Source organism: Corallococcus carmarthensis (assembly GCF_003611695.1).
Classification (GTDB): domain Bacteria; phylum Myxococcota; class Myxococcia; order Myxococcales; family Myxococcaceae; genus Corallococcus; species Corallococcus carmarthensis.
Map to the genome: position 1 here is coordinate 1 of NZ_RAWE01000005.1, position 113,171 is coordinate 113,171.

At 70.0% G+C, this 113,171-nt stretch carries 97 protein-coding genes and 1 pseudogene (1 of these 98 running past the window's edge); 45 read left to right on the top strand and 53 right to left on the bottom strand.

Going from position 1 to position 113,171, the window contains the following annotated elements:
* Positions 1 to 391 precede the first annotated feature (391 nt).
* The 13 genes from D7X32_RS02240 to D7X32_RS02305 all read left to right on the top strand — a co-directional run bounded on the left by D7X32_RS02240 (position 392) and on the right by D7X32_RS02305 (position 14,567).
* Positions 392 to 1,882 carry an RsmB/NOP family class I SAM-dependent RNA methyltransferase gene (locus tag D7X32_RS02240; RefSeq protein WP_120600835.1) on the top strand — a complete coding sequence of 497 codons (1,491 nt, stop codon included), beginning with the start codon at positions 392 to 394 and terminating at the stop codon, positions 1,880 to 1,882.
* Positions 1,883 to 1,917: 35 nt separating this feature from the next.
* Positions 1,918 to 3,690, top strand: a complete 1,773-nt coding sequence (locus D7X32_RS02245; RefSeq protein WP_120600836.1) for a M61 family metallopeptidase — start codon at positions 1,918 to 1,920, stop codon at positions 3,688 to 3,690.
* A 13-nt stretch (positions 3,691 to 3,703) separates the two neighbouring features.
* Positions 3,704 to 5,134, top strand: a complete 1,431-nt coding sequence (locus tag D7X32_RS02250) for a tetratricopeptide repeat protein (protein ID WP_120600837.1) — start codon at positions 3,704 to 3,706, stop codon at positions 5,132 to 5,134.
* Positions 5,135 to 5,201: 67 nt separating this feature from the next.
* Complete coding sequence (locus D7X32_RS02255; RefSeq protein WP_244238809.1) at positions 5,202 to 5,591, top strand: carboxypeptidase-like regulatory domain-containing protein; 390 nt, start codon at positions 5,202 to 5,204, stop codon at positions 5,589 to 5,591.
* 279 nt (positions 5,592 to 5,870) lie between these two features.
* Complete coding sequence (gene rnhB / locus D7X32_RS02260; protein ID WP_120600839.1) at positions 5,871 to 6,749, top strand: ribonuclease HII; 879 nt, start codon at positions 5,871 to 5,873, stop codon at positions 6,747 to 6,749.
* Positions 6,746 to 7,381 (top strand): hypothetical protein, encoded by a 636-nt coding sequence (locus D7X32_RS02265; RefSeq protein ID WP_120600840.1) that lies wholly within the window; start codon positions 6,746 to 6,748, stop codon positions 7,379 to 7,381. The genes rnhB and D7X32_RS02265 overlap by 4 nt, the downstream gene beginning before the upstream one ends.
* Positions 7,382 to 7,462: 81 nt before the next feature.
* On the top strand, positions 7,463 to 8,755 hold the full coding sequence (locus D7X32_RS45265; RefSeq protein ID WP_244238810.1) for a peptidoglycan-binding protein: 1,293 nt from the start codon (positions 7,463 to 7,465) through the stop codon (positions 8,753 to 8,755).
* Positions 8,756 to 8,940: 185 nt separating this feature from the next.
* The gene (locus D7X32_RS02280) at positions 8,941 to 9,411 is read left to right on the top strand and encodes a MarR family winged helix-turn-helix transcriptional regulator (RefSeq protein ID WP_120600841.1); all 471 of its coding nucleotides are present in this window, start codon (positions 8,941 to 8,943) and stop codon (positions 9,409 to 9,411) included.
* The gene (locus D7X32_RS45270; protein WP_158625590.1) at positions 9,401 to 10,135 is read left to right on the top strand and encodes a bleomycin resistance protein; all 735 of its coding nucleotides are present in this window, start codon (positions 9,401 to 9,403) and stop codon (positions 10,133 to 10,135) included. Before D7X32_RS02280 ends, D7X32_RS45270 begins: the two co-directional genes overlap by 11 nt.
* A 74-nt stretch (positions 10,136 to 10,209) precedes the next feature.
* Positions 10,210 to 10,581: a DUF3060 domain-containing protein gene (locus D7X32_RS02290; protein ID WP_158625591.1), complete on the top strand. Its 372-nt coding sequence runs from the start codon at positions 10,210 to 10,212 to the stop codon at positions 10,579 to 10,581.
* Positions 10,582 to 11,398: 817 nt separating this feature from the next.
* Entirely contained in the window at positions 11,399 to 12,496 is a 1,098-nt protein-coding gene (locus tag D7X32_RS02295) for a porin (protein WP_120600843.1), read from the top strand.
* Positions 12,497 to 12,520: 24 nt separating this feature from the next.
* A complete protein-coding gene (locus D7X32_RS02300) occupies positions 12,521 to 12,958 on the top strand; it encodes a type 2 periplasmic-binding domain-containing protein (protein WP_120600844.1) in 438 nt (145 codons plus the stop codon).
* Between the two features lie 19 nt (positions 12,959 to 12,977).
* Positions 12,978 to 14,567: a methyl-accepting chemotaxis protein gene (locus tag D7X32_RS02305; protein WP_120600845.1), complete on the top strand. Its 1,590-nt coding sequence runs from the start codon at positions 12,978 to 12,980 to the stop codon at positions 14,565 to 14,567.
* A 171-nt stretch (positions 14,568 to 14,738) separates the two neighbouring features.
* Here D7X32_RS02305 and D7X32_RS02310 read toward each other — a convergent pair whose 3' ends face one another.
* The 3 genes from D7X32_RS02310 to D7X32_RS02320 all read right to left on the bottom strand — a co-directional run bounded on the left by D7X32_RS02310 (position 14,739) and on the right by D7X32_RS02320 (position 17,953).
* Positions 14,739 to 16,145, bottom strand: a complete 1,407-nt coding sequence (locus D7X32_RS02310; protein ID WP_120600846.1) for a hypothetical protein — start codon at positions 16,143 to 16,145, stop codon at positions 14,739 to 14,741.
* Positions 16,146 to 16,151: 6 nt separating this feature from the next.
* Positions 16,152 to 16,949, bottom strand: coding sequence for a hypothetical protein (locus D7X32_RS02315; protein WP_120600847.1), 798 nt, complete (start codon positions 16,947 to 16,949; stop codon positions 16,152 to 16,154).
* An 80-nt stretch (positions 16,950 to 17,029) separates the two neighbouring features.
* On the bottom strand, positions 17,030 to 17,953 hold the full coding sequence (locus D7X32_RS02320; RefSeq protein WP_244238811.1) for a Hint domain-containing protein: 924 nt from the start codon (positions 17,951 to 17,953) through the stop codon (positions 17,030 to 17,032).
* A gap of 339 nt (positions 17,954 to 18,292) precedes the next feature.
* Here D7X32_RS02320 and D7X32_RS45275 point away from each other — a divergent pair, with 339 nt between their 5' ends.
* Positions 18,293 to 18,436 carry a hypothetical protein gene (locus tag D7X32_RS45275; RefSeq protein ID WP_158625592.1) on the top strand — a complete coding sequence of 48 codons (144 nt, stop codon included), beginning with the start codon at positions 18,293 to 18,295 and terminating at the stop codon, positions 18,434 to 18,436.
* Between the two features lie 7 nt (positions 18,437 to 18,443).
* Here the strand turns inward: D7X32_RS45275 and D7X32_RS02325 are convergent, their stop codons facing one another.
* Together D7X32_RS02325 and D7X32_RS02330 are read right to left on the bottom strand one after the other, a co-directional pair.
* Positions 18,444 to 18,689 (bottom strand): hypothetical protein, encoded by a 246-nt coding sequence (locus D7X32_RS02325; protein WP_120600848.1) that lies wholly within the window; start codon positions 18,687 to 18,689, stop codon positions 18,444 to 18,446.
* Positions 18,690 to 18,749: 60 nt separating this feature from the next.
* A complete protein-coding gene (locus D7X32_RS02330) occupies positions 18,750 to 19,571 on the bottom strand; it encodes a hypothetical protein (protein WP_147449990.1) in 822 nt (273 codons plus the stop codon).
* Positions 19,572 to 20,141: 570 nt separating this feature from the next.
* On the opposite strand from D7X32_RS02330, the pseudogene D7X32_RS47405 reads away from it, so the two are divergent.
* The 4 genes and pseudogenes from D7X32_RS47405 to D7X32_RS02345 form a co-directional block, all read left to right on the top strand.
* Positions 20,142 to 20,468: pseudogene (locus D7X32_RS47405) on the top strand (transposase); the annotation flags it as partial.
* Between the two features lie 255 nt (positions 20,469 to 20,723).
* Positions 20,724 to 20,858, top strand: a complete 135-nt coding sequence (locus D7X32_RS47410) for a hypothetical protein (RefSeq protein ID WP_279635548.1) — start codon at positions 20,724 to 20,726, stop codon at positions 20,856 to 20,858.
* A gap of 330 nt (positions 20,859 to 21,188) precedes the next feature.
* A complete protein-coding gene (locus D7X32_RS02340; RefSeq protein WP_158625593.1) occupies positions 21,189 to 22,988 on the top strand; it encodes a tetratricopeptide repeat protein in 1,800 nt (599 codons plus the stop codon).
* A 38-nt stretch (positions 22,989 to 23,026) separates the two neighbouring features.
* Positions 23,027 to 24,784, top strand: coding sequence for an ABC transporter ATP-binding protein (locus D7X32_RS02345; protein WP_120600851.1), 1,758 nt, complete (start codon positions 23,027 to 23,029; stop codon positions 24,782 to 24,784).
* A 93-nt stretch (positions 24,785 to 24,877) separates the two neighbouring features.
* Here the strand turns inward: D7X32_RS02345 and D7X32_RS02350 are convergent, their stop codons facing one another.
* Positions 24,878 to 26,674, bottom strand: coding sequence for a DUF885 domain-containing protein (locus tag D7X32_RS02350; protein WP_120600852.1), 1,797 nt, complete (start codon positions 26,672 to 26,674; stop codon positions 24,878 to 24,880).
* A gap of 114 nt (positions 26,675 to 26,788) precedes the next feature.
* Entirely contained in the window at positions 26,789 to 27,628 is an 840-nt protein-coding gene (locus D7X32_RS44825; RefSeq protein WP_244238812.1) for a hypothetical protein, read from the bottom strand.
* Between the two features lie 768 nt (positions 27,629 to 28,396).
* Here D7X32_RS44825 and D7X32_RS02360 point away from each other — a divergent pair.
* Positions 28,397 to 30,124 (top strand): GMC oxidoreductase, encoded by a 1,728-nt coding sequence (locus D7X32_RS02360; RefSeq protein WP_120600854.1) that lies wholly within the window; start codon positions 28,397 to 28,399, stop codon positions 30,122 to 30,124.
* Between the two features lie 298 nt (positions 30,125 to 30,422).
* Here D7X32_RS02360 and D7X32_RS02365 read toward each other — a convergent pair whose 3' ends face one another.
* Positions 30,423 to 32,417, bottom strand: a complete 1,995-nt coding sequence (locus D7X32_RS02365) for a PAS domain-containing sensor histidine kinase (RefSeq protein WP_120600855.1) — start codon at positions 32,415 to 32,417, stop codon at positions 30,423 to 30,425.
* A 257-nt stretch (positions 32,418 to 32,674) separates the two neighbouring features.
* On the bottom strand, positions 32,675 to 35,029 hold the full coding sequence (locus D7X32_RS47415; protein WP_279635549.1) for a M4 family metallopeptidase: 2,355 nt from the start codon (positions 35,027 to 35,029) through the stop codon (positions 32,675 to 32,677).
* A gap of 300 nt (positions 35,030 to 35,329) precedes the next feature.
* Here D7X32_RS47415 and D7X32_RS02375 point away from each other — a divergent pair, with 300 nt between their 5' ends.
* The 3 genes from D7X32_RS02375 (at position 35,330) to D7X32_RS02385 (ending at position 38,954) form a co-directional block, all read left to right on the top strand.
* Positions 35,330 to 37,570, top strand: coding sequence for an RCC1 domain-containing protein (locus D7X32_RS02375; RefSeq protein ID WP_120600857.1), 2,241 nt, complete (start codon positions 35,330 to 35,332; stop codon positions 37,568 to 37,570).
* A gap of 197 nt (positions 37,571 to 37,767) precedes the next feature.
* Positions 37,768 to 38,355 (top strand): hypothetical protein, encoded by a 588-nt coding sequence (locus tag D7X32_RS02380; protein ID WP_120600858.1) that lies wholly within the window; start codon positions 37,768 to 37,770, stop codon positions 38,353 to 38,355.
* Between the two features lie 20 nt (positions 38,356 to 38,375).
* Positions 38,376 to 38,954: a hypothetical protein gene (locus tag D7X32_RS02385; protein ID WP_120600859.1), complete on the top strand. Its 579-nt coding sequence runs from the start codon at positions 38,376 to 38,378 to the stop codon at positions 38,952 to 38,954.
* Here D7X32_RS02385 and D7X32_RS02390 read toward each other — a convergent pair.
* On the bottom strand, positions 38,917 to 39,840 hold the full coding sequence (locus tag D7X32_RS02390; protein ID WP_120600860.1) for a LysR family transcriptional regulator: 924 nt from the start codon (positions 39,838 to 39,840) through the stop codon (positions 38,917 to 38,919). The genes D7X32_RS02385 and D7X32_RS02390 overlap by 38 nt on opposite strands.
* A 94-nt stretch (positions 39,841 to 39,934) precedes the next feature.
* Between D7X32_RS02390 and D7X32_RS02395 the strand changes: the two genes are divergently transcribed.
* Positions 39,935 to 40,813, top strand: a complete 879-nt coding sequence (locus tag D7X32_RS02395) for an aldo/keto reductase family oxidoreductase (RefSeq protein WP_120600861.1) — start codon at positions 39,935 to 39,937, stop codon at positions 40,811 to 40,813.
* A gap of 357 nt (positions 40,814 to 41,170) precedes the next feature.
* Complete coding sequence (locus D7X32_RS02400; RefSeq protein WP_120600862.1) at positions 41,171 to 41,500, top strand: hypothetical protein; 330 nt, start codon at positions 41,171 to 41,173, stop codon at positions 41,498 to 41,500.
* On the opposite strand, the gene D7X32_RS02405 is transcribed toward D7X32_RS02400, so the two are convergent.
* Entirely contained in the window at positions 41,484 to 42,359 is an 876-nt protein-coding gene (locus tag D7X32_RS02405; protein WP_120600863.1) for a LysR family transcriptional regulator, read from the bottom strand. The genes D7X32_RS02400 and D7X32_RS02405 overlap by 17 nt on opposite strands.
* A 72-nt stretch (positions 42,360 to 42,431) precedes the next feature.
* On the opposite strand from D7X32_RS02405, the gene D7X32_RS02410 reads away from it, so the two are divergent.
* Positions 42,432 to 43,271, top strand: coding sequence for a nuclear transport factor 2 family protein (locus D7X32_RS02410; protein WP_120600928.1), 840 nt, complete (start codon positions 42,432 to 42,434; stop codon positions 43,269 to 43,271).
* 6 nt (positions 43,272 to 43,277) lie between these two features.
* On the opposite strand, the gene D7X32_RS02415 is transcribed toward D7X32_RS02410, so the two are convergent.
* Genes D7X32_RS02415 through D7X32_RS02430 form a run of 4 tightly spaced genes read right to left on the bottom strand, consistent with a single transcriptional unit; the run spans position 43,278 to position 45,977 of the window.
* A complete protein-coding gene (locus D7X32_RS02415) occupies positions 43,278 to 44,081 on the bottom strand; it encodes a HEAT repeat domain-containing protein (protein ID WP_147449991.1) in 804 nt (267 codons plus the stop codon).
* Positions 44,082 to 44,128: 47 nt separating this feature from the next.
* Positions 44,129 to 44,983, bottom strand: a complete 855-nt coding sequence (locus D7X32_RS02420; protein ID WP_120600865.1) for an N-acyl homoserine lactonase family protein — start codon at positions 44,981 to 44,983, stop codon at positions 44,129 to 44,131.
* Between the two features lie 2 nt (positions 44,984 to 44,985).
* Positions 44,986 to 45,564, bottom strand: a complete 579-nt coding sequence (locus tag D7X32_RS02425; protein WP_120600866.1) for a TetR/AcrR family transcriptional regulator — start codon at positions 45,562 to 45,564, stop codon at positions 44,986 to 44,988.
* Between the two features lie 32 nt (positions 45,565 to 45,596).
* Positions 45,597 to 45,977, bottom strand: coding sequence for a type II toxin-antitoxin system PemK/MazF family toxin (locus D7X32_RS02430; protein ID WP_120600867.1), 381 nt, complete (start codon positions 45,975 to 45,977; stop codon positions 45,597 to 45,599).
* A 101-nt stretch (positions 45,978 to 46,078) separates the two neighbouring features.
* Between D7X32_RS02430 and D7X32_RS02435 the strand changes: the two genes are divergently transcribed.
* A complete protein-coding gene (locus D7X32_RS02435; RefSeq protein WP_120600868.1) occupies positions 46,079 to 46,969 on the top strand; it encodes a CPBP family intramembrane glutamic endopeptidase in 891 nt (296 codons plus the stop codon).
* 84 nt (positions 46,970 to 47,053) lie between these two features.
* Here the strand turns inward: D7X32_RS02435 and D7X32_RS02440 are convergent, their stop codons facing one another.
* From D7X32_RS02440 to D7X32_RS02480, 9 genes are all read right to left on the bottom strand, one after another.
* On the bottom strand, positions 47,054 to 47,461 hold the full coding sequence (locus tag D7X32_RS02440) for a hypothetical protein (RefSeq protein ID WP_120600869.1): 408 nt from the start codon (positions 47,459 to 47,461) through the stop codon (positions 47,054 to 47,056).
* A gap of 9 nt (positions 47,462 to 47,470) precedes the next feature.
* Complete coding sequence (locus tag D7X32_RS47420) at positions 47,471 to 47,602, bottom strand: hypothetical protein (protein ID WP_279635550.1); 132 nt, start codon at positions 47,600 to 47,602, stop codon at positions 47,471 to 47,473.
* A gap of 49 nt (positions 47,603 to 47,651) precedes the next feature.
* Entirely contained in the window at positions 47,652 to 48,356 is a 705-nt protein-coding gene (locus tag D7X32_RS02450; RefSeq protein WP_120600870.1) for a hypothetical protein, read from the bottom strand.
* A gap of 54 nt (positions 48,357 to 48,410) precedes the next feature.
* Positions 48,411 to 49,355, bottom strand: coding sequence for a LysR family transcriptional regulator (locus D7X32_RS02455; RefSeq protein ID WP_120600871.1), 945 nt, complete (start codon positions 49,353 to 49,355; stop codon positions 48,411 to 48,413).
* Positions 49,356 to 49,369: 14 nt separating this feature from the next.
* A complete protein-coding gene (locus D7X32_RS02460) occupies positions 49,370 to 50,158 on the bottom strand; it encodes an SDR family NAD(P)-dependent oxidoreductase (RefSeq protein ID WP_120600872.1) in 789 nt (262 codons plus the stop codon).
* Positions 50,159 to 50,242: 84 nt separating this feature from the next.
* A complete protein-coding gene (locus D7X32_RS02465; RefSeq protein WP_120600873.1) occupies positions 50,243 to 51,136 on the bottom strand; it encodes a CheR family methyltransferase in 894 nt (297 codons plus the stop codon).
* 4 nt (positions 51,137 to 51,140) lie between these two features.
* Positions 51,141 to 51,698, bottom strand: coding sequence for a chemotaxis protein CheW (locus tag D7X32_RS02470; RefSeq protein ID WP_120600874.1), 558 nt, complete (start codon positions 51,696 to 51,698; stop codon positions 51,141 to 51,143).
* Between the two features lie 15 nt (positions 51,699 to 51,713).
* On the bottom strand, positions 51,714 to 53,405 hold the full coding sequence (locus D7X32_RS02475) for a methyl-accepting chemotaxis protein (protein ID WP_120600875.1): 1,692 nt from the start codon (positions 53,403 to 53,405) through the stop codon (positions 51,714 to 51,716).
* Between the two features lie 26 nt (positions 53,406 to 53,431).
* A complete protein-coding gene (locus tag D7X32_RS02480) occupies positions 53,432 to 55,129 on the bottom strand; it encodes a chemotaxis protein CheA (protein ID WP_167506427.1) in 1,698 nt (565 codons plus the stop codon).
* A gap of 469 nt (positions 55,130 to 55,598) precedes the next feature.
* Here D7X32_RS02480 and D7X32_RS02485 point away from each other — a divergent pair, with 469 nt between their 5' ends.
* Entirely contained in the window at positions 55,599 to 57,386 is a 1,788-nt protein-coding gene (locus D7X32_RS02485) for a hydroxysqualene dehydroxylase (RefSeq protein WP_120600877.1), read from the top strand.
* Between the two features lie 22 nt (positions 57,387 to 57,408).
* On the opposite strand, the gene D7X32_RS02490 is transcribed toward D7X32_RS02485, so the two are convergent.
* Entirely contained in the window at positions 57,409 to 57,807 is a 399-nt protein-coding gene (locus tag D7X32_RS02490) for a cupin domain-containing protein (protein ID WP_120600878.1), read from the bottom strand.
* Between the two features lie 175 nt (positions 57,808 to 57,982).
* Between D7X32_RS02490 and D7X32_RS02495 the strand changes: the two genes are divergently transcribed.
* Positions 57,983 to 59,041: a ribonuclease T2 family protein gene (locus tag D7X32_RS02495; RefSeq protein WP_120600879.1), complete on the top strand. Its 1,059-nt coding sequence runs from the start codon at positions 57,983 to 57,985 to the stop codon at positions 59,039 to 59,041.
* 1 nt (position 59,042) lies between these two features.
* On the opposite strand, the gene dusA is transcribed toward D7X32_RS02495, so the two are convergent.
* The 4 genes from dusA to D7X32_RS02515 all read right to left on the bottom strand — a co-directional run bounded on the left by dusA (position 59,043) and on the right by D7X32_RS02515 (position 63,541).
* Positions 59,043 to 60,044 carry a tRNA dihydrouridine(20/20a) synthase DusA gene (gene dusA, locus D7X32_RS02500; protein WP_120600880.1) on the bottom strand — a complete coding sequence of 334 codons (1,002 nt, stop codon included), beginning with the start codon at positions 60,042 to 60,044 and terminating at the stop codon, positions 59,043 to 59,045.
* 85 nt (positions 60,045 to 60,129) lie between these two features.
* Positions 60,130 to 60,660, bottom strand: coding sequence for a hypothetical protein (locus D7X32_RS02505; protein ID WP_120600881.1), 531 nt, complete (start codon positions 60,658 to 60,660; stop codon positions 60,130 to 60,132).
* 84 nt (positions 60,661 to 60,744) lie between these two features.
* Complete coding sequence (locus D7X32_RS02510; protein ID WP_158625594.1) at positions 60,745 to 61,716, bottom strand: squalene/phytoene synthase family protein; 972 nt, start codon at positions 61,714 to 61,716, stop codon at positions 60,745 to 60,747.
* Positions 61,717 to 61,855: 139 nt separating this feature from the next.
* Positions 61,856 to 63,541, bottom strand: coding sequence for a dipeptidase (locus tag D7X32_RS02515; protein ID WP_120600883.1), 1,686 nt, complete (start codon positions 63,539 to 63,541; stop codon positions 61,856 to 61,858).
* A gap of 229 nt (positions 63,542 to 63,770) precedes the next feature.
* Between D7X32_RS02515 and D7X32_RS45280 the strand changes: the two genes are divergently transcribed.
* On the top strand, positions 63,771 to 63,926 hold the full coding sequence (locus tag D7X32_RS45280; protein ID WP_158625595.1) for a hypothetical protein: 156 nt from the start codon (positions 63,771 to 63,773) through the stop codon (positions 63,924 to 63,926).
* Between the two features lie 26 nt (positions 63,927 to 63,952).
* Here D7X32_RS45280 and acs read toward each other — a convergent pair whose 3' ends face one another.
* Both acs and D7X32_RS02525 read right to left on the bottom strand, forming a co-directional pair.
* Positions 63,953 to 65,905, bottom strand: coding sequence for an acetate--CoA ligase (acs, locus tag D7X32_RS02520; RefSeq protein WP_120600884.1), 1,953 nt, complete (start codon positions 65,903 to 65,905; stop codon positions 63,953 to 63,955).
* 63 nt (positions 65,906 to 65,968) lie between these two features.
* The gene (locus D7X32_RS02525; protein ID WP_244238813.1) at positions 65,969 to 66,451 is read right to left on the bottom strand and encodes a hypothetical protein; all 483 of its coding nucleotides are present in this window, start codon (positions 66,449 to 66,451) and stop codon (positions 65,969 to 65,971) included.
* A 73-nt stretch (positions 66,452 to 66,524) separates the two neighbouring features.
* Between D7X32_RS02525 and D7X32_RS02530 the strand changes: the two genes are divergently transcribed.
* The 4 genes from D7X32_RS02530 (at position 66,525) to D7X32_RS02545 (ending at position 73,204) form a co-directional block, all read left to right on the top strand.
* Positions 66,525 to 66,947: an NUDIX domain-containing protein gene (locus D7X32_RS02530; RefSeq protein ID WP_120529920.1), complete on the top strand. Its 423-nt coding sequence runs from the start codon at positions 66,525 to 66,527 to the stop codon at positions 66,945 to 66,947.
* A gap of 13 nt (positions 66,948 to 66,960) precedes the next feature.
* The gene (locus tag D7X32_RS02535) at positions 66,961 to 68,478 is read left to right on the top strand and encodes a M50 family metallopeptidase (RefSeq protein WP_120600886.1); all 1,518 of its coding nucleotides are present in this window, start codon (positions 66,961 to 66,963) and stop codon (positions 68,476 to 68,478) included.
* Between the two features lie 162 nt (positions 68,479 to 68,640).
* The gene (locus D7X32_RS02540; protein WP_120600887.1) at positions 68,641 to 72,438 is read left to right on the top strand and encodes an ATP-binding protein; all 3,798 of its coding nucleotides are present in this window, start codon (positions 68,641 to 68,643) and stop codon (positions 72,436 to 72,438) included.
* A gap of 85 nt (positions 72,439 to 72,523) precedes the next feature.
* Entirely contained in the window at positions 72,524 to 73,204 is a 681-nt protein-coding gene (locus D7X32_RS02545) for a hypothetical protein (protein ID WP_120600929.1), read from the top strand.
* Here D7X32_RS02545 and D7X32_RS02550 read toward each other — a convergent pair whose 3' ends face one another.
* The 10 genes from D7X32_RS02550 to uppS form a co-directional block, all read right to left on the bottom strand.
* Positions 73,205 to 73,867 carry a molybdenum cofactor biosynthesis protein gene (locus D7X32_RS02550; protein WP_120600888.1) on the bottom strand — a complete coding sequence of 221 codons (663 nt, stop codon included), beginning with the start codon at positions 73,865 to 73,867 and terminating at the stop codon, positions 73,205 to 73,207.
* Between the two features lie 24 nt (positions 73,868 to 73,891).
* Positions 73,892 to 75,700 (bottom strand): PKD domain-containing protein, encoded by a 1,809-nt coding sequence (locus D7X32_RS02555; protein ID WP_120600889.1) that lies wholly within the window; start codon positions 75,698 to 75,700, stop codon positions 73,892 to 73,894.
* A gap of 11 nt (positions 75,701 to 75,711) precedes the next feature.
* Positions 75,712 to 76,431 (bottom strand): MXAN_2562 family outer membrane beta-barrel protein, encoded by a 720-nt coding sequence (locus D7X32_RS02560; protein WP_120600890.1) that lies wholly within the window; start codon positions 76,429 to 76,431, stop codon positions 75,712 to 75,714.
* On the bottom strand, positions 76,428 to 77,477 hold the full coding sequence (locus D7X32_RS02565) for an MXAN_2561 family MXYO-CTERM-anchored protein (RefSeq protein WP_120600891.1): 1,050 nt from the start codon (positions 77,475 to 77,477) through the stop codon (positions 76,428 to 76,430). The genes D7X32_RS02560 and D7X32_RS02565 overlap by 4 nt, the downstream gene beginning before the upstream one ends.
* 126 nt (positions 77,478 to 77,603) lie before the next feature.
* Positions 77,604 to 78,635: an aspartate-semialdehyde dehydrogenase gene (locus D7X32_RS02570; protein ID WP_120600892.1), complete on the bottom strand. Its 1,032-nt coding sequence runs from the start codon at positions 78,633 to 78,635 to the stop codon at positions 77,604 to 77,606.
* A gap of 61 nt (positions 78,636 to 78,696) precedes the next feature.
* The gene (tsaB, locus tag D7X32_RS02575) at positions 78,697 to 79,440 is read right to left on the bottom strand and encodes a tRNA (adenosine(37)-N6)-threonylcarbamoyltransferase complex dimerization subunit type 1 TsaB (protein ID WP_120600893.1); all 744 of its coding nucleotides are present in this window, start codon (positions 79,438 to 79,440) and stop codon (positions 78,697 to 78,699) included.
* A gap of 22 nt (positions 79,441 to 79,462) precedes the next feature.
* Positions 79,463 to 79,945 carry a septal ring lytic transglycosylase RlpA family protein gene (locus tag D7X32_RS02580; protein ID WP_120600930.1) on the bottom strand — a complete coding sequence of 161 codons (483 nt, stop codon included), beginning with the start codon at positions 79,943 to 79,945 and terminating at the stop codon, positions 79,463 to 79,465.
* 10 nt (positions 79,946 to 79,955) lie between these two features.
* Complete coding sequence (rseP, locus tag D7X32_RS02585) at positions 79,956 to 81,587, bottom strand: RIP metalloprotease RseP (protein ID WP_120600894.1); 1,632 nt, start codon at positions 81,585 to 81,587, stop codon at positions 79,956 to 79,958.
* 84 nt (positions 81,588 to 81,671) lie between these two features.
* The gene (locus D7X32_RS02590; protein WP_120600895.1) at positions 81,672 to 82,502 is read right to left on the bottom strand and encodes a phosphatidate cytidylyltransferase; all 831 of its coding nucleotides are present in this window, start codon (positions 82,500 to 82,502) and stop codon (positions 81,672 to 81,674) included.
* Complete coding sequence (gene uppS, locus D7X32_RS02595; protein ID WP_120600931.1) at positions 82,499 to 83,296, bottom strand: polyprenyl diphosphate synthase; 798 nt, start codon at positions 83,294 to 83,296, stop codon at positions 82,499 to 82,501. Before uppS ends, D7X32_RS02590 begins: the two co-directional genes overlap by 4 nt.
* Before the next feature lie 138 nt (positions 83,297 to 83,434).
* On the opposite strand from uppS, the gene D7X32_RS02600 reads away from it, so the two are divergent.
* Positions 83,435 to 84,271, top strand: a complete 837-nt coding sequence (locus tag D7X32_RS02600) for a tetratricopeptide repeat protein (protein WP_120600896.1) — start codon at positions 83,435 to 83,437, stop codon at positions 84,269 to 84,271.
* Positions 84,268 to 86,280, top strand: coding sequence for a MopE-related protein (locus D7X32_RS02605; protein ID WP_147449992.1), 2,013 nt, complete (start codon positions 84,268 to 84,270; stop codon positions 86,278 to 86,280). The genes D7X32_RS02600 and D7X32_RS02605 overlap by 4 nt, the downstream gene beginning before the upstream one ends.
* 9 nt (positions 86,281 to 86,289) lie before the next feature.
* On the opposite strand, the gene D7X32_RS02610 is transcribed toward D7X32_RS02605, so the two are convergent.
* Both D7X32_RS02610 and D7X32_RS02615 read right to left on the bottom strand, forming a co-directional pair.
* Positions 86,290 to 88,176, bottom strand: a complete 1,887-nt coding sequence (locus D7X32_RS02610; protein WP_120600898.1) for a serine/threonine protein kinase — start codon at positions 88,174 to 88,176, stop codon at positions 86,290 to 86,292.
* 88 nt (positions 88,177 to 88,264) lie between these two features.
* Positions 88,265 to 89,179 (bottom strand): serine/threonine protein kinase, encoded by a 915-nt coding sequence (locus D7X32_RS02615; RefSeq protein ID WP_120600899.1) that lies wholly within the window; start codon positions 89,177 to 89,179, stop codon positions 88,265 to 88,267.
* Between the two features lie 128 nt (positions 89,180 to 89,307).
* Between D7X32_RS02615 and D7X32_RS02620 the strand changes: the two genes are divergently transcribed.
* Complete coding sequence (locus tag D7X32_RS02620; RefSeq protein WP_120600900.1) at positions 89,308 to 90,423, top strand: serine/threonine-protein kinase; 1,116 nt, start codon at positions 89,308 to 89,310, stop codon at positions 90,421 to 90,423.
* Complete coding sequence (locus D7X32_RS02625) at positions 90,420 to 91,361, top strand: RluA family pseudouridine synthase (RefSeq protein WP_120600901.1); 942 nt, start codon at positions 90,420 to 90,422, stop codon at positions 91,359 to 91,361. The genes D7X32_RS02620 and D7X32_RS02625 overlap by 4 nt, the downstream gene beginning before the upstream one ends.
* On the opposite strand, the gene D7X32_RS02630 is transcribed toward D7X32_RS02625, so the two are convergent.
* Positions 91,358 to 91,771, bottom strand: coding sequence for a secondary thiamine-phosphate synthase enzyme YjbQ (locus D7X32_RS02630; RefSeq protein ID WP_120600902.1), 414 nt, complete (start codon positions 91,769 to 91,771; stop codon positions 91,358 to 91,360). The genes D7X32_RS02625 and D7X32_RS02630 overlap by 4 nt on opposite strands.
* A 41-nt stretch (positions 91,772 to 91,812) precedes the next feature.
* On the opposite strand from D7X32_RS02630, the gene D7X32_RS02635 reads away from it, so the two are divergent.
* Positions 91,813 to 93,018 (top strand): DNA polymerase IV, encoded by a 1,206-nt coding sequence (locus tag D7X32_RS02635; RefSeq protein WP_120600903.1) that lies wholly within the window; start codon positions 91,813 to 91,815, stop codon positions 93,016 to 93,018.
* Between the two features lie 168 nt (positions 93,019 to 93,186).
* Here D7X32_RS02635 and pcnB read toward each other — a convergent pair whose 3' ends face one another.
* The 7 genes from pcnB to D7X32_RS02670 form a co-directional block, all read right to left on the bottom strand.
* On the bottom strand, positions 93,187 to 94,917 hold the full coding sequence (gene pcnB, locus D7X32_RS02640; RefSeq protein WP_120600904.1) for a polynucleotide adenylyltransferase PcnB: 1,731 nt from the start codon (positions 94,915 to 94,917) through the stop codon (positions 93,187 to 93,189).
* A gap of 388 nt (positions 94,918 to 95,305) precedes the next feature.
* Positions 95,306 to 96,352 carry a phosphatase domain-containing protein gene (locus tag D7X32_RS02645; protein ID WP_120600905.1) on the bottom strand — a complete coding sequence of 349 codons (1,047 nt, stop codon included), beginning with the start codon at positions 96,350 to 96,352 and terminating at the stop codon, positions 95,306 to 95,308.
* Positions 96,349 to 97,383, bottom strand: a complete 1,035-nt coding sequence (plsX, locus tag D7X32_RS02650) for a phosphate acyltransferase PlsX (protein WP_014398336.1) — start codon at positions 97,381 to 97,383, stop codon at positions 96,349 to 96,351. Before plsX ends, D7X32_RS02645 begins: the two co-directional genes overlap by 4 nt.
* 10 nt (positions 97,384 to 97,393) lie before the next feature.
* Positions 97,394 to 98,707, bottom strand: coding sequence for an MFS transporter (locus tag D7X32_RS02655; RefSeq protein WP_120600906.1), 1,314 nt, complete (start codon positions 98,705 to 98,707; stop codon positions 97,394 to 97,396).
* A gap of 111 nt (positions 98,708 to 98,818) precedes the next feature.
* Entirely contained in the window at positions 98,819 to 100,864 is a 2,046-nt protein-coding gene (gltC, locus tag D7X32_RS02660) for an adventurous gliding motility protein GltC (protein WP_120600907.1), read from the bottom strand.
* A 6-nt stretch (positions 100,865 to 100,870) separates the two neighbouring features.
* Entirely contained in the window at positions 100,871 to 101,776 is a 906-nt protein-coding gene (locus D7X32_RS02665; protein ID WP_120600908.1) for an outer membrane beta-barrel domain-containing protein, read from the bottom strand.
* Positions 101,773 to 102,600 (bottom strand): outer membrane beta-barrel domain-containing protein, encoded by an 828-nt coding sequence (locus tag D7X32_RS02670; protein WP_120600932.1) that lies wholly within the window; start codon positions 102,598 to 102,600, stop codon positions 101,773 to 101,775. Before D7X32_RS02670 ends, D7X32_RS02665 begins: the two co-directional genes overlap by 4 nt.
* 267 nt (positions 102,601 to 102,867) lie before the next feature.
* Here D7X32_RS02670 and cglC point away from each other — a divergent pair, with 267 nt between their 5' ends.
* The 7 genes from cglC (at position 102,868) to D7X32_RS02705 (ending at position 110,423) form a co-directional block, all read left to right on the top strand.
* Positions 102,868 to 103,374 carry an adventurous gliding motility lipoprotein CglC gene (gene cglC / locus D7X32_RS02675; RefSeq protein WP_120600909.1) on the top strand — a complete coding sequence of 169 codons (507 nt, stop codon included), beginning with the start codon at positions 102,868 to 102,870 and terminating at the stop codon, positions 103,372 to 103,374.
* Positions 103,375 to 103,476: 102 nt separating this feature from the next.
* A complete protein-coding gene (locus D7X32_RS02680; protein WP_120600910.1) occupies positions 103,477 to 104,910 on the top strand; it encodes a vWA domain-containing protein in 1,434 nt (477 codons plus the stop codon).
* Between the two features lie 171 nt (positions 104,911 to 105,081).
* Positions 105,082 to 105,585 (top strand): 5-(carboxyamino)imidazole ribonucleotide mutase, encoded by a 504-nt coding sequence (gene purE, locus D7X32_RS02685; protein WP_171447911.1) that lies wholly within the window; start codon positions 105,082 to 105,084, stop codon positions 105,583 to 105,585.
* Positions 105,582 to 106,724 (top strand): 5-(carboxyamino)imidazole ribonucleotide synthase, encoded by a 1,143-nt coding sequence (gene purK / locus D7X32_RS02690; protein ID WP_120600911.1) that lies wholly within the window; start codon positions 105,582 to 105,584, stop codon positions 106,722 to 106,724. The genes purE and purK overlap by 4 nt, the downstream gene beginning before the upstream one ends.
* A gap of 5 nt (positions 106,725 to 106,729) precedes the next feature.
* Positions 106,730 to 107,206, top strand: coding sequence for a Cys-tRNA(Pro) deacylase (gene ybaK, locus D7X32_RS02695; RefSeq protein ID WP_120600934.1), 477 nt, complete (start codon positions 106,730 to 106,732; stop codon positions 107,204 to 107,206).
* 80 nt (positions 107,207 to 107,286) lie between these two features.
* The gene (locus tag D7X32_RS02700; protein WP_244238814.1) at positions 107,287 to 108,507 is read left to right on the top strand and encodes a hypothetical protein; all 1,221 of its coding nucleotides are present in this window, start codon (positions 107,287 to 107,289) and stop codon (positions 108,505 to 108,507) included.
* Between the two features lie 137 nt (positions 108,508 to 108,644).
* A complete protein-coding gene (locus D7X32_RS02705; protein ID WP_158625596.1) occupies positions 108,645 to 110,423 on the top strand; it encodes a bifunctional diguanylate cyclase/phosphodiesterase in 1,779 nt (592 codons plus the stop codon).
* Positions 110,424 to 110,502: 79 nt separating this feature from the next.
* Here D7X32_RS02705 and D7X32_RS02710 read toward each other — a convergent pair whose 3' ends face one another.
* Together D7X32_RS02710 and D7X32_RS02715 are read right to left on the bottom strand one after the other, a co-directional pair.
* On the bottom strand, positions 110,503 to 112,164 hold the full coding sequence (locus tag D7X32_RS02710; protein WP_120600935.1) for an Aq_1262 family (lipo)protein: 1,662 nt from the start codon (positions 112,162 to 112,164) through the stop codon (positions 110,503 to 110,505).
* A gap of 36 nt (positions 112,165 to 112,200) precedes the next feature.
* A protein-coding gene (locus D7X32_RS02715) for an alkaline phosphatase PhoX (RefSeq protein ID WP_147449993.1) crosses the window boundary here: on the bottom strand, positions 112,201 to 113,171 show its end. It continues 1,357 nt past the right edge of the window; only the last 971 of its 2,328 coding nucleotides appear in the window; the start codon falls outside the window, past its right edge; its stop codon occupies positions 112,201 to 112,203.

The window sequence follows — 113,171 nt, forward strand, 5'->3', positions numbered from 1 at the left end:
CCCCCGCCCCGACCTTCCGGCCACGCCCACGACGCCGGGCGTCACGCCGGGGGATGGAAATGACGCGAACGGGGGCGGAGGCTGCGCCGCCGGCCCGTCCGCCGCCCTGATTCCCGCCGCCGCGGCCCTCGTGGCGAGCCTGGTCCGCCGCCGGCGCCGCGACCGCTGACCCCCTGGAGGCGCGCCGCACGAACCGGTCCGACAGTCGGACCAGCTTGGCCCCCGCCGGGCAGGAGGCGGCCCGCGGAGCTGTCCTCAGGCCCGGCCCCCGGAAAACCCTCCTGAAGGGGTTCCCAGACGCCTCCGGCCGGTCCCTCCAGGACCTTCCGGGGGCGTCTTTTGCGTTCCCTGCTTGTCAAGCCGGCCCGGGGGATGCGAAGGCCCATGCGACATGGCCACGACTCGCAAGCCTGGACCTTCCCGCGGCGGCCCCCCCAAGTCCGGCGGGCCCCGCACGTCCCGCCCTGGCGCTCCGAAGAAGCGCAAGGACGCCGGTGGACGCGCCGACAAACCGAAGATGAGCCGCGCCCAGCACGAACGCGCGCGCCCCAACCCCAACCGCCCCCTGCGCGAGGACCTGGTCCTCCAGGCCTGCCTGGAGGCCTACGGCGGCGTGCGCCGTGAGGGCCGCCTGTCCGACCGCGCCCTGGAGTTCGTGCTGCGCCGCAAGACGCTCCTCTACTCCACCGAGCGCCGCGCCGTGGCCGAGCGCGTCTACGCCCTGCTGCGCCGCCAGCGCACCGTGGACTTCCTCCTGGACCGCGCCCACCGGAAGTTCGACGCGCTGGACGCCACGCGCCAGGACGTCATGCGGCTGGCCGCGTCCCGCATCCTCCACGGCGAGGACCCCACCTACGTCGCGCGCTCCAGCGGCCTCACCGGCCTGGACGTGTCCGTGCTCGACCGCCTGCCTGACGCCGCCGCGGAGCTGGACGCCCTGCCGGAGGCGAAGCGCTTCCCCATCGCCGCGTCGATGCCGGACTTCCTCGCCGACCGCTTCCGCGCCGTCTTCGGCAAGGACGCCGCGCGCGCCGCGGAGGCCATGAACGAGCGCGCCCCGCTCATCGTCCGCGCCAACACGCTCAAGGGCGACCGCGCCCAGCTCCAGGAGCGCCTGGCCGCGGAGGACGTGGAGTCCACGAAGCCCACCGCGCTGTCCCCCTTCGGCCTGGTGATGGAGACGCGGCTCAACCTCTTCTCCCTGCAGGACTTCAAGGACGGCGGGTTCGAGATCCAGGACGAGGGCAGCCAGCTCCTGGGAATGCTCGTGGACGCGCCGCCCACCCGCGTGGTGGACGCGTGCGCGGGCGCCGGCGGCAAGACGCTGCAGCTGGCCGCGCAGATGAAGAACCGCGGCGACCTGCACGCGCTGGACGTGGACGAGGGCCGCATGGAGGACCTGCGCAAGCGCGCGCGCCGCGCCGGCGTGCACAACGTGCGCACGCAGCTCATCCCCCATGAAGGCCCGGACGCGGACGCCGCGCTCACGCCGCTCAAGGGCCTGGCGGACCGCGTGCTGGTGGACGCGCCGTGCAGCGGCACCGGCACCTTCCGCCGCAAGCCGGACGCGCGCTACCGCCTCAACCCCGAGGACCTGGAGATGCACGTGGGCCGGCAGAAAGCCCTGCTCGCGCGCTTCGCCACGCTGGTGAAGCCCGGCGGCCGGCTCATCTACGGCACGTGCAGCGTGCTGCGCGAGGAGAACGAGGACGTGGTGGAGGACTTCCTGTCCAAGCACCCCGACTTCAGCGTGCGCCCCGTGGCGGAGGTGCTGGGCGCGGAGCTGGGCGCGAAGCTGGGCAAGGGCCCCTTCCTGCGGCTGGCCCCGCACACCCACGGCACCGACGGCTTCTTCGGCGCCGTGCTCGTCAAGGCGAAGTAACCCCGCCGTCCCCCAGGAAGAAAGGCACACCGTCCATGCCGCTCGCCGTCCACTACCGCGTCGCCATGCCCCGCCCGCATGCGCACCTGTTCGAAGTGGAGGCCGCCTTTCCCGCCGGGCCCGACGTGCTGGACGCGGTGATGCCGGTGTGGACGCCGGGCAGCTACCTGGTGCGCGAATACGCCCGCCAGGTGCAGGACCTCACCGCGCAGGGCCCGGATGGACAGCCCCTGCCGGTGCGCCGCGTGGACAAGCGCACCTGGCGCGTGGACGCGAGAGGCCAGACCGTCACCCTGCGCTACCGCGTCTACGCGAACGAACTGTCCGTGCGCACCAGCCACCTGGACGGCAGCCACGCGTACTTCAACGGCGCCACCGTGTTCCTCTACACGGAGGGCACGCGCGCCCTGCCCCACCACGTCACCGTGGACGCGCCCCAGGGCTGGCGCACCTTCTGCGCGCTGGATTCCGACGGGGCCACCTTCCACGCGCCGGACTACGACACGCTCGTGGACAGCCCCTTCGAAGTGGGCCCGCACACGCCGCTCACCTTCACCGCCGCGGGCGTGCCGCATGAAGTGGTGGTGTGGGGCGACAGCGTGCCGGACACGGAGCGGCTGTGCGCGGACATGCAGCGCATCTGCGAAGCCCAGGCGCGCATGTACGAAGGCCTGCCGCTCCAGCGCTACCTGTTCCTCGTCTACCTCACCGACAAGGGCCGGGGCGGGCTGGAGCACCAGGCCTCCACCGCGCTGCTCTTCCCGCGCACGGGCCTGTCCACGCACCGGGGCTGGGAGGACTTCCTCACGCTGGTGGCGCACGAGTACTTCCACCTGTGGAACATCAAGCGGGTGAAGCCGCGCGCGCTGGTGCCGTTCGACTACTCGCAGGAGAACTACACCTCGCTGCTGTGGGCCTTCGAGGGCGGCACCGCCTACTACGACAACCTCTTCGTGCGCCGCGCGGGCCTGATGTCCCCCCCGCGCTACCTGGCCCGGCTGGGAGAGACGTTCAGCCTGCTGCACTCCACCCCGGGCCGCCGCGTGCAGACGCTCACCGAAGCGTCGCTCGTCAGCTGGGTGAAGCACTACCGCCCGGACGAGCACTCCACCAACAGCGCCGTCTCCTACTACCTGAAGGGCGAAGTCGTGTGCGCCCTGCTGGACCTGGAGGTGCGCCGCGCCACCGGCGACGCGAAGTGCCTGGATGACGTCATGCGGTTGCTGTGGCAACGCCATGGCGACGGCTCCGGCGTCCCGGAGGACGGCGTGGAGAAGGCCGCGAGCGAAGTGGCGGGCGTGGACCTGACGCCCTTCTTCGACCACGCGGTGCGCACCACGGAGGACCTGGACTACGGCGTCTTCGCGCACGTGGGCTTGGAGGTGTCCTTCCGCGTGCGCGAGGCCCCCAACGACAAGGGAGGCACGCCGCCGCGCCTCAAGGGCGAGCCCAAGCCCAAGGGCTGGCTGGGCGTCACCTTGCGCGGCTCCTCGACGCTGTCCACCGTGCCGGAGGGCACGCCCGCGCTGGAGGCCGGCCTGTACCCGGAGGACGACGTGGTGGCGCTAGACGGCTGGCGCGTGGACGGCGCGGGGCTCATCGCCCGCTGCGAGGACAAGCGCCCCGGCGACACCGTGCGCGTGACGCTGTTCCGCCGCGACCGGCTGCTGGAGGTGCCGGTGGTGCTGGGGCAGAAGCCCGCGGACGCCGTGTGGCTGCAGCGCGTGGAGCGCCCCACCGACGCGCAGAAGGCCGCGTTCCAGGCGTGGCTGGGCGCCCCCTGGGATGAGACTCCCGGCCCGGCGTAGGCTCGCCGGCCGCATGGCCCCCTCCGCCCTCCCCGCCCCTTCCGCCTGCGCAGGACATCCGGACACCGCCGCCGGCTGGCGGTGTGAGCACTGCGAGGCCCTGCTGTGTCCCGCGTGCGTGGCGGTCCGGCGCATGGGCACGGTGGAGTACTTCACGTGCGTCAGGTGCCAGGGAACGGCCAACGTGCTCCTGCGCCACCGCGCGCATCGCGCCCTGGGGGCACGGCTGCCTCAGGCCCTGCGCTTCCCGTTCACCGGCCCGGGACTCCAGTCGCTCGTGGCCCTCAGCTTGGTGCTGGCCGTGCTGCGCTCGTTCGCGGTGAGCGCCATGCTCCTCGCCATATTGCCCCTCACGCTCGCGCTGGGCGTCTTCTGGGCGGCCTTCTTCGCGCTCGTGCGCGGCGCGGCCCGGGGAGACCCGGAGCCGGAGGGCCCCGGCTTCACCGACCTCGTCCGGGACAACCTCCTGCCCGGGCTGACCGGCCTGTGCGTCACCGGGGGCGTCTTCCTGCCCGCGCTCGCGCGTGCATGGACACTGCTGGGCCCCGCGTCCCCGGCCGAGGTCCTGGCGCGGGTCACGCACCCCGTGGAGACGCTGGCGGCGCCCGTCTTCTGGGCGGATCCCCTCTTCTGGGGGCTGACGGTCCTGGGTCTCCTGTGGCTGCCGTGGGCGCTGCTGGTGGCCGCGATGTCGCGCTCGGTGCCCGCCGCGCTCAACCCCTTGCGCGCGCTCGCGTGCCTCCACGCGGTGGGGCGCGACGCCCGGCTCGTGGCGGGGGTGTTCCTGCTGCTGGCACTCGTGCACGCGGGACTGCACTGGGGCGCCGAGGCCGTGCTCGAGCTGCCCATCCTCTTCGTGCCCCGCATCCTCGCGGAGGTGCTCACGTGCCTGGCGCCCTTCGCCGCGGCGAACCTGCTGGGGCTTGTCCTCTACGTGCACGGCGATGCGCTGGGCTACCTGCCCACGCGTGAGTTCCTGGAGCCCGCGCTGGGCGGCACCGCTCCCCTTCAGGCGCCGCCCTTGATGCGCGAGTCCATGCAGGAAGACGCCTCCGCGCCCGCCCCCGAAGCACTCCAGGCCGCACAGGAGGCGGAGCTCGCCGCGGCGGTGGAGGCGCGCGACGTGGCGAAGGCGCTGGCGCTGTATGGCGCGCTCCACGTTCTGCCCCGCCTGAAGGTTTCGCCGTCACACCATCTGTTCATCGGACAGGCCGCGGCAGTGGAAGGAGATTTCCCACTGTCGGTCAAAGCGTTGGAAGCCGCGGCGGACTCGGCGCCAGAGGAACCCACCGCGCCCCGCGCCCTGGTGCTCCTGGCGCGCGTGCAAGGGGAGAAGATGGGAAACACGGTGCGCGCGGAGGAAATCTACCGGTACATCCTGCATCGATATCCGGACACGGAGGCCGCACGTTTTGCCCACGCGCGGCTGCCGCCCGCCGCCTGACAAACGCATTGCAGCACCCGTCCTCCGGTACCAGATTCACTGCATGGGACGGGTTGGGGGCGTGGGGATGGGAAAGCAGTTGAGGACGTATGGCTGGTTGGGGCTCCTCGCGAGCGTGCTGATGACGGGCTGTGATGATGCCCCCAGCGCGAACCGGCACGAGGACACCTGCGCGGAGCCGCTGTCGCTGCGCGTGGAGGTGATGTCGTCGGACGGCGCGTACATCCAGGGCGCGTCCGTGACGGCCACCAACATGGAGAGCAACGTCAGCATCACCGGCGTGACGGATGACCGGGGCGTCACCACGGCCATCAACGAAACGCTCGCGCCCAGCCCCATCCGCGTGGTGGCGACGGCGGGCTCGCACGTGACGGCCGCGGAGCGCGTGGAGTGGACGTGCGACGCGTGTCACTGCACGCCTGTTCCCGCCACGGTGACGCTCCAGCTCCAGGATTGAGCCGGAAGACCTGTCAGTGAGGGCCGGGGCGCGCGGAAAATCCGCCGCTCCAGACCGTCCGGCGGTTGTGCACACCTGCCCGCGCGCGATACCACTTACGCCATGCGTCAAACCCGCATGCGCGCCTCCGCGTCGGTCCGGCTCTCCCCCAGCCTTGCCGCCCGCCTGTCTGGCCTGACGGCGTGCGTGCAGGCGTGTTGTCGCGGCACTGGTGTTCCCCCACTCCAGTAGGCCGTGCAACCGCGCTACCCGCCGGGTAGGCAATCCCGAAGGTCCCCCATGTCCGCAGAGAGTGTGCAGGCGCTGCTCGAATGCTCGGTCACCGAGCTGACCGGGCGGTTCGTCACCCAGGCGCAGCCCGTCCCCCAGGGTCTGCTGGAAGCCCTGGAAGCAGACCCCCGCCAGGGCGCGCAGGTGCTGGCGCGAAGGCTGCGCTCCCGTCAGGAGAAGAACCGGGCGGAGGGGCAGCGGCTGCGGCACCTGCTGAAGTTCGAGACGGAGCTGTGGGAGCAGGGCCTCTTGAAGGTGGCCGGCGTGGACGAGGCGGGCATGGCGCCGCTCGCGGGCCCCGTCGTCGCCGCCGCCGCCATCCTGCCCAGGGGCTACAAGCTCAAGGGGCTGGATGACTCGAAGAAGATTCTGGACCCGGACAAGCGCGAGGCGCTGGCGGAAGCCCTCAAGCGCGACGTGGTGGCGTGGGCGGTGGGCCGGGCGGAGGTGGAGGAGATTGATCAAATCAACATCTACCACGCGGGCCTGCTGGCCATGCGGCGCGCGGTGGAGGGGTTGGGGCTGACGCCGGACTACGTGCTGGTGGACGCGCGCACGATTCCCCAGTGCCCTTCTCCGCAGCGGGGGATCATCAAGGGGGATTCGCTGTCCTTGAGCATCGCGGCGGCGTCCGTGCTGGCGAAGACGACGCGCGACCGGCTGATGGCGGAGCTGGACGCGCAATATCCCGGCTACGGGCTGGCGGCGCACAAGGGCTACCCCACCGCGCAGCACGTGCAGGCCATCCAGGCAAAGGGCGTGCTGCCCATCCACCGCCGGAGCTTCGGTCCGGTGCGCGAGGCGCTCGGACTGGCGCAGCCCTCCGGGCCCGTCCCGATGCAATCCGAGCTGTTCGCCGCTACTCCTGCCCCGATGGCGAAGCGATGAGCGCGGACAAGGACATCGACGGGTGGCTGGCGGAGCGGGGCGTCACGCTGATGGACGCGCGGGCGCGGGCGCGGGGCGTGTTGGAGGAGGTGGGGCTCACGCGGCCAGGCAAGGCGCGGATGAGCGAGCCCAAGCTCCTGCGAGCGGCCGAGGTCCTGGCCGAGCGCTTCTTCCAGGTGTGCGCGGATCCCGGCTGCCTCCAGGTGGCGACGGCGAGCGGCCGGGAGCCACTGCGGGTGGAGCCCCGGAGCCACTGCGCGCGGTGCGGCGGTTCCGCCAACCGGCGCGCGGAGGTGGCGTTCCTGGAGATGTGCCACCAGCGCGGCGTGCAGCGCGTGGTGGTGGTGGGCGGCTCACCCGCGGTGCGCGAGGAGCTGGAGTCGAAGCTGAGCGGCCCCATCTCCCTGCGCATGGTGGATGGCACGGAGCGCCGCACGGCGGACCGCGCGAAGAGCGACCTGGAGTGGGCGGACCTGGTGCTGGTGTGGGGCGCCACGGAGCTGCACCACAAGGTGTCTGGCCATTACACGCACCTGGCCTCCGCGCATCACCGCAAGGTGGTGCACGTGGTGCGCCGGGGCGTGGCCGCGCTGTTGGATGAGGCAATGATCCACCTGCAGCGCGCACGCTAGGAAGCAAGGCACACCTCGGCAGGAGGCTCAGGTTCCTGGCGCCTCCCCGGGCTGATTCGCATGTTGGCCCCAGGAGGCCGCATGCGAAAGAAAACACAGACATCCCAGGCACGGCGAGGCAAGGCAAAGGGCGGGACAAGGGCTCTCAAGGCCCGGTCCGACAGCCCTCTGCGGCGCAAGGCACTCCAGCGGGAGGCCACCGCCGGGTACAGCCGGGCGGAGGTGGCGACGCTTCCGTTGAAGGGCTACACGTTGCCCGCGGTGGACCTGAAGCGCGGCTCCAGCGGTACAGGGGTCAGACAGCTCCAGACCGCCCTGGTGAAGCTGGGCCACATGACGCAGGCCCAGATGAACACGGGCCCTGGCACCTTCGGCGCCCAGACGGAAGCGTCGCTCAAGAAGTTCCAGAAGGCGCATGGCGTGGATGCCATTGGTGTCTACGGGCCCAAGACGCGCGCGGCGTTCAAGGCCTTGGGCGCGACCCTCGGCGGCACGGGGACGCCGCCGGCGCCAGCAGGGCTTCGCAAGAAAGTGGTCGCGGAGGGACAGTGGGGGGTCACCAACAAGGCCCAGATCCACTATGCGCAGATACGTCCCATCGACGGCATCCGGCTGCGCCACAAGCTGCCGCTCAACATCGACTGCTCGGGCTTCGTGACGCTCTGCTACAAATGGGCGGGCGCCGCCGACCCCAATGGCAACCGTTACAACGGCTCTGGCTACACGGGCACGCTGGAAGCCCACATGCGCCACATCCCGTTGTCTCAGGTCCAGCCGGGGGACCTCTGTCTCTGGAAGGGCCACCATGTGTCGCTGGTCATCCAGGGCGGCGCGGATCCGCTGCTCATCTCCCACGGTACGGAGTCGGGCCCCTACGCGATCCGGCTCTCGGCCCAGAAGAAGTCGTTCCCGGGGGCCACCCTCCTCTGGCTCACCTCCCTGGGGGCGAAGGCAGGCCTGAAGTCCACTCGGATGGCGCTCAGCCCCGAGGACAAGCAGCGGGGCGATCCTCCCGCGGAAGATGGGCTTTCCGAAGAGGATACGGTCACGCTGGAGGGGCTCGAGGGTGAAGAGGAAGGCGCGCTCCTGACGATGGCGCGGGCGGCCAGCCAACCCTTGAAGGGCTACAAGCTGCCCGCGGTGGACCTGAAGCGCGGCTCCAGCGGCACGGGGGTCAGGCAACTCCAGACGGCCCTGGTGAAGCTGGGCCACATGACGCAGGCCCAGATGGACACCGGCCCTGGCACCTTCGGCGCCCAGACGGAAGCCTCGCTCAAGAAGTTCCAGAAGGCGCACGGCGTGGATGCCATGGGCGTCTACGGGCCCAAGACGCGCGCGGCGTTCAAGGCGCTGGGCGCGACCATCAGTTCCTGAAGAGCACCTGGGCCGCGTACTGCAAGGAGGGCGCGTACGGGAGTACGGATCCCTACGTCCAGGCGATGGGCGGCTTCCGCTACATCAAGTCCCGCTACAAGACCCCCACGGGCGCCTGGGCCTTCTGGCGGAAGAACCACTGGTACTGATTGACAGGAACCTGTCACCTTGACAGGTTCCTGTCCATGCCGACCCTGACCCGGAGAGCAGAGTCCTTCAGCGCCCTGGTGCTGGAGGTGTTCCAGTTGAATGGGCTGCTGCTCCAGGCTGGAGACCGGCTGAGCGCTCCGGCGGGACTGACGAGCGCCCGCTGGCAGGTGCTGGGCGTTATTGATCACGGCCCCGCCACGGTGGCGGCGGTGGCGCGCACGATGGGGCTCGCGCGGCAGAGCGTGCAGCAGACGGCGGATGCGCTCGCGAGCGACGGGTTCGTGGAGTACGTCGAGAACCCGAATCACCAGCGTGCGAAGTGCGTCTCGCTCACCGCCGCCGGGCGCCGCGCCCTGCGCAAGGTCGAGCAGGCGCATGCCGCATGGGCGGACCGGCTGGGCGCGAGCCTTGCCCCGGCGCGCCTGGCCGCGGCGGTCGACGGTGTCCGCGAAGCGCGCCTGCGTCTTGAAAAGGACCTGGCCGAGGAGGGGCGCGATGAAGCATGACGCTTCCATTCCCCTGCTCCCCTGCGTGGAGCTCGCGCCGACGCTGGAGTTCTACGCCCTGCTGGGGTTCGAGGTGACGTACCAGCAGCGGTCTCCGAACCCCTACGCGGCGACGCGGCGGGGTGGCGCCCAGCTCCACTTCTTCGGCCTGAAGGGGCTGGATCCGCTGAAGGCCTTCAGCAGCTGCCTGATCATCGTGGACGAGGTGGAGGAGCTGCACGCGCGCTTCCTGGCCGCGCTGCGGACGGCGTATGGCCGGACTCCTGTCCGGGGCCTCCCGCGGATGACGCGCATGAAGAAGGGGCAGACGCGCTTCACGCTCGTCGACCCCTCCGGCAACTCCCTGATGTTCATCCGGAGGGACGAGCCGGGCGGCTACGGCGACGACGCGGACGCCGCGACCACCGTCCTCGGCAAGGCCCTCAAGGCCGCCCGGCGCCTGCGCGACTTCAAGGGCGATGACGCCGCGGCCGCGAAGGTCCTGGACGTCGCGCTGAAGAAGGACGGCGCCGGGACGACGCTGGAGCGGGCACGGGCACTCGTGGCCCGGGCGGAGCTGGCCATGGCCCTGGGGGACACGCCTGGCGCCCTGGAGCGGGTGCGGGACGTCAGCGCCCTTCCCCTCCCGGAGGCGGAGCGCGAGGTGCTCCGCTTGGAGCTGGAGGCCATCTCCGGCGGAGTGTTGACCGCGCGATGGAAGACGGAGCTGAATCCCGCGGATTGAATCTTCCGCCATCCGTCACGTAGATGGGGGCCGTGCGGCATCAGGCCCGCACCTCTCCTCAGGGGTCACAACGGATGAACAGCAAGTTCGGGACGGCAGTGTTCATGATGGTGGCGTGTGCCTTCGGCCCGATGACGGCCGTCGCGCAGGAGGACTCGGAGGGCTCGGCCAGCATCGATGTCACCGGCTCTGGCGAGACCGCGACCCACGAATGTACGCCGGAGAGCACGGTGGAGATCACCGGCGCGTCCAACACCGTGACGCTGACCGGCGAGTGCAAGAGCGTCACCGTGAACGGCACCGGCAACAAGGTGAAGGTGGAGGCCACCCGTGCCATCGACGTGACGGGGAGCTCCAACTCCGTCACCTACAAGCGCGGCCACGGCAAGTCGAAGCCGAAGATCAGCCGCACCGGCATGGACAACAAGATCACCCAGGAGAAGTAGCCGCCGGACCGCGCGCCCGCTTCGTCATGGAAGCGGGCGCGTGGGGTCAGCCAGACCAGGACGCCGTCCGAAACAATCCCATTCAACTCGCCGGCCCGAGCCGCGAACGCTTTCATCCCCCATCCACGACGAAGTGGGATGTTCACATCGAACGAAAGCTCACGGCCGCATGAAACATCTATTTCATGCATTCCCGAGGGCGCCGTCTCGATGTATTTAGCGGCGGGAATCTCAGACATGCCGACCCAGGGCAGGCGGCCGTTCTGACTGGGCACGGGCACCGGAATCCCCCCACATCCAGGAGGCCATCGAGTCCAGAACGTGGTGGGTCATCTCCGGAAACTTCGTCGAGACGCCCAACCTGGCACCGGCGAGCACTCCTCCGGCGTTGGTAGGCCCCGGCAACGTGCTCTCCCTGGACGGCGCACCGGACATGCGCAACGGTGAGCCCGTCAACGATCGGCTGAACAAGGGCGACACCCTGAAACAACGCCCGGGCCGCGCTCAGCGAGACGCGGAAGGCGGCGCGGGCTCCTCGTCCCCCGCGGCGACGCGGGACAGGTCTGGCCCCGCCAGTCCGGCACCTGCTCCTGGCGGGTCCCATGTTTCATGGCTCAAGCCGATAACCGGGACAGCCGGGTAGTTCCCTCGGCCCCCAAACACCGGCGGCGAGTCCGGGACTGGCGCGCGCGGATCACACCTCCGCGGCCCTGGACAAGGTGTTTCAATCTTCCTATACAGATACAATCCACTCAAACAGGCACCCCGGTCGAGTTGGCGGCGGCGTCCCCACCGGTCGTCGTTGAAAGGCACTTCCATGTCTCATCTGCGATGGCTTTCCCTGTGTCTGGGAGTCCTCCTGCTATCCGGTACCGCGTCCGGCATGCCCCTGGCGGATGGGAAGTTCTTCATCCACGGATATGGGCACCTGAGCACCGGCAGGACCTGGGAGAACGTCTACCTGGGCGGCAACGACGAGCTGGGGCTGCATGACGTGGGGAGCACGCTGCTGTTCCGCGCCCTCCCCACGGAGCGCCTCGTCGTCAACACGCAGTTCTCCTTCGAGAAGGCGCCCGGCCAGGAGCTGGAGCTGGAGGTGGACTATGCCTTCGCGGAGTACGCCTTCTCCGACAAGTTCCGCCTTCGTGTGGGCCGCAACCAGCTCCCCCTGGCGCTCTACTCGGAGATCTACGACGTGGGCACGCTGCGGCCCTTCAACGCCCTGCCGCAGGGGACGTACGGCCCCACGTCGATTGGCGTGGAGAACTACAACGGCCTGGGGCTCACCGGCCGCATCAACCTGCCGGGCGAGTGGATGGTGGAGTACGACGCCTACGGGGGCTTCCTGGACCTGAAGGAGCCCCTCTCCCAGGACTGTGACGACACGGAGGGCGGGCTGTGTGTCATTGAATCGCAGATGGCCGGCGGGCGGCTGGCGCTGTGGGCGCCGCTGGAAGGGCTGCGCTTCACCACGTCCGGGTTCGTGTCCCGGACGCCGACGGAGACGGCGGCAGGCGGGCACGACGTGCTGGGCGTGGTGGGCGTGGGCGCCGAGTACCTGGGCGAGTCGCTGTGGCTGCGGGCCGAGTTCTTCAACCTGTTCTCCGAGCAGGCCAAGGCGCGCACGGGCTACGTGGAGGCGGCGTACTTCGTCACCCCGCACTGGCAGGTGGCCGGACGCGTGGAGGGCTCGCGCACCTGGGTGCCCGACGCGCTGATCACCTACCTGCGCCACCGCGAGGTGGCCGTGGGGCTGAACTACTGGTTCAACCCCCACCTCGTGTTCAAGGTGTCGTTCCACAACGTCATCGGCAACCGCTTCGCCATGCCCGAGGCCACCGACGACCTGGCGGCCCTCCTCCACCCGGAGCCCCACACGCGGCTCCTGTCCCTGGGCACGCAGTTCAGCTTCTAGGCCCGCCCCCCTTCCGGAGACGCCATGCGAACGCTCTTTCTGCTCCTGATGTGTGGGTTCCTCGGGCTCTTCGCCGGACCGGCGCAGGGTTCACCGGCGACGACCTACAAGGTCGTGGTCCACCCCGCCAACCCGTTGACGGAGGTGAGCCGTGCGCGGCTGTCGCAGCTCTTCTTCAAGAAGAGCACCCAGTGGGATTCGGGCGCCACGGCGATGCCCGTGGACCTGAACGACAGCTCGCCGGTGCGCGCCGCCTTCTGCGACGAGGTGCTCAAGCGATCGCTGCCCGCTGTGCGTGCCTTCTGGCAGCAGCGCATCTTCTCCGGCCGCGACGTGCCGCCCCCCGAGCTGCCGTCGGAGAACGAGGTCCTCGCCTTCGTGCGCGCGAACCCCGGCGCCGTGGGCTACGTGCCCGTGAACACCCCCACCCCCGGGGTCAAGGTCCTCACCATCCTGGACTGAAGAGAGCGAGCCCGGCGCCATGCGATTCAAGCACAAGGTCCTGCTGCTCCCCGTCCTCGCGGCCCTCTTCCTGGTGGCCATCATCGGCCTCTCGGAGCTGCTCGGGCGCAGCACCCGGGAGCACCTGGAGCGCATCGAGAAGGGCTATGTCCCCGCGGTGCTCCTCAGCCGGGACCTGGACGTGCTCCTGCAACAGCTGCAACGGGGCCTCCAGGACGCGGTGGCGGCGGAGGACCTGGAGCAGCTGGCCGAGTCGGACGTCATCGCGAAGCGCTTCCTCCAGCGGCTCGCCGAGGGGCGCACCAACCCCGCCATCGCCCCGGGGCGCCTGGACACGCTGGAGGCGCAGCTGCGCGGCTACGTGGCCTTCGCCCGCGACACGAGCGAGCGGATGATCAACAAGGATGCCCAGGCCGCCGCCCGGCTCCCGGAGATGGCCGCGCGCTACAACCGGGTGCGGGACGCGTTGACGCGCGCCACCGAGGAGGATCAGCGGGAGATGGGTGCCTCCTTCGCCCTCACGCTGGAGGAGCACGACAGCTCCCAGCGGCGCCTGGTGCTCCTGGGACTCATCCTGCTGGGGGTGCTCGCGTCGCTGTCGGTGTGGCTGGTGGCGCAGGTGGCGCAGCCGCTCCTGCGCCTCACGCAGGTCGCCTCGCGCATCGCCACCGAGGGCGACCTCACCCAGGTCATCCACATCCGGTCCGAGGATGAGATTGGCCTCCTGGCCCAGAGCATCAACCACCTGGTGCAGCGCCTGCGCACGATTCCCGTCACCCTCCAGGAGACGCTGACGGAGCTGGCGGGCAGCGTCGAGGGGCTGACGCACATCAGCCGCGAGCAGTCCCAGCAGCTGGCGCGCCAGTCGTCGAGCATCGAGGAGGCGAGCGTGGCCATGCGGGACATCCAGGAGCGCTCCCTGGAGGCCTCTCGGCAGGCCAATACGGTGCTGCAGGTCGCGCAGCGCGCGGAAGCGACCAGCCTGACGGGCCAGGCGCGCCTGAAGCAGAGCGGCGAGGCGCTGGAGCACCTGCGCACCCAGGTGGGCGAGCTGATGCCAGCCATCGCGCGGCTCACGGAGGGCTCGCGCAAGGCGTCCGCCATCCTGAAGACGGTGAAGGACCTGTCGGACCAATCCAACGTGCTGGCCATCAACGCGGCCATCGAAGCGGCGCGCTCGGGCGAGCATGGGCGCAGCTTCGCGGTGGTGGCCCGGGAGATGCGGTCACTGTCGCAGCAGTCCCTGCGCGGCGCGCAGAGCATCAGCGGCCTGCTGTCGGAGATGACCACGTCGGTGAGCGCCGTCACCGCGTCCGTGGAGAGCAGCCACCAGAAGATGGCGGAGGGCATCAGCGAGGCGCTCTCCTCCGGGCAGAGCCTCCAGCAGCTGACGGAGGCCGTGCGGGACAGCAGCAGCGCGGCGCAGGACATCGTGCACTCCTTCACCCAGCAGAACGCGGGCATCGTGCAGATGACGGTGGTGGTGACGGACTTCTCGCGGATGATGATGGACAGCGTGCAAGCCAACGAGGACGTGGAGTCCGCCATCCAGCGGCTGGAGGTCGCCTTCCAGGGCATCCAGGGCGTCGTGAGCGGCTTCCGCGTCTAGACGCGCGAAGCGCTGTCCCGCAGGCCCACCCACTGAGAGACGACACGGTTGAACCTTCAGTCGCCAGTGACGCAGAAGCTCGGCGCGGCGGTGTCTCACGCAGGAGAAGTAGCCGGCCGGACCGCGCGCCCGCTTCGTCACGGAAGCGGGCCCGGCATCCGGCCCGACCCCTCAAGGGGCCACGTACTCCCGGGGGCGATAGTTGAGCCGGACCGCCTCCACCTGCCCGTAGAGCAGCGGGTCCTGGTACATGCAGGAGCGGCCCGGCAGATCGTCGCACAGGACTGGCATCATCCTTCGCATGACCAGGGGAATCAGGGCATCCGACATCTCGATGCCATTGAAGTGCGCGTACCGGGCATTGACGAACCGGGAGAGCGCCAGCGGCGCGACCCAGGACGTCGTGGCCCGGGTGATGGGCTGGATGTCCACCCCGAAGCCATCCACCTGCAGCAAGGGCGTCTTGTTGTAGTCGAAGGGACGGTAGGTCAGGACGCCGGTGTTCACGTAGATGTCGACGTTGGCCCGCTCTGGCCAGCCTGAGATCAGCGAATAGGGCCCGCGGCCGTCGGGTCCCAGCCCGGATTCGAGCAGCGTGAAGTACCCCACCAGCAACCGGTTGGGGAAGTCAGCCGACGGGAAGTCGAAGGGGTTGTCCTGCGGGCTTGGCGCGCTGATCGCGGCCTGGGACGCGAAGACGCCGGGAGTGTGGAAGAGCGCGTCGTAGATGGGGCGGTAGGCATTGAGCTTGCCGCGCAACACGTTGTCGTCCGGACGCGGCCCGGCACAGTACGACGTCCACTCCTGACGCACCGCCTCGAGCGTCATGCCCGCGCTCAGGTTGACGAAGCGCACCCCCTGCGCCGCCATCAGCCCGCGAAGCTGCGATGCGACGGTCGAAGCCCTCGCCCGCAGGCGGTCCTGGGAGGCCTGCGACCCGGAGGCATCACAGAAGTCCTCCAGCGCGAAGCCGTGGAAGCTCAGGGTGTCGAGCAGGACCAGGGGCTGGTGGGGATTGGCTTCCACCAGCAACGACAAGACATAGCTCCCATGGCCGGAGTTGCCGGCGACATCGTAGAAGCCGTAGGTCGACGCAAGCGGCTCCCTCAGCGCGCGCAGCTGCTCCGCGGGATGGAAGTCGGGGGTCGCGAACGTGCTGAGCCCCTGGAAGAGCGTGACAGGTGCCCGCCAGGAAAAAGGCACGGCCCCGACCTGGCCCTGGCCGTTCACCCGGAAGTAGCCCTTGATCCGGTTCTTGTAGCGGATGGCTCGCGGCGGCAACGTCGGGAAGTCATCGATGACGAGGATGGCTTCGCCCGTGTTCTGGCTCATCGCGAACTGGCTGGGGTTGTAGGCGAAGTCCCCCCAGTTACAGACGGAGACGTCGGGCTGCTCCCGGAAGCACCGGTCCGCCAGGACGGCCTGCCGGACCGCCTCGATCTGGTCGGCCAGGACGGGATCCATCTGCTGGCTGAGCGGTGGATCCTCGGGGGAGACCACCGGAGAAGCAGGGTCCCCGCCGCAAGCGCAGAGCGAACCCAGGAGCACGGCCTGCAACGACCATCGGAGCGGATGCATGAAACCTCAGGGACGCATGAGGGTGGCGGTCATTTCGGAGGCGCGCTCCCGGCCGAACTCAGCCTTCAAGCGCATGAAGACGACCTCATCGTAGATACGTCTGACATCTTCTGGCAGGGCGCTGGAGAGCCCCACGGCCCGCAGGGCTTGGGGATTTCCGGACGAGAAGGCCTCGAGCCCCTTCACGTCGATGTAGGCGTGCACGAGGTCGTTGAGGTCGGTGGAGCGGCCTTCCGACAGCTTCCCGTCCCGCGCATGGGAGCGGGCGAGGTCCTGGGCTACCGCGTCCGCGGAGCGCGTCAGGTACCGGTCATTCCCCTTGCGCGCGGCCGCGGTCACCACGTTGACCGCCAGGTAGCGGGACTCCGCCTGGAACTCGCCGAAGGCTTCCTGGGCGAAGGCGGGCTCCGCCAGGGTCTTTTCGGCGATCTCCGCGCCATGAGGCGAGGCGAGGATGCGCTCGATCAGCTTCTTGCGGGTCACGCCCTGATTGTACAGCCCCTGCACCGCGATCATGTCCTGATAGGCATTGAGCACGGCCAGGACCTCCTCGCGGGGAAAGCCTCCCACCTCCTGGGGAACCTCCGGCTCCGGCATCTTCTTCTTGCGCTCCAGGGCCAGCGCGGAGGCCCGCGCCTCCATGGTCTCCAGGGTGGCGGGCGCGATGACCCGGGGCGTCGCAACGGCAGGCGCCGGGGATGTCTGGGGTTCGCCGGCCGGCCACAGCCCCAGGAGCAGGCTCGCGCCACAGGCCACCGCGGCCATCACGACCAGTCCTGAACGCCAACGGGTACCACGAAGCATGGGGGCTCCCGGGAAGATCCGCTTCCGGTGTGGGGGCGCGTGGACCGCACCCCCACACCGGAAGCGGGAAGAGGCAACGACTAGCGACGCACCGCGATGGAGCCCAGCTCGCGCGCGAGCTGGTTCTGCCACGCCAGGTCACCCACGAGGACGCCCTCGGCGGCGACGAAGTGGCCGGCCTTGTCGTCGGCGTTCACCTCGAAGTTGTACACGTCGAGCGCGGTGGGCTCGCGGGAGAGGCTCGTCACGCGGACGGTGGCGCCATCCAGGCCCACGAACTCCGCACCGGCGCCGAGCGTCTTGGCCTCCACCACGCGGCCGTCAGCCAGGAGCATGCCGTGGTTCTGGGTCACCTTCAGCGTGCGGCCGTTGTCCAGCGTGAAGACGAAGAGGTCGGGCCGCTCGGCTCCGGCGGTCTTGGCCTTGATCGACTGGCTGATGAAGCCCGGCGCGCTCAGCGTGGTGTTCTCATCCAGCGCCACCAGCTTCGTGCTCTGGCTGATCGTCTTCGCCGCGACCCACTCGGCGAAGCCATCCCGGCCCTCGACGAGGATCTGGGTATTCGCCTCGAAGCAGCCGCACTTGCAGACCGCGGCGATCTTGTTGTAGCGGTCCACCGCCGGGTAGTAGCCGTTGGCGGTGCCCCAGTTGTAGGCCGCCGCGGTGATGAGCTGGTTGGTCAGCGCGTACTGCAGCTCCGTCAGGCACTCCGACTGCGAGATGCCGCCCGCACAGCGGGTCTGGTTGTTGGCCGCGTAGTACTGGTACGTCGACAGGTTCATCCCCGGACCGGTGTCACCGGAGGGAGGCGGCGGATCGCCAGGGTCGCCCGGGTCGTCCGGGCACTGCGCGACGCCCGTCACCGGCGACAGGGGGCAGTAGATGATGTCCTGCGACTGACTGCCGACCGGATCCTTGTCCTGGGTCGCGGCGGGCTCGCCACAACCCGCGCCCAGCAGCGCGACTCCCAGACACATCGACACGAAAAGACCACTTCGGTTCATGAAGTGCTCCATCAACAGCCAACAGCGTGGGGTGTTTTGCAGACGTGAAGGCCTGGAGCAGTCGCCTCCCCCGGACGTGAGGGAGGTCGCGGACGGCGAGGGTGCGCCAGTGCCTTCGCATGAGGCCGTTGCAGCCTCATTCCCAATTCATTGCACATCTCAAATAAAACCACAACACCATGTCAAGACATACGTGTTTCCCACGCTAAGTACATCCCCCAGGCATTGAATGCCCTCCCAGACATCCATGCCTTGACGTGAAAAGCCATGGAGCCCGCAATTCGCCGGAGCGTGAAAAATCCGTCTGGGATGTCGCAGTGGGGCGGAGAGAGAGAGACGATGGAGCAGCCTCCGCGGCAGGCGCTCGACACCGTCTTCAACGATGACATCCTGTCGCTCTTCCGGAGAGCCATGACGGCTCGATCCGGCGCTGGCGCGACCTCGCGAGGCTACCGCCCCGGCGGCTTCACCGGGGCGGTGTGACCTGGTTTCAGTAGGGCAGGGCCTCCCCCCGAGCCCGGATGGACGCCACGAGGTCCTGGCGCGCGAAGCCATACAGCCCCGCGTCCAGCACGCCCGCGCCGGTGTCCAGCAACCACAGCTCCAGCCCCCCCGTGCCTCCCGCGGAGGCCGCGCCCGCCACGGAGGCGGCGCCCAGGCTCACGGGGACCACGGCGGCGACGGCTGTCAGGCCCATCGCCTTGAGGAAGTGACGGCGGTTCGAGTCTCCCGACATGACACGCTCCTTCGCTTGGAAATACCCGCCCTCTTCAGGGCTTCAAGGTTGTGGAAAGCCTCACGACACCACGAGGCTGAAGCCGTTGTAGTAGCCGCAGAAGATGGTGTAGCCGCCGCGGTTGCACGTCTCCGGGTTGGTGATGAGCAGCCCCGAGTTGTCGTAGTTGCGCGCCGCCGTCTGGCCCGGCTTGTGGCACCAGTGGTTGTTCGTGCACAGCCGGTACCAGTGGTAGTCATAGCCCGGCCAGATGACCAGGCAGACGTTGTAGTTCGCGTCCGCCCGGCACGCCGTCAGCCACCCGTCCCGCAGCGCCGCCGCGCCCACGTTCCCGCAGTCGATGGCCGTGTACATCGACCCCGCCGCCCGCCCCGGCTGGGCGAAGGTGTTGGTGCGCAGGTTGCTCGCGTAGTTGTAGCAGTTGTTGTACGGCTGGTAGGCCGCGCCATTCCAGAACGTGAAGTCCGTGTCGGTGGTCAATGCATTGGGGTAGCAGATGGTCACGACCCCCTGCACGTCCCGCGAATCGATGATGGTGGCCTCCGCCTGCGCCAGCACCGGTCCCGGGTCCCGCAGGTCCAGCCGCGCGCTCTCCGCCGTGTGCAGCAGGAACCGGGAACTCTCCGCCGCCTCCGGCTGGAACGCGCCGCCCAGCCGCACCGTCGGCGGCAGGCCCAGACGCTTCCAGTCGTCCGCCATGCCGGTGTCCTCGGCGCGCACGATGAAGCCCCGGTAGCCCAGGCCGCCCGTGTTCGCCTCCAGCGGCAACAACTGCGACGGGTCCGCCCGGATGCGCTCGGTCAACTGACGCGCTTCGCGCTCAGACAGGTTCCACCGCGGATTGGGACGCCCCGAGAAGATATCCAGCTCGACAGTCACCATTGTGACACCTCGTATGCGGGGCGTGAGCAGATGCCTCGAACGCCCCGGGAAAGGCGGGGGTGAAGCCGGTTCTGGATACAACCAGACTTCACCCACAGTCAATGGTCTGTCTTACTTTACTGCTTTTTGGCAGTTGACGCGCAAAGCCAACCTCGGACATTGATTGAAGGGCCTAGTGGATTCCACGCATCTCCGCGCTCCGCCGAATTCATATGCGGGCAATCCCTTAGGCGGCGCGGCAATGGCTGGCGTGACGCGGAAGGCGCCGTGTCCTCGCCGAGCAGCAACTGGCGGACGATGGGCACGGGCGTGAAGCCCAGGGGTCAAGCGGCTCAGCATTGACAACGCAAACCACCGCGGCCTCGTTGCCTCTCGCCCGCTTGACTCCAGAGATGGCTATTGATGCATCTGCACCTGAAAACTCATCGACACGTCCATCCGACCCGGCGACATGAACTGACACTCCGCGGCGAGTCAGCGCGTTGGCAACGTGAACGCTGCCATTCGCCTCGACGAACAGATTTCACACTGACAATCGGAATGTCGCGCGGAGTGAGGCCGTCATGAGAGATGTTCCTTGAGCTTTCCTCAGCCACCCATTTTGCTTCAGTCCCTGCCCTGGCGCAGGCGCGTCCTCGCCGCGCGGCTGAGCCTCGTCGACGTGCGGCGGCGCGTCTTTCTCGACGAGTCCTTCTGGACTACCTGGGTGCCCACAAAGTCGCCGGTGTGCGCCAAGCGGTCGAAGCCGTGGGCGCTCGCGTGGTGTACCTGCACACCTACAGTCCTGACTTCAATTCCATCGAGCTGTGGTGGGCAGACCTGAAGCGCCAGCTTCGTCAACTTGCCCCTCGGGCCATTGAGGCCTTGGCACGGACGGCGGGGCGGTTGCGAGCGGCCACTCCCCTCGCGAAATTCGCGGCGTGGTTCCGCCACCGCGCCCATCCCCATACATGCGGGGAAAGCGTTGCCAATGACCCACACCCGTGACTCAAAAACAGACTCCACCAGATGTTTCTAGAGCCACAGTCCGGATCTTGACTCAAGACCAATAAAAATGGATCAATTGTCTTACCATGAACAAACCGACAAGCTTCGTCCTGGTGTCGACTTCATGGCAATGAACAGCCGTCCCCTCTTGAGAAAGGCAATGCCATGAAGCGCATCAACACGCTCCACGTCCAGACGATGAAGACCAGCGCCGCCGACTACGCTTGCTCCGAGTGCCCGGATCGCCCTTGGTGCAAGGGCACGGTGGAGACGCTGCTGGGCCTGCTCGGCCTGTCCTGAGCGTCTCATCCTGAAGACAGGCGTCACCGGTGAGCAGACACGGTGTGCCTGCCCTCGGGCGTCGGCGCCCCTGAGTCTCTCAGGGGTTCCGACCTTCATTTTCCTGTCTGGAGATTTACCTCCCACACCCTTTATCGAGGAACTCGTCTCATGGAACCCGTCCCCGGCCCGCTTCCTGGTGGTGTGCTCATCTTGGAGGCCTCTCCTGGCGTTGCACGTCAGGAAGTCTTGCGCAAACAGGTCGAGCAGTCCTGTGGGGGGACAGCCAGGGCATGGGTTCTCGACTGTCACCGTGATGAGGGCGGCCCCTGGGCAGGCCTGAAGGATCTGATGACGGACGGAGCCGCGGACCTCCGGCGGCTGGCTCCGGCGCTGGTCCAGAAACACGACTATGAGCTGGCGCTGGTGGTGCCGGACTTGCGTCGGGACGTCGTCGTGCGCAATCCCAGCCTCACGGATGTGAGTCCCGAGGCAGAGCGGACGCGCAACTACGCCGCAGACCGGGCCTATCGCATTCCACAGGGACTGGTTGACCTCATGGAGCGCTGGCATGCCCTGGCGGGAGGCGGCTCCTGGCTCATCGTGTGTGACCATTTCGACCACGCTGGGGCACTGACCCGCCTGTTCTTCACCGAGCTGGTGCGCCGCGTGGCGGGACGGTTGGGCCTGCGGTTGATTGTCGCCGTCAGCCCCGGTGCGGGAGCCGCGACCCGGGCCCTATTTGAGTCCGCCGTGACTACGCTCCAGTCGCTTGACCTGCCGCCGGACCCCATCCAGGCCCCCATTCCGCCCGAGGAAATGGCTCGCAAGGCCCGGGAGCTCTCCGAGGGCGTCAGCGACCTCACGGCCGTAGAGAACATCCTGCCGCGCCTCATTCGGTACTGGTCGGCCAGTGATCAGCCGAATCAGGCATTGAACCTGCTGTTGCACGCGCTGACCATCTATTCAAGCCGTGGTTTCTACGACGACGCCTTGAAGTACGCCCACGCCGCGCTGGAACTGCTGGAACGCCACTGTCCGGACAACGTGCCGGACCGGCTCCACATCTACAACCGGCTGTCCAATTGCTACTCCGCGCTCCGCATGCCCCACGAGGGCGTGGCCATCGTGGACAAGGCGCTGGCCTGCACCGACGACCCCGCCTACCTCATCTCGTGGTGCTACGTGAAGGCGATGTATCACGCGCGATACCTGCCGGAACGGGACTACGACCTGGCGGAGTCCTTCCTGGAGCAGGGCCTGGTACATATCGAGCGCGCGGACATGCCTCCGTACCAGCGGCTGTTCCGCAGGGCATTCAACCGCAACGGACTGGCGATGATCCGCCACTTCCAGAAGCGCTACGACGAAGCGATCACGCTGTGCCGCAGCGCCGTGGAGGAGCTCAACGCAAACCTGGCTCCCGGGGAGTATCTGCTGCACCGCTCGGTGCTTCTGTACAACGTGGCCCAGGTCTACGCCGTGCTGGGGAAGCTCGACGAGGCCATTGACATGTACTCCGGCGCCATGCGGATGGATCCCAATTACTCGGAGTATTACAACGAGCGCGGTGGGCTTTATCTCCAGGCGGGCCGGCTGGAGGAGAGCGAGCGGGACCTGCTGACGGCCATTGAGCTGAGCCCGCCATACATGGAGGTCTGGACGAACCTGGGGCAGTGCTACCGTCAGATGGGGCGCAACCAGGATGCGGTCAGCGCGTTCTCCCGTGCATTGGACTGCAACCCTCGCGTGGCGCTCGCGCTGGCGGGACGCGGCCATGCCCATGAGGCCCTGGGGCAGTTCGACGACGCGCTGCGGGACTACACCGCCGCCTTGCAACTCAATCCCTCCCAGCCGCTGGTCCATGCCAGCCGGGCGGTGCTTCGCTACGAAGCGGGGCAACTGGAAGCGTCGGTGGCCGACCTGGACGAGGCCATCCGCTTGTCGCCAAAGATGGCGGACCTCTACCAAAACCGTGCGGTGGCCTTGCAGGACCTGGGGCGGCCCCATGAAGCAGCCCAAGACCTGCGGACCTACCTGGAGATCAACCCTCAGGCGCTAGATCGAACGGAGGTGGAGGCCCGGCTCGCGACGGCGTTGGCCCACGTGGCTCGCGTCCCGGCCGCCGCCTCCTACCGGATGATGTCTTGAGCGCCGCCACGCCCGAATCGAAGGAAGACAGCCGGTCCATGAAGACGACGGCAAAGCCCCCCCTCTCGCGCGTCCCTTATTACCGCCTGCTCGAGCTGGCTCGTCCCGAAGCGCGCGGACTCGCGCTCGGGACATGCTTCCTCTTCGTAGGAAGCGTGGCGGGGCTGTTGTTCCCGCAGGCCCTGCGCCTCATCGTGGATGGGGCACTGTTGGAAGGTCCTTCCTCGGACCTCGACCGCGTCGCGCTGGGGCTCTTGGGGCTTTTCATGGTGCAGGCGGTCGCCACGGCGATGCGCTACGTCCTCTACCTCACGGCGGGTGAGCGCATCGTGAACCGGCTGCGCGAACAGCTCTATCGCAGCCTGTTGCATCAAGACATCGCGTTCTTCGACACGCACAAGACGGGAGAACTCACCAGCCGCCTGTCCTCGGACACGGCGACCATCCAAGGGGTGGTCAGTTCCAACATCTCTGTGCTCCTGCGCAACATCATCGTGCTGATGGGAGGAGTGGGCTTTCTTCTCTACACCTCCCTGAAGCTGGCCTTGGTCATCCTCCTGGTGGTGCCGGCCATGGCCTTCGGGGCGGTCCTCTATGGCCGCGGCGTCCGCAACCTGGCCAGACAGGTGCAAGGGATGCATGGGGCCTCCCACCAGGTGGCCACGGAGAGCCTGTCCGCCATCAGGACCGTGCGCATGTTCGCAGCCGAGGACACGGAAGTCCGGCGCTATTCAGAGGCACTGCAGCGGGCTTTCGCGCTGACCCGGCGCCAGCTCCGGGCCTCGGGCTTCTTCAGTGGAGGAGGAGTATTCGGAGCGTATGCGGCGGTGGCGCTCGTCTTCTGGTACGGCGGCCGATTGGTCCACCAACACCAGCTGACGGTAGGAGCACTGACGTCGTTCCTCGTCTACACACTCCTGGTCGCGATGGCTTTGAGCGCCCTGGGGGACCTTTGGGGCGATCTGATGAAGGCCACGGGGGCTACCGAGCGCGTCTTTGAAATCATCGACCGGAAGCCGGCGTTCCCCACCCGGGGGGGGCTGCGTCCGGAGCGGATGGAAGGGCGCCTGGAGGTGGAGGCTGTGCACTTCCGCTATCCGGCGCGGCCGGACAGCCCGGTGCTGCAAGGGCTTGAACTCGCGGTGAACCCAGGCGAGGCGGTTGCGGTGGTGGGGCCCTCCGGGGGGGGCAAGTCCACGCTGGTGGCACTGTTGACACGGCTCTATGACCCAGACGCCGGGAGGATCCTCCTGGATGGACGGGACCTGCGGGAACTGGACCCCTCCTGGTTGCGGCAGCAAACCGGCATCGTGTCCCAGGAGCCGCTACTCTTCTCCTGCTCCATCGCGGACAACATCCGCTATGGGCGTCCGGACGCGACGGACGCGGAGGTCCAGGCAGCGGCTCGCGCGGCCCACGCGCATGAGTTCATCCAACGCTTTCCCGAGGGCTATCTCACGGAGGTGGGCGAGCGCGGGACACAACTCTCAGGTGGGCAGCGACAGCGGGTTGCCATTGCCCGTGCCATGCTCGTGGACCCGAGCCTCCTCATCCTGGATGAGGCCACCAGCGCCCTGGACGCGGAGAGCGAGCATCTGGTCAAGGACGCGCTTGAGCGGCTGATGAAGGGGCGCACGACGCTCATCATCGCCCACCGCCTGTCCACGGTGAGCGGCGCAGACCGGGTGGTGGTCATCGAGGCGGGCCGCATCGTTCAGAGCGGCGACCATGCGACCCTGATGGGAGAAGAGGGACTCTACCGCCGGCTGGTGGAAAGGCAATTCGTAGCGGCGTGAGCAGGCGCGCTTCATGCTGCAACGGCTGCGCTGGACGGAGGCGGCCGTGCAGTTCCCTGACACGCAAGCAGTACAGGTCGATGCCGGCAATGACTAGCGTGACGCGGAAGGCGCCGTGTCCTCGCCGAGCAGCAGCTGGCGGACGATGGGCACGGGCGGGTAGCCGTGGGAGACCACCGCGTCATGGAAGCGCTGGAGGCTGAAGTCCCTGCCCCACTTCACCTTCGCGTCCTCGCGCAGCTCCATCAGCATCTTCTTGCCCAGCGCGTACACCAGGTACGTCGGGTCGGACGTGCCACGGCGCGCCTCGCGCTCCGCGTTGATGCGCGTCATGTACGCCTCCTTCTCAAAGAGGCTCACGGCCTGGTCGTACGTCATCCCGCGCGTGTGCAATGACAGACCCGCCACGTAGCGCGCCAGCCGCTGGAGGTAGAGCGCCAGCTGGTTCAGCCGCAGCCGGTCCGCCTGGGGCCCCGTGCCGCCGTAGCCCTCGTCCAGCATCATCTGCTCGGTGTACAGGCCCCAGCCTTCGCTGAAGGAGCCTGAGCCCAGCAGCCGGCGCACCTTGGACTGGATGCGGTTGGTCCACAGGAACTGCACGTAGTGGCCCGGGTACGCCTCGTGGATGGAGACGAGCGGCAGCGCGTAGCGGTTGTAGAAGCTCATGTGCTGCTCGGACTGCTCCGCGCTCCACGCCGGGTCCGGCGGCGTCACGTAGTAGTACGCCTCCGTCGCCTTCGTCTCGAACGGACCGGGCGTGCTCATGCTCGCGAAGGACAGCGCGCGGCTGAACACCGGCGTCTCCGCCACCTTCGCACGCACCTCGCTGGGCACGGTGATGATGCGGTGGTCGATGAGGAACTGGCGGATGTCTTCCAGCGTCGCCGTCGTGGTGGGCACCAGCTCCGCCCCGGCCGGGTGGTCCTTCCCCAGCTCGCGGTACACGTCCATGGGCGCCTTGCCCGGAGCAATCCGTCCCGCCACCTCGCGGAACTGCTCCTGCGTGCGCTTCATCTCCGCGCGCCCCCAGGCCAGCAGCGAGTCGATGCTCTCCGTGACGCCCTCTTCGTACTGGAGCTTCTTGCGGTACGTGTCCTCGCCAATGGCGAAGTCCCCGTTCGAGCGGGCCAGCAGGTCGTCCTTCAGGAAGCGGATGTACCCGTCGATGGCCTCCAGGCAGCTCGCCTGCTCCTTCTTGAAGGCCTCCTGGAGCGCGGCGTCCTGCACCGGCGCGAAGGCCTGGGGCAGCGTCTGCGCGTAGAGCGCGCGCGTGCCCTTGGCCTGCTCCAGGGCGATCTCCGTCCACAGCTTCGGAGGGTTCTGGAGGTTCGCCGGCGCCGCCGCGAAGACCTCCGGCACCACCGCCATGCGCTTCACCGCCGAGCGCATCCGCTCCTCCAGCGGCGCGAAGTCGCGGTTGATGAGCTGGTACACGGCGTTGGACGCGAAGCCCAGGTAGGCGTTCGGGTTGCGCTCCCACGAGCGCACCGTCTCCAGGTCCAGGATGCGCGCCCGGAAGTGGTTCTCCAGGATGTCGTAGTCGGCCCGGTCCCCGGGCGGCAGCGCGGCGCGGTCCACCGCCTTGGGCAGTGCCGCGAGCCGCTCCTTCAGGTACGCCAGCTGCGACGCCCGCTCCTCGGGCCGGAAGCCGCGCAGCTCCCCGTCATACGTATGGACGCCCGCGGAGGTGGCGGACATGGGCGAGCGGCGGAAGTGCTCCTCGAAGTGCGCGTCCACGAAGTCGCGCAGCGCCACCTGCGCGGGGACGAGCGCGGGCGCGGCGGCCCGGGCGGCCGGGGACTCCGCCTGGACCGGTGGGCGTGACGTGGTGCAGCCAGGGGACAGCAGCAGCAACGCGGCGAGGACGCTCGGGGTGCGCAGTGCGTTCATGGAGCCTCTGGGGGAAGGGACGCGGGAGCGTCGCCGAAGCCCTCCCGCGCGACAAGCCCGCGGAGCCGGTCCGCGGTTTCCACCGGAACGAGCACCGGGCTCCCCGTGGCGCGATCAGTTGAAGAGCCACTCAGGCTGGGGCGTCACGGTGATGCTGTAGTCGCCCGTCGACCCATCCTTGGCGGCGCCGGACGCTGCCGTGGAGGCCGTGCCGTCTCCGCCTTCGCCGCCACTCGCTCCCCCGCCGCCCCCCACCTGCACCAGGGTGGTGGGCGTGCCGCTGACGGCCGCGAGGCCCGCGGTGCCGCCAGCCACGCTGAGGAGCGCGGTGTTCGCGATGACAGGCGGGTTCGCGGAGAGGAGCTGGATGATGCCACCGCCGCCGCCACCGCCACCGCCGAACAGCTGCCCCGCGACCGGAGTGGTGCCCGCCCAGCCGTTGGCGCCATTGCCCCCATTGGCAAGGATTTTTCCATCGGCATCCACGGTGAGGGTGCCACGCGAGACGAGGCTGACGACACCACCTCCGCCGCCGCCGCCACCAGCCACCGGGGTCGGCGAGTTGTTCTGCGAGCTGGTGTTGAGTCCATGGCGGCCAGCGGCGTCGATGCTACCCCGGATGACGATATTGCCCTTGGCGGCGAGGATGAGCCGCGGACCGCCATCGCCTCCGCTGATGTTGCTGTTCGTCGTCGAGCGGTAGCCGCTCCCTCCCCCTGCCAGGTCAGCGCGGCTGAGGGTCGCGGTGCGTCCCAGGGGCTGGCCTTTTCCGCCCTGACTGCCAAAGGAGGCGGACATGGCGATGCCCTTCTGCGAAGGGTTGATCGTCTGGATCTGGGACTCGGCGTTGACGACGATGCTTGCGTTCGGAGCGATGGTGATGTCGCCGGTGGCGCGAATCATCGTGCCGCTCGCGACAATGAGCACTCCGCTGATGTTGACGTTGCGGAACATCAGGTTTGCGCCCTTCGGGAGGCCGCGGTAGTCGCTGGCGAGGTTCAACGGTGGTGAAGAGGACGGGACGGAGAGGTCCCCCGCGGAGCCGTCGCCGTAGAGCGCGAGCGCTCCGGACTCTCCCTGGGGCCCCGTCGCACCCGTCGCACCCTCCGGGCCCTGGGACCCCGTCGTGCCCGTCTCACCTCGAGGGCCCTGCGGGCCTTGTGCCCCCTGCTCACCCTGGGCCCCCCGCGGGCCGGGGGCGCCCTCTGGGCCTTGCGCCCCCTGCGGGCCGGGTGCCCCCTGTGTCCCCTGCGGTCCCGAGGGGCCCTCCGAGCCCGCGGATCCCGCCGAACCCTTGCAGGCAACGAGGCCCAGGAACCCGGTGGCGAGCACGGCTCGCAGCCACGGCGTGCGGACAACACCTGTCAGAAGAGATGCGCGCATCCAACCCCCTTGAGAAGACACCTGCGTCCGGAGCGGGCCCCGGACAGCGTGAAACATCTGGGTGCGGGGCCGCGCACACCGGAAGAAATCGTGGGCGATATTCTTGTCGCATCCGGCCGCGTGTTGACAAGGCACACCGGGGGCATCCCACATCCGGTCCCGCGTCCCGCCGCCCTGCGTTCCGGAAAGACGCGAGCGCTTCCGGACGCGACGCAACCCCGGGCCTCCGGCGGGGGCCGTGCTCCGGACGCCCGTGTCAGGGCACGTGGCTGGAGTGCGGCACGCCTTCTGCACAATCAAAAGCAAGCACCTCCAGCCCCGCTTGCGTGACGAGGTCTCATGGCCGCCAATTACAAGAAGTTCTTCGCTGGCTCCCGCAACATCCCGAAGGGAATCTCCCTGGGCTATCCCGTCCCGGGTCCGCAGGAGGCCAGCGCGGATCAGATCGCCGGGCAGGCGTTCTTCGCCACGCCGAACGACTGGAGCGACATCCAAGCCTCCGCGTACGACTTCATCGTGATTGGCACCGGGCCCACCGGCGTGGCCTTCATCGAGCAGACGCTGAAGCACAACCCGAACGCGCGCATCCTGGTGCTGGAGCGGGGCGGCTTCTGGTTGCCCACGCACTACCAGATGCTACCGCTCGCGTTCCAGGCCGCGACCGGCTCACCGCCCACCACCTATCCGTGGACCCGCACGACGCGGATGGCCACCACGGAGCTGGAGTTCTTCCAGGCCGGCTACATCCCCGTGCTGGGCGGACGCTCCACCTACTGGAGCGCCTGGTGCCCTGCCCCGGGCCCCGACCTCATGCGCGACTGGCCGCAGGAGCTGATCGACGTCACGCTCCAGCCGGGCTTCTGGGACCGCGCCCGGACGTTCCTGCACGTCACCCCGGTGGACAAGATCCACGATGGCGTCTACGGCAACCTCCAGCACCAGCTGGACGTGAACCTCCGCGAGAGCTTCAAGCGCTACGTGCCCTCGGCGGGGAACGCGTTCCCGGCCCCCATCGCCGTCGGCAACACCCCGTGGAAGGGGGTCAAGTTCTACAAGTACTCCACCGTCGGCACGCTGCTGGACCTTCAGCAGTCCCAGAAGGCGCTGGCGGCCCAGGGCAAGGGGCAGGCGCTGACCATCGTCGACCACTGCGTCGTCGGCCGCCTGGTGCATGACAACCATGGGACGGTGACCGCCCTTGAAACCAGCCGTGGCCCGCTGGCGGTGAGCTCGGCGAAGGTCGTGCTGGCGATGGGGACCATCCCGCCCGCGACGCTCCTGATGAACTCCTTCAAGGAGGCCCTGCCGAACATTGGCAAGCGCTACACCGGGCACTTCATGTCTCACATCACGGCGCGTGTGAAGCGCTCGGCGTTCAAGGACCTGTCCGCGCTGGAGATTGGCGCCACCTACCTGGACGGCAAGGCGCCCAATGGCTTGCAGTACCACGTGCAGGCCAGCGCCTTCGCCGCCGCGAACCCGGAGGCCGACGAGAGCACCATCGCCCACGAAGCGCCGGACGCGGCGGCGGTCGCGTCGATGGCGCAGTTGAAGGGCTCCGAGGACTACGTCGTGTTCGTCTGCGCGACCCTGGGCGAGGTGAGCGAGAAGAACCCCGAGAACTGGATCCGCATGAACGGCGGCACCGACCCCGCCACCAACATCACCCTGCAACTCCAGCCCGGAGTGCAGGACCACCACCTGTGGGACGTGCTCGACGAGGCGACGTATCAGACCATCGACGTGCTGGCGGGGCGCGCGGGGTGCTCGGGCTCGGCGCCGGAGGTTGAGTACTGGGTCGACGACGCGAGCGGCAACGGCGGCTCCTGGCAGCCGGAGCGGCCGGGCCAGAAGAACATCCGCCTGAACATCATCGTGCACGAGGCCTCGCCGCTGTGGATGGGCAAGGACCCGGCGACCTCGGTGGTCGGTCTCGATTACCGCCCGCACGGCGTGCGCAATGTCTACGTAACGGGCGGAGCCCTCTTCCCCACTTCGGGCTCGTGGAACCCCACGCTGACCATGTGTGGCCTGGCGCAGGACCTGGCGGACCGGCTCCGAGGCTGAGCTGGGACATCCATCGGGCCGGAGCCTTGACGGAGGCCGTCAGCGGTCCGGATTCCCGAGCGGTGTGAAGTAGCGCGGCGCGACGGCGGCCCCCGTCGCGCCCTGCATCTTCTTGCCCGCGAGGGCCATCACCGCGCCCAGCAGGGTGAACATCGGGTGCGGAACTCCGAACGGAACTCGCGCTCGAAGTCCGGATGTCGCTCCAGGACGCGGACCGGAACACCGTTCGATGACGCTGTCCTGGGAGCCAATGCGCGAGCACCTGGACGACGCGTGCGGCCTACCGGGGAGCCGGTCGTCACAGGCAGGGCAGGACGAAGTGGAACGTCGAGCCGTGCTCCACTTCGCTCTCCACCCAGATGCGGCCGCCGTGGCGCTCGATGATGTCTCGGCAGATGTAGAGCCCCAGGCCCAGGCCTCCGAAGCCGGAGATGGGCGCATTCCTCGCGCGGAAGAAGCGCTCGAAGAGATGCGCCTGCTCCTCTTTCGGAATGCCGATGCCCTCGTCCTTCACGGACACGCACGCCTCCGTCCCCATGCGCCGAGCCGTGACGCGGATCGTGCCGCCGGTGGGGCTGTACTTGAAGGCGTTCTCCACCAGGTTCGTCAGCACCTGCGCGAGCCGTGCGCGGTCTCCCAGGATGACGAGCGGCTCGTCGGGCGCCTCGAACCGGAGTGAGTGGAGGGAGCTCGTGCCGCGGAAGTCCAAGAGGACCTCGCGGATGAACTCCCGCAGCGGGATGGGCTCCGTCGCGAGCTCCAGCTTCCCGGCCTGGATTCGCGAGGTGTCGAGCAGATCATTGACGAGCAACGACAGTCGCGCGAGCTGGGCGAGCGCCTTGTCCACGTGGCGCGAGGCCACGCCGTGCCCGGTGTCCGCCTGGCCCTTCAGCATCTGGAGATGCAGCTTGAGGGGGGTCAGCGGCGTCTTCAGTTCGTGGGCGGCGATGGACATGAAGTCGTCCCGGATGCGGATGGCCTCCTGGGCCTCGCGCAGCAGGCGGTCGCGCTCGGCCTGGGCGCGGTACTCCGCCGTGATTTCCGCCACCACCACCCCCACGCCCAGGATGGTGCCGCTTGCCGTCCGCACGGGGTAGTAGCTGACGTTCCAATGCCGCTGCTCGCCCGGGGTGGAGGGTACCTCTCCCGTCATGTTGAGGCCGATGATGGGGGTTCCCTCGTCCAGGACCTGGCGCATCAGGGGCTCGACGAAGGGCGCCATCTGGGGCGTCATCTCCCGCACCGTCTTGCCAAGCTCCTCCTCGCGGCGCCGGCCATGGAGCGCGGCCAGTGCGTCGTTGCTGCGCAGGTAGCGCAGGTCCCGCCCGATGAAGCCCAGGGCGACGGGCGCGTGATTGAGGAAGGTGTCGAGCACGGCGAAGGATTCCTCCAGCCGCTCGCGCGCTTCTTGCTCGGCGACGAGCAGCCGCGCCTGTTCCGCCAGTGCCTGGCGCTCGGCCGTCACGTCCCGGTAGCTCCAGATACGGCCGATGATGGCTTCGCCCAGCAGCTGCGGAATGGACTTGCACTCGAGCACCCGGCCGTCGCGGAGCTCGACGATGGAGCTGCGGTACTCGAAGGTGGGCTCGAAGCCCTCGCGGATGAAGGCGATGAACCGCCCGGGGGCCGTCACCCGTGGCTCCACGCTCGCGAGCGCCTTCTCCGCGTCCCGCTCCTCCATCATCGCGTCCGTGAGACCCCATATCTCCTGGAAACGCTTGTTGAAGGCGGTGATTCGCCGGGCCAGGTCCACGACGATGACGCCATCGGTAATCGAGTCGAACGTGGCGCGCAGCAGCGAGGTCTGGTGCTCCAGGTGCTCCCGCGCCCTGCGCTCCTCGACGGCGCCCAGGCAGAGCGCCTGCGGCGCCCCCGCGGCCTCCGGTCTGGGCCGCTCGGACTTCCGAAGGCGGGCACAGGCGCCGACCTGCGTCCCGTCCTCGTCGAAGACGGGCACCACCACCGCGCTCAGCCGCTGCCCCTCCCCGCCGTCCTCACACAACCCATCCGTGCCGGCGAGAGCCGCGTCGAACGCGTGCAGGAGCCAGGGCAGACCGCCGAGCACCTCCTGCGCGGAGTGGCCGACGGGCGGGCCGCTCCGCCACCCGGCGGCGCCGGCCAACACCGGGTCCATCCAGACAATCCGCCCCTGGCGGTCCACGACCAGCGTGGCATGCAGGCTCGCCCCCACCTGGAGCAGCAGCTCGACCGGCGAAGCGCGGGAGGTGGGCGTGGCCCGCGAGTGCGCAGGGCCCTCCCATGCCGCCGGCTCTGCACTCCTGTCACCCTTCATTCCGGCCACCTCCCTCAGGCGTTGCGGGTCGGTCTGCCCAATGAAGAAAACATGCGCAGCGGGTCGGCCTGACGCTCGCGTCAGGCGGGCGGTGCATCCCTCGGGTCCACTCCGCGTCTCCTGGCCGCGTGGAACGCTTCGGTGGGTTCTTCGGCTGATGCGCTGCGAAGTGAGCGAGCGGCAGAAGACGGGCGCTGCGCGGTCGAAGCCCCGGGCCGCGTGACACGGCCCGGGGTCCACGACTCAACCACTCCTGCTCAGTTCACGCGCAGGCCGAGCGCGTAGGTGGAGATGGACGCCGGGGAGGATTCCTCGTGGTCCTTCGACGCGGCCGCGCAGCCCGATTTCACCGGCCGGATGCGCCACAGCATGTTGCCCGCGCCGCTCCAGTTCACGAACGCACCGCAGCCGCTGAGCGCATAGCCGCTGCTCAGGCCCACGGTGTAGCTGGGGTGCGCCACCACCGACGACGTGCCCCCGTTGATGACGTTGGCAATGGTGCCCACGCCCGGGATGGAGCTGTTGATGCCAATCGCATACGCCGTCGCCGTCGCGGGCGAGGAGTTGGTGTGGTCCTTGGAACGCACGCGCCACGAGGTCGTGGTGGAGGGCGCCGAGGCCGTGGCGTGGTTGCCCGCGCCGGTCCAGTTCACCTTGATGCCGCCGCCCGCCAGCACGTAGCCCGCCGGCAGGGACGCGGTGACGTCCGGGTGGGCGACACTGCCGCTGGTCGCCGTGCTGACGTTCAGATAGCCGCGCAGCTGCGCCGCGGTCAGCCCCGCGACCTTCAGGCCAATGGCCCACGCACGCACCTGCACCGGATCCGAGATCAGGTGGTCCTTGGTGGAGACCAGCCACGACGTCAGCCCGGTGTCCGGATACGAAGCGGTCAGCAGGTTGCCTGACGGGGCCTCCTTGCCCTCGCCGCCACCGCCAATCACCACGAAGTCGCTGGGGACGGTCACGGTGAAGTTGGTGTTCACGCCCGCGGCCGTCGTCGAATAGCGCTCGAACACCGCGATGGTGAGCTTGCCGCTGGTGTCCGTCTGCCGGAACAGCTCGATGGCGCCCCCGCAGCTCACGCCCACCGAGGCGAAGGCCGACGCGACGTCGGAGACGCTGTAGCCGTAGTCCTGCGCCGCGGTCTGCACGCCGCACGCGCCCTGGTTGAAGTCCGTGCTCGGGCTCCAGTACAGGTCATTGGCGCGGGCGAAGACCTGGAAGGCCCTGGGCGTGTTCCAGCCCGGCTTGGTGGCCAGCAGGTAGAAGGCCTTGTTGTACACGCCGGACGAGTAGTGCACGTCCAGGCCGTTGTAATAGTTGGACGCGTGGCCGATGGACTGGCCATCCAGCGGCGGGTTGGCCATGTACCGCAGCGCCCCGCTGCTCTTGAAGATCTCGGCGCCGACGAGGAAGTCATTGGTGCCGCGCATGTAGAACTCGGCGGCCTCGCCCGCGATGTCGGAGTAGGCCTCGTTGATGCCGCCGGACTGGCCGGAGTAGATCAACCCCGAGTTCTGCTCGGTGAAGCCGTGTGACACCTCGTGCGCGCCGACGTCCAGGCTGACCAGCGGGTAGAACGTCGAGAACCCGTCGCCAAACGTCATGGCCGAGCCGTTCCAGAACGCGTTCTCGTAGTTGGTGCCGTAGTGCACCCGCATCGTGAGCTGGAACGTCAGCGGGGCCTTGCCGACGTAGGCCTGATACATGTTGAAGATGACGCCGCCGAAGAAGTGCGCGTCATTGAGCGGCGAATACGCCCCGTTGATGGCCTTCACCGTGTTGCGAGGACAGCTGTAGGAGAACGGGGTGGAGCCGGACGTGCCGCCGTTGAGGTTCACGGTCTGCACGTTGGTGTTGGTCATCGTGCACGTGGTGCCCGACTGCGCCACGTCCATGTAGCCGTAGTTCGTGCCGTATTCGTACTGGCCCGTCTTGACGTTGCCGCCAGGGCCGGTGCCGATCAGCACGTGCTGCAGGTTCTCCCACTGCTTGAGCACCCGGCCATCCTCCGCGTCGACGATGACCAGCGGCCGCGTGGGCGCGCCGCCGCTGGAGAGGTCCGCGAAGTAGCTGACGACGTAGGCCTTGTGGGCGCGGCCGTCGTCGTCGACGTAGATCATCAGCTGGGAGCGCTCGTTCTCAATGACCATGGCGCGCACGCGGTTGCCCAGGCTGGCCCCCTTGGCGATGTCCAGCGCCTCCGTGGCGGACAGCCGGGGAGCCCCCTCCCGGATCTCCCGCTCCAGCCCGGTGACCTTGCGCCCGAACAGCGCGCGCAGCTCTCCGTTGGCGTCCTCGTTGACGATGACGTGCTCGCCGAAGATGGGCAGGCCCCGGAAGGTCTGCTGATAGCGGTGGTTGCGCACGCCGTGGTCGCTGACGCTGTCGAGCAGGGTCAGGCCCGAGTCCGCATCCAGGCCGAGCGCCTGCGCATGGCGGGCAGGCTCACGATTGGCGCCACCGGAGAGGAAGGTGGCCGCGTGCCGCTGGCGGATGGCACCCAGTTCCTGCTGTTGCAGGTCGACACGGCTCGCCGCCGAGGCGGAGCCAGCGGCCAGCAACGACGTCAGGGCCGCGGCAAGGGTTGGGTTCTGGAGAAGGGATTTCACGTCCGACGCTCCTGGAGAGCACGGTTGCGACGACCGCGGGATGCAGCGCGCAATAACCGCTCTACAGGAACAACCATAAAAAACAGGATACCCTCCGTCAACCTCCAGGAAACACTCGCAGTGCGCCTCCGCATCGCCGGTTCCTGTTGGACAAAAAACGTTTTTATTCACACTGAGTGGAAATCCCACCACGAAGCGCGCCGGGGTTTCGTTCAGCGGGGGCATGACCGGGAACGTGAGACGTCTCACGCCGGGCCGGACGGCCCCGGGCATGCGTCTATCCTCGAAGGAGTCCCAGGGATGCGCAGCCATTCGACAGGCGTCGTGAGCAGGCTTTGGTGTCTCTGTTTTGGTTTGCTGCTGGGCGTCGCCGCGTGCGGCACGGAGGTGGACGCGCCGGAAGCGGCGTTGGAGCGGCAGGCCTTCGCGCTGGTCGCCCCGCCCCGGGTCGCGGCCGGCGTGTCCCATGCGCTGGCGGTGCGTCCGGACGGCACGGTCTGGGCCTCGGGCTGGAACGTCATGGGAGAGCTGGGGGATGGCACCACCGTCCAGCGCGGCAGCCCGGTGCGCGTGCTGGGGCTCACCAACGTCACCGCCGTCGCCGCGGGCCGGAACTTCTCCGTGGCGCTGCGCTCCGACGGCACCGTGTGGACCTGGGGCGGCAACGCCTACGGACGGTTGGGTGACGGCACCACCACGAACCGCACCACGCCCGTGCAGGTGGTCGGGCTCACCAGCGTGGTGTCCGTGGCGGCGGGAGACAACCATGTCGTCGCCGTGCGCTCGGACGGCACCGTGTGGAGCTGGGGCTACAACGGCCAGGGACAGCTCGGCAGCGGCACCACCACGAACCGCTCCACGCCGGGCCAGGTCACCGGGCTGCCTGGCGTCGTCGCCGTGTCGGCGGGCGCCGGTCACAGCCTGGCCCTGTGCTCGAACGGGACGATCCAGGCCTGGGGATGGAACATCTACGGGCAGTTGGGAGATGCCTCCACCACGGACCGCCCCCTGCCCGTCGCCGTCGCCGGGCTCACCCAGGTCACTGCGTTCGCCGCCGGCGCCTACCACTCGCTCGCGGTGCGCTCGGACGGCACCGTCTGGGCGTGGGGCCAGAACAGCTTCGGGGCGCTCGGGACCGGCAACACCGCGTCCTCCAATCTGCCCGTGCGCCTCCCGTCCAAGGAGCAGACCGTCTCCGTCGCGGCAGGTGCCTATCACTCGCTCGCGGTGCGCGCGGACGGCACCGTCTGGGCATGGGGGCACAATGGCTGGGGTGAGCTGGGCGATGACAGCCGGACGCAGCGCAACACGCCCGTCCCCGTGTCCGGCCTCTCCGGCACCGTCTCCATCGCCGCGGGCAGCGGCTTCTCCCTGGCCGCGCGGGGCGACGGGACGCTGTGGGCGTGGGGCCTCTCCAACACGGGCCAGCGCGGGGACGGAACGGTCGAGACACGCGTCACACCGGCCGTCGTGCCGGGCATCAGCGGCGTGTCCAAGGTGGCCGCGGGCAGCGCGCACACCGTGGCGACCCGCTCGAATGGCACCTTGTGGGCGTGGGGCTCCAACACCCAGGGACAGCTGGGCATAGGCAACACGAGCAACCGCGCCTCGCCCACCCAGATCCCGACGCTGACCTTCGTGACCGGCGTGGCGGCGGGCGTCGCGCACTCCGTGGCGCTGCGCTCCGACGGCACCGTGTGGACCTGGGGCGGCAACACCTGGGGTCAGCTGGGCAACGGGACCACCACGGGCAGCACCCTGCCGGGCCAGGTGACGGGCCTGGGCAGCGTCGTCGCGGTGGCGTCCAGTGGCTGGCACACGCTCGCGCTGCGCGCCGACGGCACCGTGTGGAGCTGGGGCTACAACGGGCAGGGACAGCTGGGCGACGGCACGACCGTGAGCCGGCTGCTTCCCGTGCGGGTGGCGGCCCTGTCCGGCGTGGTCGCGGTGGCGGCGGGCAACTACCACAGCCTGGCCTTGCTGTCGGACGGCACGGTGCGGGCGTGGGGGTCGAACGGCAGTGGACAGCTGGGCGACGGCACCACCACCCAGCGCGCCCTGCCCGTGGCGGTGTCCGGACTGAGCGGCGCCGTGTCCCTGAGCGCGGGCGCTGATTCCTCCTTCGCCATCCGCTCGGGTGGCACCCTCTGGTCCTGGGGGGAGAACGGGTACTCGCAGCTGGGCGACGGCACCATGACGAACCACTCCGTTCCCTTCCAGGTCACCAGCTGGAGCGGGACGGGCGTCGTGGCGGCGGCGGCCTACCATGTCGTGGCGGCGCGCGCGGACGGCTCCCTGTGGGGTTGGGGTCTGAACTTCGACGGCTGTCTGGGCAACCCGGCGACGCTCGACACCGTGGTCCCCACGCCGTCACCGGTGGTGGGGCTGAGCGGAGCCACCACCGTCGCCGCATCCGAAGGGTTCACGATGGCGCTGCGTTCGGACGGCACGCTGTGGGGCTTCGGCGTCAACTCGGAAGGCCAGCTCGGCAGTGGCCTGCCCGTCTACGCCACACGCCCCCTCCGCTCCCTGCTGTACTGACAGCGCCGCGAAACCCGAGGCCTGGAGCGCGGAAGACCGCTCGCGCTCGCGTATGACATGCATGTCGTGTTGAAGACGCCGGGCCCGGCTCGCGGGCCCGGCGTCCCTCTGAAGGCGTGTGGCATTGAGCTTGCTCTGCGTCGCGCGGCCCGGGCAGCCCGCCTGCCCGAGGCCTTCACGCCTGACCGAGGAAGCCCATGCGCCGAGCCCGCCCCTCCCGCTTCGAGCGAATTCCCACCGCGGCACGTGCCTGGGCCTCGCGGCTGGTGCTGCTGCTGGCCTGCGCCAGCGTGGTGGCCACGTCGCGGGCCCAGTCCGAGGACGTGCTGTCTCCCACCCTCACCGGCACGCCCGTCCGCCTGACGACGGACACCGGCAAGGTCACGCGCACGGTCGTCGTCCGGGCCACCGCGAAGGAGGACTCGAAGGATCCGGTGGAGGGCGAGCTGCGGATCCAGGCGCGGGCGAAGTGGACGCCGAGCGACCCCACCCAGACGGCGCAGCCGTGGCTGGCGATCCACCACTCCGAGGGCGAGTTCGCCACGGGAAGCGGGTCTGGCGTCCTGGAGCCCGGCGTCACCGTGACGGTGGAGAGCTCGGCGAGCCTCGGCCACGCGTGCCCGCTGAATCAAGACTGTGAGTGGACCGTGCAGGTCGCCTTCGAGGTCCAGTCCAACACGGGCCCCGGCACGGTCGACGTGGAGTGGACGGCCCAGGCCGCCGCGCACGTGCTGGACGACTCCAGCGTCCCCAAGGGCTTCACCGTGAGCCTGTCCGAACCCTGACCCCTCCCGGAAAGACAGCCATGCCCCTTCCCATGATGAAGCCCATGCATCGCGTGCGGTGTCTGCTGTCCGTTGGCCTGGCGCTGCTGGCGTGCGCCTGTGACACCTCCGGGTTCGTGGAGGACTCGACGGAGGAGACCTCCCTGAGGCTGGACGCCGCCCAACCCCACGTCGTCAAACGCCTCCGGCTGCGGGCCAAGACCCGGGCGGATGCCGACGCGAAGTTCTCCCACCTCTCGGTCAACGTGAGCTCCTCCGTGAGATGGTCGCCCGAGGAAGGGACCCGCACGGACGTGCTGCCCTGGTATCGCATCCGGATGGTCAACGACCCGGGCGGAGAGGTGCAAAGCGAGCGCGTCTTCGTGATGAAGCCCTTCGACCACCACGAGTACGTGTCCGTCAGCGCGGACGCCGACGTGAAGGCCCCCCTCGACACCGCGGACGCCAGCTTCCGGTTGGAGTTCGACCGCCAGGGAGCGCCCTCCGAGGGCGCTTTCACCGTGACGTGGAAGGCCTATGGGACCCTGTACACGGATGATGGAGATCCGGAAGACATCCAGTTCACCGTGACGGAGGAGTCGGATCCTCCGGCGCCTTGATGAAGTCGATGAACGCCCGCAGCGGTGCGGGCACCAGACGCCGCCCGGGGTAGTAGAGGAACGGCCCCGGGAAGCGCTGCCACCAGGGTTCGAGGACGGGCACCAGGGCGCCGCTGTCCAGGTGCGGCCGCAGCCAGTCCTCGAAGATCTGCACGATGCCGGTGCCGGCGATCGCGGCGTCGACGGCGAGGTCCGTCGCCCCGCCCACCCGCACGATGAGCGGTCCCGTGGGCTCGACCTTCACCACCTCACCATCGCGTTCGAACTCCCAGGGCGACGTCATCGCGCCGCTCGCGAAACGGCCGAGCAGGCACGCGTGCTTCAGCAGGTCCCGGGGGTGCTCCGGCATCCCGTGCCGCTCCAGGTATGCCGGGGCCGCGGCCGTGGCGAAGCGCTGGACGCGCGGGCCAATGGGCAACGCGATCATGTCCTGCTCCAGCCGTTCGTCGTAGCGGATGCCCGCGTCACACCCGGCCGCGATCACGTCCACGAAGCTGTCGTCGGCGATGACCTCCAGCTGGATGTCGGGATAGGCGGCGAGGAACGGCGGAACGATTCGCGGCAGCAGCAGGCGGGAGGCGCTGATGGGGACGTTGAGGCGCAACACGCCGGCGGGCCGGCTTCGGAAGCCGTTCACCACGTCGAGCGCGGCTTCCATCTCCGTCAGCGCTGGCGCCAGGCGCTCCAGCAGGCCTTCACCGGCCTCGGTGGGGACCACGCTGCGCGTCGTGCGGTTGAGCAGACGGACGCCCAGCCGCTCCTCCAGCCGGCGGACCGCGTCGCTCAGCGAGGACGCGCTGCTCCCGCTCAGGCGCGCGCCCTCGCGAAAGCTCCGGGCCCGCGCCACCACCACGAAGGCATTCAAGTCACCCAGGTCGACCTTCACTGTCCGCCGCTCCGCACAACCTGTACGGGTCGTGCCCCGTTATCCCCAAAGCCTACTGTGGCTATGAATGCTGCATCTCGAAAGGAGATGAAGCATGCCCGGTATCGAGTCATCCAGCACCTTCCCCCTCGGGGGCCGCCCCGTGAAGCGCCTCGGCTATGGGGCCATGCAGCTCGCGGGACCCGGCGTCTTCGGCCCGCCGAAGGACCCCGACGCGGCCCGGGCGGTGCTGCGCGAGGCCGTGGCCCGAGGGGTGGACCACATCGACACCAGCGACTTCTACGGCCCGCACGTCACCAACCAGCTCATCCGCGAGGCGCTCGCGCCCTACCCTGACGGCCTCGTCATCGTCACCAAGATTGGCGCCAGGCGCGGCGCCGACGGCTCGTGGCTCCCGGCCTTCTCGCCCGAAGCGCTGACCCAGGCCGTGCACGACAACCTGCGAAACCTCGGGCTCGACGTGCTGGACGTGGTCAACCTGCGCGTCATGTTCGACACGCACGGCCCCGCCGAAGGCTCCATCGAAGCGCAGCTGACCGCCTTGGCGGAGCTTCAGCGCAAGGGCCTGGTGCGGCACATCGGGCTCAGCAATGTCACCCCGACGCAGCTCGAGGAAGGACGCCGGATTGCCAGAATCGTCTGCGTGCAGAACCAGTACAACCTGGCGCACCGGAGCGACGATGCCTTCATCGATGCGCTGGCACGTGACGGCATCCCCTATGTGCCGTTCTTCCCGCTGGGTGGGTTCACCCCGCTCCAGTCGTCCACGCTTTCAGGCGTCGCCACGCGTCTCGGAGCGACACCCATGCAGGTCGCGCTTGCGTGGCTGCTCCACCGCTCGCCCAACATCCTGCTGATCCCTGGCACCTCCTCCGTCGCGCACCTGCGGGAGAACCTCGCCGCGGCCGAGCTCGTGCTGCCGGACGATGCGCTCAAGGAATTGGACTCCGTGGCGAGCGCCCACGCCGCGTGAGTCCGTCACGGCCGTAACGGCCCGGGAAGCCACCCTGCTCCCGGACCGCTTCAGTCCTCGGTGACGTGACAGGAAAGGTGTCCGCATGGCCTACCGGCTCCTGGCCGGTGCCATGTGCGCCTCAATGCCAAGACAGCTCACACGCAATTCCTGCCAGTCTTGACCTTTCCAGCGGAAGTCCGCCCCGCGCATGTCCCAGACAGTGCGGCGGCATTCCCTGACACGGATTGCCTAAATCGAAAAGCCGGATATACTTGCTTGGCCGGTTGGGCTTTGCTTTCCGGTATGCCTCTGGCCGGCGTCCGTGCCGCCTGTCGTTGGGTCTGGCGGCTTCACCCAAGACTGAGAGGGAAGACCATGAAGAAACTGTTCCTGGGAGTGTTCCTGGCTGCGATGCCGTTCGCGGTGGGTTGTGGCGGTGCGGAGTCGATGCAGGACGAGACCGGACAGCTGGTCACGAGTGAGAGCGGCGTCCAGATGAGCATCCAGCAGCGCACCTCGGAGCCAGGCGAGGCGCCGCCAGACGTTTCCTCCATGAACGTCTCTGGCGACGTGGCCGCCGGATGCTGGGTGGTGCTCAACTGGTGTCGGTCCCCGAGCACGGGCGGTCCGGAGTGCACGGCGACCAACTGCACCATCGCCGAGGCCATCCAGCACTGCGAGGCGCTGATCAACCAGACCTGCTGAGCGCCCCACGGCCGTCGCGAAGCCGCTCCAGCAGCTCCGCGACGACCGGCCGTACGGGGGCCTGGGTACGTTGCACGGCATGCACCGTGTTGGTCAGCGCGGGCTTGCCCCAGCTCACCACGCCCAGGCCCCGCCCCTTCGGGATGCAGAAGCCGGGGACGACGGCGACGCCCCGTCCCCGCGACACCCACTCCAGCACCTCCTCCAGCTCCTCGAAGTGCGCGGAGCTGTACCAGTGGGGGTGGCGCCTGCCGAAGTGGTGGCCCAGCCACCGGCCCACCACGTAGTCCCCCTCGTCGTAGGTCACCAGCGGCACGTCCTGGAAGTGCTCCTGCACGCGCAGGCGCCGGGCCCAGGTCCGCCCCGCGACGAGCACGAGCTGCTCTTCGTAGACGGGCGTCAGCGTGAGCCGAGGGTGCACGGTGCCGCGGAAGGAGAAGCCCACGTCCACCTGCCCTTCCAGCACCTGGCGGAAGACCTCCTCCGCCGGCGGGTAGCGCAGCGTCAGCGTCCGGTGCAGTGACTCCGACTCCCGCAGCAGCGGGAAGAGCACGTAGCGGCCAAAGCCAGACACCGCGGCGATCTCCAGCGGACGGTCCTCCGCGCCCCCCTGCAACACCGCCTGCACGTCCCGGGCGAAGCCGCCGAGGAACCGGAAGAGCCGGTCCGCCAGGGGCGTGGGCACGAGCCGCGCGGACCGGCGTTCGAACAGCGGTGCGCCGAGTGTCTCCTCCAGCCGCCGCAGCTGATAGCTCACCGTGGGCTGCGTGCGGTGCAGGCGTGCCGCGGCTTCCGTCACGCCCCGGGATTCGTAGACCGTCACGAACGTGCGCAGGAAGGGGAGGTCTGGGAAGTCCATCGAAGCTTTCTATGGATTCAGGGCGCCACTATCAATTGGCGTCCACGGGCGTGAACGCGCACCTTGCAGGGCATGTCGAAGACCCTCCCCCTGGTGACGCTCGCGCTGCTCACGGCCTGTGCACGAACCGGCCCCCTCCCCTCGCCCGGGCCCTTCTCCCGCCTGCACGCCAGTCCCGAGGAGGCCGTCCAGGCGTACTTCCAGGCCTCCGACACCGGCTCCAGCCGGCTGCTGCGGTCCGCGCTCCATCCGGACGTGCTGATGCACTGGGTGGATGGAGCTGACGGTTCGCTGCGGACACGGACCCAGCTGGAGTGGTGGCAGTTGCTGGATGCGGATGCGCCCCAGCCCGCGACCACGCGCGGGATGACGGTGCTCGACCGCGAGGGCCCCTTCGCGTTGATGGAGGCGGTCTCCCACTGGCCGGACCACGCATTCGATGACCTGCTGCTCGTGGTGGAGACGCCGGTGGGCTGGCGCATCGTGGGCAAGGTGTTCCAGCGGCTCGCCCCAGGAGAAGCCGCGACCGCGTCCCCTTCCGCGCGGCAGGAGATTCGCGCGGTGCTCGACGCGAAGAGCGAAGCGCATGCGCTCTACAGCCACGCGCTGCTGCACCAATCACACACGCCGGACTGCCTCTACTACCGCGTGAACGTCGAAGGCGTGCCCTTCGCGTGGGGGACGCTGTCGGAGGCCGCGGCCCGCTACGCGGCGAACGCGGAGGCGGGCATCCAGGACCGGGAGAGCCCCTGGAACGTCCTGAAGGTGGAGGTGCGGGGGAACGTGGCCGCCGCGAAGCTGGAGGTTCGGGTCGGAGGCGTGCGCTTCATCGACCATCTGCTGCTGGTGCGCACCGGTGGGCAGTGGCGCATCTCCGCCGCGGCGTGGGGCAATCCCCTGCCCCCCACATGATGCGCCTCAAACCAGCGCGGCGATGGCTTGAGCCAGCGTGCGCGTGAACGGGAGGTCGTCCTGACGCTGTCCCTCCAACGCGCGCAGCGCCGGGAGCAGCGACGGGTCTCCCAACGCTCCGGCGGCTTCCACGAACTCCTCACGGACGCGTGAACGGCGGAGGGCCTTGCGCAGCGGCTCCAGGGCTCGCGGATCCTTCCGGTACGCGAGCAGGAGCACGGCTTCGGCCCGAAGCACCGGACTCACGTCGTCCATGCGGCGCACGAGCAACGCCCGGAGCCCGGGCGTGTCGACCTCCGGAGGCAGGGTCCGCAGGTGGGCCATGGCCTGACCTCGGACTCCCTCGTCCGGGTCGTCCGCGAAGGCGAGGAGCATGGGCAACGGCTCCTCGTCAGAGGTCCTGCGGTGGCTCAGCAGCACCGCGGCCCGGACCCGGGGAGCGGGATGATCCCGGAAGGGCTTGATCGCCTCCGGCACCCGCGCGTCCCCCAGGTGCCCCAGGCCCAGGATGAGCGATTGCAGGACCTGCGCGTCCTGTTCCTCGAGGAGCAGCGGCAGCATCCGGTCCGCTGCGCGCGACCGCACGTCGGAAGGACGTTCGAGCTGCGCCAGGATGTCGCCACCGCGCGCACGCTCATGGGGGCTGCGCGAGCACAGCAGCGCGCTGGCTGCGGCGAAGACGGTCTCCCCTCCCATGCGATGCAGGGCGTAGATGGCCTCCCAGGCCTCGGAGGCCTCCGGCACGCCCTGCAGTGCCACGGCCACCAACGCCTCCACCGCCGGGTCCTGCTCGTCTGGGTCGTGCGCCACGCGCCAAGCCTCCGTCAGCAGGCCCCCGCGTGTCACGCCCTCCCGGCTCACTCCAGGGCGGCGGGAAACGCGGGCAGGGCCCGGAAGTCCTCGGGAGCGTGCTCCACGACGAAGTGCCCGTGCGCGTCCTTCACCAGGGCTTCGACCCGGGACATGGACGCCAGGGTGTTCTCGCGGCTGTCATTGAAGCCGGGCACGCCGTGGCGCTCCCAGTTCTCCCGCGTGTGACAGAGGTCACCGGACAACACATACGTCCCCGCCTGCCTCAATCGCAGCACCAGGGACTGGTGTCCAGGCGTATGGCCCGGCGTGGAGATGACTCTCACGGTGCCATCGCCAAACACATCCAGGTCGCCGTCCAGCAACTGGAGCTTCACGTCGCGCCAGGCGGAGAAGCGGCTGGGGTCCACGCCCGGGGGCGCAGGCGTCCGGGTCGCCCACTCCAGCTCGCGCCGTTGCAGGAGCCAGGTCGACGCGGGAAAGACATTGGCATTGCCCGCATGGTCGGCATGCAGGTGGGAGAACCCGACGTAGCGCACGTCCGCGGGAGTGAGCCCCAGTTGATGGAGCTGCGCGGCCAGGGACGTCTCCAATCGCAAGCGATTGCCCACCGGGTCTTCCGCTCCGCCCGTCAGCGCATCGCTCAAGCCCGTGTCCCAGACGAGCGTGCCCTGGGGGTGCTGGATGACGAAGCACGGGACGATCAGCTCGCCGGGCTTGCCTCCAGGGGGGCTGCCGTCCGCGAAGAAGCCCATGTCCTTCACGTCGATGTGGCCACAGTCCAGCGCGTAGAGGCGGACCGGGGGAAGCGGAGGCGCTTGCGGCGCCGTTGAACGCACACATGCGCTCGTGAGCAGTCCCACCACGAGCCCGGCGAGCCGGGGGAGAGGGATTCGCGGCATGTTCAGAGGGCCTTCAGGACGGTGTCGACAATCCGCTCCAACCGCGTGGCGTCCTCGGCCGTCTTTCCCAGGACCCGCAAGCCGGTGAGCGTGTTGAGCAGGAGGGCCGCGAGCGCTTCCGCATCTTGCGAGGCCGCCAGTTCCCCCGTGCGCTGCCCTTCCTGGATGACGGCCAGGAACGCGGCCTCCGTCTGGTCGAACATGCGCGCGGCCAGCTTCGTCGCGGAGGCATCGCGCCCGGCCAGCTCGATGGCGGTGTTGATGGCCATGCAGCCCCGGCGCTCCGGATCCGCGAGGTCGATCTCGATGATGGCGAGCATCAACGCCCGCAGCCGCTGCTTCACCGGCCCGGGCCGCTGGAGCAGCGCGAGCAGCTTTACCGCCTCGTGGTCCAGGTAGTGGCGCAGCGCGTGCTCGAAGAGGCCGTGCTTGCTCTCGAACGTGTTGTAGAGGCTGCCCCGCCCCAACCCCATCCGCTCGCCCAGCTCCTGCGGCGTCGCCGCCGCGTAGCCCTTCTCCCAGAAGACCTCCATCGCCTTCTCCACGACGGCTTCCGGCTGGAACTTCCGGGGGCGTGCCATGTCGTGCTTCTATGGCGTTTTGTACCTCCAGGTCAAATATCGGAATCGCGGAAGAAGGACGCCTGCTGGAAGCGCAGGCCCGCGAGGACCTGCTCGACCCGTGCGTCGGAGAGCGTCCCGATGCGCTCACCGAGCCGCGCCTTCTCCACCGAGGACACCTGGGACACGACCACCACGCTCTGCTTCGCGAGGTGGCCCTCCCCCACGTCGAGCAGCACGTTGCCGGGCTCGCTTGCCTTCTTCAGGTTGGAGGTGAGCGCGCACACGACGACGGTGTGGATGCGCGAGCGGTTGAAGACGTCGTCCTGGATGACGAGGTACGGGTGGGCGATGGGCGGCACGGAGCCTCGCGCCTCGTCGGGCTCGCACCAGAACAGGTCGCCTCGGCGGATCATCTTCGGGCCCGTGCTCATGCGCCGGGTTGTCCCACGCGGCGCCGAAAGGGGGCAATCCTTCCGCTGCCCGCGCGTTGGTTGTAGGCAGGACACGCAATCAAGCTTCGAGGTCGAACATCATGAAGGCCGTGTTCCGGGATGGCGAAGGGCACTTGCGCAACGGGTGGAAGGGCCTGGGCTTCTTCGTGGTGGCCGCCATCCTCGCGGGCATCCTGATGTGGCTCCAGACGTTGCTGCCCGACGCAGTGAGACCGTTCGCGCCGAACCCCTTCTTCGCCTTCCTGGGGGTGCTGCTCGTGAGCCTGGACTTCCTGTACCTCGAACGTCAGCCCCTGACGTCGCTCGGCATGTCACTGGACCGGCGCGCGGGCCGCGACCTCGGCGCGGGGGCACTGGGGGGCGTGGTCCTCGTGGGGCTCGTGGCACTCGGCGTCTGGGCGGCCGGTGGCGTCCATCTGGAGCGCGCCGCGAACGCCCATGTGACCGCGGTCGTGCGAACAGGCTGGCTGATGCTGGGCGTGGCCCTTTTCGAGGAGGCGCTGTTCCACGGCTACATCTTCCAGCGCGCCATCCGGGGCATGGGCACCGTCTGGGCACAGGTCGTCATCTCCCTCATCTTCTGCCTGGCCCACCCCTTCAGCACCGAGATGGAAGTCCCCACGCGCGTCGTGGCGATGATCACCACCTTCATGGCGGGTTGGATGCTGGGCCTGTGCTACCTGCGCACGCGGCACCTCGCGCTACCGGTCGGCGTGCACCTGGGATGGAACTGGTTCCTGGGCGTGATGGGCTTCGGCGTGAGCGGCAAGGAGTTCCGCGGCTGGTGGATGCCCGTCTTCCACGGCCGCCCGGAGTGGCTCACGGGCGGCAGCTATGGCCTGGAGGCGTCCATCTTCGCCGTCGTCGCCCTGGGCGTGGCAATCATTGCCCTGACGCGCTGGAAGGGTTCAGCCGCGCGGGAACCGGAGGCGATGCCCCGCCCCGACGAGGCTCCCGCGCTGAACGGATAGGCGCTCACGCCTCCAGGCTGACCGTCTCCTCGAAGCCGTCGCCGTCCTTGACGGTGACGGTCTTGAGCCGGGGGAAGCGCCCCTTCACCCGCTCCAGCAGGTCCGGCAGTGCATCCAGTGCCCTTCGTCGTCCAGCTGGGACACGGTGTCCTCGCCCGACCCCGCCATCACGCTCCGGGCGATGGCGGTGACTGGCGCATCCCATGCCTCCAGGGCGTAGGGCCTGGCGCGCACGTCCAGGGCCTTCAGGCGGCGGGCCAGCTCTTCCACCTTCGCGGTGAGCCCTTCCTTCGCCACGAGCTCCGGCCGCACCACGTCACCGCGCGTCGTCGCGATGATGCGTGACAGGCATTCGCCCGAGTCCTCGTTGAGCAGGTCAAGGGACACGCTCGCGTGGCCCCACCGGTCCACGTCAACGCCCACGTGCGGGATGCCCCGCAGCACTTCATCCGCGATGGCACGCGCCTGCTCGTATACCGATGCCTCTTCCATTCCCTGAACTCAGCGAGGCGTCCATTCCCGGGCCAGCATCGCGTACTGGAATTCGTCGCCCCAGGCGCCCTTGAAGAAGATGTTCTCGATGAAGTGACCCTCCAGTGCCTCCAGGTCCTCCGGCCCCAGGCGTCGCAGCACCAGCCTGGGGGTCACCACCGTGTCGAACGCAGGGCCCCTATGTCCGTCCTCACTTCGCCTTGGGCGGCACGATGAAGTGGCCATCCGGCCCCAGGCGCAGCCGGGTGATGTAGCGCTGGTGGATGTCCACGTAGAGGTCCTTCCCGTTGCGGAAGAACGTCACCGTGGGCGCGATGAGCTGGTGTTGCGGAGGCTCTCCCAGGGCGATCCACGCGCGGTGGCCATCCGTGCCCAGGCTGACCCACCGCACCTCGGGTTTTCCCTTCTCGGGCTCCGTGAGCAGCTTCAGCAGGAAGATGGCGAAGCGCCCGTCGGGAGACCGCCAGGAGTCGGCCAGGGACAGCGTCATTGGCGCGAAAAGGCTCGTGGACCAGCCATTCACCACGCAATGCCCCTGGGCATGGGGACGCGCGAAGACCAGGGCTCCCCAATCTGACTTCCGGGTCGGTGCGCCCAAGCCGATGACCTCCACCGTTCCCGATGCGAGCGACACCTCCTGCTGGAAGAGCTGCTCGGCCGATGACCCGGCGACGAAGCCCAGGTCCGTGAGCGAGAGCGAGGGAACCCAGGCCCGTGCCCGTATTGACCGGGAGAGCCCCTGCTCCAGCCAGTCCTCCTCCACGATATCCGGGGGACATTCAGGCAGCTGTTCGACCGAGGCCGACGGCGCGCGGGCCGGAGCGTTCAAGGGGGTCTTCGGCACGTCGTCGGGCGGAGGGCGCGACTCCTGCTTCCCCGCCGCGCATCCCGCCATCAAACCCACCACGCATCCCCATATCCCCAGTCGTTTCATCATCGTGCGCGCATGCTAGCGCACCCGGGCGCGCGGTCTCTTCGAGCGCGGCGGGGCTTCCGCTTCGGCCTGCGCGGCCAGGTACTCCGCGAACACGGCCTCGAAGGTCGCCGCGAACTCACGGATGCGGGGGACCTTGCGCAGATCCTTGTGCATCGTGAGGTAGAAGCGGAGCGACGGCAGCGGCGTCTCCAGACGTACCCGGATCAATCCCAGGTGCTCCTGCTCCGCCCCGACCCCCAGCATCACCAGGCCCATGCCGCCCTTCGCCGCGTGCAGCCGCGCCTCCATCGAATTGGAGCGGAAGGGAAAGCGGCAAGCGCCCCGCTGGATCAACCACTGCGAAGGGCCCTGCCCACGAGGCGTCTCGTCCTCGACGACGAAGTCCTGCTCACGGTAGTCGTCGGCGCCCAGGAACCGCTTGGGCAGAGCGCGCGCCAGGTACTCCGCGCTCGCGTAGAGGCCAGTCACGACGTCGCCCAGCGGCTTGTCGATGAGCACCGGTGAGGAGGACCGCCCGCCCCTCACGCCGATGTCCGCTTCGCGCGAGGACAGGTCCACGAACCGCAGCTCCGAAATCACTTCCACCAGTGTCTCCGGATGCAGCCGCCGGAACCGCGTGGCCGCCTCCGCCGCTCCCACCAGGAAGCCGTCCGGCAACGAGACGCGAATCCTGCCCGCATAGGGAGAGCTCCCGCCGCCATCACGGCGGTGCGCGCGCAGGGACTGCTCGAAGCCCTCCGCCAGCGCGATGAGCTCCAGGGCCTCCTTCTCCAACCAGACGCCCTGCGAGGTGCGATGGACCAGCGCGCGCCCCAGGTCCTTCTCCAGCGCCCCGATACGGCGCGCCACCGTGGAGGTCGACAGGCCCAACTGGAGCCCCGCCGCGAGGAAGCTGCCGCCGCGATGCACTTCGAGCAGGACGCGGAGGTCATCCCAGGCGGGCAGTTTGTTTTCCATGGGTGGAAAGCACTCTAGGTCGCCGGGAGCGCGGGCGTCTTCGGACGGGTCATCCGCGCGATGACCTTCGCGCTGAACTCGCGTGAGAAGAAGCGGTTGGCGACGGATGCGAACCGGTTGCCAAGGCCATGCACCACCGACGAGCGCCCGGCGATGAAGGCAGCCAGGCCCACGGTCACCACGTCCTCCGGCCGCGCCTTCTTCCCGGGGGACGCGCCCTCCCCCGAGCGCTCGAAGAACGGCGTGTCCGTCGCCCCCGGCGACAGGGCCAGCACCCGGACGCCTCGCTCGCGGTACTCCGCCCAGAGCGCTTCGCTGAAGGACAGGACAAAGGCCTTCGTCGCCCCGTAGACCGCCATGTACGGCGTCGGCTGGTACGCGGCCATCGAGGCCACGTGGATGACGCCGCCCTGGCGCCGCTCCAGCATGGGAAGGAAGACGTGTGTCAACTCCACGAGCGCATGGACGTTGAGGTCGATCTGCTCCAGCTGGTCCTTCAAAGGCAGCACATCGAAGCCGCCGTGCAGGCCGAACCCCGCGTTGCTCACGAGCACGTCCACTTCGAGCCCCTTCGCACGGACTGCGTCGAAGAGCCGCCGCGGGGCCCCCGGAGCGGTCAGGTCCGCGGGCAGGACGTGCGCATTGCCCAGCGCCGCGGCGAGCGCCTCCAGCTTCGCCTCGCTCCGGGCCACCAGGACCAGCGTGGCGCCCCGGCGTGACAACTCCCGGGCGAACTCCGCGCCAATGCCCATGGACGCACCCGTCACCAGCACCGTCTTGCCCGCGAAATCAAATCGTTTCATCGGTCAAGGATGGGCGCCGGCCGCCCCTGCAACAACGGGAAGCGGTGGACACCTGCTTTCCAGAAATGGAAAGCGGCGCTCCCGCTATTCGCGCGACGGCAGCGCGGGCCCCGGGCGCGGCGTGTACACGTTGGCGCTCACGGAGCGCGCCGCCGCGGTGATGCCAATCAGGCTCTCCGCGTGGCCCAGGAAGAAGTAGCCCGTCTCCGGCAGCCGCGACAGCAACCCCTGGATGACGCGCGTCCGGGCTTCCGCGCCGAAGTAGATGAGCACGTTGCGGCAGAAGATGATGTCGAACGGCCCCACCGGCCAGGTGGCCGGCGCGTGCAGGTTCGCGCGGGCGAAGCGCATGAAGGGGCGCAGCTCCGGGCCCGCCATCATCAGGCCCTCCTGGGTGCGCACGCCCTTCAGCATGTACTTGCGCAGCCGGTCCTGCGGAATGCTCCGGGCCCGCTCCAGGCTCCAGAGGCCCTCCTCCGCGCGCTTCACCGCCCAGGTGGACAGGTCCGTGGCGACGACCTCCAGGTTCCACCCGGAGCCCTTGGGGAACGCCTCCAGCAGCTCCATCGCCAGTGAGTACGGCTCCTCCCCCGTGGAGCACCCGGCGCTCCAGACGCGGATGCTCCGGGGCCGCCGACTCTGCGCCGCCTGGGCCGCCCACTCCGGGAAGACATGGTCGCGCAGCAGTTCGAAGTGCCGGGGCTCGCGGAAGAAGGACGTCTCGTGGGTGCAGAGGCTGTCGAGCATCCGCACCTTCTCCGCCTCGTTCCCCCGCGCGGTGACGTACGCGTGGTACGCGGCGAAGGACGTCAGCCCCAGCTCCCGCAGCCGCCGCGACAGCCGGTTCGCCACCAGCGCGCTCTTGGCGGAGGACAGGTGGATGCCAGCCTCCGTCTCCACCAGGTGCTGGAACAGCGCCAGCTCCGAGCGCGACAACGCCGGAGGCAGCGCGGACGGCCAGAGCGCGTCCTCGCTCATCTGCTCACCCGTTGCCCGACGCTTCCGGAGCCGGAGGCGCCGCGGACGGCACCACGGGAGGCGCCGTCTCTTCGGTGGCGGCGGCCGTCAGCCGGAGCAACTCCTCCAGCGACAAGAGCCGGTCCAGATCCAGGAGCAGGATGAACGTGTCGTTGTGGCGGCCCATGCCCCGGAGGAACTCCAGCCGCACGCGCGTGCCGAAAGCGGGAGGCGGTTCGATGTCCGCGGGGCCCAGCTCCAGCACCTCGCGCACCGTGTCCGTGAGCAGCCCCAGCACCGTCTGCTGGCCGTCGAGTGCCACCTCCACGATGACGAAGCAGGACCAGCGGGTGATGGGCCGGGGCGGCAGCCCGAACTTCACCGCCAGGTCCACGACGGGCACCACGCTGCCGCGCAGGTTGATGACGCCCTGCACGGCCGCGGGCATCCCCGGCACGCGCGTGACGGGGCGGTGTTCGATGATCTCCCGCACCCGCAGGAGGCCCACGGCGTACTCCTCGCCCGCGAGCATGAAGCTCAGGTAGCTGGACCTGCCGCTGCCCGGTTCGGTGGAATGGCTCATGGTGCGCGCCCCTTCCTAGAATCGCTGGAAGTCATGGGGGGCCGGCGCTTCCGCGCCGTTCTGGAGCCGGGACAGCGCTCCATGCGTGGACGCGGGGAGCGGTCCCTGCGCCGCCTGCTGGAGGCCCCGGAGGGGCGAGGCCGGCAGCCGGGGAGCGGTCGGACGATGCTGCGCGGAGGAGGCGTTGAAGCTGAAGCCCTCCGTCAGCCGGAAGAAGGTCATCATCTGCAGCAGCGACTCCGCCTGGGTGGCCATCTCCTCCGCGGTGGAGGACAGCTCCTCCGCGGCGGACGCGTTGCGCTGGGTCACCTGATCCACCTGCGTCATGGCGCGGTTCATCTGCGACACGCCGACGGACTGCTCGCGCGACGCGTTGGTCACCTGCTGCACCAGCTCCGACGTGCGGCGGATGGCGGGCACCAGCTCCGACAGCAGCTGGCCGCTGCGCTCAGCGACCTTCACGCTGGAAGTGGCCAGGCTCCCAATCTCCTTCGCGGCCTTCTGGCTGCGCTCCGCCAGCTTGCGCACCTCCGTGGCGACGACGGAGAAGCCCCGGCCGTGCTCACCGGCGCGCGCGGCCTCCACGGCGGCGTTCAGCGCGAGCAGGTTCGTCTGGTAGGCGATCTCCTCCACGATGTCGATGCGCTCCGCGATGGCGTTCATCGCCTCCACGGTCTCCTTCACCGCGCGGCCGCTCTCCTCCGCGTCGCGGGCGCCCTTGAGGGCCGTCTGCTCCATCTCCCGGCTGTTCTCCGAGTTCTGGCGGATGCTGACGTTGAGCTGCTCCAGGCTGGCGGTGGTCTCCTCCACGGAGGCCGCCTGGGAGCTGGTGCCCTGCGACAGCCCCTGCGCGGCGGACGCCACCTGGAGGGACGCGGACGACAGCGAGCCCGCGGCGCCGCGCACCTCGCTGATGACGCCCGACAGCCGCTGGATCATGTCCCGCATGCTGCCCATCATCCGGCCCGTCTCGTCGGTGCCCCGCGCGGAGATGTTCGCGGTGAGGTCACCCGCCGTCACCTGCGCCGTCACCTGCACGGCCTCCGTGAGCGGCTGCACGATGCTGCGGGTGAGGAAGAAGGCCAGCAGGCCCGCGATCAGCACGCCCATGACGCCGCCGGTGATGATCACGTCGTACAGGTCCTTCACCATGGCCCCCGTCCGGGCGTTGCGCTCCTGCAGGAGCACCGTCTCGTCGTCCGCGAGCTTGGTGAGCAGCATCCGGATGCGGTCCGCGGTCTGCTTGCCGCGCGCGGACTGCTCCACCGCCACGAGCTGGGCCAGCTCCCCCCGGCCCGCGTTGACCTCGCGGCGCTGGGCGATGAGGGGCTCCAGGTGCTGGTTGATCCACTGCTGCAGCAGGTCGCGGATCTCCTGCTGGCGATCCTGCTGGCGGTGGTCGCTCTGGGTGAGCTGGCGGAGGCTGTCCAGGTTCTGGGACACGCTCAGCCGGGCCAGGGTGTAGGGCTCCAGGAACTTGTCGTCGCCGGTGATGATGAAGCCGCGCTGCCCCGTCTCCAGGTCGGCCATGTCACCCTCCAGGGTGCGCAGGGCGATCAGCACCCGTTGGCTCTCGGTGTCGCCCTCGGCGATCTTCGCGGTCCTGTCCAGGGTGGTGTACACGACCGTCACCACACCGATGATGATGGCGACCATCGCGCCGAAGGCGAGCGTCAGCTTCGCCGTGATGCTCATATTGTTGAACATGGTGACTCCGGAACTGCGACGGATGACTACGGCGCCCGGGGGGCGGCGGAAGGGGATGGGGTTTCCAGGGGAGCGGGAGGACCGAGCACGGACTCGGAGGCGTGGAGGATGGCCCTGCGCACCAGCGCGGGCGTGTCCAAGAGGAGCCCCACCCGGCCGTCTCCCAGGATGGTGGAGCCGGAGATGCCGGGGATGCCCTGGAAGAGGCGCCCCAGGGGCCGGATGACCCGCTGGCCCTCGCCCTGGAGCTCATCCACCGCCAGCCCGATGACGCCGTCCGGATGCCTGAGGACGACCACGTTCTCCCGGGCCGGTGTGCCGCCGCCCAGGGAGAAGACCTGGCGCAGCCGCAGGTACGGCAGCGGCTGGCCGCGCAGGGACAGCACGCCGGACGCATCCAACGTGCGCTCGCCGGCGGGGACCTCCATGCACTCCTGCACGCCTTCGATGGGGACCACGTACACCTGATCCCCCACGCCCATGGCGAAGCCCTGGATGACCGCGAGCGTGAGCGGCAGCCGCAGCGTCAGCGTGGTGCCCTGCCCCTCCTGGCTCTGGATGGACACGGAGCCGCGCAAGGCCTCGATGTCCCGGCGCACCACGTCCATGCCCACGCCGCGGCCGGACAGCTCCGTCACCTCGGTGGCCGTGGAGAAGCCGGGCTCGAAGATGAGGCGCAACAGCTCGTCGTCGCGCAGCCGCTCGGGCGCCGCCACCAGGCCCTTCTGCCGCGCACGCTCGCGCACCCGCTCGCGCTGGATGCCCCGGCCGTCGTCGGACAGCTCCACCACCACGCTGCCCGCGTCATGGTAGGCCTTGAGCCGCATGCGGCCCCGGGGGTCCTTGCCCGCGGCCCGCCGTTCGTCCGGCGTTTCGATGCCGTGGTCCAGCGCGTTGCGCAAGAGGTGGAGCAGCGGGTCGCGCAGCGCGTCCAGCACCGCGGTGTCCAGCGTGGCGTCCTCGCCCTCCAGCTCCAGCTGGGCCAGCTTCTTCTGGGAGCGGGCCAGGTCGCGCACGGTGCGCAGGTGCTGACGGAACAGCGGTCCCACCGGGACCATCCGCACCTTCATCACCTCTTCCTGGAGTGCCTCGAAGAGCGGATCCATCTCCCGCTGCTGGTTGAGCGCGTCCTCCCAGCTGGCCCCGAACTCCTCCGCGCGCGCCAGGAACTGCGCCATCCGGCCCCGCGCCACGGACAGCTCCGCGGTGAGCGTGACGATGCGGTCCAGGCGCTCCAGGTCCATGCGTGCGCGGCTCCGCGCCTTGCTCCGCGCCTCCGGCAGGCGAAGCGGGCCGGCGGGAACGGGCGGCGCCTCCGTGGGAGCGCCCGCGACGATGCCCTCGCGCAGCCGGACGAGGTGGGCCTGGTGCACCGCGCCCAGCGAGTCCACGCCCGCGAGCGACGCCCGGGACAGTTCGCGAAGGTGATCCACGGCGCCGAGCAGCAGCGACACCCGCGTCTCATCCGGGGCGAGGCGCCCGTCGAGCAGCGCCTGGAGCAGGTCCTCGACGCCGTGCGTGTAGTCCGTCACGGCCTGGAAGCCGAGCGACGCCGCCGCGCCCTTCAGCGTGTGGGCCCCGCGCAGGATGTCCTGGAGCAGCCCTTCCGCCGGAGAGACCTCCAGGGCGATGAGGTTCTCTTCCATGGAGGAGACCAGCCCCTCCGCTTCGTCCGCGAAGACGGCCAGCACCTTCTGCCATTCCGCGGCGGTTTCCGACGACATGTCCCCCGGGCCTGTCGTCACCTTCCGCCCCGGAGGCGAAGGGGAACCGGCGCGCGTGTTGGAACAGGTGGAGGGACTTTCAAGAACAGCGGCATGCGCCCCCCTTCCTCGAGATGCAAGGCATTGCCATGAAGGTGGGCCGACCCCCAGGCGAGGAATGAATCAAGAAGTCAACAATATCGAAACAAACAACAAGACACAACCTCACCAGTGATTTCACGCACAGTCGGAATCAGCAGGGAAGCGCGGCGCGTTTCCGGGCAGGACGTCACAGGTCGGGTGACGGACGCCATCCGAAGGGAGTGTGTCTCAGCTGTCTTGAGTTACATGTTTCAATCCCAGCCACATCCAACACAGTGCGTCTCGTACGTTCGTCCAGGACAGTGCACTGGCACTCCGGGGTGATGTGGACTCCCTGGTTCGCGCGCGACGCTCCTCTGAGCGCACGACGAGCAACCGGAGGGACTGCATGCCCAGCGTCATCGTGGTGGGAGGAGGCGTCGCGGGTCTGACGGTCGCGCATGAGCTGGTGGAGCGCGGCTTCGAGGTCCACATCCACGACACGCGGACCACGTGGGGCGGCAAGGCGCGCTCGCAGCCGGTGCCCGGCACGGGGACGGAAGGGCGGCGCGACCTGCCGGGCGAGCACGGCTTCCGCTTCTACCCGCGCTTCTACCGGCACGTCATCGACATGATGCAGCGGACGCCCGCGGTTGCCGGCTCGGCCACACCGACGGTCGACCAGCACCTCAGGGCCACCACGGAGAGCGCCATCGCGCTCATCGACGAGGACACGTGGTACCGCTTCTCCCGCCGCAAGCTCGACAAGCCCTATGACGTCCTGGAGGCGCTGGAGCTGTTCTTCCAGAAGCTGGACTTCGACACGGCCGACAGCAGCCTCTACAGCCTCAAGATATTGCAATTCCTCTCATCCAGCGAGGCGCGCCGGTTCGGCCAGTACGAGCAGCGCTCCTGGTGGGACTTCGCCCAGGGCGACCTGTACTCGCCGAAGTTCCAGCGGCAGCTGCGGGCCGTGCCGCGCACGATGGTCGCCATGGATCCACGGCGCGGATCCGCGCGGACCATTGGCGCCATCTCCATGCAGCTCATCCTCGACTTCGCGCAGAGCGGGGTGAACAACGACCGGACGATGGGCGGCCCCACGAGCCAGATGTGGCTCGACCCCTGGGTCGCCCACCTGCGAAGCCTGGGCGTGCAGTTCCACGCGGGCGTGAGTTGCACCGGCTTCGACGTCGCGGGCGGGCGCATCTCCGGCGTCCGCTTCGCCAACGGCGAGTCGCGCACGGCCGACCACTACGTGCTCGCGGTGCCCCTGGAAGCGGCGCATGCCCTCATCACGCCGGAGCTGGCCGCGTTGGACCCCGCGCTGGCGCGGCTGCGCGCGGCGAACGTGGAGGAGCTGGTGTCGTGGATGGTGGGGATCCAGTTCTTCCTCTACGAGGACGTGCCGCTGGTCCGCGGCCACACCTTCTATCCGGACTCGCCCTGGGCGCTGACGTCCATCTCGCAGCCGCAGTTCTGGCGCGAGCTGGGCCTGTTCCGGCGCCAGTTCGGGGATGGGCAGGTGGGCGGGCTCCTGTCCATCGATGTCTCGGATTGGAATACGCCCGGCACGTTCGTTCCGAAGCGCGCGAAGGACTGCACGCCGGAGGAGATCAAGACGGAGGTCTGGGCACAGCTGAAGGCGGCGCTCAACGGCCGGGACGCGGAAGAGCAGGTGCTGACCGACGAGCTGCTGCACTCCGTCCACCTGGACGCGGACCTGGACTACGCCGGCGGGCTGCCGCCGCTCAACTCGTCCGGCCTGCTGGTCCATCCGCCCCGCTCCTGGGAGGTGCGTCCGGAGGCCGCGAGCGCCATTCCCAATCTCTGCCTCGCGGGGGACTACGTCCGCACGCACACGGACCTGGCCTCCATGGAGGGGGCGTGCGAGGCGGGCCGCCGCGCCGTCAATGCCATCCTCGACCGGGCGCATTCACCGTCCACCCGCGCGGCCATCTGGCCCCTGGAGGAGCCGGCGTGGCTGGAGCCGTGGAAGCGCCTGGACGCGGCGCTGTACCAGCGCGGACGCCCGCACCTGTTCGAGCTGCTCGGCCTGCGCACCGCGCTCCAGGCGTCGGACGTGCTGCGCCGGTTCGCGGCCGTCACGGGCATCACCGACGTGGATGACTGGTTGGATCAGTTCCGCGTCTCCAGCAGGGTCGACTCGCTGCTGGCGCGGCTGGGCATCCGCTGAAGCGCCGCGCCCGGCGCGCGGGCTACTGGAGGGACGGCTGCTCCGGCTCCTCCTTGCCCGTCTTGGCCACGGCGTAATCCTCCGCGCCGGTGAAGTCGACGACGCGGCAGGGCTCATCGCCCACGACCCAGGCGTCATGGCCTGACGGGACGAAGGCGACGTCGCCCGGCTCCAGGTCCAGCTCCTGGCCGTCCTTCATCTGGATGTGCATCCGCCCGGACAGGACGCTGAGGGTGTGGACCACCTCGCAGCTCTCCGTGCCCGCGATGGGCTTCACGTGCTGCGACCATTGCCAGCCGGGTTCGAAGTAGCCCCGGCCAATGCTGAGCGCTCCCAGGTTCAGGACGATGGCCTCTCCGTGCGAAACGAAGGGCCGGCGCTCGTCCGCCTCGTTGGCCTTCTTGATGATGGCGCGTGCCATGGTGCGACTCCTCCCGGTGAATGGGTCCAAGAGGAAAGCTGGGGGCCGCGAGCGCTGGAGGAAAGGGTTGGAGCCCGGACACGGCGGTGGACTGGAGCACGGGGTGTAGCGCCCGTCCCCACCTCCGTACCTTCGTGCCGCAGCAGCCGACCTGCTTCTCACAGGGAGTTGAGCCATGCGCCTTCCGTCGCGCCTTGCCCTCTGGGCATGTCTGGTCATCGCGCAGGGATGCCGCACGCATCACGAGCCACCTCCCGCGCCCCCCCCCACGCCGCCCATCGCCACCGCCCGGCCGCTCCACCTGGCGAGCCCGGAAGCCATCGAGTTCGAGTTCGGACGGGCCCAGGCCACCGCCTGCAATTGCTTCAAGTCGGACGCCACCGCGAAGGAGGGGGGCGCGTGCGACACGCCGCGCTTTGGCTCGTACCTGCTCGCGCTGACCTGGGCGCCCACCTTCTGCCGGACCCATCCAGACAAGGAGGAGTGCGAGCACCTGGAGGACACCTTCGGCGCGACGCACCTCACCCTCCATGGCCTGTGGCCCCAGTTCAACGACGAGGAGGCGCGGGAGCTGAACTGCACCTATCCGGCGTTCTGCGGCGGGCTCTGCGAGTGCAAGAACAGCGACGCCCCTTCGCGGTGCTTCCCCGACCCCGCCACGATTCCGCCAGCGATGGGCACCTACGGTCCGGGCTTCGTCACGGACAACTTCTTCCTCGCGAACCACGAGTGGCCCAAGCACGGCAGCTGCACGGGGATGGATGCCCGCACCTACTTCCAGAGCAACATCGACGCGCTGCTGTCATTGCCTGGCGACCAGGGGACGCCGGCCGCGCTCAGGGACAACGTCGGCGGGAGCGTGAAGCTGGAGGACCTGCGCGCCTCGTTCGGACAGGGGGACAGCGTCGCCTTCGCTTGCGATCCGGGCTGCAACCTCATGGAGGTGGGGATCTGCTTCGCGGTGGATGATCAGCGGCGGCCCTCCGCGCGCATGACGTGCCCGAAGAGCGTGACCAGCGGCGCCACCAACAACTGCGTGGGCAATGGCTCTCAGCCCCGCTGCCCCACCGTGAAGATTCAAGCCGCGAAGCCCTTCGACCCCGGCGGCGGACCGTCCTCCACCTGCGGGCAGCCGGGCCAGGGCCCCGCGTGCACGAATGATCAGCTCTGCCAGAACCAGGGCTGGGTCCGCTGCGCGCGCTCCGGGTGCTGCACCACCGTGCCCAAGCGCTGAATCAGGCCACGGCCTGGAGGTCGGCGTCGCGCGGCACCTTCGCGGCGGCGGCGCGCACGATCTCCGGGCTCGCGCCGTCCTTGTGGGCGTTCTCGCTCAGGTGGCGGCGCCAGGCTCGCGCGCCGGGCAGGCCCTGGAAGAGGCCCAGCATGTGCCGGGTGATGGCGCCCAGCGGCGCCCCCTGGCTCATCTGCGCTTCGATGTAGGGCAGCATCGCGTCCACCACCTCATGCCGCGTGAGGGGCGCCTGCGTGCTTCCGAAGAAGCGCCGGTCCGCGTCCGCCAGCAGGTACGGGGACTCGTAGGGCGCGCGGCCCATCATCACGCCGTCCACGCGGCCCAGGTGCTCCGCCGCCGCGTCCAGCGTCTTGATGCCGCCGTTGAGGCTGATGTCCAGGTGCGGGTATTCCGCCTTGAGCCGGTGCACCAGGTCGTAGCGCAGGGGCGGCACGTCCCGGTTCTCCTTGGGGGAGAGGCCCTGCAGCCACGCCTTGCGCGCGTGCACGATGAAGCGCGTGCAGCCCGCCGCGGAGACGCGCCGCACGAAGTCCTCCAGCGTGGGCCACTCCTCCATGTCGTCGATGGCGATGCGCGACTTCACCGTCACCGGGATGCGCACCGCTTCGCGCATGGCGGCGACACCGCGGGCCACCAGGTCCGGCTCCGCCATCAGGCACGCGCCGAAGCGGCCGGACTGCACGCGGTCGCTGGGGCAGCCCACGTTGAGGTTGATCTCGTCGTAGCCCCACTCCTCGCCAATGCGCGCGGAGGCGGCCAGGTCCGCGGGCTCCGAGCCGCCCAGTTGGAGGGCCACCGGGTGCTCGGCGGGCGTGAAGCCCAGCAGGCGGTCGCGCTTGCCGTGGAGGATCGCGCCCGTGGTCACCATCTCCGTGTAGAGCAGCGTGTGGCGGGAGAGGAGCCGGAAGAAGTACCGGCAGTGCCGGTCCGTCCAGTCCATCATCGGCGCGACACACAGCGGCATGGGGTAGGCCAGGGCAGTCATCGCCCTACCCATATCCGGACTCCCGCCGTCCGCCCAGGGTCTCCCGAGGCCCCCTCCGAAGGCAGGCGGCCCGCCGGGCACCGGCTCAGGCGGGAGCGCTGAGCACCACGCCCTGCTCCGCGAGCCACCCGTCCACCAGCCGCTGGCCGGCGTCCGTCAGCGTGAAGCCCAGCCCGGCCCACTGCTGGCCGTTGAGCATCACCACCTGCCCCAGCGCGCGGGCGAAGGCCACCTCCGGCGCCGCGTGCTTGAGCAGCGCGCCCGCGTAGTGGTGGAGGAACAGGTCGAAGTTCTTCGCGAAGTCCGGGTGCCCGGGAAGCGAGTCGCTGCGCGTGTCCGCCGCCACGTCATACGCCTGGATGAGCGCGCCGAAGCCCAGCACCTCCACCAGGAACGCATGCATCCGCTCCTGCCCTCGCACCCGGCCGGGCAACCACCGCTCCGGCCCCGCCGGCGTCTGGAACGTCCACAGCCCCCGCTGACGCGTGGCGGCGAACGGCAGCCCCCCACCCTGCCGCTCAAGCCGGGCCACGCGGCGGTGCACCCGCAGGGGTGCCGCCTCTGAACGCGCGGGGAAGTAGACGATGACCGCCGGGGCCGAGCGGGCGCAGTTCATGGGGGACACCACTCCAGAGGGGGAACACCTGCACCGGAATTATCCGGCGTCAGTGCCCTGGAGTTGCTTCCTGGACAACGCTTTTCAGGGCCCCCCGGGCATGGGTCCGGCGAGCGCCTCCACGGCCTCGGGGAGCATGCCGCGGTCGAGCGCGGCCTGGAGCATGTTCAGCTGGGCGGACACCACCGCGCGCGACACCTTGGCGCCCGCGCCGTCGCGCACGAGCAGTTCCAGGGTGGCCTGGGCCAGCAGCAGCGGCATCGTGGTGAAGGCGAGCACGTCCCGGGGCGCCCCCGCCAGGTGCAGGGCCCGCACGTAGCGCGCGGCCGCGATCAAATCCTCGCCCGCGAGCCGCTCCACGTCCTGGAGCTGGACGCCCTCCGGCAGCCACACGCGGCCCTCCTTCCGGTCCTGCCGCGCGTCCTTGAGGATGTTGACCAGCTGGAGCCCTTCGCCGAACAGCGGGGCCAGCGAGCGCAGGTTCGGCGCGTACATCGCGAGGCGCGGATCCAGGACGAACAGCTCCGTGAGCAGCTCGCCCACCAGTCCCGCCACGATGTAGCAATAGTCACGCAGGGACTGGAGCGACCCCAGCTGCAACAGCCCGCCTTCGGAGGCGCCGGCCAGCACCTGCCCCATGCCCTGCACCGTCTTCAGCACGAAGTGGCGCAGGATGGCGCCGGCCTCCGGGCGGATCGCGTCCAGGCTCGCCAGCAGCGTGGGGGTGCTCGCGAGGAGGTCCAGATAGCCCGCGTTCTCACTGGGAGGGCGCGACAGCCACTCGCGCGACAGCGCCCCGGCGTCCACGCCCGGGGTCTCCTGGAGCAGGGACTCGAAGGCGGCCAGCGCCTGGCGCCGCTCGTCGCGCGTCCAGGGGGCGGCGTCCTCCAGGGTGTCGGCGACGCGCAGGAGCAGGTAGCCCAGGCCCACCTCCCGGCGCAGCGGCTCGTCGAGCAGCGGGATGGCGAGCGCGAACGTGCGGCTGGTCCGCTCCAGGAAGTCCGCCAGCTCGTCATCCCGGAACGGCAGGGCCGTCTCAGTGGGGGCGTCACTCAAGGAACCGTCCTCCGGAACGGGCGCACTTCTTCCGCCCGGCGCCCTCACTGCCACAAGCCACCCACCGACACACGCGAGAACGTTCGCGCGACGCGCGCGGGGCCCGGATGGGACACCCGCGCGCCGGGTTTCCAGGGCCTCAGGGCGCCGGAGCGACCGTCGGCTTCGGGGCGGGCTGCGCGGGCGCGGCGGGCTTCGGCTCCGGCTTCTCGTGGGACTCCAGCATCTTGCCGTTGTCGGCCGCGATGCGGCGGTACCACGCGTCCGGGTAGCGCGGGTGGCCCACCTTGCCCGTGGCGTCGCGCACGTTGCCGTCGATGTACTTCACCAGCATCTGCTCGCCCAGCTTGCGCCAGCGCGCGTGGACCTTGTCACCCTGCTGCATGGAGTACTCGGTGAGGTACTGGCGGGCCTGCTCCGGCGTCCGCTTGTAGAGCACCTGCGCGATGCTCTCCACGTTGGCCTGATCCGCCAGGAACTGGCCCTCCAGGTCCCCCTGCGCCTTCTGCACGTCCACAATCATGTCGCTCCAGCGCCCGTAGGCCTGGTTCGACACCCAGTTGAAGACCCAGAAGGACGAATCCCAGGAGAACTCGCCGCGGCTGGCCACGCCCTGGGCGAAGTTCTTCGGCACCTGCCGGATGCCCGCGTACATGGGCGTGTAGACCGTGGTGAAGGTGTCATCCACGCCGAACCAGAGCACCCCGCCAATGGCGTCCGGCAGCCCCGAGCGCATCTGCGCGACGAAGGAGAAGCCCGTCTGCTGCGTGGAGATGGCGCGCTCGTGCACGTAGTTCTTGCCGTCCACGTCCCACGTCATCGGGCGCCAGCGGTAGGGCACCGCGTAGGGCCCCGCGCCCACGTCCTTGGACATGTCCAGCGGCGTGCCCTCGTAGTGGTCGCGCATGAGCGCCATGGCGTCCTGCACGGACACCTTCTTGTCCGGCTTCACCCACAGGGGCAGCCGCTTCGCCGTGTCCGCGCCGTCCGCGTACTCCACGCCCAGCTTCAGGGACGGGGCCGCGCGGCGGAAGATGCTCCACACGCGCGCCTCGCTGAAGCGCTGCCCGCCGAAGTCCAGCGGGTGGTACGTGTCCGCGAAGCTGAAGTCCTTGTCCGCGCCCGTGTACCAGCCCTTCGCGCGCGCGAAGGAGATGACGTCCGGCGCGTACAGCGTGGTGGCGCTGTCGTTGAGCGGGAACTGGCGGATGCGCGACTGGTTGGCGTGCGCGGAGATGGAGCCGTCCGGCAGCTTGCGGGCCACCCACACCGCGCCCTTCTGGCCTTCGCCCTTGCCAATCATCTCCAGGATCCACGCCTCCTTCGGATCCGCGATGGAGAACGACTCACCGGTGGAGGCGTAGCCGTACTCGGAGACCAGGTCCGCCATCACCTGGATGGCCTCGCGCGCCGTCTTCGCGCGCTCCAGCGTGATGTAGATGAGCGAGCCGTAGTCGATGATGCCCGCGGGCCCCTCCAGCTCCTTGCGGCCCGTGAAGGTGGACTCGCTGATGGACAGCTGGTGCTCGTTCATGTTGCCCACCACCGAATAGGTGGCGGCCGGCTGCTTGATGCGGCCCAGGAACTTGCCGGTGTCCCATTCCATGACGTCGCGCATGGCGCCGGCCGCGTGGCGGCGCGCGGGCGTGTAGTACAGCTCGCCGTACAGTTCGTGCGCGTCCGCCGCGTAGGTGATGAACGTGGAGCCGTCCGTCGTGGCGCCCTTCGTCACCAGCATGCTGGTGCAGGCGTCCGCGACGACGGGGGCCACCAGCACCGCCGTCAGCGGCAGCGCGGTGAAGAGGATGGAAGGGAATCGGTTCATGGCGGCGCAATCTAGCAGGACCTTCGCCCGCTGCCCGCCCGGGCAGGTTGCCCGACCGTCAGGCACCCGGGCCCCTGCCGCACGACGCCATGCGTGAAGCCGATGGCCGCCGAGCGCCGCGCTACTTCCTGGCCCTCACGCTGGATGGCACCCGCCATGCCGGGACGCTAGGGTTGCCTTTTCCCGCCCCGGGGCCATCCGAACCCCAGGGCTCCCTTTGGAGGAAGCCGTGACGGAGATCGTGGTGGGCCTGGTGGTGTTCTTCGTCCTCACGGTCGTCCTGGGCCCCGCCCTGTGGAGTTCCCGCATCTGGTGGAGCAAGGCGGACCGCGAGCAGGTGAAGGACAAGCACGGCCGCCCCCGCAAGGACGCGAAGGACGCGTAGGGCGGCCGCTGGAAGGACCTGGGGGGCTACTCGTCGGTCTGCCGCAGCGCGGCCAGCACGTTGAGGTCCTCCAGCGTCGTGGTGTCCTGCGAGGACTGCTTGCCCGCGGCCACGTCGCGCAGCAGCCGGCGCATGATCTTCCCGGAGCGCGTCTTGGGCAGCCCTTCCGCGAAGCGGATCTCATCCGGCCGCGCGATGGCGCCAATCTCCTTGCCCACGTGCACGGCCAGCTCCTTCTTGAGCGCCTCCGAGGGAGCGTTGCCCTGCTTGAGCGTCACGAAGGCCACCAGCGCCGTGCCCTTCAGGTCATCCGGGCGGCCCACCACGGCGGCCTCGGACACCTTCGGGTGCGCCACGAGCGCGCTCTCCACCTCCGCGGTGCCCAGGCGGTGGCCCGCGACGTTCACCACGTCGTCCACGCGCCCCATCAGCCACACGTAGCCGTCCGCGTCCGTGCGCGCGCCGTCGCCGGTGAAGTACATGCCGGGCAGCTCGCTGAAGTACGTGTTCACGTACCGCTCCGGGTCCCCGTACACGGTGCGCAGCATGGACGGCCAGGGCTTCGTCACGAAGAGCAGGCCGCCCTGCCCCTTGGGCACGCGCTTGCCGTCGCGGTCCAGGATTTCGGCGTGGATGCCGGGCAGCGGGAAGGTGGCCGAGCCGGGCTTGGTGGGCGTGGCGCCGGGCAGCGGCGAAACCATGATGCCGCCCGTCTCCGTCTGCCACCACGTGTCCACGATGGGGCAGCGTCCCCCGCCGATGACGTCGCGGTACCACATCCACGCCTCGGGGTTGATGGGCTCGCCCACGCTGCCCAACAGGCGCAATGAGGACAGGTCGTGCTGCTTCACCGGTCCGTCGCCCAGGCGCATGAAGGCGCGGATGGCGGTGGGCGCGGTGTAGAGGATGGTGGCCTTGTAGCGCTCGATGATGTCCCAGAAGCGGTCCGGCCCCGGCTGCGTGGGCGCACCCTCGTAGATGATGGTGGTGACGCCGTTCATCAGCGGGCCGTAGACGACGTACGTGTGGCCCGTCACCCAGCCCACGTCCGCGGTGCACCAGTAGACGTCGTCGTCGCGCAGGTCGAACACCCAGCGCGTGGTGAGCGACGCGTTCACCGCGTAGCCCGCCGTGGTGTGCAGCACGCCCTTGGGCTTCCCCGTGGAGCCGGACGTGTAGAGGATGAACAGCGGGTGTTCGCTCTCCACCCACTCCGGCTCGCAGGTGTCGGACTGGCCCTTCACCAGCGCATCCCACGCCACGAACTTCGGGCCTTCCGGCAGCTTGCCGTCACCGGTGCGCGTGAGGACGATGACCTTTTCGATGCTGGGGGCGTTCGGAAGCGCGGCCTCCACGTTCTTCATCAGCGGCACCACCGCGCCCTTGCGCCAGCCGCCGTCCGCGGTGAGCAGCACCTTCGCGCCCGCGTCCTTCATGCGGTCCTGGAGCGCCTCCGCGGAGAAGCCGCCGAACACCACCGAGTGCACCGCGCCCAGCCGCGCGCACGCGAGCATCGCGACAGCGGCCTCCGGCACCATGGGCAGGTAGATGCCCACGCGGTCACCCTTCTTCACGCCCAGGGACTTGAGGCCGTTGGCCAGCCGGTTCACCTGCTGGGACAGCTCGCCATAGGTGATGGCGCGGCGGTCACCCGGCTCACCCTCGAAGAGGATGGCGGGCTTGTCCTTCAGCTTCGGCAGGTGCCGGTCCAGGCAGTTGTAGGCGAGGTTGGTCTTCCCCTCGACGAACCAGCGCGCGTGGGGCGGCTTCCAGTCCAGCACCGTCTGGAAGGGCTCCTTCCAGTAGAGCTCCTCGCGGGCGCGGTCGCCCCAGTACTTGTCCGGATCCTTCGCGGCCTCGTCCCACAGCCGCTGGTAGTCCTGCATGCTGCGGATGTGGGCCCGCCGGGAGAAGTCCTCGGGCGGGGGGAAGACGCGGGATTCGGTCAGGACCGAGACGATTTCCTGCGTGTTGGCCATGGGCGTTCCTCCAGCTGGAGCGTGGGAACAGCCCTCCTGTTGTAGGAAGCCCCTCCCGCTATCTCAAGGGTTCCCTTCGCAGCGGCCGTTCCCCTGAACACCGTCGAAGCGGAACCACAGCTCGCAGATGCAGGCCGCGTCGGTGTTGGCGTCGTAGGTGAGCCGCAGCTGCCCCCGGAACCGGGTGGAGCACTGCGTGGTCGCGTCCAGGTGCACGCGGACCTGGTCCAGCAGACACTCGTTGTCCCCGTCCACGGTGGTGCTCACGTTGGCCACGCTGCCGTCGGCGGTGAAGGCCTCGCCGTCCTCCAGGAAGTAGCCGAGCAGCTGCATGTTCTGCACGCCGAAGTCCGCGCGCACCACGCGTCCGGAGATTTGCAGGTTCAGCTGGAGGTTGCCCTGGAACTTCTCCAGGAGGCCGCAGTCGTCGCGCAGGGTCTCCGTGGGGAGCAGCTCGTACTCGCCCTCGTTCTGGCTGTAGGGCAGGCAGCCCGCCAGGGTGGAGGCCAGCAGGGCGGTGAGGCAGAGGCGTCGCAGGGTAGACACGGCACGCACCATCGCCCACGGGAGGCATCCGGAACGGGCGCTTGCCCGGGGGCTTTGGGTAGAGTGCGACGCCATGCCTGAATACCGCAACCCCAAACCCACCGTGGACTGCATCATCGAGTTGTCCGGCGAGCGCATCGTGCTCATCCGCCGCGCGAACCCGCCGGTGGGCTGGGCGCTGCCGGGCGGCTTCGTGGACGAAGGCGAGCCCCTGGACAAGGCGGCCATCCGCGAGGCCAAGGAGGAGACGGGCCTGGACGTGACGCTGGAGGAGCAGTTCTTCAGCTATTCGGATCCGAAGCGGGACCCGCGCCTGCACACGATTTCGACGGTGTTCATCGCGAAGGCGACGGGCGAGCCGGTGGGCGCGGACGACGCGGCGGAGGCGAAGACGTTCACGGTGGATGCGCTGCCCAAGGACCTGTGCTTCGACCACGGCACCATCCTGTCCGACTACCTGACGTACAAGCGCACCGGGAAGCGCCGCAAGCTGTAACAGGCCGCCACGGATGCACTACCTGTTCGTCCTCCTGGCGCTCGGGGCCCTGCTCATCGTGCATGAGCTGGGGCACCTGGTGGCCGCGCGCCTGTTGGGCGTGCGGGTGCCGCGCTTCACCGTGGGCTTCGGGCCGCCGCTGCTGTCGTTCCGGCTGGGCGGGACGCAGTTCGTGCTGGGCGCGGTGCCGCTGGGTGCGTCCGCGAACCTGCAGGGGATGAACCCGCACCGCTCCGCGGAGGAGGACACGTCGGGGTTCGGCACGCTGGGGCCGTTCAAGCGGATGGCCATCATCCTCGCGGGGCCGCTGGCCAACTACGTGGTCGCGGTGGGGCTGTTGTTCGCGCTGTATTCGTCCGGGACGCACGTGGTGGTGCCGCTGACGGTGGGCACGGTGCTGCCGGGTTCGGAGGCGGCGCGGGCGCAGCTGTTGCCGGGTGACCGGCTGGTGGGCGTGGACGGCAAGCCGCTGGAGAGCTGGTCGGACTTCGTCACGCGGGTGGCGGACGGCGTGGGCGGTCAGCTGGAGCTGGCGGTGGACCGGCACGGCGAGCCGCGCACGGTGACGGTGCGGCCCCGGGCGGACGAGCGCGGCGCGGGGCGCATTGGCGTGAGCCAGCAGTACGTGTTCCGCACGCACGCACCCGGCGAGGCGTTCACGCAGTCGCTGGTGCACACCGGCCGCGTGGCGTCCGAGGCCCTGTCCACGCTGGTGGCGATGGTGCGCGGGCCGCAGGTCACGGGCCGGGCAGGGCCGGGCGCGCTGATGCGGCAGGAGTCGTCCGACGTCGCGTCATCCACCGCGTCCGGAGCGGATGCGCTGGTGCGTGCGCTGGTGGCGGCCTCCGTGGCGCTGGCGATGCTGACGCTGGTGCCGGTGCCGGGACTGGATGGAGGCCGGGTGCTGCTGATCGCCATCGAGGCGGTGAGCGGACGGCGCATCCCGCCGCGCGTGGAGACCGTGGCGCAGACGGCCGGGTTCCTCTTCCTGTCCATTGGCATCGTGGCCACGGCGGGCGCGGAGATCCGCCGCGCGCTGCCATCACCGGAGGCTCCGAACGCCGGGGCGAAGACTCCCGCGGCTGCGCCCCTCGCCACATCGGTTCCTGCCGCTTCGGATGCGGGGGTCGTCTCCGCAGCAGGGTCCGCCCCGGTGGCCTCGAAGCCGGCGGTGGCCACCGTTCCCGTGGGCCTGGATGCGGGAATGCATGGAGCGGTCACCGCGCCTCCCGCCGTGGATGCGGGAGCCTCGGTTGTGGCGGCCGCCCTCCAGGTGCCGGATGCGGGCACGTCCGTGAGCGCCGCCGCTTCTCTGGCGCCGGATGCGGGCACGTCCGTGAGTGCCGCCGCGCCTCGGGCGCCGGATGCGGGCACGTCGGTGAGCGCCGCCGTGCCTCTGGCACCGGACTCGGGCACGTCCGTCACCACCGCCGTGCCTCTGGTACCGGACGCGGGCACGTCCGTGAGTGCCGCCGCTCCTCGGGCGCCGGACGCGGGCACCGCGGGTGTCGTGACGCCCTCGCCTCCCTGAAGCGGCTGGCCGCCTGCTCCTCTGGCCTCCGACCTGGAAGCGGAGCACCTGTTGGCTGACAGGTGCTGCACGGATGCGATCAACCTCGTTGATTGCACGGCCGCGTGTGCGCCAATAGAAGCCCAAGGCTTCTTCCACCTCGTGCCGCCCCCAGAGACCCGCATGCCCCAGCCCCTGTCCCCCTCCATCACCCCTTCCGAAGAGCGTCACTTCGCGGGCGGCGGTGAGATGGGCGAACTGGTGCGCTCGCTGGACTGGTCCCGGACGCCCTTGGGCCCTTCGCGCGACTGGCCCGTCAGCCTGAAGACGATGGTGGGCGTCGTGCTCAACAACCGGTTCCCCATGCTCATGTGGTGGGGCCCGGAGATGATCCAGGTCTACAACGACGCGTACCGCCCGGTGCTCGGCCGCAAGCATCCCGGCTCCCTGGGCGCACCGGGCGAGCAGGTCTGGGTGGAGATCTGGGACGTCGTCGGCCCCATGGCGCGCGGCGTGCTGAATGGCGGGCCCGCCACCTGGAGCGAGAACCTGGCGCTGTTCATCAACAGCCGGGGGTTCATCGAGGAGACGTTCCACACGTTCTCGTACAGCCCCGTCCCCGACGAGCAGGGCGGCGTGGGCGGCGTGCTCGTCACCGTGCGCGAGACGACGCAGGAGGTGCAGCATGACCGGCAGCTGCGCATGCTGCGCGACCTGGCGGCTCGCTCCGCCGACGCGAAGTCTCCCGAACAGGCATGCCGCGCCAGCCTGGACGTGCTCGCGGACAACGACCTGGACCTGCCCTTCTGCCTGCTCTACCTGCTGGACGCGAACGGCGACTCCGTGCGCCTCGCGGGAAGCAGCCTGCTGCCAGACGCCGTGCTGGCCACGCTCCCCGCGCAGCAGTCCCTCTCCGCCGAGTCCGGCACCGACTGGCCCTTCGCCGAGGCCGCCCGCACCAGTGACAATGTCCTCGTGAAGGAGCTGGGCCAGCGCCTCCGCGCCCTGCCGGGAGGCCGCTGGAACACGCCGCCTTCGCTCGCCGTGGTGCGCGCCCTGACGCGGCCGGGCCAGTCTCGGCCGTACGGCTTCCTCGTGGGCGGAGTCAGTCCCCGGCGGCGGCTCGACGCGCCCTACCACGACTTCTTCCAGGGCACCGCCGAACAGGTCGCCGCCGCGCTCGCCAACGCACGCGCCTATCAAGAAGAGCGGCAGCGCGCGGAAGAGCTCGCCGCGCTCGACCGCGCGAAGACGGCCTTCTTCAGCAACATCAGCCACGAGCTGCGCACGCCGCTCACGCTGCTGCTGGGCCCCACCGAGGACGCGCTCAGCAGCCTCGAGCGCACGCTCCAGGGCGACGCGCTGGAGACGGTGCACCGCAACGCCGTGCGCCTGCGCAAGCTGGTCAACACGCTGCTGGACTTCGCGCGCATCGAGGCCGGACGCGTGCGCGCCACCTACGAGCCCACCGACCTGGCCGCGCTCACCGCGGGCCTTGCCAGCGCCTTCCGCTCCGCCATCGAGCGCGCGGGGCTGGTGCTCGACGTGGACTGCCCGCCCCTGCCGGAGCCGGCCTGGGTGGACCACGAGATGTGGGAGAAGATCGTCCTCAACCTCATCTCCAACGCGCTGAAGTTCACCTTCACCGGCACCATCACCGTGGCGCAGGCGCTGCGGGACGGCCACATCGAGCTGCGCGTCACCGACACCGGCACGGGCATCCCCGCGCACGAGCTGCCCCGCCTCTTCGAGCGCTTCCACCGCGTCCACGGCGCCCGCGCGCGCTCCCACGAAGGCTCCGGCATCGGCCTGGCGCTGGTGCACGAGCTGGTGCGGCTGCACGGCGGCACCCTCACCGTCCAGAGCGAGCTGGACCAGGGCACCACGCTCACCGTGCGCATCCCCACGGGCTTCGCGCACCTGCCGCCGGAGCACGTGACGTCCGTGCAGAGCCAGCGCTCGCAGCCCGCGGGCGCGGACCCCTATGTGCGCGACGCCATGGGCTGGCTGACGGACGTGCCGTCCACGCCCGTCGGGGACCGGGGGGAGCCGGAGTCCGTCGACCCGGCGCTGGGAAGCGAGGAGCGCGGACGCGTGCTGCTCGCGGATGACAACGCGGACATGCGCGAGTACGTGGGCCGGCTGCTGGGCGCCCATTGGACGGTGGAGGCGGTGGCGGATGGCGAGGCCGCGCTCCAGGCCGCGCTCGCCCGGCCTCCGGACCTCATCCTGTCCGACGTGATGATGCCCCAGCTGGACGGCTTCGGGCTGCTCCAGGCGCTGCGCGCCGACGAGCGCACCCGCACGGTGCCCGTCATCCTCCTGTCCGCCCGCGCGGGCGAGGAGGCCCAGGAGGAGGGCCTGAACGCGGGCGCGGATGACTACCTGGTGAAGCCCTTCTCCACGCGCGACCTGCTGGCGCGCGTCACCGCGCAGCTCACCCGCTCCCGGCTGCGCAAGCTGGAGGCCGCGCACGGCGAGCGGCTGGCGCGCATCTTCCAGCACGCGCCCGTGGGCATCGCCATCCTGCGCGGCCCCGAGCACGTCTTCGAGTTCGCCAACGAGAACTACCTCAAGCTCATCGCCCACCGCGACGTGATGGGCAAGGGCATCCGTGACGCCCTGCCGGACCTGGCCGACCAGGGCATCTACGAGCTGCTGGATGGCGTCTACACGACGGGCGAGCCGTACATCGGCCGCTCCCTGCGCGTCCTCTTCAACGACGGCCCCCACCAGTCCTCGCGCGAGGTGTTCTTCGACTTCGTCTACCAGCCCATGACCGACGCGGGCGGCCAGGTGGAGTCCATCATCGTGGTCGTCTTCGACGTGACGGAGCTGGCCACCGCGCGACGGGAGGCGGAGGCCGCCAACCGCGCCAAGGACGAGTTCCTCGCGATGCTCGGCCACGAGCTGCGCAACCCCCTGGCCCCCATCCTCACCGCGCTCCAGCTCATGCGCCTGAGGGGCGAAACCGCCGCGGAGCGCGAGCGCACGCTCATCGAGCGGCAGGTGACGCACCTGGTGCGCATGGTGGACGACCTGCTGGACGTCAGCCGCGTCACCCGGGGCAAGGTCACCCTCAAGCGCGAGCGCGTCACGCTCACCGACGTGCTGGCCAAGGCCATCGAGCAGATCAGCCCGCTCATCGAACAGCGCCAGCACACGCTGGAGGTGGACCTGCCCGAGCGCGGCACGGACCTCCACGGCGACCCCACGCGGCTGGCGCAGGTGTTCGCCAACCTGCTCACCAACGCCGCCAAGTACACCGAGCCGGGCGGCTTCCTGGCCGTGACGGGCACGCGCGAGGGGCAGCAGCTCGTCGTGAGCGTGCGCGACACCGGCGTGGGCATCGCGCCGGAAATCCTGCCGCGCGTGTTCGACCTCTTCGTGCAGGAGCACCAGGCCCTGGACCGCTCCCAGGGCGGACTGGGGCTGGGGCTCGCCATCGCGCGCAGCCTGGTGACGCTGCATGAAGGCACCATCAGCGCGCAGAGCGCGGGCCGGGGCCTTGGCAGCACCTTCACCGTGCGCCTGCCCGCGCTGGAGGCGGAGGTCCCCGCCGCGCTGCCCACGCCGCAACCCGGTGCCTTCGTCCCCCAGGAGCCCACCTCCGTGAGCGCGCGCGTCCTCATCGTGGACGACAACCGGGACGCGGCGGACGTGCTCTCCGAGTCCCTGGAGTTCCTGGGGTGCACGACGCGCGTGGCCTACGACGGCCCCAGCGGCCTGGAGGCGGCGAAGACGTTCCAACCGGAGATCGCCCTGCTGGACATCGGCCTGCCGGTGATGGACGGCTATGAGCTGGCCCGGCTGCTGCGCCAGCAGGAGGAGCCCCGTCCCCTGAAGCTGGTGGCGGTGACGGGGTACGGCCAGGAGTCCGACCGCCAGCGCTCCAAGGCCGCCGGCTTCGATGCCCACCTCGTGAAGCCGCTGCACTTCGAGACGTTGGAGACGCTGCTCAAGGACCTGACGGGCGCCTGAGGAGCAGGCCGCCCGTCGTCCAGGGGACGTCCGGCCCCACGAAGCCGGGCCGGGCGGCCTCGAAGGTTTTATGCTCCGGCCCCACATGCCCACGCCTTCCGCGCCCTCCGCCCCCGTGGCGGACGGTGGACTCTTCTGCGAGCTGTACTGGGGCACCTCCCTGGCGGAGGCCTGGAGCTATGGCCCCGAACTGGGCCAGGTCCACGCCGCGCCCGACGAAACGGCCCCCCTGCCCCTCTACGGCTTCACGCTGCCGGAGGAGCCCTTCCTCCTGGCCGAGCGCACCCCGCGGGGCTGGCGCATCCACGTGCCGCCGTCCGCCCGCGTGGAGAAGAGCCTCAAGGGCGACGCCTTCCACCCGGTGGGCCCGGAGGAGCTGACGGGCGCGCCAGGCCGCGCGGCGGTGGAGCTGCGCGAGGGCATGACGCTGCGCCTCGTGGAGGGCGAGCTGCGGCTCTTGGTGCAGCCGTCGGTGGTGAAGGAGCGCGCGGGCCGCTTCCGCGTGCGCGACGTGGCCTGGCTCATCACCGTGGCCATCCTCTTCCTGAGCGCACCCGTCGCCTTCCTCACCATGGGGCCGGACCCGGCGCGCCTCGCCGCGAACAACGCGCGCGCGCTGCAGGTGGCCCACGACAAGGAAGAGGCGCGGCGCAAGGCCATGGGGTTGGACCAGCCGCTCAAGCCGCTGACGGAAGCGGAGCGCGCCACCCAGAAGCAGGACGGCGGCGCGCGCGTCAACGTCCCCGCCAGCTTCGGCGTGCGCTAGTCAGGGGCCCATCCCCACCCAGACCTCGCCGTCCTCGAAGTACTCCTTCTTCCAGATGGGCACGTCCTGCTTGAGCCGCTCGATGGCGTACTCACAGCCCAGGAAGGCCTCCTTGCGGTGCGCGGAGGCCGCGGCGATGACGACGGCCAGCTCGCCCGGCAGCAGCGTCCCCACGCGGTGCGCGATGGCCAGCCGCGTCCCCGGCCACGTCCGGGCCACCTCGTCGCCAATCTCCGCGAGCTTCGCTTCGGCCATGGGCGCGTAGGCCTCGTACTCCAGCCGCAGCACGCGCCGGCCCTTCGTCTGGTTGCGCACGGCGCCGGAGAACGTCACCAGCCCGCCCGCCCCTTCGGAGGCCACCGCGTCCACGACCTCCGACAGCTGGAGCGGCCGGCTCACCACGCGGAAGAGGTCCGGCGCCCCACCGGCCACGGGCGGAATCAACGCCAGCTCCGCGTCCTGCGACACTGGCGTGTCCAGCCCCACGAACTGCTGCTGCACCGCCACGCGCAGGTGCGGCAGCAGCGGCGCCAGCGGCGGGTGCTTCGCGGCGAGCAGCGAAAGCACATCCGAAACGCGCGCCCCGGGGGGCACGTCCAACGACTCGCGCGACAGGCCCGCGCGCTCGCGGGCCGCGGCGAAGTACAGCACCGTGACGGACATGCGCTACCCCCTCCTGGTGTGCCCCTAGCGTTCGCGCAGCACGACGCGGCCCTGGAGCCGGCCGCCGCCGTCCGCGGGGGAGAAGTCGAGGAACCCGTATTCGAACGGGGTGAGCTGCTCCAACAGCGCCGTCACGAACACCTGGCTCGCCAGGAGCTTCCCGGTGCTGACGCCCGGCACCTCGCGCACCCCGGCGAGGTCCGCCCGGAGCCGCCCCATGTCCACCATCAGCGACAGGTGCCCCGGACCGAAGGCCTCCGCGCCGAAGCGCGTGCGCAGCGTCGCGCCCACGTCGCCCGTCTCACGGCCGGTGAGCACCTCGCCCGCCTCCATCGTGGCGCGCTCCGGGGTGAGCGTGAGCGACACCGGCTGCTCCATGAGCCGCGTGCGGAAGCGCGTGGTGTTGCCCTGCGCCTCCTTCTGGAAGACGAGCGCGTTGTCCTGCAGCTGCTTCTGGATGAGCTGGAGCACCGGCTGCACGGACGTGAGGCCCGCCTCCATCACCACCGTGCCCTTGGGCGAGGGGCGCTGGTCCCGGATGAAGCCCTGGAAGAAGGCCGCCGCGTCGAAGTAGACGAGCATCGCCACGTCGCCGCGCAGCGCCTTCAGGAGCGGCTCCGCGTCCAGCCCCTGCTTGCGCCAGCGCTCCAGCGTCCGCTGCCGCCGGGGCGACTCCGGCGACCCGAACACCAGCCGCGCCAGCTCCTCCGGGGGCACCGACAGCTGCGCCGCCGCCACCGGCCCCGCCGCCGCGCGCCCGAGCAGCGCGGAGGCCGGCCCCCGCGTGCTGCCCAGCAGCGGCCGGGACGACGACAGGAAGCCATCCAGCTCCGCCTGGTCCGCCTGCACCGCGAGCGCGCCGAAGAAGCCGCGCACCGGCATGTCCTCCTTCTCCGCCTCCGGCACCGGCGGCGCGGAGAAGAGGAACACGCTGCCGTCGCGCACCTTGCCGCGCAGCTCACCCAGGAGCGCGTTCTCGGAGATGCCCGGGCCGGACAGCGCCTCCACCCTGCGGCGCACCCGCTCCACGTCCGGAGACTCCTCCACCGCCAGCGCCTTCACCGTCTCCCCGGGCTCCGGGGCGTCCGGCGAATCCGGCACCGCGAGGTACACGTAGCCCCGGTCCGCGAACAGCAGCATGGACCGGCCCCCGTCCACCGGATCCACGCGCGCGCTGCCATCCTCGCGGGGCAGCACCTGGTGGCCGGCGCTCCGCAGCTCGCGCGCCACGGCCGCGAGCGCCGCCTTCGAATCCGTCACGCCCAGCAGCGCCACCACGCCGTCGAAGTCCGGCAGCAGGAAGAAGCCGAAGCCCTCCTCCGGGTCCACCTCCGAGGGGCCCGCCGACAGGCTGCGCAGGAGCAGCGGTGCCAGCGGCGTCTCCTCCAGCGTGCGGCGCGCGTTGCCGGCGCCCACCAGCCGTTCGTAGAAATCCACCAGCCCTTCCACGTTGCCGCGCAGGCGGGGCACCCAGAGCACCGTCTGCGCGTCCTGGGGCACCGCGCGGAGCACCGGACGCGGCACCACGGTGAGGACCACCCGGGCCAGCTCCTTCTCTCCGTCCAGCGCCCGCACCGTGTAGCGGCCGGCGGTGGCCCACGCGTGGCTTGCGCCCGGCGCCGTCCGGGGCGGAGTGCCGTCCCCGAAGTCCCAGGTGATGGCGGGCGCCTTCGGGGCGGTGGAACCGAAGGCCTCCGGCACTCCCGCTTCCAACGTGCGCTCCGGCCCCAGGTCCGGCCTCAGGCCCCGGCAGCTGGAGACACCCAGCCCCACGGCGGCCAGCAGGAGGAAGAGCGGAAGCGGGGACGGGAGCGCGCGGGGTCGGGACGCCATGGGCCTTTCGGTTAGTAGTCCAACGCCAGCCCGAACATCCAGCGCCGGCTGCCCAGGTTCAGGCCCTTGCCGCCGAAGTTGTTCACATCCGCATGGGTGTACTCGGCGAAGAGGTACGAGTGGTTCACCCCCAGGTCCGAGTCGAAGTCGCGCGCGAAGCGCGGCTCCAGCACGTCCAGGAGGAACGACACGCCGGCGGTGCCCGCCCAGCCCCACTTGCCGCCGCTGGCCTTGTCGCCCTCGACGACCTCCGTGGCGCTGCCCTTGGTCATCCACCACGGGGAGAAGACGAGCCCCAGCTTGGCGTACGGCACCAGCGGGATGCCCCAGCGGAAGGCCGCGTAGTCGAACTTGTAGAAGGCGTTGAGCTGGATGGGCAGCACCTTCAGCGCCGCCTTGTCCGCCGCCGCCGAGCCGTCCTCCAGCTTCGCGTCCGCGTACTTCTCCGCGTAGCCCGCGGACAGGCCCAGGCCCGCCGTCCCGATGCCCTGGTAGAAGAAGCGCTGGACCTCCGCCTCGATGAGCAGCAGCGACGCATCACCGAAGGTGTCCTTGTACGGCGTCTTGCCGCCAAGGGCCTTCTCGGTATCGATGCGCGGCTTGTAGCCGCCCCCACGGAAGATGACCGCGCCGGTGCGCGGGGAGCGCGTGGGGATGGTCACCTCCTGCGCCACCGCCGGTACCGCCAAGAGAAGCGCCGCGACTCCCAGGCCCACAGCCGTGCTGCTCATGACACCTTCCTCCGAGACGACAGCCAGATGCCCAGCGCGGCCAGCACCGCGCCACCCGCGATGCCACCACCGGTCGCGGCACACCCGCCGCTCTCCTCGCCGCCGGCATCCTTGTAGGCGTCGAACAGACCATTGCTCTTCACGGGCGTTCCCTCCGCCGGGGCCGACTGGGCGCTCTCATTGCCGGCCTTGTCGATGATGGTCGCCTGGATCCGGTACGTCACGCCATTGATGAGTCCGGAAATCACGACGTTGCCCTCGCCCGCCGCCTTCGTGACGCGCGTCACGGGCCCCGTCGTGCCCTCGACGGCCAGCGCGCCCACCAGGCCCTGCCCGCCGTCCGTGCCCGCGTCATCCGTCCCGCCGTCGGCGTCCGTGCCCGCGTCGGCGTCCGTGCCCGCGTCATCCGTCCCGGCGTCGCCGCTGGTGCCCGCGTCGGCCGTCGCCACCGCCGCCGCCTCCACCACGACGGTGGAGTCCGTCTCCGCCCCGTCCACCTGCACCGACAACGCCGAGTCCCGGGCGATGACCTTGCCGATGGTGGGCTTCGCGGGCGGCGCGGGGTCGTACTTCACCACATAGGCCGGCGTCCCCACGCTGGAGTAGGTGGTCTGGCAGGTGTAGCCCGTGGCGTCCGTCCGCCGGGCCGCCGCGCAGAGGTTGAAAGTCATCTCCGCCGTCTGGTTCTCGCACGTCATCGCGCTGCCCGCGTCCGCGGTGGAGTTCCGCGCGGCGAGCAGCTCCTCCACGCTGAAGGACAGGTTGCCGCTCGCCGTCGTGTCGGAGGGGCCGTAGGTCGCGAGCGTCAGGTCACCCGCGAGCGGCCGCGTCCCGCAGCTGCCCGTGGTGACGTAGATGTAGAGCGACTCCTCGCAGGGCGCCCCGGTGCGCGTGAAGCTGAAGCGCCGCTGGATGCCGCAGTCCGACTTGGGCACGGTGACGGTCAGGCCCGTCGTGCTGGTGGACGAGCTCGAGAACGTCACCGTCGGCACCTGGGCCACGGCCGTGGACGCGAAGAGCAGGAGGCCAATGAAAGGAAGACGCATGGATGGGCCGGAAGCTAGCAAGGGCGGGGCCACCCTCAAGCCCCGTCCGGTCGGCCTGTTTCCCAGGGAAAACCCCGGGTTCGCGCGCCAAACAGGCAAGGTGCCCCCGGGGGCTTTGCCAAATTGTCAGGCGGGGCGTTCCGCCAGCTTGAGGCCCGCGTCCACCAGGTGGGCGGCGGCCCGGCCGGCGTTGTCCACGGACGCGAAGAGCGTCACCCACTCCGGGGCCTGGGGGAAGGCGCGCACCCGGCCCACATGGACGGCCGGGTCGCTCATCACCAGCATGGGCATGGGGTAGATGCGCTCGCCGGGGGCGTCCAGCACCTTGAGGGAGGGGGACGTCTTCAGGGCGGCCCGCACCTGCTCCACCGGGCCCGGCTTCTTCAGCTGCACGTTCACGGTGAGGCCGTGGCCGTGGAAGGTGGGCACCTGCACGGCGGTGCCGGCGAGGACGGGCGTCTCCCCCAGGGCGGAGAACAGGCGCGCGGCCTCCAGCGTCCAGCCGCCCTCCTCTTCCGTCCACGGGCTGTTCACCATGAAGCCGCCCACCTGGGGCACCAGGTTGAAGCCCACGCGGTGCGGGAAGACCTGCGGCTCCGGCTCGCGGCCGGAGAGCAGGTCCGCGGTCTGCTTCTCCAGTTCGGAGATGCCGCGCACGCCCGCGCTGGAGGCGCCCATCAGCGCCGTCACCTGCGCGCGCACCACGCCGAACGCGCGGCGCAGCGGCTCCACCAGGTGCACGGTGGCGCTGGTGACGATGCCCGGCAGGCTCACCACCCGGCCCTTGAAGCTGAAGCCCGGCCCCAGGGCCTCCGTGTTGAAGCCCGGCAGGATGAGCGGCACGTTGCCGTCGCTCCGGAAGGCATTGCTTGCGTCCACCACCCACGCGCCCGCGGCCTGCGCGGCCGGAGCCAGCGTGCGGGAGGCTTCCGCGGGCGTGGCCAGCAGCACGATGTGGATGCCCCGGAAGGCGTCCGCGGAGGCCTGCTCCACCTCCAGCGTGTCCTCGCCGTACTCGACCTCCAGGCCCTTGGAGCGCTCCGAGCCGAAGGCCCGCACCTGCTCCATGGGCACGTCGCGCGCGTACAGGTTGGCCAGCACCTCGCGGCCCACCACGCCCGTGGCGCCCACCACGGCAATCCGAAGGTTCTCTCTCATGACGGGCTCCTTTACGTCACCGCCCCCGCCCGCGCGAGCACGACGCACCGCGAAGCGTCCTTCAGTCTTCCTTGAGCCGCGCCGTGGGGGCGGGGCCCGGCAGCGGCGGGAACTTCGGGTTGCGCTCCGGTTCGGACGCGCGGACGTAGTGCGGCTCCAGGGCGAACAGCGCCTGCTGGGAGTACGCGTCCGGCAGCCGCGCCAGCCGCCCGACCTCCACAGCGGACGGGAAGGCCGGGCCGGACAACAGCCGGTGCGGCGCGACGCCATGCTTCTCCAGCGCCTGCCGGTAGTCCGCGAGCGCCGGGCCCAGCGCCACCGCCTCGGGTTCGGCGGCCATGCGCTGCGCCACCTCCTCCGGCGACATGGCCGTCTCCGGCGCCAGCGCCTCCACGGTGTGGCCCACGCGGCGGTAGGCGCCCAGGTACAGGTCGTCCTTGCGCGCCACGGCGAGGCAGAACAGCGGCACGCCTTCCGGCCCCTCCAGCGCCACCGCCGCCAGCGACGACGCGCCGGCCACCTTGAGCCCCGCGGCGTACGCCAGCGCCTTCACCGTGGCCAGGCCGATGCGCAGGCCCGTGAACGAGCCCGGCCCCAGGCCCACCGCCAGCCCCTCCAGGTCCTTCAGCGTCAGGCCGTGGCGTTGGAGCAGGTCCCCGACGACGCCGGGCAGCGCCTCGCTCTGCTTTTCGGGCGGAAGCACCACCACGTGCTCCACCGCGCGCACGTCCTCCCCCTGGCGTTCCACCAGGGCGAGCGACAGCGTCAGCGTGGAGGTGTCCAGCGCGAGCAACACAGGCGACATCCCTTCTTCCGGTTCAATGCACTCAGGCCGGAGCGGCCCAGAACTCCACCGGCACTTGCGACACGCGGTCGCCGCACCGGAACAGCCGCACGCGCGCCAGGCCCTTGTCCAGCATGCCCAACTGCTTCGCCGCGGCCTTCGACACGTCGATGATGCGGCCATCCACGAAGGGGCCGCGGTCGTTGACGCGCACCTCCACCTGGCGGCCGTTCTCCATGTTCATCACCTTCACGCACGACCCGAAGCGCTCCGAGCGGTGCGCGGCGGTGAGGGCGTTCTGGTTGAACTTCTCCCCGCTGGCGGTGGGCCGGCCGTGGAGCCCGGGGCCGTAGAAGGACGCGAGCCCTTCCCCCAGGTAGTTGCGAGGCATCTTCTCCCGGCGGGTCACCTTCGTGCCGTCGTCACCGGAAGAAGAGGTCTCCGGCGGTTGGGGCTTCGCCGCGCGAGACGCGCAGCCAGCGAAGAAGCCCATCCCCAGCAGCAGGAGCGCGGTCCGTCCTTGCATCATCACCTCGCTAGCGGGTCACGTCGTTGGTCACGGCCAGCAGCATGAGCAGGATGAGCAGCGCCAGGCCCACCATGTTCGCCACCTCGCGCACGCGCACGGGGATGGGGCGGCGGCGGATGCCCTCCCACGCCGCGGACAACAGGTGGAAGCCGTCCAGCACCGGGATGGGCAAGAGGTTCATCACGCCCAGGTTGATGGAGATGATCGCCATCAGGTTGAGGAAGCTGTCCAGGCCCTGCTCGGCGCTCTTGGCGGCCAGCTGGTACATCATGATGGGGCCGCCAATCGTGCTGGGCGACACCTTGCCCACGAACAGCCCGCCCAGCACCTGCACCATCTGCCCGACAATCTTGGGGACGATGAGCGCGGCCTCCTTGAAGGCGGCGGCGGGGCCCAGGTCGATGGTCACCTTCTCCACCGGCGGCAGGTCCGCGCTGCTGTAGCTCCACGGGCGCACGCCCAGCACCACCGGGGCGCTCGTCTGGCCGTAGTCGTCGCGCGTCTTGAGCGGCGCCTGCGCCAGCTTCTCCGTGCGCTCGCCCTTTTCGCCGCGCCACGTGAGCGTGAAGGGCTGGGCCTGCAGGCCGTTGAGCACCGTCGACAGCTTGTTGAAGGACTTCAGCGGCGTGCCGTTGATGGCCACGATGCGGTCGCCCGGCACGATGCCCGCGGCTTCCGCGGAGCTGCCGGTGGCCACGCTCGCCACGTAGAGGTCCACGGCTTCCGCGCCCAGCGCCGCCGCGCCCTCGCCGGCCTGACGCGGCAGGGACACCTTCACCACTTCCGGCAGCCGGCCGGTGACGGCGCCCACGGCCATGGGGGCCAGGCGCGCCACGCTCAACTCCATGGGGGTGCCTTCCGGCACCTTGGCCACCTCCCGGTAGAGGGCGGCCTCGTCCTGCACGTGCACGCCGTTGACGGACAGCACGCGGTCGAAGCTCTTGAGGCCCGCGGCGGCCGCGGGGGACGTCGCCGGCACGCCCACCACCGGCGGCTGCGGGTAGGGGCTCACGCCAATCATCCCGCGCTCGACGGTGTCCACGGGGGACACATCCGAGCTCTTCTCCGGCGTCACCTCCACCACGCGCTGCTGCCCGTCGCGCTCCAGGGTGACGGGGACGGGGCGGTTGAACTTGCCGACGAACGCGTCGCGCATGTCGTCGAAGGTGCGGACCGGCTCGCCCTCCACGGACAGGATGCGGTCTCCGGGGCGGATGCCCGCGGCGGCGGCGGCCATGTCCGGCGACACCAGGCCCACGCGCGTGGACAGCGTCTCCTGGGGGCCCAGGAAGACGAAGAAGTAGACGAAGATGGGGAACAGCAGGTTGAAGGCCGGGCCCGCGAGGACGATGAGCCCGCGCTTCCAGGGCGGCTGCGCCAGGAAGCCGCGCGCGGCCTCTTCCGGCGGGAGCTCTTCGTGGGGCAGGTCCCCGGCCATCTTCACGAAGCCGCCCAGGGGCAGCAGGGCCACCTGGTACTCCGTCTCACCCTTGGTGAAGCCGATGATCTTGGGGCCGAAGCCGATGGAGAACTTGAGGACCTTCACCCCGCAGGCCTTGGCCACGAGGAAGTGGCCAAGCTCATGCACCGTCACGAGCACGCCCAGCAGGAGGATGAAGAACCCGAGGTTCTGGAGCATGGGCGGAAGAGTAATCGCGCCCCCCGGGACGGACAACGCACAACACACGGCGCGAAGCGGGCGGGCAGGCGCGAAATCAGGCACTTACGGCAACAGGTGCCTCACGAACTGCACATAGACGAACACCAGCGGCGCATTGAAGATGAGCGCGTCGATGCGGTCGAGGATGCCGCCGTGTCCGGGAATGAGCTTTCCGGAGTCCTTCACGCCGTAGGCGCGCTTGAGCATGGACTCGCACAGGTCGCCCACGGGGCCCAGGAGGCCGCCGGCGATGCCCAGCACCACACAGTCCCACACGGTGAAGATGGGGAAGAAGCCGAGCTTGGCGACGAACATGCCCAGCACGGAGCCGACCATGCCGCCGAAGAAGCCCTCCCACGTCTTGTTCGGGCTCACCGCGGGGTAGAGCTTGTGCTTCCCGAGGAAGCGCCCCGCGAAGTACGCCAGCGTGTCGTTGGCCCAGGTGATGGTCAGCGCGCAGATGACCCACGCGAGCCCTTCGCCGGGCAAGAGGCGCAGCGCGGACAGCGCGGTGAGGCCGATGGACCCGTAGAGGAAGCCCGTGACGAGGTGCGCGGCCCGGGTAGGGGCCTCCGCGAGCACGCCCCGGAACAGGTTGTAGATCCACGCGAAGAAGAAGAAGACGGACGTCACCCAGAAGGCGGTTTCGCCCGTGCGCGCGGCGTCCCGCAGGGGGAGCAGCGGCATGACGAAGGCGGCGGCCATGCCCACCCAGGCGGCGGCGCCCAGGCGCTTCTGCGTGATGAGGTAGTACTCACCGGCGCACACGGCCGCGGCCGCGCCCAGGAGGATGGCGCTGTAGTACCCGCCCAGGAACAGCAGCAGGAGGACCAGCGGCAGCAGGGTGATGCCGGTGACAATCCGGATGAGGAGGTTCTTGTTCTTCTCGTTCACGCCTTGGCCCGCTGGGGGGTGTCGTCCCGGTTGACCTGGGCGGACGTCAGACCGAAGCGCCTCTCGCGGCCCTGGAACTGCGACAGGCAGCGCAGGAACTCTTCGGTGCGGAAGTCAGGCCACAGGGCGTCGGTGAAGCACAGCTCGGCGTACGCCAGTTGCCAGAGCAGGAAGTTGGAGATGCGCTGCTCGCCGCTGGTGCGGACGATGAGGTCCACCGGAGGCAGGTCGGCGGTCCACAGCCGAGACTCCAGGTCGTGGGGCTCCAGGCGCGCGGGGTCCAGCTCGCCGCGGGCGACGGTCTCCGCCAGGTCGCGAGCGGCGCGCAGCAGCTCCTCGCGGCCGCCGTAGGAGAGCGCCAGGGTGAGCACCATGCCCGTGTTGTGGGCGGAGTCCGCCCGGAGGCGCTCCAGGGGCTCGCGGACGTAGCGGGGCAGCTTGTCCACCTCGCCAATGGCGTTGAGGCGGATGCCGTTGTCGAGGATCTCCGCGCGCTCGGACTCCAGGTACTCGCGCAGGAGCTCCATCAGGCCGGCGACCTCTTCCGGCGGGCGGGCCCAGTTCTGGGAGGAGAAGGCGTAGAGGGTGAGGGCCTGGACGCCCACACGGCGGGCAGTGCGCGTGACTTCGCGGACGCTGACGCTGCCCTCGCGGTGGCCTTCCAGCCGGGGCTGGCCTCGAAGCTCCGCCCAACGACCATTGCCGTCCATGATGATGCCCACGTGGCGCGGGAGCGGCCGGGCCTTGACCTGGACCTCGAGGGCGGTGGGCAACACGGTGGGAGGGCGATCCATGAAGCCGCGCACCCTAGCGGCGGCGCCGCGTCGCGTCCACGGGCGCGTGGCCGCCCGGTCCCTCTCCACGGGTAGGCGGTCGTCTGGAGGGGGTGAACGGTTCATGAGGGGACAGGAGCCCGGTTAAAGTGGGCTTCCATGAAAACTGCTCATGCCCTGCCCTCCTTCCGGCTGCTCGGTGGGCTGCTCGGGTTCTGTGTGTTCGGGTTGGGTCCGGCCTTCGGGCAGGCGGCGGCGACGGGGACCGCGGCGTCCCGGCCCGCGGGCACGTACTTCGACGCGGCCATGGCGGAGGCCGCCCGACTGTATGAGGACCTGGAGTCCGAGCAGGCGCTGGCGGCGGTGACCCGGGCGCGGCGGCTGGCCCGTTCGGAGGCGGAGCGCAGCGCGGCGGCCATCTACGAGGGCGTCATCCTGGCGGACATGGGGCGGCGCGACGAGGCGCTGGCGTCGTTCCGGGCGGGGTTGGTGCTGACGCCGGAGGCGAAGCTGCCGGCGAAGGTGTCTCCGAAGGTGGAGGGTGACTTCGAGTCGGTGCGGAGCGCGGTGCGGCAGGAGCGCGCGGCGTTGGAGAAGCCGGCGGATGCGCCGGTGCGGCCTCCCGTGGTGGAGACGCCGGCCCCGTTGAGTCCGCCCGTGGTCGCGGCGGCGCCTGCTCCGGCGCCGGGGGTGGACCTGAAGGCGGATGCCCGTGAGCGCGGGATGCGCCGTGTGCCGACGGTGTCGTGGGTGCTGCTGGGGACGGGCGTGCTGGCGGGTGGCGTGGGCTCTGTCTTCGGGCTCCAGTCGCGCGGCAACGTGAGCTCGGCGCGCGAGGCGGACCTGTCCGCGGACGTGGGCGGACATCTGGACGACGCGCGGGGCCAGGCGGTCGTGGCGAACGTCCTCTTCGGCACGGCGGTCGCGGCGGCGGCGGGCGCGGTCACGACGTACTTCCTGAGCGGAGAGGCCACGGCTTCGGTGGGCACTCCGTGAGGGTCGTGCGAGCGGTGACGCTGGGGGTGTTGCTGCTGTGCGGCTGCTCCGTGCCCAAGGATGACGACGTCATCCTGCGGCGGTTCTGCGCGAACACTGGCGTGGACTTCCAGGACGCGACATTCCGGCTGACGGATCCGTCGGCCTGCGACCGGGGCATGGCCGTGGACGTCGTCAGTGGGACCTCGAGCCCGGGCTGCGTCCAGGTCTCTCTCCAGGATGCAGACAAGCGGCTGCTCGCCTCCACCCAGTTGCTGGGGCCGACCCGGGTCACGCCGGATCAGGCTCGCGGTCTGCGCATCCTGCTGTCGGAGGCGCAGGGGACGACGTTCCGGCTGCTCGCGGAGTCCTTCGCGGGCAATGCCTGTGACGGGGCTCCGTCCACGCAGACTCTCCAGTTCGTCGACGTTCCCAGGGGAACGGTGCGAAGCGTCCGGATCGATGTGTCCCAGAGCGACGCGGATGGGGATGGCCATCCGTCCATCGCCACGGGAGGCACGGACTGCGACGACGCGAACGCGAACATCCATCCCGGCGCCACGGAACTCTGCGACGGCGTGGACAACAACTGCGTGGACGGCGAGGCGGACGCGCCGGGCATGCGGACGTGGTTCCCGGATCAGGATGGAGATGGCTACGGCGTGGCCGTGATGGCCTGTGTGGGACCCTTGGGGCTGGTGGCGAGCCAGGGTGGTGACTGCGATGACACGAATGCCAGCATCCATCCCGGTCAGAGCGAGCTTCGCTGCGATGACCGTGACGACAACTGCAATGGCCAGAAGGATGAAGGCCTGCCCATCCTGTCGTGGTACCGGGACGCGGATGGGGACGGATATGGCGACGTGACTCAAGGTGTCTCGGGTTGCGCGCCGCCGCCCAACCACGTGGCCCTCGCCACCGACTGCGATGACACCCGTGCGGACATCCGTCCAGATGTGGCGGAAACCAAGGACTTCAAGGACAACAACTGCAATGGCGCCATGGATGAGGGGCTCTTCCCGGGCCCGCGCATGGCCGCCACCTGGTTCTCCAATCTGGCGGTCACGCCCGCTGGAACGGACTGGGGATGGGGGTCCAATCGATACAACATTCTCGGGGACGTGCCCGGCGACAAGTCCCCTGCTCGACTCTACGAATCAACGCTCAAGAATGTCGCGACCGTGACCACCGGCCTGCTTCACGCGTTGGCGCTGTTGCGGGACGGGACCCTCATGTCCTGGGGAGACAACGTCTACGGGCAAGTGGGAAATGGAGACCTGAACCCGCCCCGCACCCCCCAACGACTCCCGGGCATCAAGGACGTCGTCGCCGTTGCCGCTGGAGACGGCCATTCCCTGGCGCTCACGCGGGATGGCACGTTGTGGGCCTGGGGCAACAACGATTCGGGCCAGTTGGGTGACGGAAGCAAGACGAGTCGCAATGTCCCAGCCCAGGTCCCGGGCATGCCAGGGCTCATCGCCATCACCGCGCAGGGCTACAAGTCCCTGGCCTTGAGGTCCGATGGCACCGTCTGGCTCCTCTACGACGCAGGCACCGGGCAGGTCCCCTTGAGGGTCCCCGGGCTGACAGGAGTCGCGGCCATCGCCTCAACCTTCAGGTATGACCTGGCCTTGAAGGCGGATGGAACCGTCTGGGTATGGAACGGTGACGGCATCAAGACACCGCCCAGACAGTTCGCGGGCATCACGACCGTGATGGCCCTCACGACCGGCGGCGACCATGTGCTCGCACTGAAGCAGGACGGAACCGTCTGGGCATGGGGCGCCAACTCCTCCGGCCAGCTTGGAGACGGGACCAGCACGGAGCGCGCGGCTCCAGTACAGGTCACAGGGCTCACGGACGTCGCATCGCTGGCCGCGGGCAGCTACCACTCGCTCGCCGTGAAACAGGACGGAAGCGTCTGGGGTTGGGGGTTCAACGACTCCGGGTTGATCGACGATTCGGGAATGGATGTCCTCACGCCGAAACAGCTCGCGGGACCGGGCGCCTGGAGCCTGACGTCGCCTTGAGCCGGACCGTCACTCCGCCGCGAGGTTGAGCTTGAAGACGTTGTCCTGCCCCGCCTTCACCTCGAAAGCGCGGGTCACGTCCTTGCCCAGGTCCTTGTTCACGACGCGGACCTGATGTGAGCCCTCCGTCGCCTCCACGGCGGCGAAGGGCGTCTGGCCCAGGCTCTTGCCGTCCAGGTACACCGTGCCGAACGGACGGACGCGGAACTCCACCTTGCCCTTGGGCAGGTCGCGACGGGCCGGGGTGGCCGTGCGCCGGACGGTCGGCGTGCCCGTGCTGGCCGTCACGGGCTTCACGGCGGCCGAGGGTCGCGGCGTCTGCGGCACGCTCGGAGCCTCCTCCGCCGGGCGCGTTTCCACAGGGTTCGCCGTCGCGGGCTTCACCTCGGCCACGACGGCCGGAGTGTCACTCCCCACGCCAGGAGATGCAGGGAGCACCGGCGCCACGCGCACTTCGGGCACGGTGGGCGGCGCCTTCGGCTCCAACGGCCTCACAGGTGCGTCATCGCTCCGAGCCACCGTCGGAACGGATGCACTCACAGGTACGGGGGACTTGTCGCCCAGGCCCACGAGCGCCATTCCGCTCACGACGCCCAACACGCTCAACCCCACCGCCGCGCCCACCAGCTTCGCGCCCAGGATCACCGCCGCCCTCACGCGCGTCCTGGAAGCCCCGGCTGCTGGAGCGTCTCCTGCGACGGAGCCCTTCTGAACTTTCGGAGGCCGCGACGCGGAAGCCTCGCCCAACAGACTGCCCGCCGAAGGCGTCGCGGGATCCGTCGCCGCATCGAACCGGCTCGACGGCATGTCGTTCCCCGAAGCCGTGACCACGGGCGCCGCCATCGACCCTCGCGAGGCCAACGGCTCCCACGCCGTGCCCACACGGCCGGGCATGGGCGTCGGCGCGGCTTCCGGCGCACGGGCCACGACGGGCGCCGTCACCCGCCCCTTCGCGGGCGTGGGCGCCACGGGCATGGCCTCCACCCCTTCCATCACCTGCGCCACCAGCCGGGCAATCTGATACGCGCCCACCGGTTCGCCCAGCGACAGCACGAAGCGCTCCAGGTCCGCCTGGAACGCGCGGCAGTCCGGGTAGCGCTGCTCACGGTCCTTCGCGAGCGCCTTGTCCAGGATGCGCTGCATCGCCTCCGGCAGGTCCGGCCGGCGCGTCAGCGCGGGCACGAACGGCTCGAAGAGGATGGCCTGCATCATGCTGACATCCGTCGTCGCGTCGAAGGGCCGCTTCCCGGTGAGCAGTTCGTAGAGCACGATGCCCAGCGCGTACACGTCCACGCGCCCGTCCATGCCCTTGGCCTGGAGCTGCTCCGGCGGCATGTACGCCACCTTGCCCTTCACCACGCCCGTCGCCGTGCGGTGACTCTGCCCCGCCACCTTCGCGATGCCGAAGTCCACCACCTTCACCGTGCCCTGCCGCGACACCAGCACGTTCTCCGGACTGATGTCCCGGTGCACCAGCCCCAGCGGCGCGCCCGTCTCCGGGTCCGCCAGCTCGTGCGCGAACGCCAGCCCCTCCGCCGCGGAGGCCACCATCTTCGCGCACACCGCGGGCGACAGCGGCTGCTTCAGCTCCATGGAGCGTTTGATCAGCCGGCGCAGCGTGGGCCCGTCGATGTACTCCATCGCCAGGAAGTAGCTGCCGTCCGCCTCGCCGAAGTCGAAGATCTGCACCACGTTCGGATGGTCCAACCGGGCGGCCAGCTGCGCCTCGCCCAGGAACATCTCCACGAACGCCTCGTCCTCCGCCAGGTGCGGCAGGATGCGCTTGAGCACCAGCGTCTTCTCGAAGCCCCGGGGTCCCGCCGCCTTCGCGAGGAACACCTCCGCCATGCCTCCCGAGGCGAGCTTCCGCACGAGCTGGTACTTCCCCAATTGCATGGACCCAGAGCTTTCCCACGGATCACCGGAAAAGTGAAACCCCTGCCCGGCGCGGGCGTCCACCGGCGCACGGGACCGTCCCCGCTTCTCACGTCACCGCTGCCGCCCACCGGGCCAGCGCGTCCGGGCCCACCGGTTCGTCCAGGGACAGGATGAAGCGCTCCAGGTCCGCCTGGAACGCGCGGCAGTCCGCGTAGCGCTGCTCACGGTCCTTCGTGAGCGCCCGCTCCAGGATGCGCTGGAGCGCCTCTGGCAGGTCCAGCCGGCGCTCCACCGCGGGCACGAAGGACTCGGAGAGGATGGCCTTGAAGAGGGCCACCGTGTCCGTCGCGTCGAAGGGATACCGGCCGGTGAGCAGTTCGTAGAGCATCATCCCCAGCGCGTACACGGCATCACCGACGACCTGGGGCTGGCCCTGGACGTACGCCAGCGACAGGTACGGCAGCTTGTGCTCCAGCCGGGACGCGCGAGTGCGAAGGTCCTGCGCCTCCGACCGCGTCATGCCGAAGTCGCCCACCTTCACGACGCCCTCGCGGGACACCCAGACGTTCTCCGGCCGGACGTCGCGGGGGTCCACCCCCTCCTGAAACGGCCCCTGCCCCTCCACGTCCAGCACCGCGTGCGCGTACGCCAGCCCCTCGGCGGCGAGCGACACCAGCTTCGCGCACAGGCCCGGCGGCAGCGGCAGCCGCTGTGCCGCGGCCCACTGGAGGAGCCGGCGCACAGTGGGTCCGTCGACGTACTCCGTCACCAGGAAGGGGCGGCCGTCCGCTTCACCGGCATCCACCACCCGCACCACATTGGGATGGTCCAGCCGGGCGGCCCGCTGCGCCTCGGCCCGGAACGTCGCGACGAGGTCCTCCTGCCCCGCCACCGCCGCGAGGACCCGCTTGAGCACCCGCGGCGCCCCGGAACCTCCAGGCCCGTCCGCGCTCACGAGGAACGTCTCCGTCACCTCCCCCGAAGCGAGCGTCCGGATGACCCGATAGTTCCCGATTTGCATGGTCCGTGCGCTTTCCCACGGCTCACTGGAAAAGTGAAACACCCCCAGGGGCCGAGCGTCCGCTGGCTCCCAGGTGATGTCTGCGTGTTTGACCGTGACGTGACGTGCTCCGTAGGATCCGCGCTCCCATGCCTCCCAAGGCCATTGGTCCCTACCGCGTGCTGGAGACGCTCGGCAGTGGCGGAGCCGGGACCGTCTATCGGGCCCTGGACCGCCGCAGCAACGACGAGGTCGCGCTGAAGCTCCTGTCGACGGGTGGCCCGTCGCTGGACGACCGCGCGGCCCGGAGACTCGCGCGCGAATTCGAAACGCTGGCGGATCTGGCCCACCCCAACGTGGTGAAGGTCTTCGAGGCCGGTGTCCACGCGGGCCAGCCGTACCTGGCCATGGAGCTCATCGAAGGGCTCACGCTGCGCCACTACCTGGACGTGAGCTTCAACGACCTGCACACGCCCACGCCCTCCTCGCGCTTCCCGCTCACCATCCGCCGCACCGCGGATGACGACTTCGGCAGCGTCGACAGCCCGGACGAGGAAGAGGACGACGAGGTCGAGGACGACGGCACCTTCGGCCTGAACGCCTTCGCGGAGGAGGCGCCCAGCGAGGACCTGGCCAGCTTCCACGGCGCCGGGGACGACTCGGATTCGGACGGGATGCGGGTGGTGGACCCGCGCCGGGCCGCCCCTCGCGCGCCGCCGCCCGCCTCGCGCCCCGCCACGCCGAAGCTGGCGGACCTCAACCGTCCGGAGCGCATGGGCAAGCTGAAGGACGCCATGCTCCAGGTGTGCGAGGCGCTGGCGTACATCCATGGCCACGGGCTGGTGCACCGGGACCTGAAGCCGTCCAACATCATGGTGGACGACGACCGGCAGGTGCGGCTGATGGACTTCGGCCTGGCCAAGTTCCTCGCCGACGACGCGGGCATCACCGCGGACGGCAAGCTGGTGGGCACCTACCGGTACATGGCCCCGGAGCAGATTCTCGGGGAGCCGCTGGATGGGCGCTCGGACCTGTACAGCCTGGGCGTCATCCTGTACGAGCTGATGAGCGGGCGTCCGCCGTTCGACGCGAAAACGCCGCACGAGCTGTGGCGTCAGGTGCTGGAGACGGAACCCCCGCCGCTGCTCGCGCTCAACCTGCATGGCGACCCGCAGCTGGCGCGGGTGGCCCATCGCCTCATCCGCAAGGAGCCGGACGACCGGTTCCAGACGGCCGAGGAAGTGTACGAGGCCCTCTCCGAGTGACCACGACGACGACGCACACCCTCACCGTGGACGCCGCGAAGGCGGGCCAGCGGGTGGACCTGTTCGCGGGCGAGGCCCTCGGCCTGTCCCGCGCGCGCATGAAGCGCCTCTTCGAGGAGGGCCAGGTGCGCGTGGACGGCCGCCCCGCGAAGAAGGGGCTCCTCGTCACCGCCGGCCAGAAGGTCACCGTGACGGTGGAGGAGGCCCCGCGCGAGGCCGTGCCCGACACGGACTTCCCGCTCAGCATCCTGCACGAGGACGCAGCCCTGCTCTTCGTGGACAAGCCCGCCGGCCGTCCGTCGCACCCGCTGCAACCGGGCGAGACGGGCACCGTGGCCAACGCGCTGGTGGCGCGCTACCCGGAGGTCGCGCAGGCGTCCCAGGATCCGCGCGAGGGCGGCCTCTGCCACCGGCTGGACGTGGAGACGTCCGGAGTCCTCGCGGCGGCCCGCACGCGTGAAGCCTGGACCGCCGTGCGTGAGGCCTTCAGCAACCGCGCGGTGGACAAGCGCTACCTCGCCCTGGTGACGGGCCCGCTGGCGGACGAGGGCGAGGTGGAGGTGCCGCTGCGCCACCACCCCCGCCACCCGGACCGCGTGGAGCCCGCCCCCTACGGCGCCGAGGACGCGCGCGAGGCCCTGTCCCATTTCCGGGTGCTGGCCCGGACCGGGGACTACAGCCTGGTGGAGGTGAAGATCCTCACCGGCGTGCTGCACCAGGTGCGCGCGCACCTGGCGGGCGTGGGCGCGCCGCTCGTGGGGGACGTGCTCTACGGCGGCCGCGAGGCGCCGGAGCTGGGGCGGTTCTTCCTGCACGCCCGCTCGCTCACCGTGCCGCACCCGGTGACGAAGGAGCCCGTGAAGGTGGAGAGCCCGCTGCCGCAGGACCTGGTGGCGGAGCTTTCGAGGCACGGGCTGTCGTGGCCCGTGGCCGGCTAGTCGCCCATCACCTTGACGATGACGCGCTTGCGGCGCTGGCCGTCGAACTCCGCGTAGAAGCACTGCTGCCAGGGGCCCAGGTCGAGCTTGCCGGCGGTGACGGGAATCAACACCTGATGGTGGACGAGCATGGACTTGAGGTGCGCGTCGCCGTTGTCCTCGCCGGTGCGGTGGTGGCGGTAGTCGGGGCCGGAGGGCGCCAGGTGCTGGAGCCAGTCCCAGATGTCCTCGTGGAGGCCGGGTTCGTCGTCGTTGACGAAGACGCCCGCGGTGATGTGCATGGCGGACACCAGCACCATGCCCTCCTGGATGCCGCTCTTCTTCACCAGGGCGGCCACGGTGTCCGTGACGCGCACCAGCTCGCGGCGGGCCTTCGTCTCGAACCAGAGGTATTCGGTGAGGGTCTTCATGGCTCGCACTGTCAGAGGGGGCCACTAGAGTGACTCACGCCATGCGAGCCATCCTCCACGTGGACATGGACGCCTTCTATGCGTCCGTCGAGCAGCGAGACAACCCGTCCCTCCGGGGCAAGCCGGTCATCGTTGGCGGGCATGCACAACGCGGCGTGGTGGTGGCCGCGTCCTACGAGGTGCGCCCCTTCGGAGTGAAGAGCGCGATGCCCATGGCGCGGGCGGTGAAGCAGGCACCGCACGCCATCGTGGTGAAGCCGCGCTTCTCCGCGTACGCGGAGGCCAGCGAGCAGGTGTTCGCCATCTTCGAGCGGTACACGCCGCTGATTGAACCCCTGTCGCTGGACGAGGCGTTCCTGGACGTCACGGCGTCGGTGGGGCTGTTCGGCGCGGCGGCGGACATCGCGAAGCGGATCCGCAAGGAGATCGCCCACGAGCTGAACCTGCCGGCGTCCGCGGGCATCGCGACGGCGAAGTTCGTGGCGAAGATCGCCTCCGACCTGGCGAAGCCCAACGGGCAGCGCGAGGTGCGGCCGGAGGAGACGGTGGCCTTCCTGGCGGGGCTGCCGGTGTCGCGGCTGTGGGGCGTGGGGCCCAAGACGGAAGAGGCGATGAAGCGCGCGGGGCTCGTCACCATTGGCGACGTGGCGGCGCGGGACGCGGCGTGGCTGGAGGAGCGCTTCGGCGCGTCCAGCGGCAAGCACCTCTGGGAGCTGTCGCACGGCATCGACGCGCGCGACGTGGTGCCGGACCGGGCCGCCAAGAGCGTGGGCGCGGAGGACACCTTCGAGGAGGACCTGACGGGCACGGAGGTGCTCAAGCCGCACGTGCACGCGCAGGCCCTGCGGGTGGCCCGGCGGCTGCGGCGCGCGTCGTTGAAGGGGCGCGTGGTGCAGCTCAAGCTGAAGTTCGCGGACTTCACGCTCATCACCCGGCGCACCACGTTGCGCGAGGCGACGGACGACGGGCAGGTCATCTACCGCGCGGCGCTGGAGCTGCTGGAGCGCGCCCACGAGGGCAAGGCGCTGCGGCTCACGGGCGTCAGCGTGCAGTTGGACGAAGACGAAGCGCAGCTCGGACTGTTCCCGGCTGCGGCGCCGAAGTCGTCGAAGCTGAACGAGGCCATGGACCGCATCGCGGCGCGCTTCGGCAGCAAGGCCATCACCATGGCGGACATCGCGGGGGCGGAGGCGTCGGATGACGACCACCACCGCTCCGAGAAGCCCGTGGACAAGCCGAAGCGATAGCGCGTCACCGGGCCTGCGGACACGAAAAGGGCCGGAGCACCGGAGCGCTCCAGCCCGCTCGCTGCCACTGCGCGCCTCGGTAGCGCGTCACCGGGTTCGCGGACACGAAAAGGGCCGGAGCACCTGAGCGCTCCAACCCTTTCGCTTCACGGCGGCACTCCCAGGGAACTACCCCTCGCCCGCGTCGGAACCAGAGGACGCCGGACGGTCCGACCCCGAACCGCCACCCTCTCCGCTCCCGTTGCCACGACGGCGGCGACGGCGGCGGCGCTTGCGGCGGGGGCCTTCCGCGTCCCCGGCGCTGTTCGCTCCGGCGCGCGGCGGCGGCACCTCTCCGGCCTGCCAGGCATCCAGCGCCTCGCGGCCTTCGCCCGTGGCCTCCACCGTCATCGTGAAGACGGCCAGGGCCTCGTTGAAGAGCGGGTGGCGGCGGAAGGCGCCCGTCTTGCGGCGGCGCTCCCCGGACAGCGTGCGCTGCATCAGGAGCAGCATGCGGCAGCGCTCGGCGATGCGGCGCGGCAACCGCGCGGACTCCACGAAGCCCGCCAGCAGGTCCTCGATGACGCGAGACACGGACGCGCGGCCCTCGTCCTGCGACTCCTCCACCGGCGGCTGCGCGCGGCTGATGGGCACCAGCAACGTGGCCAGCAGGATGGCGTCGTCCAGCACCTCGCCCGCCGACACGCGCTTATCCAGCGCCTGCGCGAAGGCGTAGAAGGTCTTCTCCCCTTCCTTGCCATTCTCACGCAGGTACTCGTCCACGGGCGGCAGGAGGATCTTGAGCGAGTCCAGCGCCGCCAGCAGCTTCAGCGCCGGGGCGGACACGCCGCCGCGGATGAGCCGGAACGTCTCTTCCAGCAGGCGCGCGGGCGCGCAGCGCGGCAGGTCCTCCACCGCGCCCTCCATCGCCGCGTACGTGCGCGACTCGATGTCCAGGTCCAGCTTCGCCGCGAAGCGCACCGCGCGCAGGATGCGCACCGGGTCCTCGCGCATGCGGATTTCGGGGTCGCCAATCGTCCGGATGAAGCGCTCATCCAGGTCGCGCCGGCCGCGCACGTAGTCGATGACCCGGCCTTCGGCCGCGTCGTAGAAGAGGCCGTTGATGGTGAAGTCGCGGCGGCGCGCGTCCTGCTGCGCGGTGCCGAAGACGTTGTCGTGGGTGATGAGCAGGTCCTCACCGGACTGCCCCTCTTCCGCCCCCGCCGCTCCCGGCGCCGGCTCCAGCTCCGTCGGGTTCGCGCGGAAGGTGGACACCTCCACGATCTTCCCGCCCTTGAAGTAGACGTGCGCCAACCGGAAGCGCCGGCCGATGAGGCGGCAGTTGCGGAAGATGGCGCGCACCTCGCCCGGGTGGGCGCTGGTGGCCACGTCGAAGTCCTTGGGCTTCTTGCCCAGGAGCAGGTCGCGCACGCAGCCGCCCACCAGGTACGCCTGGTGCCCGTGCTGGTGCAGCCGCAGCACCACCTTGAGCGCGTCCGGATCCATCTCGTCCGGGTCGATTTCCGCGGGCTCGCCCGTGCGCGTGGTGGTGGGCGCGTGCAGCTCCGGCTCGTTCGCGGCGGGCTCGGGCTCCGGCTCCAGGATGACGGCCTCGGGCTCCTCGGCTTCGTCACCGGCCTCGGCGGCGGCCTGCGCGTCCTCCGCCTCCGCGGCCTTCAGGGCCTCGGTGGCGCGCTGGATTTCATCGCTGACCTCGGGACCGGCGTCCTCGGAGTCGTCATCGTCGTCGAACCCGTCATCGTCCGCCGCGTCCACGGCATCGGAGGGCTCGGCGGGGGCCTGGGAGGCCCGGGAGGGGGTTTCGTGCTCACTGGGGCGCTCGGCGGAGTCCGCGGGCGCCTGGGCCTCGGTGCGCTCGGTGCGCTCCTCGGGGCCCGTCAGGTCCAGGGGGGAAGACATGGAAAAAACCTCGTGCGCGGACCCGGATGCCTGCGCCGCTGCCGCCTCGAAGGAGGCCTCTCCGCGCGCGTCGTCTCCGGGCGCGGCTGGCAGCGTTCCGCCATGGGGCGGGGGATGGGTCGGGTCTCGCGTCATTCGCCTCGGCAGGGCAGCCGTCTAGCACGCATCCTCCCACCCATGGGGGTCGCGCTTAAGGACATTCTTCAAGGACGTCGGGGGTTCGCGTTGGCCCCCTGCCCGCCCTCCGTGCGCCCGCCACCCGTGGAAAGGCGCTTCCACTGGACAACACCCCGGCCCGGGCCTGGACCCGGGCGCCACGGGGCCCCCGCCGCTGGAGCGGCCCTGGGGCAGGCAGGCAGCCAGGCACGGGGGGCCGGGAGCCCGGCCCTCAGGTCTGCGGCTTCGTGGAGCGCCCCTTGTGGGTCCGGGGCAGCGCGTGGGAGATGAGCGACACGTAGTCCACCGCCTGCACGCGCGGTGGGGGCGGCTGGGTGCCCAGCGCGGCCAGGCGCTTGCTGAACGCGGCCAGGATGTCCGGCACGGGCCGCATGGCCTTGAGCAGCGCGTTGGGCCCCTCCATCGCCTGGGACAGCGCGATGGCGGCCTGCTGCAGCGGCAGGCCGCGCCGGAGCAGGTCCTGGAACGAGTTCGACAGCGTGATGATGTTGTGCCCCGCCGTCTGCACCATCTCCACGGCGATCTTCAGCACCTGCGGCGCCGTGAGGTGGCCGTCCGCCAGCAGCACCAGCGCCGCCTGGAAGTAGTTGAAGATGGGCACCACGCGCGGGCCGTAGGCCGTGAAGTGCGCGGGCGGCGTCAGCCGGTCCAGGTGGATGAAGATGCGCCGCACCGGATCCGCGATGGGGATCTTCTTCCACGCCTCATGCACCCGCGCGGCGTCGTCCGGGTACACCCCGCCCGCCTCCAGCACCTGGGCCAGCACGCGCTCGTCCACCCGGCCCGCGATGAGGTCCGCGTAGAGCGAATAGATGAACGCGTCCGCCTCCGCGTCGTCCCCGAAGAGCACCTCCTCCGCTTCCACCGGCGCGTGGATGCGGCTCTCCAGGATGACGGGCAGCTTGTAGCCCACCTGTCCACGCAGGGCCCGGAAGCGCCCGCGCAGGAGGTTGCTGACGTTGTCCTTGAGGACGAACTCGTCCCACTGGACGCCGTCCAGCTTGAGCTTCTCCTCCAGCACCGCGCGCATCTGCTTGGGGCTGCCGGACACGATGCACAGCCGCGAGTCCCCCTGCTCCGCCAGCTCGCGGATGAGGGCGGACGCACCCGGCACGGCGACCTTCTCATGGGCCTTCTGGAAGGCGGTGCGGAACAGGTCGCGCAACGACTCGAAGTCCGTCTGGAGGTACGTCTTGTCCAGGTCCCACCGGTAGATGCGGCGCGGGGGACGCGGGTCGATGCGGTCCGGCAGGCTCACTTCGCCAGGCCCTCCTGGATGGCGGTGCCCAGCTCGTTCGCCACCGCCTTCGCGGCCACCTTGCCCGCGTTCGCGATGGCGCGCGCCTTGGAGCGGCCGTGCGCCTTGATGAAGATGCGGTCGAACCCGAGGATGGGCGCGCCGCCGTACTGCTCCCAGTCCGTGATGTCCTTCAGCCGCTCGATGCCGGAGGACAGCATGGCCAGGCCCGCGCGCCAGCGCAGGCTCTCCTTGTAGGCGTACTGGGCCAGCTCCATCACCGTGTCGTGCACGCCCTCCAGCATCTTCAGGCACACGTTGCCCACGAAGCCGTCCGTGACGATGACGTCCACCGTGCCGCGCGGAATGTCGATGCCCTCCACGTTCCCCGTGAAGTTGAGCCCCGCCATCTGCGACAGCCGCTGGTGCGCCTCCACCACGCGGGGCGGGCCCTTCTGCGGCTCGACGCCGTTCGACAGGAGCGCCACCTTGGGCCGCTCGTTGCGGGAGATGATGCGCGCGTAGGCGCTGCCCATGACGGCGAACGCCACCAGGTCCTCCGCGGTGGCCTCCACCGTGGCGCCCACGTCGAGGATGAGGCTGAACGGGTCCTGCTTCGCGCCGCGCACGCCCCGCGTCGGGTACACCGTGGCCAGGGCCGCGCGGCGCACGCCGGGAATCAGCTGGAAGTGGCGCTTGCACGCGAGCACGCCCGCGCCCGTGTTGCCCGCGGAGACGAGCGCATGCGCTTCCCCCTCCGCCACCAGCCGGGCCGCCACCGCCACCGAGGACTCGGGCTTGCGCGCCAGGGCCTCGCCGGGCTTTTCGTCCATGCCCACGTAGTCGCCCGCGTGGTGGACGGAGATGCGCTCCCCGTTGTGCTTGATGCCCGCGAGGGCCTCGTCAATGACCGGCCGGTCCCCCACGAGCAGCGCGTGGATGTGCGGAGACTCCAGCGAGAGCTGGGCGGCGCCTCGCACCACCTCCGCCGGGCCGTGATCGCTCCCCATCACGTCGAACGCGATGGTGATGTGCTGCGGCTTGCCCACCATGGTCCCCATCCTATGAGCTTTGCTCCGCGCCCGCTCCGGACAATCGCACCTGTGTCACCAGCGACAGTGCCAAAAGTCCACCCAGCGCCACCAGCACCGCGCCCGTCCCGTAGGGGGCCGTCGGGCCCAGCCGGGTGAAGAGCAGGCCGCCCAGCGCGGGACCGACGATGCGGCCCAGGGAACCGGACGCTTGATATGCCCCCAGCACCGCCCCCTGCCGCTCGGACGGCGCGTGCAGGGACACCAGCGCGGACAGGCACGGCGTCACCAGCGCGGACCCCACCGCCAACAGCCCCATCACCGGGAAGAGCCACCCGTACGACGGCGCCACGGGCAACAGCGCCAGCCCCGCCGCCGTCAGCCCGAAGCCCACCACGGCCACCGGGGCCTCCCGCCCTCCCCTGCCCCCCGAGCCACCCGCCGCCGCCTGACCGGCCGCGCCATGGCCGGAACCCACCAGCCGGCGCACCAGCCCGCCCTGCACCAGCGCGGACAGCACGCCCACCACCGCGAAGAGCGCCCCGGAGCGCAGGCTGGCCTCCTTCAGGATGGCCGCGTCCGGATGCACCGCGTGCACCAGCCACCCGCCCTCCAGCGGGACTGGCCCGGAGGACAGGAAGCGCGTCAGCAGGTACACGGAGAAGGTGCCCTCCATCTGCGCGAAGGCCACCGTGTAGAGCAGCACCAGCACCACGCACCGGCCCACGACGGGCAGCGTCAACACGGACATGGCGCCCTTCAGGGTGCGCGCCGTGGCGGACGGGGAGCCGGGCTTGCGCGTCTCCGGCAGGAAGAACCAGGTGTTGAGCAGGTTCAGCGCGGACAGCCCCGCCGCGAACAGGCCAATGGCCAGGTTGCCGCCCCACGCCCCCAGCACGCCGCCCAGCGCGGGCCCCAGCACGAAGCCCAGGCCGAACGCCGCGCCGATGATGCCCATGCCCCGCGCGCGCTCATGCGGCTTGGTGATGTCCGCCACCACCGCCTGCGCCGTGGACACGTTGCCGCCGGAGATGCCGTCGATGACGCGCGACAGGAACAAGAGGGGCAGCGTGTGCGCGAAGGCGAACAGCACGTAGCCCACCAGCGAGCCCACCTGGGACACCAGCAGCACCGGCCGCCGGCCGAACCGGTCCGACAACCGTCCCATGATGGGCGCCGCCACCAGCTGCATCAGCGAGTACACCGCGACGAGCAACCCCACCGCGAAGGGGGAAGCGCCAAAGCGCACGCCGTACACGCCCAGCTGCGGAATCAGGATGCCGAACCCGATGAGGTCCAGGACGGCGATGCCGAACACCACCCGCAGCGACGCCTCCCGAGCCAACTTCGCACTCCCTCGTCCCGCGAGGGACCGTTGGAAAAGACAAAGACCGCCGGAGCGCGCGTATGGGGCGCTCCGGCGGCCGGGAAGAATCCCACTCTCAGCGCGAGGCGTCTACATCGCCTCGGCGGACTGGATGTTGCGGTTGGCCGTGTCGCGCTCGATGCAGCCCTTGGTCATCGTGTACTGGTAGGTGCCCAGTTCATCGCGCCAGTACTCGCCCTCGTAGGGCCAGTAGAGCTGATCGTCCGCCACCGCCACGGAGTACTTGTACTTCTTGACGATGGCCGTGCGGCCGCCCGCCTTGAGCTGCTCCTCCAGGAACTCCTTCTCCTTGGTGGTCGTCTCGAACTTGATGCGCAGGCCGTTGGCGAGCAGCAGCTTGAGCGCTCCCAGCTCCGTCTCCAGCTTGCCCTTGGCCATGATGCCGGCCTTGGAGATGAGGCTGGTGCGCTGGACCTTGAGCTCCTCCAGCAGCTGCTTGGTCAGCTCCGAGTACTTGAACGTGTCGCCCTTGTTGGAGAACAGGTCCATCTCACCCTCGAGCTCCAGGATGGAGTCGTTGGTCTTCTTCAGGTCCTGATCCGTGAGGGCCAGCCGCAGGATGCGCTCCAGGAGCACGTCCGTGCCGTTCTTCTCCAGGCCGTCCTTGTTCTTCTTCTGCACGTCCGCGAGCACCGTGTAGTACTCGGAGGCGTCCATGTTCTTCTTCACGAGCGCGTCCAGCTCGTCGTGCACGGGCAGGTAGGTGCGCTCGAAGTCCTGGAGGATGAGGTTGGACTCCCGGTAGCGGCAGTTCTCGTAATAGATGACCGCCTTCAGGATGAGCGCCTCCGGGAAGTACTCCTCGCGGAAGAAGGGCGACGACAGGGTGATGAGGTTGCCCAGCGCCTGCTCGTACTGGCCGATGCGGTAGTTGGCCCAGGAGGACTCGAAGAGGGCCTCCAGCCACTGCGTGTTCCCGCGCTCCACCTTGTTCAAATAGAAGATGGAGAAGCGGTTCTGCTGCATGCCGTAGTGCGTGCGGGCCAGCTGCATGAACGCCAGCTCGCGCAGCGACTTGTCCAGCTTCGCCTGCTCGCCGGTGCGGCCCGCCATGGGACGGGTGAGGCGCACCACTTCCTTCATCGCCTCCACCGACGCCATGACGTCCGTGTTGCCACGCTTGGCCGCCGCGTCCTTGTGGTTCGTGCCGTTGCGGAAGAAGGCCAGGCCCTCCAGGTACTTCGCGCGCGGGTAGAACGGATCCGTGCGGGGAATCGTCAGCGCCAGGCGCTTCACTTCCTCGAAGGACTTGTCCGCGTTCTCCGTCTGGCCCACCTGATCCAGGGCGCGGCCACGCACGAAGTGGTAGCGCGCCAGCAGGTAGCGGAACTCGTTCCGGAACTTCTCCGGGAACTCGTAGTTCGCGTACCGGGCGATCTCATCCAGGATGACCGTCTCGTTCTGGGTCTTGCGGCTGATGAAGAACAGCCACTCCAGGCTCGTCTTGAAGAACTTCGTGGACGGGCCCGCCGCCAGGATCTTGGAGAACTCGCCCAGCGACGAGTGGTACAGCCCCATGCGGTAGAGCGACTTGGCGAGCACGTAGCGCGCTTCCACGTGCAGGCCCTGGAGCTTGGGGTCCCCCAACAGCTCGTGGGACGCCATCGCGGCCTTCTCGTACTCGTCGTTCTTGAACAGGCTGATGGCCGCGTCCAGGCGCTGGCGGTCCGCCGTCTTGCCGGACACGTCCACCGCGTCGAACGTCATCGTGGGCGCGGGCGGCTTGTCGTTGTCGCCCGTGAGGTCCAGGCCCAGGCCGGGGCTGCCCTGGGGGGCCGGCTTCGAGGGCGGCGTGGGCTTCGCGGCGGGCGCGGCGGGCGTCGCGCCAGGCACGGGCGTCGTCGTCACGGCCGCGGGCGGCGTGGCGGGGTTGCCCACGGGAGCGGTCGTGGCGGTGGAGGACTCCGCGGCGTCCTCGGCCGGGGCGGACGTCTTGCCCTTGCCGCGCTTGGCCGTGGGCTTCTTCTTCGAGGAAGCCTTCGACGAGGCCCCCTTCTTCTTCTTCTTCGACTGGCCCGCCAGGTCCAGCCCTTCAAAGGACTGGGCCAGCGTGGGGGCCGTGTACGCGAGCGTGAGCCCGAGGACGGCGAGGCGGAGGAACCGGTGGGTGCGCATGAGTCTTTAGGAACCGGAGGGGAAGAAGAAGGACAGGCCCAGCTCGAACATGATCTGGTTGCGGAGGTAGTTGGGCGTGGGGTCCCGGCCCTTCTCCACGTAGATGAGGTCGCGCAGCTCCGTGCGCAGCGTCATCCACCGGTTGAAGAAGAAGCGCAGGCCGACGCCCACGTTGCCGCCGCCCGTGAGGTACGACTTGCTGCCCGCGATCGGCGCGCCATCAGGCCCCGTCGCCGGGCCCTTGTACTGGATGACGGATCCGCCCACGACGCCGTACATGTCGAAGTGGACGAACTTCTCCGCCAAGAGCGACAGCTTGCCGTAGATGGGCGCCCACTGGACGTCCACGCCGCCCATCAGGCTCATCTGGCCGGGCGCGTACCCGTCCAGCTCTCCCTTGGAGGGCGCGCGGCAGCCTCGGGTGTCTCCGCCCTCGCCCGGCGTGAAGGTGCAGATCTGCGCGGAGCCCGCCACGGAGTTCAGCGCGTAGCCGCCGCGCAGGCCCACGCCCAGCGTCTCCATGGGGAAGTAGGTGACGGTGCCGCCGAAGATGTACTTCTTGTAGAACGCGTCGCGGATGGTGATGGACGCGGACGGGCTGATTTCGAAGCGGCCCTGCTTGAGGAACATGTGGCCGGACACCGGCCGGATGCGCTCGCGAAGGGGCCCCAGGGCGTCCTTGTCCACCTCGGACACGTCGCCGGCCTCCTCCTCCTGGGAGGAATTGGGCGGGTTCGAATTCGTCGCGGTCTTCGGAGCCGGGGTCGCCGGGGTGGCGGCGGCCGGAGCGGGCGTGACCGGAGCCGCCGGAGCGGCGGCGGCCGGAGCGGGCGCGGGGGCCTGGTCGGCGGCGGTGGCGAGCATGGGCACGCCCGCGCACAGGGTCAGGAGCAGACGGAAGGCGGGCTTCATTCGGACTCCCTCCCCGTCGACTTGAGGGGCAGGAAGATGGAGATGCCCGCGTTGAGGGTCATGACGTTCTGGATGGCGCCCTTGCTGCTGCCCAGGGGCTGGTCCACGTAGGAGGTGTTGATGAGGGCCACGTTGACGGCCAGGTAGTCCTTGGTGACGAACCGCATGCCCAGGCCCAGGTCGAAGGCCGGGTTGAGGCCGCGGTCCGGCAGCGCGGAGGTCTCCGTCCTCACCACGCCCATGCCGCCCAGCAGGTAGCCGTCGAAGTGGAGGATGGAGTTGAGGAAGGACACCTTGCCGTAGAGCGGCGCCCACTCCAGGTCGCCCATGGCGGACCAGTTCGGCACGGAGTTGTAGATCTTGGCGTTGAAGGTGCGCTTCGCCGTGCGGACGTCATCCGACGGGAGCACCTGGATGAGCGAGCCACGAGCGGAGACGGCCAGCGTGTCCGACAGGTACCAGGCCGCGCGGAGCGAGCCGCCGAACTTCGAATAGAACGGGTCGTTCACGGAGATGCTCACGAACGGTGAGATCTCCAGGCGTCCCTTCTTCAGGTACACCTTGCGCTGCACGCTCTTCACCCGGTCGTCCTGGGTGATGTCCGTGAGCGGCATCAGCGCTTCGACCGGGATGTCCTTCGCCGGAGAGGCGGTAGGCGGCGACGCGGGGCGGGCTTCCTCGTCCGGCGGCGGCGCGGGGTTTTCTTCGGGAGGCTTGGCCTGGGCATCCTCGGTCAGATCGAGGCCCATGCCTTCCTGGTTCTGGGCGGGGGCCAACGCAGGCCACATCAGGCTCAGCGCAAGCAGCAGCGTGGGGCGGTTCAAGTCCGGGCGCTCCGTGGGGGGAGGGAACGTACTGCCACCGGAAGGCAGCATGACATCAGCCCCGCCATCCTATCGGCCGTATTCCCAACCATCAACCGCCACGATGCGCCTGCTTCCTCTGTATTCCTCCCGTATCCCTTCACAATTCCACTGCGCTCGCTCCCCGTGGGTCAGGGGTTGGCGCGAAGAAGTGGTGTGCTACCGTTTCGAGGTTCCGGCGTCCTCCCCCCAGGCGCCCTGGTTCCATCCTTCCTAGAGGTCTCAAAGATGTTCGTGCGATCCGCGCTCTTCCTGTCCGCCGCCCTGATGCTGGGAGGTTGCGACGTCAAAACCGAGCTGGGCAAGCCGTGCACCCTGGTGCGCAAGGCCACGGCCGAGGAGCAGGAAACCCAGGGCCGCAAGTTCGTGGAGATCCACGAGAAGGACATCGCCGCGGATCAGGACTTCATCTCCTTCGGTTCGCTGGACTGCGAGGACCTCGTCTGCGTGCGCGACGACCAGAGCCCCCGCAGCGAGAACCCGGAGGCGTTCGCCCAGGGCTACTGCAGCAAGGAGTGCGTGCAGGGCACCACCACCGGCTGCACCATCACCCGCACCGTGGACGACGTGGAGGAGGGCCTCAAGGACCGCATGACGTGCCGTCCCCTGCTCCTGGATCAGGACACGCTGGACGCCATCAAGGTCGCCGACGAGGGCTTCTACCGGCGCACCTTCGGCGAGAACAACTCGCCCTACTTCTGCGCGGGCGCCACGCCGACCTCCCAGGGCACCTGAACAGCGCACTGAACAGTCGCCTCGCACGAAAGGGTTAGACCTTTTCGCGCACCCCGTTCGTAAAGGCAGGGCCCGCGTTTCAAACGCCTTTGGAGCCCTGCCATGAATCGTACGGTCCTGTTCCTCGCCCTCGCTGGTGGCCTTGCCCTCACCGCGCTGGTGCTGGGCATGCCCCGGGGGGGCGGCCTCCCGCCCACCTCTCACGTGGTCGTGACGACCCCGACGCCCACCCCGCCCGTCCCGGCGCCGGGGCCGCGGTCGTCCTCCGGCAGCCTCCAGGTGACGAGCCGGCTGTCGCACCCGTACGTGCCGGTGGGTTCGTCCGAAACGTACGTGACGGTGGACCTCACCGGCGCGGAGGTCCCCGGGGCGAAGCGCAGCCCGGTGAACCTGGCGGTGGTCATCGACCGGTCCGGGTCCATGAGCGGCTACAAGCTCCAGCAGGCGAAGCAGGCCGCTCGGCACCTGGTGACGCTCCTGCGCGACGAGGACCGGCTGGCCATCGTGCACTACGGCAGTGACGTGAAGAGCCTGCCGTCCCTGCCGGCCACCGCGGGCAACCGCGAGCGGATGGCCCAGTTCATCGACGGCATCTGGGATGACGGCGGCACGAACATCAGCGCGGGCCTGTCGGTGGGCCGCACGCAGCTGGCGTCCGCCATGGGGGGCCTGGCCAGCGTGAACCGCCTCATCCTGATGAGCGACGGCCAGCCCACGGAGGGCGTGTCCGACGAGGAGGGCCTCAAGAACGTGGTGAAGGAGATCCGCGCCTCTGGCATCACGGTGAGCTCCATTGGCGTGGGCACGGACTTCAACGAGGACCTGATGCAGGCGTTCGCGGAGTACGGCGCCGGCGCGTACGGCTTCCTGGAGGACGCGAGCAAGCTGTCCACCCTCTTCCAGCGCGACCTGCAGCAGGCCACCACCGCGGTGGCGCGCAACGTGGAGCTGTCCTTCGAGCTGCCCCCGGGCACGACGCTGGACGAGGTGCTGGGCTACCGCGCGCACCAGGCCGGCAACACCGTGCGCGTGGCGCTGCCGGACTTCTCCGCGGGCCAGGTGGAGCGCGTGGTGGCGCGCATCCACGTGACGGGCATCGCGCCGGGCCAGTCCGTGCAGGTGGCGGGGCTGAAGGTCGCGTACACGGACCTGCTCGTGCAGAAGAACGTGGAGGACCAGTCCATGCTGGCCGCGGTGGCCACCGACGTGCGTGAAGAGATCGTCCAGCGCCAGGACAAGGAGGCCACGGTGTACGCGGCCCGGGCCCGCAGCGCGCAGAACCTCCAGAAGGCCGCGGAGGCGATGAGCCAGGGCAAGAAGGACGAGGCCAAGGGCTACCTGTCCCAGAACCAGGCCCTCTTCATGGAGGCGGGCGCGGTGGCGGGCGCGGCGGCGGTGGCGGCGGATCAGGCGGACCAGACCCGCGCGATGCAGGAATACGACGACGCGGAGACCGAGGAGGCCCAGAAGGCCGCCGTGAAGAACAGCAAGGTGAAGGCGCTCAAGAGCTTCGGGCGCATGGGCTCGACGTACTGAGCCGGGGCTGGAGCGCTGGGGGCGAGCAAGGGGGCGACGCCCGCCCCCCTGCCCGCCCTTCATCGCGACGTCACATCTTCGCGGTTGACCTCCGGAATCGCGTGGCCCTATCTCCGCGTTCTTCCAGGTTTCACCCCCTGGAAGCAGGGCGCACTGGAGGCGCGGACAAGCATGGCGGCGAGCGCGAGCACCCCGTGGGTCGGGGTCATCATGGGCGGCAGAAGCGACCTCGAACACCTGCAACCGGCGATCGACATCCTCGCCGAGCTGCGCATCCCGCATGAGGTGCGCATCGTGTCCGCGCACCGCACCCCGGACTGGATGATGGAGTACGCGTCCACCGCGGAAGGCCGGGGCCTGTCCGTCATCATCGCCGCGGCGGGCGGCGCGGCCCACCTGCCCGGCATGGTGTCCAGCAAGACGCTGCTGCCGGTGCTGGGCGTGCCCATGCCCACCACGGTGCTGTCCGGCTTCGACGCGCTGCTCTCCATCGTGCAGATGCCCAAGGGCGTCCCGGTGGGCACGCAGGCCATTGGCAAGCCGGGGGCCGCCAACGCGGCGCTGCACGCGGCGGCCATCCTGTCGCTGAAGTACCCGGAGCTGCGCGAGCGGCTGGGCGCCTGGCGCAAGGCCCGCACGGATGAAGTGCTGGCGCAGCGCGAGGTGGCGGGATGAGTGGCCCCATGGTGCTCCCCGGCGGAACGCTGGGCATCCTGGGCGGAGGCCAGCTGGGGCGCATGATGGCGCTCGCGGCGCGCACGCTGGGCTACCAGGTGCAGGCGTTGGATCCGGACTCGGCGTGCCCGTCGCGCTCCGTGGTGGACCGCTGCCTCACCGCGTCCTTCTCCGACACGGCGGCGGCGGAGGACCTGGCGCGCTCGTGCGACGTGGTGACGCTGGAGATTGAAAAGGTGTCGCTGGCCACGCTCAACGCGGTGGCCCGGCACGCGCCCATGCGGCCCGGAGCCACCGTGCTGGAGGTGGTGCAGCACCGCGGCCGGCAGAAGGCGTGGCTCGCGAAGGGCGGCTTCCCGCTGGGCCCGTGGCGCGAGGCGAACTCGGAGGCGGAGCTGTCCGCGGCCATCACCGCGCTGGGCGGCAAGTGCTTCATCAAGTCCAGTGAGGGCGGCTACGACGGACGCGGCCAGTACGAGGTGAAGACGGCCTCCGAGGCGGGCGTCGCGTGGAAGGAGCTGGGCGAGCGCTCCGTGGTGGTGGAGGCCGCGCTGGACCTGAAGGCGGAGCTGTCCGTGCTGGTGGCGCGTGGGCCGGATGGGCAGCTGGCGGTGTATCCGCCCGCGTTCAACCACCACGAGGACCGCATCCTCGCGTGGTCGCTGCTCCCGGGACCGCTGCCGGAGGCCGTGCTGTCGCAGGCGTCGCAGGTGGCGCGCGACATCACCTCCGGGCTGAAGGTGGAGGGGCTGCTGGTGGTGGAGATGTTCCTGCTGGGTGACGGGTCGCTGCTGGTGAACGAGGTGGCGCCCCGGCCGCACAACAGCTTCCACTCGACGGAAGTGGCGTGCCTCACCAGCCAGTTCGAGCAGGCCGTGCGCGCGGTGTGCAACCTGCCCCTGGGCTCCGTGGAGGTGGTGCGCCCCGCGGCCATCGTGAACCTGCTGGGCGACCTGTGGCTGAAGGAAGGCGGGCCCCGGTTCGCGCAGGCGCTGGCGATGCCCGGCGTCCGGCTGCACCTCTACGGCAAGCGCGACGCGCGCAAGGGGCGCAAGATGGGCCACCTGTCCGCGGTGGGCACCACGCCCGAGGACGCGCTCCAGCGCGTGAAGGCCGCCGCCACGCTCCTGGGGATGTGACGCCCATGAAGACGAACGCCGCCCGGCTGCTGGACTCGCTCGGCATCGCGTACAGCCTGCGCGACTACGACGTGGATCCGGACGACCTGTCCGCGGAGACGGTGGCGGCCAAGGTGGGCATGCCCGCGGAGCAGGTCTTCAAGACGCTGGTGGCCAAGGGCGACCGCACCGGCGTGTTGATGGCGGTGGTGCCCGGCAACGCGGAGCTGGACCTGAAGGCCCTGGCGCGCCTCTCCGGCGACCGCAAGGTGGACACCGTCCCCCTCAAGGAGCTGCAGCCGCTCACCGGCTACATCCGGGGCGGCGTCACCGCGCTGGGGGGCAAGAAGGAGTACCCCGTCTTCGTGGACGAGACGCTGGAGCTGTTCGACGCGGTCGCCGTGTCGGCGGGGGTGCGCGGGACGCAGATCGTCCTCGCCCCGGCGGACTACCTCCGCGTGACGAAGGGAAAGCCGGGACCCATCTCGCGTCCGAAGGCGTAGACCCTTTTCGCGCGCCGAGCGTTCGAAGGGACATTCCCGGCCCTTGGGGCCGTTCCCGGGGTGTCCCGATGAATGCCGCCGTGTTGCAATTCCACCACCGCGAAGCCTTCGAACACACCGTCACGCGCGCGCTGGCGGCAGGCGCCGGGGCGGGGCTGGTGCAGTGGCTCACCCTGCGCGTGGGCATGCCCATGCCGCTGACGTGGCTGGTGCCCGCCGCGGTGGTGCTGGCGTGCGCACGCGGCGACCGGTGGGACCGGGGTCTGTTGAGTGGCCTGGGGCTGTTGCTCGTCGCCCTGCCCTATGGGCTGGGCCTGTCGCCCGCGTGGACGGTGGCCACGAGTGGCGCGGCCGCTGGCGCCCTGCTGGTGCGCTCGCGCCTCAACGACCTGGGCGAGGAGGGACAGGTCGCGGAGGCCCGCCCCACCCTCGTGCACTACGGCCTGGGCGCCGTGCTGGGCGCGGGGCTCACGCTGGCGGGCGGCGTGGTGGCGAACATCCTGTCGGTGCGGCTGGCGTCGGTGTCCACGCCCACGCTGCTGGCGGCGTCGGTGGTGGGCGGCATCGTGGGACTCTTCGTGGGGCTGGGCGCCATCGCCGCGCACCTGGGCCTGACGGCGGATCCGGTGGAGGCGCGCGCGGAGGAGCTGCTGCCCCAGCTGTCCGGTGACTTCCACACGCTGTCCGAACGCGCGCTGTCCCTCTACCGCCAATGCGGACAGTCGCTGGCGAAGCTGCCCCGGGAGCCCGCGCGTGAGGAGCTGGCCCGCACGCTGGCGCGCATCACGAAGGGCGCGGTGGAGCTGGCGTCCGAGTGGGCCGGCGTGGAGGCGCAGCTGGAGGAGCGCGCCGCCGCGGAGTTGCAGGCGGAGCGCGACAGCCTGGAGCGCAGCGCCCGCGCGAGCACCGACGTGGTGGCGCGCCGGCAGTTGGAGGCCGCGGCGGCGTCGCTGGCGGAAGAGGTGGAGCGGCTGGGGGACATGCGTCAGCGGCGCGAGCGCATCCTCGCGAGGCTGCGTGCGGAGGTGGCCCTGCTGGAGCGTGCGCGCGTGGCGCTGCTGTCGCTTCGCAGCGGTCAGGCCCAGTTGAAGGCGGCGGAGCTGGCCTCGATGGCCCGCCGGTTCCGCGCCCTCTCGACCGCCCAGGGAGAGGAAGGACAGGCGATGGACGCGGTCGCGGCCCAGGTCACGTTGACCCAGGTGGCGCCGGTGGAAATGGCCCCGATGGCGCCCGTGGATCCGGCTCCGATGTCGTCCGACGACGCCAAGGTGCCGGAAATCCAGCGGATTCGGGGGGAATAGGACCTGGGAAGGCTGTCGGAGCCCTCCCGCCCCGAGCCCGGGATTCCCGGCGGCAAGCGTCCGTTTTCGAGTTTGGACCTGCCGAGTGGTCGGGGGGGCCTGAAGCTTGCGCCAGAGCGCGGTACATTTCGGGAGTCATGAGCCTGCCCTCCCCCAGCAAGCCTGCACCGCCTCCTCCCTGGCTATGGAACGGAGACGAGCCGAGGGTCGCCACCGTCTTCCAGCCCATCGTCGATCTGCTCAGCGGCGAGGTGCTCGGCCACGAGGTGCTGTCGCGAGGCCTGGGCCCGGTGGAGTCCCCCAACGAGTTGTTCAACCGCGCGCGGGTGGAGGGCTTCACCTACGAGTTGGAGCGCGCATGCTGGACCGCGGCGGTGCGGAGAATCGCCACGCTGCCGGAGGCACAGCGGCGCGGGCCCTTCTTCTTCAACGTCAGTCCGGATGTGCTCAGCGACGAACGCTTTGGCGGCGCGTCCACGCTGGAGCTGCTGCGTCAGCACGGCCTGAGTCCCCAGCAGCTGGTGCTGGAGATCACCGAGCGCAGCACGTTCGAGGACACGGAGCAGCTGCGCATGCTCGCGCGGCGGTACGCGGAGCAGGGCTTCGGCATCGCGCTGGATGACTTCGGCGCGGGGCACTCGGGGTTGGTGACGCTGGTGCACAGCGCGCCGGACTTCATCAAGTTGGACCAGGCGCTGGTGCGGGACATCCACCTGCACACGTACCGGCAGCACCTGGTGAAGTCGCTGGTGGCGTTCGCGCAGCGCGTGGACGCGGTGCTCATCGCCGAGGGCGTGGAGACGTGGAACGAGCTGGCGGTCCTGCTGCGCCTGGGCATCCGGCACGCGCAGGGCTACCTGCTGGCGCGTCCCGTGAGTTCTCCGCAGCGGCCGGGCGCGGACTTCGCGGAGCGTTGCCGCGAGGCCATCCGCGCCCTGCATCACCGCGAGCACGAGGACGACGAGACGGTGGGCAGCATGATCATCCGTCCGCCGTGCGCGCCGGTGACGGCGCAGGCGGTGGAGCTGGACCGGCTCTTCCGCCGCACGCCGGGCGAGGACCACGTCGTGCTGCTGGACGCGGAGCAGCCGCAGGCGGTGGTGACGCGGCGGAGCTTCTACGCGCGCTTCGGGGGGGCCGCTGTCAGCACGGCGTCCGCGCTCCCGGAGGGGCCGCGTGAGGCGCTGATGGTGGTGGAGGACGCGACGGCCATCACGGCGCTGGCGCGCATGGCGATGCGCCGTCCGCCCGAGTCCGTCTACGACCCGGTGGTGGTCACGGACGCGAAGGGCCACTTCCTGGGCACGGTGACGATGAAGCAGCTCATCGCGCGTGCATCGGACCTGGAGCAGCACGCGGCGACGGGCGCGCATCCGCTCACGGACCTGCCCGGCAGCCGGATGATTGAACGGTGGATCCGCGCAGCGCTCCAGGGCAGCGCGTTCACGGTCATCTACGCGGACCTGGATCACTTCGAGGCGTACAACGACCGCTACGGGTTCCTCCAGGGCGACCGGGTGATCCGCTACACGGCGAGCGTGTTGTCGGAGTGCCTGCACCTGCTGCCGGAAGGCTCGAACCTGGGCCACGTGGGCGGGGATGACTTCGTGCTCGTGTGCCCGGACGCGGTGGCGCCGGAGGTGTTGCGCACGCTCTGCCAGCGCTTCGACGCGGAGAAGGTGCCGCTCTACGGTCCGGAGGACCTGCGGCGCGGAGGCTTCACCGCGACGGACGCGGCGGGCAACACGGTGCCGGTGACGCTGAGCCTCGCGGCGGTGGACCACCACGGGCTGTCCGCCCAGCCCCACCCCGCGGAGCTGTCCGCCGTCGCCGCGTCCCTGCGAAAGCGCGTGAAGGCCGTCTCCGCGCAGACGCACACCAGCACGTTCCTGTTCCAGCCGGGCGCGGTGAAGTAGCCGGGCCGCGCCTCATCCCGGGTGAGACGCAGCCGTCCGTCGGAAGAGGCGAGGCAGGCCGCTTCGCACGTGCCTCGCCCTACTCCCAGGCGAGGTGCAGTCGTCCGTCCGTATAGAGGCGGCCCGTAGCTTCCAGCTCGGTGGAGCCGTTCTCCACCGCCTTGTGCACGTTCGCGGGCGGAGCCAGCAGCGTGTCCCGCCCCAGCGCGAACGCCTGTTCTCGCACCAGCGCCTGGTAGGCCTTGTCCAACTGGAGCGCCCGCTCCCGCGAAGGCGTCACCAGCCATGCGAGGTCGCGGTCTCCTCCCGGCGCAGCACGCCGCACCGCGGGCAGGTCCAGCACTCCCTTCGGGAAGAAGCGCGTCAGCAGTTCTTCGTTCGCGCGGAACTCGTCACCGCCCTGCACACGCTCGAAGTACGTCGCGGTCTCCGGCGCGGCATGCCCTGCCTGTGGCACATCCGGAAGGCCGCGCAGGTCCTGGGGCCGCCAGCCGTCACGCCCTGGCACCTTCCGCGGGAACGCGAAGGTCTGGTCCACCGTCACGCCCAGGTTCGTGTGACAGCCCATGCAGTAGACGTGCTCTTCCAATGTCTGGAGGCGCAGCCGTCCCCTGGCGTCCTCGATGAAGCCCTGCAACCGCCAGCCAAACTCGTTGATCAACCCCAGCTCCGGTGTGCCTGGGAACGCGGGCAGCCGGCCGCGCACCTTCTTCTCCTGCTCCTCCGCGTAGAAGTTCCGCACCCGGTCGTCCGCCGGTTCCTCGTCCTTGCGCGAATAGCGCAGTTCCTTCATCCGCGTGGACAGCAGCACGGGCGCATCCGGATCCACGTAGCGCACGGTGTGCAGGAACTCGGTGCCCTTCGGATATGTGTACCGCCGCACCCGCACGTCCGTTGCGCTCCCCGCGTAGTGAGCTGGCAACCCGCGCACCCGCTCCACGCTCGGGGACAGGACCCCGTCACCGTCCAGGTCCACGCCGCCTACTCGCTCGTCCACCGGCTCCACGCGGCGGCTCGCGCGCTTCACGTCCAGGAGGCCCGGATCCACCGTCATCGCCGCTTCCAGCACCGCGAGGTTGAAGCGGTACACCTCACGCGACGGCTGTCCCTTCGCATCCTTCCGGAAGGACTCCGGCAGCCGGACGTAGACGTCGTCCGTGCTGCCGTTGGTGGGCCAGAACGTGCCCAGGAAGGGCTTGTAGCGCACGGCGCGCCAGCCACTGCCGTCCCGCGCGAAGCCTTCCGCGTCGAAGCCCCGCGTCAGGTCCAGGTCCGGAACCCAGCCCTTGTAGCCGCCCACTCGTTCCACGAGCGCGGCCCGCAGCGGCGTGTAGTTGTCCTCGCGGATGTACTCGAGCACCTCATCGTCGGCGATGGACGCCGCCGTGCGCGTCCGGTCCGTGAAGAGGTTCGTCCAGTGGTTCGTCAGGCCCACGTCGCTGAAGGCGTACTCCGCCTGGAGCGAGTCGTCCGCCATCACGTTGTTGCCAACGCCGCCCGTGTGACACGTCCAGCACGGGTTCGAGACCCCGGCCGTCTTCGTGTAGCACATGGACGGAACCGGGGCCTCGCGGTTGGCCACGCGGCTGCCCGCCGCCAGCGCCTGCGCGAGCGGATCAAACGGAGGCTCCGCCTCGGCGGGCGTGCGCAGACGCCACACGCCCGCCGCCGCGGCGAAGGCCCCCAACGTCAGGACGATGAAGACGGGGCCTCGCACCCCATCGAGCAGGGAAGAACGCATGTGCAAGGCTCCGTCGTCGCGGCGCATCGGAAGGGACTACGGCCAGACGCTGAAGCTGTCCTCGCCCGGGTGCTGGACGCTGACGAACAGGCTGGTCATGTCCGAGTTGAACGCGGGGCCCGTGGCCTCCGCGTCGCTCGGCATGGACAGCACGCGGAACGCCTTGCGGAAGTACGGGCTGGCGCGATGCGCGGGCGCCTGGTCCAGGTAGAAGACGCCGTCCGCGACCTTGTTGACCCCGAAGTTGCCGTCCGTGCCGAACCACACCCCGCCCTCGCGGTCGATGACCAGGTTGTCCGGCTTGGCCGCCGCGAACTCCGGCGCCGCGCTGGTGGCCGCCGCCTCGCCCTTCCACACGCGGAAGAAGTCGAACGTCCTCGAGCCCGCGGGCGCCGCTGGATCCGCTTCACGGATGGCGAAGATGGAGCCCACCTTGTCCACCGCGCGGTTGTCCTGCGCGCCGCGCTCCTTCTTCACCCATACGCCGTCCTGCAGCACGGCCGTGGCCACCCGCCCCTGTTGATCCAACGCCGTGGGGTCGCCGTGCTCGGTGAAGGCCACGTAGAGCAGCGGCGTGCCGCTGGGATCCTTCGGATTCCACTCGGTGTCCTCGGGGCGGTTGAGCTCCATCACGCCCACCTTGTTCGCCGCCGTCCACAGCAGCTTGCGCACCTGGTCGTCGTTGACGAAGCCGCCCATCGCGTTGTGGTTCGCGTCGCGCAGCGCCGCGCCCACCTGGAGCGTCGGCCGGCCGAACGCCTCTCCGTTCGGCGCCAGGTCCACGCTGTCCAGGCCCAGCTGGATCCACCGGCCGTGGCCCGGCGCCGCGTCCGTGGGCACCACCCCGCCCACCAGCGTGTCGCCCGTCGCGTTGTCCAGGCCCGCGAAGTGCGCCACGTAGAGCGTGCCCGCGTCCAGCAGCGCGCGCACCTGCGCCTGCGTCATCCCGGACGTGTACTTCCCCTGCGACACGAACTTGAAGATGCGTCCGCCGCGCCGGTCGTCAC

What these genes read in the sequence shown, in the direction of transcription:
- D7X32_RS02240 (WP_120600835.1), top strand. Translation starts at nt 392, where the DNA reads ATGGCCACGACTCGCAAGCCTGGACCTTCCCGCGGCGGCCCCCCCAAG.
- D7X32_RS02245 (WP_120600836.1), top strand. Translation starts at nt 1,918, where the DNA reads ATGCCGCTCGCCGTCCACTACCGCGTCGCCATGCCCCGCCCGCATGCG.
- D7X32_RS02250 (WP_120600837.1), top strand. Translation starts at nt 3,704, where the DNA reads ATGGCCCCCTCCGCCCTCCCCGCCCCTTCCGCCTGCGCAGGACATCCG.
- D7X32_RS02255 (WP_244238809.1), top strand. Translation starts at nt 5,202, where the DNA reads ATGGGAAAGCAGTTGAGGACGTATGGCTGGTTGGGGCTCCTCGCGAGC.
- rnhB (WP_120600839.1), top strand. Translation starts at nt 5,871, where the DNA reads ATGTCCGCAGAGAGTGTGCAGGCGCTGCTCGAATGCTCGGTCACCGAG.
- D7X32_RS02265 (WP_120600840.1), top strand. Translation starts at nt 6,746, where the DNA reads ATGAGCGCGGACAAGGACATCGACGGGTGGCTGGCGGAGCGGGGCGTC.
- D7X32_RS45265 (WP_244238810.1), top strand. Translation starts at nt 7,463, where the DNA reads ATGCGAAAGAAAACACAGACATCCCAGGCACGGCGAGGCAAGGCAAAG.
- D7X32_RS02280 (WP_120600841.1), top strand. Translation starts at nt 8,941, where the DNA reads ATGCCGACCCTGACCCGGAGAGCAGAGTCCTTCAGCGCCCTGGTGCTG.
- D7X32_RS45270 (WP_158625590.1), top strand. Translation starts at nt 9,401, where the DNA reads ATGAAGCATGACGCTTCCATTCCCCTGCTCCCCTGCGTGGAGCTCGCG.
- D7X32_RS02290 (WP_158625591.1), top strand. Translation starts at nt 10,210, where the DNA reads ATGAACAGCAAGTTCGGGACGGCAGTGTTCATGATGGTGGCGTGTGCC.
- D7X32_RS02295 (WP_120600843.1), top strand. Translation starts at nt 11,399, where the DNA reads ATGTCTCATCTGCGATGGCTTTCCCTGTGTCTGGGAGTCCTCCTGCTA.
- D7X32_RS02300 (WP_120600844.1), top strand. Translation starts at nt 12,521, where the DNA reads ATGCGAACGCTCTTTCTGCTCCTGATGTGTGGGTTCCTCGGGCTCTTC.
- D7X32_RS02305 (WP_120600845.1), top strand. Translation starts at nt 12,978, where the DNA reads ATGCGATTCAAGCACAAGGTCCTGCTGCTCCCCGTCCTCGCGGCCCTC.
- D7X32_RS02310 (WP_120600846.1), bottom strand. Translation starts at nt 16,145, where the DNA reads ATGCATCCGCTCCGATGGTCGTTGCAGGCCGTGCTCCTGGGTTCGCTC.
- D7X32_RS02315 (WP_120600847.1), bottom strand. Translation starts at nt 16,949, where the DNA reads ATGCTTCGTGGTACCCGTTGGCGTTCAGGACTGGTCGTGATGGCCGCG.
- D7X32_RS02320 (WP_244238811.1), bottom strand. Translation starts at nt 17,953, where the DNA reads ATGAACCGAAGTGGTCTTTTCGTGTCGATGTGTCTGGGAGTCGCGCTG.
- D7X32_RS45275 (WP_158625592.1), top strand. Translation starts at nt 18,293, where the DNA reads ATGGAGCAGCCTCCGCGGCAGGCGCTCGACACCGTCTTCAACGATGAC.
- D7X32_RS02325 (WP_120600848.1), bottom strand. Translation starts at nt 18,689, where the DNA reads ATGTCGGGAGACTCGAACCGCCGTCACTTCCTCAAGGCGATGGGCCTG.
- D7X32_RS02330 (WP_147449990.1), bottom strand. Translation starts at nt 19,571, where the DNA reads ATGGTGACTGTCGAGCTGGATATCTTCTCGGGGCGTCCCAATCCGCGG.
- D7X32_RS47410 (WP_279635548.1), top strand. Translation starts at nt 20,724, where the DNA reads ATGAAGCGCATCAACACGCTCCACGTCCAGACGATGAAGACCAGCGCC.
- D7X32_RS02340 (WP_158625593.1), top strand. Translation starts at nt 21,189, where the DNA reads ATGACGGACGGAGCCGCGGACCTCCGGCGGCTGGCTCCGGCGCTGGTC.
- D7X32_RS02345 (WP_120600851.1), top strand. Translation starts at nt 23,027, where the DNA reads ATGAAGACGACGGCAAAGCCCCCCCTCTCGCGCGTCCCTTATTACCGC.
- D7X32_RS02350 (WP_120600852.1), bottom strand. Translation starts at nt 26,674, where the DNA reads ATGAACGCACTGCGCACCCCGAGCGTCCTCGCCGCGTTGCTGCTGCTG.
- D7X32_RS44825 (WP_244238812.1), bottom strand. Translation starts at nt 27,628, where the DNA reads ATGTTCCGCAACGTCAACATCAGCGGAGTGCTCATTGTCGCGAGCGGC.
- D7X32_RS02360 (WP_120600854.1), top strand. Translation starts at nt 28,397, where the DNA reads ATGGCCGCCAATTACAAGAAGTTCTTCGCTGGCTCCCGCAACATCCCG.
- D7X32_RS02365 (WP_120600855.1), bottom strand. Translation starts at nt 32,417, where the DNA reads ATGAAGGGTGACAGGAGTGCAGAGCCGGCGGCATGGGAGGGCCCTGCG.
- D7X32_RS02375 (WP_120600857.1), top strand. Translation starts at nt 35,330, where the DNA reads ATGCGCAGCCATTCGACAGGCGTCGTGAGCAGGCTTTGGTGTCTCTGT.
- D7X32_RS02380 (WP_120600858.1), top strand. Translation starts at nt 37,768, where the DNA reads ATGCGCCGAGCCCGCCCCTCCCGCTTCGAGCGAATTCCCACCGCGGCA.
- D7X32_RS02385 (WP_120600859.1), top strand. Translation starts at nt 38,376, where the DNA reads ATGCCCCTTCCCATGATGAAGCCCATGCATCGCGTGCGGTGTCTGCTG.
- D7X32_RS02395 (WP_120600861.1), top strand. Translation starts at nt 39,935, where the DNA reads ATGCCCGGTATCGAGTCATCCAGCACCTTCCCCCTCGGGGGCCGCCCC.
- D7X32_RS02400 (WP_120600862.1), top strand. Translation starts at nt 41,171, where the DNA reads ATGAAGAAACTGTTCCTGGGAGTGTTCCTGGCTGCGATGCCGTTCGCG.
- D7X32_RS02405 (WP_120600863.1), bottom strand. Translation starts at nt 42,359, where the DNA reads ATGGACTTCCCAGACCTCCCCTTCCTGCGCACGTTCGTGACGGTCTAC.
- D7X32_RS02410 (WP_120600928.1), top strand. Translation starts at nt 42,432, where the DNA reads ATGTCGAAGACCCTCCCCCTGGTGACGCTCGCGCTGCTCACGGCCTGT.
- D7X32_RS02420 (WP_120600865.1), bottom strand. Translation starts at nt 44,983, where the DNA reads ATGCCGCGAATCCCTCTCCCCCGGCTCGCCGGGCTCGTGGTGGGACTG.
- D7X32_RS02425 (WP_120600866.1), bottom strand. Translation starts at nt 45,564, where the DNA reads ATGGCACGCCCCCGGAAGTTCCAGCCGGAAGCCGTCGTGGAGAAGGCG.
- D7X32_RS02430 (WP_120600867.1), bottom strand. Translation starts at nt 45,977, where the DNA reads ATGAGCACGGGCCCGAAGATGATCCGCCGAGGCGACCTGTTCTGGTGC.
- D7X32_RS02435 (WP_120600868.1), top strand. Translation starts at nt 46,079, where the DNA reads ATGAAGGCCGTGTTCCGGGATGGCGAAGGGCACTTGCGCAACGGGTGG.
- D7X32_RS02440 (WP_120600869.1), bottom strand. Translation starts at nt 47,461, where the DNA reads ATGGAAGAGGCATCGGTATACGAGCAGGCGCGTGCCATCGCGGATGAA.
- D7X32_RS02450 (WP_120600870.1), bottom strand. Translation starts at nt 48,356, where the DNA reads ATGGCGGGATGCGCGGCGGGGAAGCAGGAGTCGCGCCCTCCGCCCGAC.
- D7X32_RS02455 (WP_120600871.1), bottom strand. Translation starts at nt 49,355, where the DNA reads ATGGAAAACAAACTGCCCGCCTGGGATGACCTCCGCGTCCTGCTCGAA.
- D7X32_RS02460 (WP_120600872.1), bottom strand. Translation starts at nt 50,158, where the DNA reads ATGAAACGATTTGATTTCGCGGGCAAGACGGTGCTGGTGACGGGTGCG.
- D7X32_RS02465 (WP_120600873.1), bottom strand. Translation starts at nt 51,136, where the DNA reads ATGAGCGAGGACGCGCTCTGGCCGTCCGCGCTGCCTCCGGCGTTGTCG.
- D7X32_RS02470 (WP_120600874.1), bottom strand. Translation starts at nt 51,698, where the DNA reads ATGAGCCATTCCACCGAACCGGGCAGCGGCAGGTCCAGCTACCTGAGC.
- D7X32_RS02475 (WP_120600875.1), bottom strand. Translation starts at nt 53,405, where the DNA reads ATGTTCAACAATATGAGCATCACGGCGAAGCTGACGCTCGCCTTCGGC.
- D7X32_RS02480 (WP_167506427.1), bottom strand. Translation starts at nt 55,129, where the DNA reads ATGTCGTCGGAAACCGCCGCGGAATGGCAGAAGGTGCTGGCCGTCTTC.
- D7X32_RS02485 (WP_120600877.1), top strand. Translation starts at nt 55,599, where the DNA reads ATGCCCAGCGTCATCGTGGTGGGAGGAGGCGTCGCGGGTCTGACGGTC.
- D7X32_RS02490 (WP_120600878.1), bottom strand. Translation starts at nt 57,807, where the DNA reads ATGGCACGCGCCATCATCAAGAAGGCCAACGAGGCGGACGAGCGCCGG.
- D7X32_RS02495 (WP_120600879.1), top strand. Translation starts at nt 57,983, where the DNA reads ATGCGCCTTCCGTCGCGCCTTGCCCTCTGGGCATGTCTGGTCATCGCG.
- dusA (WP_120600880.1), bottom strand. Translation starts at nt 60,044, where the DNA reads ATGACTGCCCTGGCCTACCCCATGCCGCTGTGTGTCGCGCCGATGATG.
- D7X32_RS02505 (WP_120600881.1), bottom strand. Translation starts at nt 60,660, where the DNA reads ATGAACTGCGCCCGCTCGGCCCCGGCGGTCATCGTCTACTTCCCCGCG.
- D7X32_RS02515 (WP_120600883.1), bottom strand. Translation starts at nt 63,541, where the DNA reads ATGAACCGATTCCCTTCCATCCTCTTCACCGCGCTGCCGCTGACGGCG.
- acs (WP_120600884.1), bottom strand. Translation starts at nt 65,905, where the DNA reads ATGGCCAACACGCAGGAAATCGTCTCGGTCCTGACCGAATCCCGCGTC.
- D7X32_RS02530 (WP_120529920.1), top strand. Translation starts at nt 66,525, where the DNA reads ATGCCTGAATACCGCAACCCCAAACCCACCGTGGACTGCATCATCGAG.
- D7X32_RS02535 (WP_120600886.1), top strand. Translation starts at nt 66,961, where the DNA reads ATGCACTACCTGTTCGTCCTCCTGGCGCTCGGGGCCCTGCTCATCGTG.
- D7X32_RS02540 (WP_120600887.1), top strand. Translation starts at nt 68,641, where the DNA reads ATGCCCCAGCCCCTGTCCCCCTCCATCACCCCTTCCGAAGAGCGTCAC.
- D7X32_RS02545 (WP_120600929.1), top strand. Translation starts at nt 72,524, where the DNA reads ATGCCCACGCCTTCCGCGCCCTCCGCCCCCGTGGCGGACGGTGGACTC.
- D7X32_RS02550 (WP_120600888.1), bottom strand. Translation starts at nt 73,867, where the DNA reads ATGTCCGTCACGGTGCTGTACTTCGCCGCGGCCCGCGAGCGCGCGGGC.
- D7X32_RS02555 (WP_120600889.1), bottom strand. Translation starts at nt 75,700, where the DNA reads ATGGCGTCCCGACCCCGCGCGCTCCCGTCCCCGCTTCCGCTCTTCCTC.
- D7X32_RS02560 (WP_120600890.1), bottom strand. Translation starts at nt 76,431, where the DNA reads ATGAGCAGCACGGCTGTGGGCCTGGGAGTCGCGGCGCTTCTCTTGGCG.
- D7X32_RS02565 (WP_120600891.1), bottom strand. Translation starts at nt 77,477, where the DNA reads ATGCGTCTTCCTTTCATTGGCCTCCTGCTCTTCGCGTCCACGGCCGTG.
- D7X32_RS02570 (WP_120600892.1), bottom strand. Translation starts at nt 78,635, where the DNA reads ATGAGAGAGAACCTTCGGATTGCCGTGGTGGGCGCCACGGGCGTGGTG.
- tsaB (WP_120600893.1), bottom strand. Translation starts at nt 79,440, where the DNA reads ATGTCGCCTGTGTTGCTCGCGCTGGACACCTCCACGCTGACGCTGTCG.
- D7X32_RS02580 (WP_120600930.1), bottom strand. Translation starts at nt 79,945, where the DNA reads ATGCAAGGACGGACCGCGCTCCTGCTGCTGGGGATGGGCTTCTTCGCT.
- rseP (WP_120600894.1), bottom strand. Translation starts at nt 81,587, where the DNA reads ATGCTCCAGAACCTCGGGTTCTTCATCCTCCTGCTGGGCGTGCTCGTG.
- uppS (WP_120600931.1), bottom strand. Translation starts at nt 83,296, where the DNA reads ATGGATCGCCCTCCCACCGTGTTGCCCACCGCCCTCGAGGTCCAGGTC.
- D7X32_RS02600 (WP_120600896.1), top strand. Translation starts at nt 83,435, where the DNA reads ATGAAAACTGCTCATGCCCTGCCCTCCTTCCGGCTGCTCGGTGGGCTG.
- D7X32_RS02610 (WP_120600898.1), bottom strand. Translation starts at nt 88,176, where the DNA reads ATGCAATTGGGGAAGTACCAGCTCGTGCGGAAGCTCGCCTCGGGAGGC.
- D7X32_RS02615 (WP_120600899.1), bottom strand. Translation starts at nt 89,179, where the DNA reads ATGCAAATCGGGAACTATCGGGTCATCCGGACGCTCGCTTCGGGGGAG.
- D7X32_RS02620 (WP_120600900.1), top strand. Translation starts at nt 89,308, where the DNA reads ATGCCTCCCAAGGCCATTGGTCCCTACCGCGTGCTGGAGACGCTCGGC.
- D7X32_RS02630 (WP_120600902.1), bottom strand. Translation starts at nt 91,771, where the DNA reads ATGAAGACCCTCACCGAATACCTCTGGTTCGAGACGAAGGCCCGCCGC.
- D7X32_RS02635 (WP_120600903.1), top strand. Translation starts at nt 91,813, where the DNA reads ATGCGAGCCATCCTCCACGTGGACATGGACGCCTTCTATGCGTCCGTC.
- pcnB (WP_120600904.1), bottom strand. Translation starts at nt 94,917, where the DNA reads ATGTCTTCCCCCCTGGACCTGACGGGCCCCGAGGAGCGCACCGAGCGC.
- plsX (WP_014398336.1), bottom strand. Translation starts at nt 97,383, where the DNA reads ATGGTGGGCAAGCCGCAGCACATCACCATCGCGTTCGACGTGATGGGG.
- gltC (WP_120600907.1), bottom strand. Translation starts at nt 100,864, where the DNA reads ATGCGCACCCACCGGTTCCTCCGCCTCGCCGTCCTCGGGCTCACGCTC.
- D7X32_RS02665 (WP_120600908.1), bottom strand. Translation starts at nt 101,776, where the DNA reads ATGAAGCCCGCCTTCCGTCTGCTCCTGACCCTGTGCGCGGGCGTGCCC.
- cglC (WP_120600909.1), top strand. Translation starts at nt 102,868, where the DNA reads ATGTTCGTGCGATCCGCGCTCTTCCTGTCCGCCGCCCTGATGCTGGGA.
- D7X32_RS02680 (WP_120600910.1), top strand. Translation starts at nt 103,477, where the DNA reads ATGAATCGTACGGTCCTGTTCCTCGCCCTCGCTGGTGGCCTTGCCCTC.
- purE (WP_171447911.1), top strand. Translation starts at nt 105,082, where the DNA reads ATGGCGGCGAGCGCGAGCACCCCGTGGGTCGGGGTCATCATGGGCGGC.
- purK (WP_120600911.1), top strand. Translation starts at nt 105,582, where the DNA reads ATGAGTGGCCCCATGGTGCTCCCCGGCGGAACGCTGGGCATCCTGGGC.
- ybaK (WP_120600934.1), top strand. Translation starts at nt 106,730, where the DNA reads ATGAAGACGAACGCCGCCCGGCTGCTGGACTCGCTCGGCATCGCGTAC.
- D7X32_RS02705 (WP_158625596.1), top strand. Translation starts at nt 108,645, where the DNA reads ATGAGCCTGCCCTCCCCCAGCAAGCCTGCACCGCCTCCTCCCTGGCTA.
- D7X32_RS02710 (WP_120600935.1), bottom strand. Translation starts at nt 112,164, where the DNA reads ATGCGTTCTTCCCTGCTCGATGGGGTGCGAGGCCCCGTCTTCATCGTC.